We start from the raw sequence: 113,399 nt of genomic DNA, 5'->3' as shown, positions 1-113,399 counted from the left end.
GCCAACGGTGACGTCCCGTCGGTGACGCTGGCCACCGTCCTGCCGCTGGCCTGGCCGGCGCTGCGCCGCCAGGACGGCTCGATCCTGCTCGGCCTGCAGACCCAGTCCGCCTCCGGCGACCTGAGCCGCGACCTGGCGGACGCCCTGGAGCTGGCGCTGGCCACCGAGCCGGGCACCCCGGTGCCGGCCCGCCGCACCGTCCCGGGCGGCCGCCGCCTGCAGGACCTGCTGGACCTCGACGCCGCCTTCGCGCCCGCCGTGCACACCGGCTTCGAGTTCTGGCTGGAGGACGCCGAGACCGCCACCGGCGAGGTGGCCGCCTCGCTGGAGCGCGCCAACGCCTCGGCGATCCCCACCGAGAAGCTGGACAGCGTCGACTCGGCGTACTGGTGCGGCACCCCGGACAAGAACCACCTGCGCTGGGTGATGACCGTCCCGGAGGAGCAGCTGCTGGACGCGCTGGCCCGGCTGACCGCCGCCGACCGGTCCTCGATCGGCGAGGACACCCGCCTGGTCGGCTCGTTCCGCGCGCACGGCCTGACCGTCCCGGTCTGGGACCTGCCGCTCGCGATGACGGCGGCCGACTGCGAGAAGCCGGCCGCCGAGTTCGCCGAGCGGCTCGCCGCGACGCTGGTCGATGCCACGCCGCTGACCGCCGAGGAGCGGCGCGCCCGGGCAAACCTGGTGAACCGTCAGGTCACCCTGAACTAAAGGCACCCGGGATCCGGGTGATACGCGTCACATTGGCCGTCGGGACCGCAATTTCCGGGCTGTGAAGGCCTCTTGGAAATTGGCGTGGCCGCGGATCCTTGTTACTGTCTAAAGAGTCCGGTCGCTGGTGCATCCCCCGTCGCCAGCGGCCGGATCTTTGTTTTTCCGGATCATCCGGTTCGGCCGCGCCGAGGATCATCCGGTTCGAGCGTGCCCGATCAGTATGCCGAGCGCCCGCTGTCCAGCCGGACCGTCGCCTCGACCAACTCGCCCAGCAGCGGCCCGACCTGGGGCAGCCAGACCCCGCCGTCGACCGCCGGGCGGGGCGCCAGCACCCAGCGCACCCGGCCGCCCGCCCCGCCGCCGGGCGGCAGCGGCAGGAAGCCGCCCGTCCCGTGGTAGCGCAACGAGCCCGGCACCCAAGGGAGTTGGGCGAGCATCTCGCCGAGCGCCTCCAGTGAGTAGGGAGCGACCAGCAGCGCGTAGCGTCCGGGCAGCGCCAGCACCGGGCCGAGCGGCAGGCGCAGCGCGCCGAGGTAGGCGAGTGCCCGGGCGCCGGCCGCCTCAGGCAGGCTGACCGCCGAGACGGTCCCACCGGTCGCGGCCAGGACGGGCGCGTCCGGGCTCTGCCGCTCCCACCACCACCGCACCATCCGGGCGTCGGTGGTGGCCGCGAGCAGCGGGGGGTCGTGCGGGTGGGCGCCGGGGACGGGGCAGGCGGGGTCGCCGCAGGAGCAGGCGCCGCCCAGCACCAGCGTGCCGGGCACGACGGGCCAGCGGTGGTCGACGGCGGCCGCCAGGGCCTCGGCCAGCCGGGCGGCTCGGGCCTGCGAACGGCTGTTCCTCGGGTTCTCACGCATGGCGCTCGTTCCTTTCCGTGACCGCTCGGTTCGCTCCGGGCCCGCCGGCCCGCCTCGGGGTACGCCGCACCGGCCCGGAGAAAAGGGGGCGGGAGCGCACGACGAGCGGCGTGGCAGCGGTGGAGCACGGTGTGGAGCACGACCTGAAAGGACCGCGGATTAGAACAGCCCTTGGAACGAGAATCCCGTATGCGACCGGATGGACGCCGCCCGGGCGCGGTTGGTTCCACCGTACGAGTGAGTGACTTCCGGCCGACCCGGCTCACGGGCGGCGAAAGCATACGATCCGGACGGCCACCGGAGCCGTCCTCACGGTTCTGCCCGTTCTCGTCCGCTCCATGCCCTCGGCACCGACCGGCGCGCGCACAGACGGAACGCGCCCCCAGAGCGGACTCCGGGGGAGGTGGAACCGGCCGCCTGCGTCGTCACGGATCTGGACATGCCCCGAATGGCCTGTGTAGAAGTGGTGGCATTGCTGTCGATTCAATGACGAGTAGTAGCGAATCGAGGCGAAACGCGCCCTGTGGCCGTCCTCGCCCCACCCGGCCGTACCTGGGGGGTTCCGCATGACACGTACCACCGCGTCAGGAGTGGCGGCATGACCGAGTCCCACCCACCGTCGACGTCCTCCGAGCCGGGTGAGCCCTGCGGCGCCAGCGGGCTCTCGGTGCTCGACCATCCGGGCTTCCCCGGCCCCGCCGCCGGGGAGGCCGACGAGCACACCGGACCGACCGGGGAGCAGGACGGCCCCGTCGGCGATCAGGGCAGCGTCACCGAGGGCCGCACCGCGCCCCCGTCCGGCGTGCAGGACCGTTTGGCCGGACGACTGTCCGATTTCACCAGCCTGCACGAGCACACCGAGCTGCTCGCCCGCGCCCGCGGCCTGACCGCCACGCTGGACACCGTGCTGGCCTCCGGCACCGCGCTGCTCGGCGCCCGCCGCGCCCTGCTGGTCACCGCGCTGCCCGGCGGCGGCCCCAGCCAGCCCGTCGGCCACGGCCTGGACCGCGCCAGCCTCGGCTCGCTGGAGACGGTGCCGCCGGACCAGAGCCTGGTCGCCCGGCTGCTGCGCGAACACGACCGCCCGGCCGAGTTGTCCTCCCACGACCTCGCCGACGACCCCGCGGTCGGCGCCCGGCTGCGCGAGCTCGCCGCCCACCTCGGCCTCGGCGGCTGCTACGGCCTGCCGCTCGCCACCGAGGAGGAGGGCCCGCTGGCCGCCGCCCTCTGGTTCTACGACGAACCCGCCGGGCCCACCGAGCGCCAGCGCGAGCTGGCCCGCCGGTACTGCGAGGTCGCCGCTCCGCTGCTGGCCAAGCAACTGGACGCGGAGAAGGTCCGGCGCACCACCGAGGCGCTGCGCCGCGGGCTGCTGCCCGACCGCCTCCCGCAGCCCGCCGGGCTCAGGCTGGCCGCCCGGCTGGTCCCGGCCGGCCTGGACCACTCGGCCGGCAGCGACTGGTACGACGCCATCCCGCTGCCGGACGGCACCGTCGGCCTGACCGTGGGCAGCGTCTCCGGCGACGGCCCCGGCGCCGGACCGGGCTCCGCCCCCGGCGCGGCCGCCGCGATGGGCCGGATCCGGGCGGCGCTGCGGGCGTACGCGGTGCTGGAGGGCGAGGACCCGGTCTCCGTCCTCGGGGACCTCGAGCTGCTGCTCAAGACCACCGAACCGGCCCGCAGCGCCACCGCCGTCTACGCCTGGGTGGAGCCGGAGGACCGCCGGATCACCATGGCCGGCGCGGGGCACTGCCCGCCGGTGCTGGTCACCCGGTACGGCGCCGAGTTCGTGGAGACCTCGCTCTCCGCGCCGCTCGGCATGCTGTCCTGCTGGGAGGCGCCGGGCGTCGAGCTGACCGCCGAGCGCGGCGACACCCTGCTGCTCTACACCGAGGGCCTGGCCCGCCGCTGCGGCCCGACCCTCCACGCCGGGCAGGCCAACCTGCGCCGGGCCGCCGCCGACGCCCCGCGCGACGTGCGGATCGACCCGGACCGGCTCTGCGCCCACCTGCTGGCCGTCTGCCCCGGCCCGGGCGCCGGGCCCGCCACCGACGACCTGATGCTGCTGGCCGCCCGCTTCACGTAGGCACCGGCGCCCGCTGTCATGACCCCGGACAGGCGAGCGGCCGGGCGTCCGTACCATGGACGCACGGCCGCCCACGCGCGTCGCGATCCGACGCGGCCCGGGCGGCACCACGCGCAAGGAGGCGACGTACGTGACCGAGGACCGCACCCCGGCGGTGGCCGAGAACCCCGAGGCCGCCGGCGGCGACGAGACGCCGAAGTTCAAGGGTGGCCGCAAGAACGGCCTCTACTCGGAGGTCTCCGACGAGCTGGCCGCCTCGATGAAGTCCGGCTGGGCCGACACCGAGCTGCACGGCCTCACCCCGGTCGCCCAGGCCCCGTACGCCGCCGAGCGCCGTGCCCGGCTCTCCGCCGCCTACCCCGGCGAGCGCCTCGTCGTCCCGGCCGGCAACCTGCGGGTGCGCGCCAACGACACCGACTACGGCTTCCGCGCCGCCAGCGAGTACGTGCACCTCACCGGTGACCAGACCGAGGACGCGGTGCTGGTCGCCGAGCCCACCGGCGACGCCGGCCACGAGTTCGGGCTCTACCTGCTGCCCCGCTCGAACAGGGAGAACGGCGAGTTCTGGCTGGACGGGTACGGCGAGCTCTGGGTCGGCCGCCGGCACAGCCTCACCGAGCAGCAGCAGCTGCTCGGCCTGCCCGCCCGCGACGTCCGCAAGGCCGCCGACGAGCTGGCCGAGCGGGCCAAGGGCGGCTCCGTCCCGACCCGCATCGTGCGCGGCTACGACGCCGGGCTGGAGGCCGCGCTCGCCGACGTGCTGGACGCCGACAAGGACGCCGAGCTCAAGGAGTTCCTGAGCGGCCTGCGGCTGGTCAAGGACGAGTGGGAAGTCGGCGAGCTGCGCGCCGCCTGCACCGCCACCGTCAACGGCTTCACCGACGTGGTCCGCGAGCTGGGCCAGGCCGTCGCCACCTCGGAGCGCTGGATCGAGGGCACCTTCTGGCGCCGCGCCCGGGTCGAGGGCAACGACGTCGGCTACGGCTCCATCTGCGCCGCCGGCCCGCACGCCACCACCCTGCACTGGGTCCGCAACGACGGCGAGGTCCGCCCGGGCGAGCTGCTGCTGCTGGACGCCGGCGTGGAGACGCACACCCTCTACACCGCCGACGTCACCCGCACGCTGCCGATCGACGGCCGGTTCAACGAGCTCCAGCGCAAGATCTACGACGCGGTCTACGACGCGCAGGAGGCCGGCATCGCGGCCGTGAAGCCGGGCGCCCGGTTCCGCGACTTCCACGACGCCTCCCAGCGCGTGCTCGCCGAGCGCCTGCTCGCCTGGGGCCTGCTGGACGCCTCGGCGTACGACGTCGAGAAGGTCCTGGAGCTGGGCCTCCAGCGCCGCTGGACCCTGCACGGCACCGGCCACATGCTCGGCCTGGACGTCCACGACTGCGCGCACTCCCGCACCGAGGAGCACGTCGACGCGCTGCTGGTGCCCGGCATGGTGCTCACCGTCGAGCCCGGCCTGTACTTCCAGCAGGACGACCTGACGGTGCCCGAGGAGTACCGCGGCATCGGCGTCCGGATCGAGGACGACATCCTGGTCACCGCCGACGGCAACGAGAACCTCTCGGCCGGCCTCCCCCGGCGCGCCGAGGACGTCGAGACGTGGATGGCCTCGCTCGCCTGAGCCCGTGGCGACGGTGACGGCCCGGCTCCCCCGCGTCAGGGGAGCCGGGCCGTCGCCGTCGTGGTCAGGACTTCACGGCGGGGTGCAGGACGACCGGCTCGGCGTACAGAGGTCTCCCACGGCACGCGAAAGGCGCCGCGACCGGGGAGAACCCTGCTCGCGGCGCCTCACCGGGCCGAACAGGCGCGCTACTTGACGACCACCCGGACCGGGATGCTGCGGGTGCCGAGCGCGGTGAACGGGCCCTGATCCGGGATCATCAGCGCGTTCGCGGTCACCGGCATCACCCCGACGCCGTCCTCGCCGGTCAGCTTCATCCGGTATTTCACCGTCACGCTCTGCCCGGGAGCCAGTGCGAAGGCACCGGCCGTGGCCGGCTTGCCCGCCGCCGGCTGGGCGATGTCCAGGGGGGTCCAGGTGGCACCGTCCTGGCGCTCCATCGCCCCGTGCACGGCCGGCTGGCTGCCGGCGTAGGCCTCCGCGTACACCTGGGGAACGACGGAGCTGAAGTTGGTCTGGCCGGTGTTCTTGAAGGTGACCGAGAAGGCCACCGGGCTGCCGTCGTTCGGCACCAGCTGGCCCGTTCCGAGACCGTCGACGGTGACCGCGACGGCCTGGCCCGTTGCCGCCGGCGGGGCCTGGCGGCCGCTGAGGTCGATGGTGTCGAGGATCGACACCAGGGCCGACTGGTACTCCGGCTTGAGACCGTTCGCGGCGATGAAGACCTGATCCGTCTTCAGCCCCCACAGCTGTGCGGTGAACTCGTCCCCGGGCTTGCAGGTGACCTGCCACTGCGTCTTGTTGATCGGCCGCCCGGCCACGATGTCGCGACTGCGCACCGGCGTACCGATCTTCATGGGCCCGTCGGGGACGTACGGGCGGCCCCAGACCGGGCAGTAGGGCTGGTGGCTGAAGCCGTCCGGTGCGTCCAGGTCGGACGCCGTGGGCCAGGTCGCGTGTTCGACCTCGTCCGCGGTGAGGTAGGACGCGATCAGCACGCCGTAGGGCGCGCACGTCTGCTCGGCGCCCGCGGGCGCCCCCGGGCTCAGGACGCACACCGAGGTCTGCGACGGGCCGGGCGGCACCACCTTCCACCCCGCCGGCACCTTGAACTTGACGCCACGGAAGGTGTACGGGACGGAGGCCGACTGCGGCGGTGCGCTGCTGGTCGGGGCGGCGGGCGACGTGGCGGCGCCGGCCGGCGTCGCGGGCTCGTCCCCCTCCCCCGGATCGGCCGCCGGGGGAGAGGTGGAGGTCGGGGTCGCGGTCGGGCTCTGCGAGGGCGTCGACTCCGCCGTCGGGCTCGGGCTCGCCGTGACCGTTTCGGTGGCGGTGGCGCTGGCGGCCGGTCCCGGGTCCTGCTGCTCGGCGACGGAGTCGCCGCGGAATCCGAGCACGCCGAACGCCATCGCGGCGGCCAGGCCGAACAGCGGCACGGCGGCGATGTACGCCGGCCGCAGCCGGCGCACCCGGTTCTTCGGCGGGGCGGACGGGCGGAGGCTGTGCGCGGTGATCTGCGTCGCGCGGGCGTTCATCGCCTCGCGGAGCAGCCGTTCCATCGGGGTGTCGTCCGGCCCGCCACTGTCGCCGCCGGATAGGCGGGGAAGCTTGTCGGTCATCGAACCTTCTCCAGATGCTTTTCCAAGGCGTCCAATGCCCGGCTGGCGGTGGACTTCACGGCGCCCCGGGAGAGCCCCAGGGTCTCGGCTATCTGCGCCTCCGACAGGTCCGACCAGTAGCGCAGCACGAGGACCTCGCGCTGGCGTGGGGTCAGTTCCTGCAGGGCGACCAGAACCCGCCGGTGCTCGTCGTTGAGCACGGCGTGGTCCTCGGCCGACGGCGCATCGGCCTCGTGCGGAGGTACGTATTCGCGGGCCGTCTTCCGGCGCCGCAGCATCGACCGGGCACCGTTGACCACGGAGGTCCGCAGGTACCCGAGCGCGTTGTCCAAGTCCTCCAGCTGCTCCCCGTGGCGCTGGTAGAGCTGGGTGAAGGCCTCCTGGACCACGTCCTCGGCCAGGTCCTGATGGTCGACCAGGAGGACCGCCATCCGTACCAGGCCCAGCCGGTGCGCGTGGTAGAGGTCGGTCAGGGTCGGCCGCTCCTCCTCGGCCGCCTGCTTGCGCCCCCCGCGAAGCAGTCGGAAGCCCGAACGGCGCTGCGCCGCCTCCTGCTCCGGGCCCGCGCCGACCGTCGCGCCGGCGACCTCCTGAGCTCCGAAGAAGAGAACGGCCAGCCCGGCGAAGGAGAAGCCGCGGCCCCTCCCGGGTCCCACAATCGGCCCGATGGCCATGGACATGTACGTTCTGCTTTCCCCCAGGACGGCATCCGGCACCGGCCGGCCCGTCAGGACCTGTGATCAAGATCGTGATCTGCGGGAATCCTGCCAGTACCGCTCTTCCGGCTCCGGATGCCCCCCATATCGATGGACGCGCGGGGGCGCCCGGGGTTGCAGTCGTCCTCGGAGAAATTCCGCACTGGCCGGAACAGCTACACTCACCGCCATCCCGCCACCCGTCAGCAGGGGGTCCCCCATGGCCGAGCAGCAGCAGCCCGACCGGCAGACGACCGGGCCGATGGCCGTCGCGATCGGGCGGCGGCCGGAGCCGGTCCACGATGTCGCGGTGTACGCCTTCGACGGCATGACACCGTTCGAACTCGGCGTGGTGGTCGAGGTGTTCGGGCTGGCCAGGCCGGAGCTCAGCGGACTGCTGGCGGCCCCCTGGTACGGGCTGAAGGTCTGCGCCGACCGGCCGGGCACCGCCCTGCGGGCCGTCGGCGGCTTCTCGCTCACCGCCCATCACGGCCTCGACGACCTCGCCGCCGCCGACACCGTGGTGATCCCCGGGGTGCCGAACGCCTTCAGCGGCGTGGGGGCACCCCCCGGCCTGGTCGCCGCGCTGCGCACGGCGCACGAACGCGGCGCCCGGATCGTCTCGATCTGCTCGGGCGCCTTCGCGCTGGCCGCCGCCGGCCTGCTGGACGGCCACGAGGCCACCACGCACTGGCGGTACGCCGAACTGCTCCAGCAGCGCCACCCGTCGGTGCGCGTCAACCCGGACGTCCTCTACGTGGACGGCGGCTCCGTGCTGACGAGCGCCGGCAGCGCCGCCGGCATCGACCTCTGCCTCCACCTGGTCCGCCGCGACCACGGCGCCAAGGTGGCCAACAGCGTCGCCCGCCGCTTCGTGGTGCCGCCCCACCGGGACGGCGGCCAGGCCCAGTTCATCGAGGCCGCGGTCCGGCCGGTCGAGGGAGAGGACGACGGCATCGCCCGCTCCATGCAGTGGGCGATGGACCACCTCTCCTCCCCGCTGACCATCTCCCTGCTGGCCCGCGCCGCCCGGATGTCGGACCGCTCCTACCTGCGCCACTTCACCGCCCGCAACGGCACCAGCCCGATGCGCTGGGTCGTCACCCAGCGCATCGCGGCCAGCCTGCCGCTGCTCGAATCCCCGGACGGCTCGGTGGAGGAGATCGCCACCGCCGTCGGCTTCGAAAGCGCCGCGACCTTCCGCCACCACTTCGGCCGCGTGATGCGCACCTCCCCCACGGCCTACCGCCGCGGCTTCGGCCGTGGGGTGGCCTGAGCGCCGGGACGTTACGCCGACTCGCCGGTGCGGAAGGCCGCGTTGGCGAGCATGGCGTCGTGCAGCCACTGGGCGAGGCCCGGGGCGAGCTGCTCGTAGGTGGCGGTGAACCGCGGGTCGGCCACGTACATCCCGGCGATGCCGCGGTGGATCTCGAAGGTGCAGTCGTAGAAGTTGTCGCAGATGTGCTGCCGGTGGACCTCGGCGAGGTCCATGGCCGGGCCGCCGTCGGCGGGCTCGCCGGCGGTGAAGACCTCGACCAGGCGGGCGTTGAGCGCGTCCGTCTCGGCCTTGATCCGCTCCCAGTCGGCCTTGCTGTACCCACCGGTGCGCCGCTGGGACTGCTCCCAGGCCGCGGTGTCGCCCCAGCGCTGCTCGGCCTCGGTCTCCCACTCCTCCTTGTAGGACTCACCGAAGAGCTCGAACTTCTCCTCCGGGGTCAGCTGAATACCCATCTTCTCTGCCTCCATGGCGTGTTCGACGGCCGCGGCCAGTTCCTGGAGGTGGGCGATGCGGTCGGTCAGCAGCCGGTGCTGGCGCCGCAGGTGTTCGCTCGGGGTGACCGAGGGGTCGTCCAGGATGGCCGCGATCTCTTCCAGGGGGAACCCGAGTTCGCGGTAGAACAGGATCCGCTGCAGCCGGTCGAGGTCGGCGTCCTGGTACCGGCGGTAGCCGGCCGGGGTCCGGCCCCGGGGGGACAGCAGTCCGATCTCGTCGTAGTGGTGCAGGGCGCGGACGGTGACCCTGGCGATCTTCGCCACCTCACCGACCGAGTATCCGCCGCTCATGCGAGTTGCTCCCTTCTTGCTGACCACGACCCTCCCGCCTCCCGTTGCGTGAGGGTCAAGCCCAGTGTCACGGGCCCCGCGCGCACCGGGGGCCGTCAGCCCCGTGCGACTCTCCGAGCAGAGGGCCGCAACCCGGCCCCAGGTTGGACGAAGCCGCCTATTGCCGGGCCGGGGCGGCGGCCAGGACCATGGGCGCCATGACCACCACCCCTGCGCCCCTGGTACGACGCCTGGCCGCGGAGGCGGCCGGCACGACGGCGCTGGCCGCCGTGGTGGTCGGCTCGGGCATCCAGGCCGCCGCACTCAGCTCCGACGGCGCCGTACGCTTCCTCGCCAACGTCGGCGCCTCCGCGTTCGCCCTGGCGGTGCTGATCGAACTGCTCGGCCCGGTCTCCGGCGGGCACTTCAACCCGCTGGTGACGGCGGGTGCGTGGTGGGCCGGCCGGCGCGACGGCAGCGGGCCGGCGCCGACGATGCGCGAGCTGGGCGCGTACGCGGCGGCGCAGACGGCCGGCGCGGTGGCCGGGACGGGCCTGGCCAACGTGATGTTCGGGCGGCCGTTCGCCGAGCCGTCCGGGCACGGCCGGGACGGGACGGCCCTCTGGCTGGGCGAGGTGGTGGCCACCGGAACGCTGATGCTGGTGGTCGCCGGGCTGGCCGGCAGCGGGCGCAGGCGGCTGGTGCCGGCGGCGGTCGGCCTCTGGGTCGGGGCGGCCGGCTGGGCCACCTCCTCGGGCGGGTTCGCCAACCCGGCGGTCACCCTCGGGCGGACGCTGACCGACAGCTACACCGGGATAGCGTTCGGCTCCGTGCCGGGCTTCGTGCTGGCCCAACTGACCGGGGCCGCGGTCGGCGTGGCGCTGGCGGCGGTGCTGTTCGGCCGGTCCCGGGCGGCCCGGCCCACCGCGGTGCCGGACGACGCGCGCCGCCTCGTCGCGGGCTGAGGAGGGGCGCCGGACTCCGGCCTACGGAGCCGTCCCCACCAGCGTCCGTTCACGCCGCCGGGCCCCTCGGCCGCGGACCGCCTCGCCGTCACCGCGGTGCGGACGGCGGCCCCGCCGGGTGGGCCAGAGCAGCACGTACCCGGCCGAGACCACCACGAACGCGAGCCGGACGAGGCCGCGCGCCGCGTCCGACGGGATCAGCAGCGTGCCCCCGTACAGCGCGGCCAGGGCGATCCAGCTCCACCAGGGCACCAGCCGCTTCTGTCCGACCGCGTCCCAGAGCAGGGTGCCGAGCAGGATCGAGGCGGTGTAGTAGGTGTAGACGCTGGGGTCGAGCAGGATCCGGGCGTCCGCCCCCAGCAGCACCACGGCCGGCCAGCGGCCGCGCCAGACGGCGATGCTGCCCAGCCCCAGGCCCAGCGCGAACTGGGTCGGCCGGTCCCACCACGGGGTGGCCGGGTCGGTGACCCCGAACCAGCGCAGCGCCGAGGCCGGCTGGTTGGGGATGGTGAACTTGGCGGCGGCCACCGTGTCCAGATTGCCCAGGTAGAACGGCAGCCAGGCGACGGCCACGAGACCGGCGAACCAGAGCGCGGTCCGCAGCCAGGCCGGCCGCGGCAGGGCGAGGACCAGCGGGGCGAAGGCCAACGCCCACGGCTTGGAGTCCACCGCCAGCGCCAGGTAGACCGCCACCTGGACGGCCCTGCCGCGGCTCAGCGCGTGCGCGGCGAGCGTGGTGAAGAAGAGCGCCAGCACGTCGTCGAGGTGCGCGAAGCGGACCGAGACCTCCACCCACATCGGGATGAACGCCAGACCGGCTATCAGCAGCCGCTGCTGCAGCCGGCGGTGGTTGGTGCCGGTGCCGAGGTAGTACCAGGCGGCGGTGCGGCCCACCAGGACCAGCATCACCAGGCCCAGCCCGGACATCGCGGCCTCGGCCAGCACCTGGCCGGTGTGCGCGGCGAACGGGTCGAAGAGCCGGGCCACGGCCAGGCTGACCGGGCCGATCTGCAGCTCGGGGTGGTGGGCGTAGAGCGAGAGCCCGCCGTCGGCCTGACCGCTGAAGAGCAGTTCCTCGCCCTGGCGCAGGTAGTGCCAGGAGAAGCCGCCGCTGGGCTCGACCAGCAGGAACCAGAGCACCGTCCAGGCGACCAGCAGGACGTGGTGTCTGCGGAGCGGCAGGCCCGCGATCCGCCCGGTGGCGGCCTCGTAGTCGGTCCTGACCCGAGCCGAACGTGCTCCCCGCACCCCTGTACCTCTCCGTGCCGCTCCGCCCCCCTCCGGCCGGTCATCCTATGCGACCCACCGGAAGCGGAAACGCCCCTCGGGTGTCCGGCGGACGGACACCCGAGGAGCGCTTGAGCAGTTCGCCCGGGCCCTGCCTGGTCAGCCCTGCCCGGTCAGCCCTGCGAGGCGGACTTGCGGCGGCGCAGCACCACGAGGGTGCCGGCACCGGCCGCGAGGACGGCACCGCCGGCGATCGCGATCGCGGTGGTGTCGTCACCGCCACCGGTCTGGGCCAGCGCCTTGTCCGCGTTGTCGGCGGCGGCCTTGGCCTTGGTGACGGCCGCCGGGGTGAGCTTCGGCGCGGTCACGGCCGGAACCGCCACGGGGAAGTCGATCGGCTGCTGCACGTCGCTGCTGCTCACGGCCGGGGCCGGGGCGGAGCTGGTGGCGGCCTCGCTCGGCGTGGTGGTGGCCGACGGCGAGGCGGTCGCGGTCGACGTGGCCGTCGCGGTGGCCGTCGCCGACGGCGAGGCGGTGGCGGTGGTGGTCGCGGTCGCGGTCGCGGACGGCGAGGCGGTCGCGGTCGTCGTCGCGGACGGCGACGCGGTGGTGGTCGCGGTCGCGGTGGCCGTCGCGGAGGGCGAGGCGGTGGCGGTCGCGGACGGCGAGTGGGTGGCCGTCGGGCTCGGCTTGCCGGTGGTCGGCTTCGCCGTGGTGGGCTTGCCGGTCGGGCTCGGCTTGGTGCCGCCGGCCTTGATGGTGAAGCCGGCGCCGCGGATGCCGTCGCAGCTGAAGTGCCCCTCGCCGACCGGCTCGTGGGTCTTGTCGTCGAGCTGGGCGGAGAACACCACCGGGACCACGCCGGCCTTGCCGAGCGGGGCGTCCTTGGTGAAGGAGACCCGGACCTTGATGGTGAGGTTCTTGCCCTGGTTGACGACCTGGAGGGCGTCGTCGGCGACGTTCCCGTCCTGGCCCACGCCGCCGAGCAGGGTGAGCACCGCGTCGTCGTCGGAGTCCCCGCCGCCGGGCGCGACCGAGCCGGGCAGCCACTGGCCGCCGGGCAGCTGGTACTCGACCTTGAGGTCGCCCGCCTCCAGGCTGCCCTCGCGGTTCTTGAACTTGAGCAGCGGGATGAGGGCGAAGTCGTGCTTGGTCGAGTTGTCGATCTTGAACGTGAACTCGCGGGCGTCACCACCCGCGATGAAGGTGTCGGGCACGCCGTGCACGGACAGGTCGAGGCTCTGGTGCCCGGCCTTGTCGGCCTGCGGCACGGCCGCGGCGGACGGGGAGCCGGTGGTTCCGACGGCGGCGGCACCCTGGGCACCGGCCAGCACCATCGAGGACGCGAGCGCGGCGGCGCCGGCGAGGGCAAGACTGCGACGTATGGACATGGGCAAGGAAGACCTCACGAGAGTGTCCGGGCGCGGCCCGGGGGCGCGGCAGGGTGGGCTGTCCGAACAGCGGTCCCCCCGCGAAGCTGAAAGTCCGACGGAGACTACCGAAGGACCGACCCGCCCCGGAAGGCGGGTGCCACGCTTCGTACACGCCTCCGGCCGCGCCCTGTCCGATTGGCCCGACTCCAACACCTGGCACGGCTTTTGCACCGCCCTGCGGCATGACCCCAGCGTGACCGGTACACGTCCCGAACGGCCGTCGGGCCGGGCGCGCGGCTCAGCCGGCGAAGAACGACTCGGCGGCGACCAGCGCCTGCTCGTCCTTCAGCACGTCCCCCGGGCGGGTGCCGTTGCCGAGCAGCGCGCCGCCCCAGCGCATGCCCATGTAGTCCGCGCAGAGCCGGAGGGTGCCGATCAGCGGGTCGGCCTTGTCGGGCTCGGTCGCGAGGGCGGTGACGGACCAGACGGTGCCGCCGGCCATCCGGGCACGGAAGTCCGCGCCGGGCACCCGCAGCCAGGCCGACCAGTGGTCGAGGTAGAGCTTGGCGTTGGTCGGCAGCGAGTACCAGTACAGCGGCGCGACGAAGACGAGGTCGGTCGCGGCCAGCGTGGCGTCCAGCAGGGTGCGCTCGTGCCCCGCCGGCTCGCGCAAGCCGCCGCCGGTGTGCCGGCGGTCCTCGAACGGCGGCAGCGGGTGGTCGCTCAGCCGCAGCCAGCGCTGCTCCGCGCCGGCCGGCAGGCTCGCCTCGGCGGCGATCCGGGCGAGCTGCTCGGAGTTGCCGCCCGCCCGCGAGCCCGCGACCAGGAAGAGGAAGTTGCGCGGCACTTCGGCAGCGGCGTGCTGCTCGGACATCGGGACCCCCGTGGCTGTGTCGGCCGGCAAAGGGTTCGAGTCTACGACCGGGCCGGCGGCACCTGCCGGTCGGTGTACAGGTGCAGCAGCTCCCCGAGCGCCGGGTCCCGGCGCAGGCCCTGGTCGGTCAGGCCGAGCCGGGCGGCGACCCCGCGGGAACCGGCGTTGTGGGCGTGGATCCAGGCCGCCACCGGCACCTCCGGCGCGTGCCGGTGGGCGGCGTCGATCGCGGCCCGGGACAGCTCGGTGGCGTAGCCGCGGCCCCAGTGCGCCGGGTCCAGCCGGTAGTAGAGGTTCCAGAAACCGGAGTCGGGCTGGAAGGCGACGCCGCCGACGCCGACCACCGTGCCGTCGGCGGGCCGCCGGGCCGTCCAGTAGCCGAGTCCGCCCGACTCCCAGCGCCCGACGGCCCGTTCGATCCAGGCCCGGGTGGTCTCCTCGTCCCGGTGCCGCCCCGCGGGCACGTGGCTCCAGGTCCGAGGGTCGGTGTTGATCCGGAACAGCGCGGCGAGGTCGTCGGCGCAGACCGCGCGCAGCTCCAGCCGGCCGGTGCGGACCAGCCACGGCTCCTCGGAGCGGGGTTCGTGTGTGAGCGTCACGCCGCGATCGTAGGCAGCCGGTGCGGCGGCGGGCACCGGGATTTCGCACCGGGTCCTGGCACCGGGTCTTGGCACCGGCTTCGCACCGGGTCTTCGCCGTGTGGCCGATGTGGTCCGCTACTCCGGGAGCCCGGCCCGGCGGCGGGCGACGGCCGCGACGGCGGCCCAGTCCTTCTCGCCGTCCCCGTGCGCGAGCGCGTCGAGGAAGGCGTCCCGCAGGATGCTGCCGAAGGGCAGCGGTACGTGGGCGTCGGCACCCGCGGTGAGCGCGAGGTTGACGTCCTTGAGGCCGAGAGGCAGCCGGAAGCCGGCCGGTTCGTAGCGGCGCTCGGCGACCATCGCGCCGTAGCCGGAGTAGACCGGGCCGGGGAAGAGCGTGCCGCTGAGCATCTCGATCAGGTCGGCCGGCCGGACGCCGTTGGCCTCGGCCAGGCTGCACGCCTCGGCCATCGACTCGATCGCGCAGGCCAGCAGGAAGTTGGCGCTGATCTTGGCGGTGTTGGCCTGCGGCGGGCGCTCGCCGAAGTACCACGTCCGCCGGCCCATCGCGGCGAGCAGCGGCTCCGCGGCGGCGAGCGCCGCGGTGCTCCCGGCGGCCAGGATGTTGAGCTCGCCGGCCGCCGCCACCGGGGGCCGGCCGAGCACGGGTGCGGCGACGTAGCCGAGGCCGTGCTCGGCGTGCAGGGCCGCGGCGCGCTCGGCGAGCGCCACCGAGACCGTGGCCGTGTTGACGTGGACGGACGCCGCGGCGCCGGCCAGCAGGGCCGGGTCGAGCAGCAGCCGCTCGACCGCCTCGTCGTTGGCGAGCATGGAGACCACCACCTGGGCGGCGAAGGCGTCGGCCGGGCCGTCGGCGGCCTCCGCGCCCTGGGCCACCAGCGCGGCCACCGGCCCGGGCGAACGGTTCCAGACCCGGACCACGTGGCCGGCTCGCAGCAGGCTGGCGGCCATGCCCTGCCCCATCGCGCCGAGCCCCACGAACCCGACCGTCATCCCGGACATCGCACACTCCCGTCATCGCCACGGCGCCCTGCCGCCCGTCGCCCGTCGCCCGTCGCCCGTCGCCCGTCGCCCGTCGCCCGTCCACGATCCGACGCGCCCGACTGTACGTCAGGCCGGCCCGGCGCCGGGGTTCATGCGCGCCCGGGCGGGACGGACCGCCCGCTCAGGCGACCGCCCGCGCCGGCAGCGTGGAGACCGGGGACAGGCCCGCCTCCAGCTCGGCGATCACCCGGTGGCGCAGCAGCTCGTACTGGGCCTGGAGCCGGCCGGGGCGCTGCGGGCGGGCGACCGGCCGGCCTGGGCCGACCCGCTCGTCCGGGCCGAACTGCTCGCGGGTGAGGTCGATCTCGACGCCGGTGGCGAACCTGTTCCACCAGTGGAGGTCCGTCCGGACGCCGCCGACGTGCACCTCGCCCATCATCAGCTCGCCACCCAGCAGGTCGTGCAGCACCATCGCCGTCACCCCGCACTGGCCGCGGGCGGGATTGTCGGGACGCCAGTGGGCCAAGTCCTCGGGAGCACAGGTGTCGACACCCCAGGAGGAGCGGATCGCACGTTCGATGTCGTTGAGGGTCCACGCCGTCATGCCGGGAAGCCTGCCACGGGCCACTGACAGCGGCACCCGGCTTTTCAGTCGGCCACCCCCTGTTCTGCGCCGACTTTCTCGATCTTCACCCGTACGAGCAGTTCGCCCGGCACGCCGTTGCGGGCCCCGTACTGCTCGGCACGGTGCTCGCCCATGTACCGGGCGGCGATCCGGGTGGCCCAGCTGCGCACCTCGGCCAGGTCGTCGCTGAGCCGGGCGGTGCCCTGGACGAGGACGCGGGCGAACGGGGGCCGCTCGTCGTCCACGCAGATCATCACCCGGCCGTCGCGGGCCAGGGTCCGGCCCTTGACGGTGTCGGCACCGGTGTTGAAGAGGATCTCGTCGCCCTCCAGCAGGAACCAGACCGGCGCGACGTGCGGGCGGCCGTCGGCCCGGGTGGTGGCGATCTTGGCGGTTCGGGTGCCGGCGGAGAGGAAGGCGCGCCACTCGGCCTCGGTCATGTGTGCCATGCGGACATCCTGACCGCTCCGGTACGGCGCCGCACCGGTTTCCGGGCGGGGTCCCCCGTACTCGGGGTCCCACGTACGTTGGGTTCCCCCACTGGGGGTCCCCGCTACGGGGAGCTCCCGGTACCCGGGTGGCGGGCGAGGGGCGCGGGCGGGCGGCGACGCGATGACCGGTGTGCCGGGACGGTCGGGGGCCCGCCCCGGCGCACAGACCGGCTGCTCAGGCCTCGCGCCGGCCACCCGCGCCGCCCGCCGTCGCCGACCGTCGCCGGCCGCTACTTGGCGAGCTCGGCCACGCCCGCCTGGGCGAACTGCTCGTCGAGGTCGCCGCTGGGCGCGCCCGCGACACCGATCGCCGCGATCGGCGCGCCCTTGGCCTGGACGGGGGCGCCGCCGGCCAGGAACAGCGTGCCGGGGATGTCCTTGAGGTTCGGCGCCTGGGCGAGGCGCTTGGCCAGCTCGGAGGTCGGCGCGTTCCAGGAGACGGCCGTGAACGCCTTGCGCTCGGCGGACTCCGGCGACTGCGGGCCGGCCCCGTCGCCCTTGAGCAGCACCCGGGTGACGCCGTCGCGGTCCACCACGGCGACGGAGACGTGCTGGCCGGCCTTGGTGGCCGCGTTCAGGGTGGCCTCCGCGGCCTTGGTGGCGGCCTCGATGGTCAGACCGGTGGTCTGGGTGAGGTTCTTGTTCTGGGTGTCGGCCTTCACCGCGGTGGCGGCGGCCGGGGCCTCGGTGGTCTCGGCGCTGGCCGAGACGGCGCCGACGGTGGCGGCCGCCAGCGCGGCGGCGGCGACGGTACCGGTCAGCACGCGGGTGCGCACGGAGGTCTTCTTCATGGTCCAGCTCCTCGTCGGATCGGGTCGGGGGGCCACGGCCGGAACCGGGGGACCGGATCGGGCTCGGCGACTTCGGTACCGATCCTCCGGCCGCGGACCCCCTCCCCACATCGACGGTCCGGCCGCCGCCCGCGCGCATGATGGATGACGGACCCGTCAACCGATCGGCTGATGCGCGCCCCGGCCGGACGGGCCACCATCGAGGGATCGGCGCAGGTCAGCCAGGTCCGTACGCGGCCCTGGGGAGGTCCCCGCCGGCCCTGGGGAGGTCCCGGCCGGCCCGGGTGGCGCGGCAACCGCCGCGTTCGGAAGCGGAGTGAGGAGCGAGCACGTGGAGCAGCCCGAGCCCGCCGCCGCGCCCGGAGCCGCCGCCGGTGATCCGGACGCCGGCCGGCTGGCCGTCCTGCTCGACTCCGCCTTCCTGCTGCTCCTCGCCACCTCGCTCGGCCGCTACCTCGGCCACCACCCCGGCAGCCCGCGCATCCCCTGGGTGATCGGCCTCGGCCTCGCCCTGGCCGTCGCCCAGCCGGCCGGCTCCTGGCTGGCGCACCGCCACCCGCCCGCCCCGGGGCAGCGCCGCCGGCTCTGGCCGCTGGCGCTGGTGGTGGCGCTCTGGGCGGTGCTGGTGCTGCTGGCGCCGAGCTTCGCCTGGTGCGCCGTCCCGCTCGTCTACACGGCCCTGCGCACCCTGCCCGCCCGGGCGGCGATCCCGCTGGTCGCGGCGCTCACGCTGCTGGTGGTGGTCGGCGAGGTCCGGCTGGGCGGCGTGGACGCCAACCTGATCCTGCTGCCGCCCGCCGTGGCCGCGCTGGCCACCGGCGTCTTCCTCTTCATGGAGCGGCAGGCCGAGCGGCAGCGCGCGCTGATCCGCGACCTGCGGCGCACCCGGCGCGAACTCGCCGCCACCGAGCGGCGGGAGGGCACCCTGGCCGAGCGCGAGCGGCTGGCCATGGAGATCCACGACACCCTGGCACAGGGCCTCTCCAGCCAGCAGATGCTGCTCCAGGCCGCCGACCGCACCTGGGACGCCGACCCGGTGACGGCCCGCACCCACGTCCGGACCGCCGCCGAGGTGGCAGCCCGCAACCTCGCCGAGGCCCGCCGCTTCGTCCATGACCTCGCGCCCGCCGAACTCGCCGACGGCCGCACGCTGGACCAGGCGCTGCGCGCGCTCGCCGAGCGGGAGTCCGCCGAGAGCGGCCTGCCTGTCCGCTTCCACCTGGACGGCGCCGCGGTGCCGCTGCCGGCCGCCGCCCAGTCCGCGCTGCTGCGGATCGCCCAGGGCGCGCTGGCCAACGTCCGTGAGCACGCGGGCGCCTCGGCCGCCGCGCTGACCCTCTCCTTCCTCGGCGACCAGGCCGTCCTGGACATCGCCGACAACGGCCGGGGCTTCCGGGCCGACGGGCCGGCAGGCGGTGCCCGGCCCGTCGCCCGGCCCGACAGCGGGCGCGGCCACGGACTTCCCGCGATGCGGGCCCGGCTGCGCCAGCTCGGTGGCACCCTGACCGTCGAGAGCACACCCGGCGAGGGCACCGTCGTCTCGGCCGCCATCCCGCTGGAGCCCCGACGAGCCCCCCTGGAGCCACGATGAACGAGCGAGCGACCGGGAGGCGGCCATGAGTACCGCCCCCGCGACACCGCCGGTCCGCCTGCTGGTCTGCGACGACCACGCCGTGGTCCGGGCCGGCCTGCTGGCACTGCTGGCCAGCGCCGGGGACATCGAGGTGGTCGGCGAGGCGAGTGACGGGGAGGAGGCGGTCGCGCTGGCGGCCCGCCTCGCGCCGCAGGTCGTGCTGATGGACCTCCAGCTCGGCGAGGGCATTGACGGTGTGGAGGCCACCCGCCGGATCACCGCCGCGCCCGGCGCCCCGCACGTCCTCGTCCTCACCACGTACGACACCGACGCCGACATCACCCGGGCGATCGGCGCGGGCGCCACCGGCTACCTGCTGAAGGCGGAGCGGCCGGAGGAGCTGTTCGCCGCGGTGCACGCGGCGGCGCGCGGCCGTACCGTCCTCTCCCCGCCGGTCGCTTCCCGGGTGATGGCCCAGATGCGGGCCCCGGCGCCGCAGCTCACCGAGCGGGAGCAGGAGATCCTGGCCCAGCTGGCGCAGGGCCTGGGCAACCGGGAGATCGCCCGCGCGCTGTTCATCAGCGAGGCGACGGTGAAGACCCATCTGGGCCGGATCTACGACAAGTTGGGCGTGGACACCCGGGCCGGAGCGGTGGCCGTGGCCAAGGAGCGCCGGCTGCTGCGCTGAGCCCGCGCACTCTCCTGCGCGCCGGCCCGAACGAGCGAGCGGAATGTCGGATTCCGGCCACCCGAACGGGTGATGACGGATGCGCCGCGACACGCCCCCGGTGCACTGTCGAGGCCTCCCGACGGGCCGGTGACGGCCGGTCAGACGGCTGCGCCCCGACCCGGATCCCCGGCCCGCAGATGTGGATGTTTCGTGGATCCCGATATTGACAAACCAACCACTCGGTTTGTTAGCGTGGAGATCAACGACGCCTCCGCTGACAGGGGGCTCGCCGAGGCCTGTGCGGACGACCCTCGCCGGAGGGTGGAGCCAGGGGGGACGGCGAGAGGCCGGGGAGTCGGGGGGAGCGACGCGCGTCGAAGCCGTGCGACGAGGCGGCGCGGAGCGTGTCCGGGGGGACTCGCTCCGCGCCTCCCCTACTCCACCCCGCACCGTCGCCCCGCCTCACCCCATGGCACTCCAGAACGGGCAGCACACCTCCGGCAGCCGGGCCGAGTAGCCCGAGGATCCCGGCACTTCGACCCCGCCGTCCGACCACGGCTCCGAGCGGGCCACCCCCGGCGACAGCGCCGTCAGCCGGGCCTCGCCCAGTTCGCCGAACTCCAGCGCGAGCCGGTAGCCGTCCGGCGTGGTCGCGGCGAGGCCGGGCCACTCGCGCCCGGCGTTCACCGAGGTGACGGTCCATCCGCGCCGCCGCCACCGCATCTCGACCATGCCCGGCAGCGCCGGCCGGCGGGCCGCCGAGACGATGGTGACGATGTCCCGGCTACGGCCGACGTACCAGTGCACGGCCGCGTCGTCCGGGCCGGACCCGGGCACCGGAAGCCGCGCGCCCGCCCGGGCCGCCCCGTGCCGCCAGGTGAGCTGCGGCCGGACGGCGTCCAGCGAGTCCTGCAGCAGGAGTTCGCAGCGCACGGCGGCCGCCGCCTGGTCCACCGCCCCGGTGTGCGCGGACGGGGCGGACGACGGGGCGGCCGCCCCCGGCCGCGGCCCGGCGGGACTCTCGACGTTCACTTCGGTACCACCTGGCTGCACCGGGACCTCCGTCTTCTCCCGGGGTTCAACCCGGGACGGGATTTCGTTCCTCCGCACTCCCCTGGACGGCCGCCGCGCCGCGCCAGTTCCACGGCCGGCGCACCGGCCGCACAGGACGCCCCCAGGCGTAAACTGCACCGAGTAGTGCAATATTCAGCAGAGGAGAGACCGCCCGATGACCCCTGGGACCTCAGCGACCTCCGGAGCACCCGCGCCGGCCACGGGCTCGCGCCGGATGCCCGAGAAGCGGCAGGCCATCGCCCGCGCCGCGAGCACGGTGTTCGGCCGAGAGGGCTACACCCGGGCCAGCGTGGACGCGATCGCCGCCGAGGCCGGCGTGTCCAAGCGCACCATCTACAACCACTTCGGCGACAAGGAGAAGCTGTTCCTCTCCGTCGCCCTGGAGACCGCCGGCGAGCTGACCGAGATCATCGCCGGCCTGGCAGACCGGCACCTGCACAAGATCGTCGACCTGGAGGCCGACCTCAACGCCTTCGCCCTCGACCGCGCCCGCGCCGTCCTCGGAGCGGGCGACCACTACGCACTCGGCCGGACGATCCGCGCCGAGGCCGGCAACATCCCGACCGAGGTCCTGAACGCCTGGCTGGACGCCGGCCCGCTCGCCTCCCAGCGCGACCTCGCCGCACACTTCGGCCGCCTCGCCGACCAGGGGCTGCTGCACGTCGAGGACACCGAGCTGGCTGCCACCCAGTTCACCCTGCTGACGTTCAGCGGCGCCGCCGACGCCACCTTCTACGGCGCGATCCACCTCCCCGAGGCCGAGCTGACGGCCGGCGTCACCGCCGGCATCCGGGCGTTCCTGCGCCTCTACGGCTGACGCGGCGCCACCGTCGCGGCGAGGGCCGGCCCCACCCCGGGGCCGGCCCTCGCCGCACGGCCTTCGAGATCGCGCGGCCGGGGCGCCCCCACACATTGTACTGCACGGTGTAGTTGAATTCGTCGCCTACACCGTGTAGTTTACTTTTTGTCAGCGCAGCACCCCGCCCCATCGAAGGGACCACCCGCCATGCCCAGCGTCACCGTCGACACCGCCCGCATCCCCTACCGCATCGTGGGCGACGGCCCCGAGACCCTGATCCTCGTCCACGGCACCGGCCCCGGCTCCGCCATGTGGGACCAGTTGCTGGACGCCTTCACCGACCGCTACACCCTGCTCCTCCCCGACCTGTCCGGCAGCGAGGCCGCCGAGGACGACGGCGCCGAGCTGACCATCGACACCCTCGCCGCCCAGGTCAACGCCGTCATCGAGGACGCCGGCCGCGGGCCCGTCCACATGGTCGGCTTCTCGCTCGGCGCCGTCGTCGCCACCGCCGCCGCGGCCCGACGCCCCGAGCAGGTGCGCCGCCTGGTCGCCACTGCGGGCTGGATCAACACGGACGACGAGTACGTGCGCAACATGATGATCGTCTGGCTCGCCCTCGCCGGTGACGCCGCCGCCTTCGGCCGCTACGCCACCCTGACCGCCTTCAGCCGCGGCTTCCTCAACCGGATCGGCCGCGAGGGCGTCGAGGCCTGCGCCGGCTTCATGCAGCCGACCCCCGGCACGCTGCGGCACATCGCACTCGACCTCCAGCTCGACATCACCGCCCTGCTCCCCCTCGTCCAGGCCCCGACCCTGGTGATCGGCTGCGCCCAGGACGCCACCATTCCGGTGGAGAACGCACGCCGCCTGCACGCGGCCATCGCCGGCAGCGAGTACGCCGAGTTCGACACCGGCCACGTCGTGATCGCCGAGCAGCCGGAGGCCTTCACCAAGACCGTCCGCGACTTCCTCGCCGCCGCCTGACCCGCCGCGGACCGTTGCGCCGCAGGGGCCGGGGATCCGTACGGCTCGGGCGCCTGGCGCGGCACCCGGTCGGTGGCCGCCACGATGCGCGAGGTCGGCGTCCGGCGCCTGATCGTGGTCAGCGCGGCCCCGATCGGCGCCGTCCCCTCCCCCGCCCGCCCGCGACCGCCCCGGCACGACCCGGGCGACGGGTTCTTCATGCGCCACCTCGCCGCGCCGCTCACCCGGGCCGCGCTGCGCCGGCACTACGCCGACCCGGCCCATACGGACGGCGTACGGGCGCAACGTGCGCCGCGGCCTCTCGGCCGCCCGCGCCGGCGTCGCCCACTGCATGCTCGCCCTGCTGGAGCGGCCGGAGTCGGTCCACCGGACCGTCGGCGTCGCCACCTGACTCCCGCGCCGCCATGGCCGACCAATCGTCACATGTCAGACAGAGTCACGCCCGTCACGCCCGTCACGCCCGGACGGGCCCGACGGCCGATTGCGATGGCGCCCGATGAACGAAATCGACTCCCTGGCCAGGCAGTTCGAGCAGCAGCGCCCCCGGCTCCGGTCGGTGGCCTACCGGATTCCCGGCTTACTGAGCGAGGCCGAGGACGCCGTCCGGGAGGCCTGGTTCCGGCTCAGCCGCGCCGACGCCTCCCGGGTCGGCACCCTGCCCCGCCTCGTCCACGGCGCCTCGGCGTCGCCCAGCAGGCCCTGCTCTTCCGCGGCCCCGCCCCGCTCGCCCGCCCGGTCCTGATCAACGGCGCCCTCGGCCTGGCCACGCCCCCGACGGCCGGCCGTTCTCCGTCCTGTCGTTCACCGTCGTCAACGGCCCGATCACCGAGATCAACCTCCTCGCCGACCCCGACCGGCTCCGGACCCTCCCCCTCCCGCCGCTCTGAGCGGCCGCCCCGAACCGCCGCCCCGACCGCCGCTCCCTCCGGCCCCTCCCACCGCCGCCCGCCCCACCGCGGAGCACACCGCCTCCCGGCCGGCAAGGCCGGCGGCAGAACGTCCGATTATCGATCCCCCGGGGAACAGGGCTTGACCATTCGTCAGTTCCGACAGGGAGGAGGTGCGGGCGCATCCGAACGACCCGCACCCGTCCGGCGACCGGCCGACCGGCCGACGGACCGGTCCGTCGGCCGGCCCGACTGCCGAATGATCAGGAGACACCCGTGCGCATACTCTTCACCGGCCCGCCCGCGGCCGGCCACCTCTTCCCGATGATCCCGACCGCCCAGGCCCTGCGGGCCGCCGGGCACGAGGTCCTCTTCGCCGGATCGAGGCCCTTGGAACCGCTCCGGGCGGCGGGCTTCCCGATCATCGAGATCGGCGACGGCCGCAGCATCCGGGAGGCCATCGAGCAGTCCACCGGCGAGAAGATCCGCTACGTCGCACTGGACCTGACCCAGGATCAGATCCTCGACAGGGCGGCCAGGGGCTTCGCCCTCGCCTCCCGCTCCACCGTCGACGGCCTGCTGGCCGCGGCCGGCGACTGGGGCGCCGACCTGGTGGTCCACGACTCCTTCCAGGCCGCCGCCCCGCTGGTCGCCGCCAAGCTCAAGATCCCCTCGGTGATCCAGAACTTCGGCGTGGCCTCGGGCCTCGGCATGGCCGTGCGGATCGCCGCCAACTTCACCGAGGCCTACGAGACACACGGTGTGGCAGGCCCCGCCAAGGCCACCCCGCTGAACGTCGTCCCCGCCTCGCTCGGCGGCGACCCGGACGGCCTGCGGATGCGCTACCTCCCCTTCAACGGCGGCGGCGTGGTCCCCGGGGACCTGCTCCGCCGCGGCACCCGCCCGCGCGTCGCCGTCACCCTGGGCACCATCCTCACCGAAATGGACGGCGTCCGCGCGATCGTCCGCCTCATCGAGGCCGCCGCCTCGGCGGACGCCGAGTTCCTGCTGGCCGTCGGCGACGCCGACCTCGCCCCGCTCGGCACCCTGCCGGACAACGTCCGCCCGCTCCCCTGGGTCCCGCTCGCCGAACTGCTGACCACCTCCGACGCGCTGATCCACCACGGCGGCTCCGGCACCATGCTCACCGCCCTCCAGGCCGGCCTGCCCCAACTCGTGCTCCCCCAGGGCGCCGACCACTTCATCAACGCCGACGCCCTCACCGCCGCCGGCGCCGCCCTGCGCTCCGCCTCCCCCGATGTCGACACCCCGCTCCTCGACCGTCTCCTCACCGACCCGGGCCTCCGTGAGGGAGCCGCCCGACTCCGGGCCGAGAACGCGGCCCTGCCCTCCCCCGCCGCCCTCGTCCCCGCCCTCGAAGCCCTCGCCGCCGGCACCCACTGACCCCGGCACCCCCGAGCCGCCGGAGTCGCAGGTCAGCGGACCTGCGACTCCGGCCCGGTGAGGGCGAAGCCGAGATCGCGCCAGTACACGCTCTGGGAGAGCAGGAGCTGAGAGGAGGTGAGACGCAGCCAGGTCATGCTCGTCCCCTTCCGGTCGCGGCGAGGTCGAGGAAGACGTCCTCCAGGGATGCGGTGCGTACTTCGAGGCCGCGCAGGCGGACCGCGTTGTCGTCGGCCCAGTTCAGCACCAGCCGGAGAACGGGCTGCGGGTCGGCGGTGACGAGGGTGAGGCGCCCGTCGGCCTCGTGCACCTCGGCGTCGGGGAACGTCGGCAGGGTGCGGGCGTTGACGGCGGCATCGGCCGTCACCGAGATCCGGGTGCTCGCCTCCCGGGCGAGGACGTCGCCCACAGTGCCGTGCCGCACGATCCGGCCGCGGTCCATGATGGCGACCCGGTCGGCCAGGAACTCGGCCTCTTCCATGTAGTGCGTCGTCAGCAGCATGGTCATGCCGTCGTCGACCATCCTCTTGAGGAACCGCCAGGTCTCCCGGCGCGACTCGGGGTCGAGGCCGGTGGTGGGTTCGTCGAGGAACAGCAGCCGGGGCCTGCCGAGGACGGAAAGGGTGAGGTCGAGCCGGCGCCGCTCGCCGCCGGAGAGCCGGCCGACCTTCGTCCGGGTCCGGTCCTCCAGGTCGACCAGGCGCAGCGCGTCCTGGACGGAGGCGGCGGACGGGGTGGCCAGGCACGGACCGTTTCGGCGACGGTCAGTTCACCGAAGAAGCCCGCCTCCTGGAGCAGGATCTCGATCTGCGGGGCGATGCGGGCGCGCTCGGTGTACGGGTCGTGGCCGAGGACCGTGACGCTGCCCGAGGTGGGCCGCAGATAGCCCTCCAGCACGTCCATGGTGGTCGTCTTGCCCGCGCCGTTGGTGCCGAGCAGCGCGACCACCTCACCCGGACGCACGTCGGGACGGATGCCGGCCACGGCGGTCCTGGCTCCGTAGTCGACACGCAGGTCGGCGACCTGGATCACGGATTCGGTGTTCATGGTTCGACCCTAGGAATCCGGGGGCCGTGGCAGTAGAGCGGACTTCACGGGTTCCGGAGGCGTTCCGCACGACGGTGACCATGACTTTCGTCATGCCGTACGCGCAGGCCTCGGCGATGCGGTGCAGCCACAGCAGCCGGGCGGTCCCGAACGCCTCGCCTGGACGACACCGAGCCGGCGCCCGACCTGGCGCCATCCGGCGCGGCGGGCGCGGACCGGTCCTGAGACGTCAGCCCCACTGGCCCCCGAGTGCTCGCACCTCGTCGGCGTAGAGCTCGGTGGGGTCGAATCCCATGCCGGTGAAGTGTCCGGCGAGTTCGAGCGAGAGGACGCCGTGCAGGCGGGTCCAGAAGGCGAGGGCCCGGCCGAGCGCCGATGACGGGGCCGGGTGTTCTCCGGCCCAGGCGCGGTGCTCGGCGAGGTGGGTGTCGAGCGGGCGCGGCGTGGCGGGCGGTTGCACGGCGGCGCAGGCGTCGAGGAGGTGCGCCATGATCTCGGCGGCGATGCGCGTGGTGTCCTCGGGTGCTCGGTACCCGGGCACGGGGGTGCCGTAGACGAGGAAGTACCGCTGGGGGTCGTCCAGAGCCCACCGGCGCAGCGAGTCCGCCAGTCCGCCGAGGTCGGTGCCGGCCTCGGCGCGGGCGGCGAAGGTGTCGGCCAGGCTGCGGTAGGCGTCCCTGACGAGCTCGGTGATCAGCTCGTCGCGGTTGGCGAAGTACCGATAGAGGGCCGGCCCGCTCATACCCATCTGCTTGGCGATGGCGTTGAGGGACAACGCCGAGGCCCCGGCGGTGGCGATCTGCCCCCAAGCGTGCCGCTTGATCTCCTCCTGCACCTGCACCCGGTAGCGCTCCCTCGGTGTCCTCGTACCCGATTCGCCCATGACCCGCCTTCCTCTCTCCAGCCACTGCTAGTTAGAGGGTATCACCATCGCTCTTGACTCTCACGTTCAGATGGAGCTATAACTTCTAACGAACGCGAAAGCATCTACGAGAAGAGGCGATCATGGGCACCCAACGTCGTATCGAGGTCGTTCTGCCGGGCATCGTGGCGCCGGAGGGCCTGGAGATCCGCGAGAGCGCCGTTCCGGAGGGGGGCCGGGGGCAGATCGTGGTCGCCATGGAGGCGACCGGCGTCTCGTTCGCCGAGCAGCAGATGCGCCGCGGGCGGTACTACGACCAGCCGGCCTTCCCGTTCGTGCCCGGCTACGACCTGGTCGGCCGGGTGCTGGCAACCGGCGCGGGTGTCGACCCGGCCCTGGCCGGGCAGCGGGTGGCGGCACTGGTGAAGGTCGGCGGGTGGGCCAGCCACGTCGTCCTCGACGCCGACGACGCGGTCCGAGTCCCGGAGGGCCTCACAGCGGCGGAGGCCGAGACCGTCGTGGTCAACGGCATCACGGCCTGGCAGATGCTGCACCGCAAGGCCCGGGTGCGCACCGGACAGACCGTCCTGGTGCACGGCGCCGGCGGCGGCGTCGGCTCGGTCCTGGTCCAACTCGCCCGCGCGGCGGGCGTGAAGGTGATCGGCACGGCCTCCCCCCGGCACCACGACGCCCTGCGGGAACTGGGCGTCGTCCCGGTCGACTACCGCGCCGGCGACGTGCCCGCCCAGGTCCGCGAACTGGCACCCGGCGGGGTGAACGCCGTCTTCGACCACCTCGGCGGCCGGAGCGTCGTCGACTCCTGGCGCCTGCTCGCCCCCGGCGGCACCCTCATCTCCTACGGCAGCGCCTCCACCCGCGACGACACCGGCTCCAAGCAGTGGCCCGTCCTGAAGATCCTCGCCCGCACCTGGCTCTGGAACACCCTGCCCAACGGGCGCCGTGCCCACTTCTACAACATCTGGGCCGGTCGGCCGCTGAACAAGGACCGCTTCCGGGCCCGGCTGCGCGCCGACCTCACCGAGGTCTTCGCCGCCGTCCGCCGCGGCGAGGTCACCGCCCGCATCGCCGCCCAACTGCCGCTCGCCGAGGCCGCCGAAGCCCTGCGCCTGGCCGAGTCGGGCACGGTCTCCGGCAAGGTCGTTCTGACCCCCTGACCCCCGACGCGCACCCACCTCTCGACCCGCCCCCACCCGAAGGAGTCCCACCGTGAAGTCCACCCCGCGCCGCACCCTGACCGCACTGATCGGCGCCACGGCCGTCTGCGCCGTACTCGGCACCACCGCCGCGGCCGCGCAGCCCACCGGGCAGCACCTCCCCAAGGCCGTCGCCGCATGGGCCGCCGCATGGAACGGTGGCGACCCCCAGGCGCTCGGCGCCCTGTTCACCGCGGACAGCACCTACACCGACCAGGGCTTGGGCGTCACCTTCCACGGCCGCCAGGAGATCGCGGGGTGGAAGGCCCGCACCGACAGCCTCATCGACGACGTCCACGTCGCGGTGAAGGCCACCCACCAGGACGGCTCCCACATCACCGTCGAAGCCGTCTACTCCGGCCACCTCAAGGGCGCGCCCAAGCCGTTCGCCGTGCCGATGGCGACCCTCCTCGACCTCGGCGAGCACCACCGGATCGCTTCCGACCAGGACTACTACAGCCTCAACTCCGTCCTCGCCCAGTCCGGCCTGCCCGCCGACTGGACCCCGCCCACCCACTGAGCCGACGCTCCCGACCGCTCACCGGTTCGGCTCGACCCCGTCGAGGATCCGCGAAATCCCCGGCGGAGCAGCAGGATCAGCAGACGGACCCGCGGCTGCGACTCAGGCCGACCCCGCCGGACGAGGACGGTACCGGCCGGCACCCCGCGCGACGGCCGCCCGGGGCTTTCGCCCGCAGAAACGAAGGCTCCGACCGGGACGACGTCCGCATCGGCTTCGACCGCCGACAAGTCACCCGCCCCCGGGGGCAGGTGAGCCACGGCATGGATGCGGAACTCACCCGTAAGCCCGGAACAGGCACGCCCGACCACTGGGGCGCCCGCGGGGCACGGCGGCCAAAAGCAGCACGCCAACAGCAAAGGCCCAGATCGGGGATCATGTCCCTGACCTGGGCCTTGAGCGTTGGAGCGGGCGACGAGAATCGAACTCGCGCTATAAGCTTGGGAAGCTCATGTTCTACCATTAAACTACGCCCGCCTGATGAGCCGTCAGAGACCGCTCGATCCGCCATCACTGTACCCCATCCGTGACGCCGGTTGCACAGGTGGCAGGAGGTCGTGGCGGAGGCGGCCGGGGGCGGGGCGGAGGCGTACTCTGTGGGCCGCGTGAGAGTGCTCCGGCGGGGTGGGTTTCGGGGCGGCGAGCCGTGGTGTGGAATGTCCGGAACTTCCCCTAATGTGACGCTGTCCCGGGGGCCCCGGCCCGTCCGGGGCGCGATGAGTACGGGTGAGTACTGGGGTAAGGATGGGAAGGGGACCGATGGAGCAGCGCGCCGTCGTTCGTTGTGCCGAGGGGCACCTGTTCAGCACCACCACGTTCCCGATGCAGAACCTCGGGCCCGGCCGGCTGGGGCCCGGCCGGCTGATCCGTTGTCCGCGGTGCGGACGGCTGCGGAGTTCGGTGCTGGCCGACGTGCAGGAGCTGTCCGCTCCGCAACTGGCCCGGGCGATGCGGCTGGAGGCCGCGGAGTTCCTGGCCTGACCGAGGCGGAAGCGGCGCGGAAGCGCGGCGGGAGTGACGGGTGCGGCCCCGGGCGATTCGTCCGGGGCCGTGTCGTGCACGTAACCTCGAAGCGTGCTGCTCTCTGACAAGGACATCCGGACCGAAATCGACAAGGGCCGGGTCGTGATCGACCCGTTCGACCCTGCGATGATCCAGCCCTCCAGTATCGATGTGCGACTGGACCGCTTCTTCCGGGTCTTCGAGAACCACCGTTACCCGCACATCGACCCCTCCGAGGAGCAGCCGGACCTGACCCGGCTGGTCGAGCCGGAGGGCGACGACGCGTTCATCCTGCACCCGGGTGAGTTCGTGCTGGCGTCGACGTACGAGGTCATCACGCTGCCCGAGGACGTCGCCTCGCGACTGGAGGGCAAGTCCAGCCTGGGCCGGCTCGGCCTGCTGACGCACTCCACGGCCGGCTTCATCGACCCCGGCTTCAGCGGGCACGTCACGCTGGAGCTGTCGAATGTCGCGACGCTGCCGATCAAGCTCTTCCCGGGGATGAAGATCGGGCAGCTCTGCCTGTTCCGGCTCTCCTCGCCGTCCGAGCACCCGTACGGCTCCGCGCGCTACGGCTCTCGTTACCAGGGCCAGCGCGGCCCGACGCCGTCCCGCTCGTTCCTGAACTTCCACCGTACGAAGATCTGATCCGAGGGTCCGAGAAGGATCCCGGGAGGATCCGGGACGAGGACCACGGAGAGCGCACGCACAGCGGGCGGCCACCCCGGACGACGGGGGTGGCCGCCCGCGGCGTTACGGGCCCGGGCTCAGAAGGGCTGCTCAGGGCTGCTCAGAGCCCGCCCAGGGGCCGCTCAGAGCCCGCTCAGCCGCGCTTGGGGCGGGTGACGGCGACCAGCTCGCTGCCGTCCTCGGAGAGGCGCAGCTCGGTGCGGAGCTCGGCCAGCTCGCCGAGGTGGTGCAGGTGGGTGCCGCCGCAGAAGATCTGAGCGGGGCCCTCGGGCAGCTCGCAGTGCCACTGGCGGCGGGCGGTCAGCTCGGGACCGGGGACGTCGATGCGGACGGCGGCGTCGGCGGCGACCCAGGCGGCCAGCTGCCGGTTGACGGCCTCGGTGAGGGCGGGCAGGGCCTCGGCGAGGGCCGGGAAGTCCTCGGTCGCCTCGGTGGTGAAGCCCTTCTTGCGCAGCGACTTGCCGAGCCGGTAGGTGTCGGTGCTCGCCTCGGTGTCCATCACGGAGGTGGCCATCGCCAGGCTGTCGAAGTCCGGGTGGCCGAAGGCGTCGGCGCGGCCCGGGTCCTTGCGCCAGCGCGGGGCCAGGGCGGCGTTCAGGGCGAGGGCGAGCAGGTGGCAGCCGCTGTGCGAGGCGCAGAGGGCGGCGCGGCGCTCGGCGTCGACGGCGAGCACCGCGACCTTGCCGGCCAGGTCGCCCGGGTCTCCGTCGACCACGTGCAGGACCAGCCAGGACCAGTCCTCGTCGCCGCGGCGGACCGGGATGTCGGCGCCGACCAGCGGCGCGCCGCCGTCCGGGCCGACCGCTCCGGTCAGGCAGTCGACGACGGCGAGCTCGGTGCCGTCGACGGTGAGGGTGCCGAGGTCGGCGGGCTGGTCGGGCCAGGTGTGGTCGAGCGGGTGGAACGGGGTCGCCTCGGTGACGACCGCGTACCGTCCGCCGTCCAGCGGGTGCACCGCGAGCACCGGGGACTCGCCGGTCACCGCCCCGGCCGGGAAGCTGACGTGGGTGGTGGGGAGGGTCATTCCTGGCTCCGTGCGCGTGAGGGTGGTGGAAGCGGAACGGGCCCCGCAGGCGGGGCCCGTCGTCCATTCTCTCCCGGCACGGCGCCGCACGGGCAGCGCCCGGCCCCCGGGCCGACGGGCTCAGCCCAGGGTCGGCAGCTTGATCAGTACCAGCAGCGCCAGGAGCTGCAGCGCGGCCGCGCCGGCCGCCTTTCCCCAGGGCAGGTCGTGCAGCCGGCGAACCATGGTGGTCAGCAGCACGGCGCAGAGCACCCAGGTCGCCCAGCCGACGACCTGGACCACCATGTTGTCGGAGGGCAGCACCAGGGCCAGCAGCAGCCTGGGCGCGTCCGTCGTCCAGCCGATCAGCACGGCCAGGCCGACCGTCGACTTCCACGGGCCGTCCCCGCCGAACTGGCGGGCCAGTGCGTACGTCACCGCGCCGAGCGTGGCGCCGGCCAGGGTGAAGCCGATCGCGGCCACGAGCATGGCGGTGAGTGCGACGGTGAAGGTCGAGTTGACCACGTCGTCGTGGGTCAGGCCGATGCCGAGCACGGCCAGCGCGCCGTACAGCAGCGAGACGGTGAGCGCGGGGAGCCAGACCTGGTGGTCGCGGGTGCGGTCGAAGGTCGCGGCCGGGTTGCGGAGGAGGCCGACCAGCAGCTCGCGCCAGGTCGGGCGCGGGCCGGAGACGTGCGGGGCGGACTGGCCGCCGGCCCGGTAGACGCCCACGTTGTCCTGGGCGTAGCCCTGCTCGTGGCCGTAGCCCTGGTCCTGCCCGTACGCCTGGTCCTGGCCGTAGCCGTGGGGCCCGCCCTGGTCGTAGGCGCCGTCCGGATAGGGCTGCCCGTACTCCTGCGGGTACCCCTGCCCCTGGTACGGGTACGGCTCGCCCGCGTACGGGTCGCCGCCGGTCGGGAACGCCCGGGTGTGGCCGGGCTGGTCGGCGGCGTACGGGTCGTACCCGCCCTGGCCGCCGTGGGCCTGACCGCCCCCGTGCCCCTGGCCGCCTTGGGCCTGGGCGCCGTGTCCCTGGCCGCCCCCCGGCGCCCCCCGGTGCGGGGCGGTGAAGTACTCCGGCCCGTCCACCTGCCCGTACCCCCCGGGCGCCCCCGCCGAGGGCGGAGGAGCCGACCACCCGCCGTGGGGGTCGGCGCCCTGACCGCTGTCGTATCGATTACCAGCCACGTTCCGAAGGTACCCGTCCGGCTGACCCCGCGTCGGCCGTGCACCCCGGCCGGAGCACGTTTGCAGCGAGCCTGTGACGGCCGGGCGGCCCGCTCGCGCTCAGCGCTGCGCGGACACCTTGGGCGCATGCACCGCCGCGGCGGCCGTGGTCCCCGCCGGGCAGCCGCCCGGGCCGGCCGAGGTGCGGACGGCGCCGACCGGCAGCAGCGTGCCGCAGGCGATCCGGACGCCGCTCGGCAGCTCGTTGTCGGCCTCGACGATCGCGCCGTCGCCGATCACCGCGCCGTCCAGCGCCGTCCGGTCGCCGATGGAGGCGTACGCGCCCACGATCGAGTCCTTGACCAGGCTGTCCGGGCCGATCACCGCGCCGGGCAGGATGACGCTGCCCTCGACGATCGCGCCGGCGTCGACCACCGCGCCCTCGGCGACGACGCTGCCGCCGCTCAGCACCGCGCTCGGGTGGACGGTCGCGCCGGGCAGCAGCAGGGCGTCGCCTGTCGGGCCGGGGACGGCCGGGGAGTCGACCTTGCCGAGCACCAGGTCGGCCGAGCCGCGGACGAAGGCGGCCGGGGTGCCGAGGTCCAGCCAGTACGAGGTGTCCACGACGCCGCGCAGCAGGGCACCGGTGGCCAGCAGCTCGGGGAAGGTCTCGCGCTCGACCGAGACCTCCCGGCCGGCCGGGATGCGGTCGATCACGGACCGGGTGAAGACGTAGCAGCCGGCGTTGATCTGGTCGGTGACGATCTGCTCCGGCGTCTCCGGCTTCTCCAGGAACTCCAGCACCCGGCCGTTCTCGTCGGTCGGGACCAGCCCGAACGCGCGCGGGTCCTCGACCCGGGTGAGGTGCAGGGTGACGTCGGCCCCGGCGGCCACGTGGCCGTCGCGCAGGGCGGCGATGTCGACGCCGGACAGGATGTCGCCGTTGAAGACCAGGACCGGCTCGTCGGGGCCGCAGGTGAGCCCCGAGGCGGCGTTGCGGATGGCGCCGCCGGTGCCGAGCGGCTCGCGCTCGGTCAGGTAGACGAGCTCGATGCCGTACGGGGTGCCGTCCTGGAAGTGGTCCTCGAAGACCTCGGCCAGGTAGGAGGTGGCCAGCACCACGCGGGTCACTCCGGCGGCGGCCGCGCGGGCCAGCTGGTGCGCGATGAACGGGACGCCTGCCACGGGCAGCATGGGCTTCGGGGTGTGGGTGGTCAGCGGACGCAGTCGCGTGCCCTTACCACCGACCAGCATGATCGCCTCGGTCATGGTCTGCGCTGTTCCCCTTGTGGTCTCTGCGGCCCGGCCCGGCGGGCCGATACCTCCGTCGGTGGTCTGGACACCCGTCCGGTGGGCCGGCACGGGTCGACCGGCACAGGGCCGGTCAGGCGCCTACTGTATTTCCTTCCAACCGGGATGCCTCCCGGCGGTCCGGCGGTTGGCGCCCCGGCCGGACCGGTCCGGCCTGCGACGCAGGGCGGAAAGCCGGGTGAGGGCCCGGTGAAACCCCGCCGAATGCCCGCCGCCGGGCCCGGCGAAAAGCCCGGCCCGGCGGGCGCTCGTGGCACCCACCGGGCCGGGCAGTTGTAACAGAACTGTCGAACACCGGGACGGTCGCCGGCCCTGTGCGGGCGTCGGCCGTCCCCGTCCGTCGGGCCTCAGGCCGCCGACCTCGGTCGGCGGCACCTCGGACCCGAAACCTCGGGCCTCGGGCCTCGGACCTCAGGCGTCGACCGTCTCCGCCTCCGCCGCGGCCGGCGGGGCCGCCTTGACGGAGTCGAGCAGCAGCTGGGCGACGTCGACCACCTTCAGGTGCTCCTTGGCCGCGCCCTCGTTCTTCTTCCCGTTGACCGAGTCGGAGAGCATCACCAGGCAGAACGGACAGGCGGTGGAGACGATGTCCGGGTTGAGGGACAGCGCCTCGTCCACGCGCTCGGTGTTGATCCGCTTGCCGATCCGCTCCTCCATCCACATCCGCGCGCCGCCGGCGCCGCAGCAGAAGCCGCGCTCCTTGTGGCGGTGCATCTCCTGCTGGCGCAGGCCGGGGACCTTGTCCATGATCTCGCGCGGCGGGCTGTAGACCTTGTTGTGGCGGCCCAGGTAGCAGGGGTCGTGGTAGGTGATGAGGCCCTCGACCGGGTTGACCGGGACGAGCTTGCCCTCGTCGATCAGGTGCTGCAGCAGCTGGGTGTGGTGGATGACCTCGAAGTGGCCGCCCAGCTGCGGGTACTCGTTGGCGATGGTGTTGAAGCAGTGCGGGCAGGTGGCGACGATCCGCTTCTTCGGAGCGTCCTCCAGCGCCGCGTTCAGGGTCTCGACGTTCTGCGCGCCGAGCATCTGGAAGAGGAACTCGTTGCCCAGGCGGCGGGCGGAGTCACCGGTGCAGGACTCCTCCTTGCCGAGGATCGCGAACTTCACGCCGGCGGTGTGCAGCAGCTCCGCGAAGGCCTTGGTGGTCTTCTTGGCGCGGTCCTCCAGGGCCCCGGCGCAGCCGACCCAGTAGAGGTACTCGACCTCGGCGGGGTCGATGTCCTCACCGATCACCGGCACCTCGATGCCGGTCTCCTTCTTCAGCTCCTTGACCCAGTCGAGGCGGGCCTTGGTGGCCATGCCCCACGGGTTGCCCTTGTTCTCCAGGTTCTTGAGCATCGTCCCGGCCTCGGTCGGGAACGAGGACTCGATCATCACCTGGTAGCGGCGCATGTCGACGATGTGGTCGATGTGCTCGATGTCCACCGGGCACTGCTCGACGCAGGCGCCGCAGGTGGTGCAGGACCACAGGACGTCCGGGTCGATGACGCCGTTCTCCTCGGCGGTGCCGATCAGCGGGCGCTCGGCCTCGGCGAGGGCGGCGGCCGGGACGCCGGCGAGCTGCTCGGCGGTGGCCTTCTCCTCGCCCTCCGTGTCCTTGCCGCCGCCGGCCAGCAGGTACGGCGCCTTGCCGAAGGCGTGCTCGCGCAGGCTCATGATCAGCAGCTTGGGCGAGAGCGGCTTGCCGGTGTTCCAGGCGGGGCACTGCGACTGGCAGCGGCCGCACTCGGTGCAGGTGGAGAAGTCGAGGATGCCCTTCCAGGAGAAGTGCTCGACCTGGGAGACGCCGAAGACGGCGTCGTCGGCCGGGTCCTCGAAGTCGATCGGGGCGCCGCCGCTGGTCATCGGGCGCAGGGCGCCGAGCGCGGTGCCGCCGTCCTCCTCGCGCTTGAAGTAGATGTTGAAGAAGCCGAGGAAGCGGTGCCAGGCCACACCCATCGAGGGGTTGATGCCGATGGTGGTCGCCCACGCGAACGAGATGCAGATCTTCAGCATCGCGAAGAAGTAGATCAGGTTCTCCAGCGTGCCGTGCTGCAGCCCGCTGAACGCGGAGACCAGCGGGTACGAGACCAGGTGCTCGGGCCCGTACGAGTCGACGCCGTTGAGGGCGCCCTCCAGGGCGCGCAGCATCAGGATGCAGAGGCCGATGCCGAGGATCGTGTACTCGACGTAGAAGGCCTGCCAGGCGATCGAGCCGGCGAACCGGGACTTGCGGCCGGACCGGGACGGCAGGCTGAGCAGCCGGATCACCATCAGGGTCACGATGCCCGCCGTGGTGAGGGTGCCGAGCAGTTCGACGAAAAGCTGCCAGAGCATCCAGTGGCCGATGATCGGCAGCGCGAACTCGGCGTCGAAGAGCTGGCCGAAGGCGTTGACGATGGTCAGCACCAGGCTGAAGAAGCCGACCGCGACGAACCAGTGCGCGATGCCGACGACGCCCCAGCGGTTCATCCGGGTGTGGCCGACGAACTCGACCGCCACGGTCTTCACCCGCTGTACGGGCTCTCCGAACCTGGTGGGGTCGGACTGGCCGGTCCGCACCACCTTGAAGATGTACAGCGCCCCACGTGCGGCGAGCGCGGTGCCGATCACAAACGTGACCAGCGAGATGACGATCGCTGCTAGTTGCATCGGCTCTCCGTCTCCTGCGGCTTTGCTGGGTTGGCGGTTTCTCCGGGATCGATTGTACTCGTCGGTAACTTCCTGGGCCGACGGCCCGGACATTACCGTTTGTCAACTCTTCTCCAGAAGGTGTTCAACGTATGGCGGCAGTCACGTGAGTCCACACTCACCACGCCAGCCCGGCGGGTCCACCCGGCCCCATCCCCGCGCGACACCCGGAAGTCTCCGCGCAACCGCTCAGCAAAGTTGAGCGCCACCGACTCATGGCTGTTGACGCCCCCCGCCGAGTCGTGCATCCTTGAGCCCGTAAAGCTCAACTCTTCCGTGGAGGTACCAACGATGGCACGCGCGGTCGGCATCGACCTCGGTACGACGAACTCGGTCGTCAGCGTCCTTGAGGGTGGCGAGCCCACCGTCATCACGAACGCCGAGGGTGCGCGGACCACGCCGTCCGTCGTCGCCTTCGCGAAGAACGGCGAGGTGCTGGTCGGCGAGGTGGCCAAGCGCCAGGCGGTCACCAACGTCGACCGGACCATCCGCTCGGTCAAGCGCCACATGGGCACCGGGTGGAAGATCAACCTGGACGGCAAGGACTTCAACCCCCAGCAGATCAGCGCCTTCGTGCTGCAGAAGCTGAAGCGCGACGCCGAGGCGTACCTGGGCGAGACGGTCACCGACGCCGTCATCACCGTCCCGGCGTACTTCTCCGACTCCGAGCGCCAGGCCACCAAGGAGGCCGGTGAGATCGCGGGCCTCAACGTCCTGCGCATCGTCAACGAGCCCACCGCGGCCGCCCTGGCCTACGGCCTGGACAAGGACGACCAGACCATCCTGGTCTTCGACCTCGGCGGCGGCACCTTCGACGTCTCGCTGCTGGAGATCGGCGACGGGGTCGTCGAGGTGAAGGCCACCAACGGTGACAACCACCTCGGTGGTGACGACTGGGACCAGAAGGTCGTCGACCACCTGGTGAAGGTCTTCCAGGCCGGCCACGGTGTCGACCTGTCGAAGGACAAGATGGCCCTCCAGCGTCTGCGCGAGGCTGCCGAGAAGGCCAAGATCGAGCTGTCCTCGTCCTCCGAGACCTCGATCAACCTGCCCTACATCACGGCGTCCGCCGAGGGCCCGCTGCACCTGGACGAGAAGCTCACCCGGGCCCAGTTCCAGCAGCTGACCGCCGACCTCCTGGAGCGCTGCAAGGTCCCGTTCCACAACGTCATCAAGGACGCGGGCATCGCCCTCTCCGAGATCGACCACGTCGTCCTGGTCGGCGGCTCGACCCGCATGCCCGCCGTCGCCGAGCTCGTCCGCGAGCTGACCGGCGGCAAGGACGCCAACAAGGGCGTCAACCCGGACGAGGTCGTCGCCATCGGCGCCGCGCTCCAGGCCGGTGTCCTCAAGGGCGAGGTCAAGGACGTCCTGCTGCTCGACGTCACCCCGCTGTCCCTCGGCATCGAGACCAAGGGCGGCATCATGACCAAGCTGATCGAGCGCAACACCACGATCCCGACCAAGCGCTCCGAGATCTTCACCACGGCCGAGGACAACCAGCCGTCCGTGCAGATCCAGGTCTACCAGGGCGAGCGCGAGATCGCCGCGTACAACAAGAAGCTCGGCATGTTCGAGCTGACCGGTCTCCCGCCGGCCCCCCGCGGCCTGCCCCAGATCGAGGTCACCTTCGACATCGACGCCAACGGCATCATGCACGTCGGCGCGAAGGACCTCGGCACCGGCAAGGAGCAGAAGATGACCGTCACCGGCGGCTCCGCGCTGCCGAAGGACGACATCGAGCGCATGATGCGCGAGGCCGAGCAGTACGCGGAGGAGGACCACAAGCGCCGCGAGTCGGTCGAGACCCGCAACCAGGCCGAGCAGCTCGTCTACTCGACCGAGAAGTTCATCGCCGACAACGCCGACAAGCTCCCGGCCGACGTCAAGACCGAGGTCGAGGCCGCCATCGGCGAGCTCAAGCAGGCCCTGAAGGGCGAGGACATCGCGGCCATCCGCGACGCCTCCGAGAAGGTCTCCACCACCGCCCAGAAGCTCGGCCAGGCCCTGTACGCCAACGCCGACGCCGCCGGTGCCGCCCCGGCCGGTGACGCCGCCGGTGCCAAGGACGACGACGTCGTCGACGCCGAGATCGTGGACGACGAGAAGCCCAAGGGCGGTGCGGCATGACGGAGAAGCCGCAGGGTGCTGAGCCCGGCGACGACTCCGCCGCCGAGGAGGCCGTGATCAAGGCGGCCGAGGAGGCTGCCGCGGCCGGTGACAGCACCGACGGCCCGGGGGACGCGGCCGCGGCCAAGCGCGAGCTGGCCGAGCGGACGGCGGACCTCCAGCGCCTTCAGGCCGAGTACCAGAACTACCGCAAGCGGGTCGAGCGTGACCGTCTGACGGTCCGTGAGATCGCCGTCTCCAACATCCTGGAGTCGCTGATCCCGGTCCTGGACGACATCGGCCGGGCCCGCGAGCACGGCGAGGTGACGGGCGGCTTCAAGTCCGTCGCCGAGTCCCTGGAGACGGTCGTGGCCAAGCTGGGCCTCCAGCAGTTCGGCAAGGAGGGCGAGCCCTTCGACCCGACCATGCACGAGGCGCTGATGCACAGCTACTCCTCGGACGTCACCGAGGACACCTGTGTCCAGATCCTCCAGCCCGGCTACCGGATCGGCGAGCGGATCATCCGCCCGGCGATGGTGGCGGTCGCGGAGCCCCAGCCGGGCACCCAGACCACCGCCGCGCCCGACGCCGACAAGGCCGAGGACGCCGACAAGGCAGACGGTGGCTCGGAGAGCTGACAACCCGTGCGCTGCGGAGTCGTACGTCGTCCAGTACGACGGCCGGCTCCGCAGCGCCGTCTCCGTTGACAGCACCCTGTCCCTGTCTCTTGACAGCACATTGACTATGGATCGTGGGAGGTGGCGGCAGCCATGAGCCAGCGCAGCGAGCGAATCGACCGGGGGCGCGCGTTCCGCGAAGCGGCTGCCGAGCGAAGCGAGGTGGGCGCATGAGCGAGCGCAGCGAGCGAATCGACCGGGGGCGCGCGTTCCGCGAAGCGGCTGCCGAGCGAAGCGAGGTGGGCGCATGAGCGGCAAGGACTACGTGGAGAAGGACTACTACAAGGTCCTCGGCGTGCCCAAGGACGCCTCCGCCACCGAGATCAAGAAGACGTACCGCAAGCTGGCGCGCGAGTTCCACCCCGATGCGAACAAGGGCGACAGCAAGGCCGAAGAGCGCTTCAAGGACATCTCCGAGGCCTATGACGTCCTGTCGGACGAGAAGCGCCGCAAGGAGTACGACGAGGCGCGCACCCTCTTCGCCAACGGCGGCTTCCGCTCCGGCGGCCCCGGTGGCGGCAACTACAGCTTCGACTTCGGCGACCTCTTCAGCGGTAGCCAGGGCGGCGGCGGCGCCGGCGGTGGCGGCGGGATCGGCGACGTCTTCGGCGGCCTCTTCAACCGCGGCGGCCGCCAGCCCCAGCCCCGGCGCGGAGCCGACGTCGAGACCGAGGTGACGCTCTCCTTCGAGGAGGCCGTCGACGGCGCGACCGTCCCACTCCGGATGACCAGCCAGGCCCCCTGCCGCACCTGCAGCGGCACCGGCGCCAAGGCCGGCACCACCCCCCGGGTCTGTCCCACCTGCGTCGGCGCCGGCACCGTCAGCCGCGGCCAGGGCGCCTTCGCCCTCTCCGAGCCCTGCCGGGACTGCCGTGGCCGGGGCATGATCGTCGACGACCCGTGCCCCGACTGCCACGGCAGCGGCCGGGCCAGCTCCGCCCGCACCATGCAGGTCCGGATCCCGGCCGGCGTCCAGGACGCCCAGCGCATCCGCCTCAAGGGCAAGGGCGCCCAGGGCGAGCGCGGCGGCCAGGCCGGCGACCTCTACGTCACCGTGCACGTCGACACGCACCCCGTCTTCGGGCGCAAGGCCGACAACCTCACCGTGACGGTGCCCGTCACCTTCCCCGAAGCCGCTCTCGGCGGCACCATCGAGGTGCCGACGCTCAACGGCCCCTCGGTGAAGCTCAAGCTGCCCCCCGGCAGTGCCAACGGCCTCACCCTGCGGGCCCGCGGCAAGGGCGCCACCCGCAAGGACGGCACCCGCGGCGACCTCCTGGTCACCGTGGAGGTCGTGGTGCCCCAGCACGTCACCGGCGACGCGCTGACGGCCCTGGAGCAGTACCGCGAGGCCACCGCCTCCGACGACCCACGAGCCGCCCTGTTCCAGGCGGCGAAGGGAGCGTGACGACCAGATGACCCCCGACAGCAGCCCGCTCGGCCCCCTGGGCCCCGGCGGCCCGATCGGCCCCGGCGTGGGCGAAGGCCTCCCCGGCAGCGCCCCGCGCGCCCGCCGGGCCGCCCCGCCCCCGCAGTACGTCCTCACCGAGGACACCCCGGTCTACGTGATCTCGGTCGCCGCCGAGCTCTCCGGCCTGCACCCGCAGACGCTGCGCCAGTACGACCGTCTCGGCCTGGTCTGCCCCGACCGCACCGCCGGCCGCGGCCGCCGCTACTCCGCCCGCGACATCCAGCAGCTGCGCGAGGTCCAGCGCCTCTCCCAGGACGAGGGCATCAACCTGGCCGGCATCAAGCGGATCATCGAGCTGGAGAACCAGGTCACCGCCCTCCAGTCCCGCATCGCCGAGCTCGCCGACTCCCTCGAAGGTGCCGCCACCACCCTCCAGCAGCGCGAGGCCACCATCCACGCCTCCTACCGCCGCGACCTGGTGCCCTACCAGCCGCCCACCCAGTCCAGCGCCCTGGTGGTGTGGCGGCCCAAGCGCTGACTTGCCGAGCCTGGACACGGCCGCCGGTTCCCTCTGGTCGGGGGGGTGCCGGCGGCTGTCCGTTGGTGAGAGGGTGCCAGTCAACAGGTTCGCCACGCAGCAGTGGAAGAATGCCCGATCCTGCATCCGCCTCACGATCTAGGATCGCGGTGAGGTGCCAGTACCACCATGGGGCCAGTTCGGTCATCGAGAAGGAGCCGTGAATGAGCGGGAGGAACGACTCCGGTCCGGATGTTGTCAGCGCGGGCACGCTGTCCGCCGCCGCCCACGATCTCTACCTCTTGATTATCCGCACCCGTGGCCGCATCAACCGCAAAGAAATCCACGACAGCAGCTACGGCCATCTCGGCGAACTGCTCGATATCGGCCTGCTCATTCCCGACACCGATGACCCCCAGGTCCTGGTGGCGGTCGACCCTCAGCAATTGGCCACCAGACTGAGCACCACGTGGCAGCGGCAGGCGCTTGACCTCCTGGCGCGCGCCATAGCCGTCCCGAGCGACCTACAGGGCCTTGCCGAGGCATTCCACCGGCCGGAGTCGACCGGCGGGATCATTGAATACGTGCACGGAAAAGCACTGATCGCCCAACGGATAAACCACGCCGTGACCTCGGCAAAGGAGGAGATACTCGCCGCCCAGCCCGGCGGACCTCGGCCTCCGGAGGTCCTCTCGCGAGCCATCTCCGACGACCTGGGTGATTTGAAGCGCGGCATATCCACGCGGACCATCTACCACCCGAGCACCCGGTACCACGCGCCGACCCGGGACTACGTCGCAAAAATCACCGAGGCGGGAGGCAAGTTCCGCACGCTCGACGAGCCCTACACGCGGCTGATCATCGTCGACCGGCTCCTCGCCGTGATTCCGGTCGCGGAAGACCTCAACGTCGCTGCCTTCATCTACGATCCGGCAGTCATCCACTTCCTCTTCCACGAGGTGTTCGAGCGCAACTGGAACCGCGGCCTCGATTTCACCGGCGGCCGGACCGTTCCGCAGCAGGTGGTCTCCCGATTGCGGCAGACCATTATCGATCTGCTCCTCGAAGGCACCAACCACCGGGTGATAGCCCGACGTCTCGGCATCAGCGAACGGACACTGGCCCGCCATCTCGCCGAGATGCGTGAGGACTACAACGTCGAATCGCTGTTCCAGCTGGGCTACGCACTCGCGCGCCTGCAGCACGAGTCCCACGACGGCTAGCCCCCGCCGCGCCGCATCCGGCGACAGCACGAGCCCCCGCCGGCTGCCGGCCGCGGGTACTCCTCACCCGTGCCGCATCGCCCGGCCCACAGTCACCACATCACAGGATTCGCCACAAGCCGGGCGAAACTGTCATGTCCACTGGTGGTCATTCTCCAAAAAGCTGAGCGACGCCTGGGCCGACTGGTCATTGGAATCGACTCCGGTGACCGATCGATTGACATGGACAGAACTATCGGCATCATGTCCACTGACGCCAATGCCGAGCACGGCAACGAAGCCAACGGATATCGCCACCATGGCCGCACTGGCGACCTGACGCAGACGAGACATGCACACCCCAATCTCTCGTGGCATGTCCGATCGAAAGCGCATACGACATGCCATCAAACGCTCAGATGGTGCCACATAGAGCTTGCGACTGTCACGGACGAACTCATGCAGAGGGTGGCATCTCTGTGCCATGCAGACGGATGACACTGTGCGTCAGTGGACTGCCGGCTCTGCTCGGTGGACGATCAACTCACGCCCTCCTCACCTCAACGCCGGATCCTCCCGTTCGGCGCCGGTATCACTGGGCGGCGAAACAACGATAAATCCGCCCAAATTCTCTAAGCAGCAACCTCCACGCCACGCGTCGGCAGTGATGCAGCCACCACCGACGCCCTCCCCCGGAGTCGACAATGACCGAGCCCTACCTGCGTCACCACGACAGCCAGGCCCCCGAGGGCCGGCGTGCACGAGTCTTCCTGGCCGCGCCGTTGATGCGACTGACCGGGCCGGCCGACAGCGTGGTGACCCTGGCCAGCCGGACGCGACTGACGACGCTTCGCACCACGCTCCTGCGCAGCGGTGCCGCCGTGTACAGCGCGCACCACAGCGACGCCTGGACCGTCGCCGGCCGGGCCCCCGAGCCGCGGGTGCCGTCGGACTTCCGGGCCCTGCAGTCCGCCGACCTGGTCTTCGCGTACGTCGGCGCGCCGCTGTCCGCCGGGGTGAGCCTCGAGCTGGGGTGGGCGTCGGCGCTGCGCAAGCCGATCGTCCTGCTGGTGGACGAGGCGATCACGCACAACCCGCTGATCGCCACCATCGAGCAGGTCGCCCCCGTGCTGCCGCTCGTCTTCGACGACACCTGGTCGCAGGAGGCCCTCCACCACACCGTGGAGACGGCCCTCGACTGGGCCGGCATGGCGCTCTCCCTGCGCGAGGGCTTCTGGACCGCCCCCGGCGAGCAGTTCACCGTCCCCCGCCAGCAGCCCCCGGCCGTCGGCCCGACCGGCTACTGGCCGAGCAACGCCGCCACCGGCTGACCTCGCCCGGCCGCTCACGCATCGGACTCCCGCGTCCGCGCTCCCCGGATCTGCCACCCCAGCTGGAACAGGGTCTCCGCGTCGTACAGCTCCCGCAGCCGCGCGATGTGGCCGGCCACCGTACGCTCGCTGAGGCCCAGGCGGCCGGCGATCACCCGCTGGGTCAGCCCCTGGGAGAGCAGGCGGCCGACCTGATCGTGGACGGCGGGCTCGGCCGGCCCGGCGACCAGGCCGGCCCAGTTCACCCCGTCCGCCTGCTGCCAGTGCTGCTCGAAGACGTCGACCAGGAAGGCCACCGTCGCCGGGTCCTCCACGAAGGCGGCACTGCTGTTGTCCGGCGCGGCCGGGATGACGGCGACGGTGCGGTCGAAGATCAGCATCCGCTTGAACGGCACGGCCAGCACCCGGATCGCGCACCCGAGCCTGGTGGCCTCGACCGCGTACTCCACGGTCGGGCCGTCCAACCGGGCAGCCGGTTCGTAGATCGTCCGCATGGTCCCACCGCGTTCGAGGTAGCGGCGGGACCGGTCGAGCGAGTCGGGCAGCAGCCCGGCCGGCCGGGCCCCGCCGGGCTGTGCGGTCAGCCCCTCCGCCCGGTACGCCTGGGCCAGTTGCTCGATCTCGTGGCGGATCTGTGCCATGTCCGCGAGGTACCTGACGCCTGCCGGGCCGTCATGGCGACGCGGCGCGGCGTCGTAGGCCCGGGTGAGGTCGTCCATCAGATCGGGCAGCTGCTCCGCCTCCCGCAGGAGCCGCGCGCTCATCAGCCGGATGTCCACCCCGATCCGGTCGGTGACCGAGCGCGGGTCCACGGCGCTGTACGAGGCGTCCATCAGCAGCGGGACCAGCAGGCCGACTTCGACCAACCGGTCCAGCGCCGCGGCGTCCGCCGGGCCGACCTCGGCGGCCCGGATGCGCCCGCCCTCGCGGAGGATGGCGCGGTACAGCTCCCGGGCAGCGGCGTCCGGCAGGGCCGCGGTCAGCAGGTCGGACGCGGTGCGGGGCTCAGTCATCGCCGCCGCCCCTCATCTGCCAGCCCAGCTGGAACAGCGTCCGGGCGTCGTGGCGGCGGCGCAGGCGCGCGATGTGGGCGGCGATGCTGCGTTCGCTGAGGTGGAGCCGGGTGGCGATGGTGCGCTGGGTGAGGCCTTGGCGGAGCAGGTGGCCGACCCGGGTGGTGGTGGGGTGGGGCGCGGTGGTGGTGGTGGGGTGGCCGGCGGGGGTGGCCCGGGACCAGTCGCGTTCGAAGACGGCGACCAGGAAGGCGACCACCGCGGAGTTGTGGACGAAGGCCGCTCGGCTTTCGTCGTCGGCGGCGGGGATGACGGCCACCGAGCGGTCGAAGACGAGCATCCGCCGGTAGGGCTCCTTCAGCACCCGGACCCGGGCGCCGTGTCCGACCATCGACCGCACGTGCTCCGCCACCGCGCGGTCGGCGAAGGCCAGCGGCTGGTAGAGGGTCCGCATGGCGCCGCCGCGCCTGAGCAGTGCGAGGTCCTGGGGCATCGCCATCCGCAGGCCGACGACCGGGCGGGGGCCGGGTTGGGCGGCGAGCAGCTCCTCCGTGCAGTCGGAGAGGAGTTCGGCGACGCGCTGCCGGATCTCCGCGGTGCCCTCGACATGGACGGCTTCTGGGGGGACCACCGGGCGGGGCACGGCGTCGTACGCGCGGGTCAGGTCGTCGAGGGCGGCCGGGAGCCGTTCGGCGTGGACGAGCAAGCGGGTGGCCTCGGAGCGGAGTCCGGCGCCGACGCGGTCGCTGACGCAGCGCGGGTCGACGGCCGTGTAGCCGGCGGTGGCGGGGACGAGCAGGCCGTGGCCCAGCAGGCCGGTGAGGGCGGGGGCGTCGGCCGGGGTGAGGGCGGCCGCGCGCAGGTGCCCGCCGGCCGCGAGGGCGGCCAGGTAGAGGGCGTGTTCGGCGGTGGTGGGCTCATCGGTCATCCGGGCCGCCTCGCATCAGCCAGCCGAGCTGGAACAGCGTCTGCGCACCGTACCGTTCGCGGAGGCGGGAGATGTGGGCGGCGACGGTGCGTTCGCTGAGCCCGAGCCGGGTGGCGACGGCGCGCTGGGTGAGGCCGCGGGCGAGCAGGCGGCCGACCCGCTCGGCGGCGTCGCGGGTGGGGCCGTGGGCGCGGGCGGCGGCCCAGTCGGTGGTGTCGGCGCGGGCCCAGTCGCGTTCGAAGGCGTTGACCAGGAAGGCGATCGCGGCCGGGTCGGAGATGAAGGCGGCGGTGCTGTTGTCCTCGTTGGCGGAGAGCACGGCGACGGAGCGGTCGAAGACGAACAGCCGATGGAACGGCTCGTCCAGGATCCGGATCAGCGAGCCGTGCCGGGTGACTTTGTCGGCGTAGGCGCGGGCGGCGGGCTCGGAGACGGCCACCGGCTGGTAGATGGTCCGCAGCGAGCAGCCGCGTTGCAGGAGTTGGACGTCCTGAAGGAGGGCGATCTGCAGGGCGTCGGCCGGGCGGTGGCCGGGCTGGGCGGTGAGGACCTCGCTGCGGCAGTCGGAGACCAGCTGCGAGATGCGGTGGCGGATGTGGACGTGGCCCTCGATGTAGACGGCGCCGCCGGAGCGCTCGGGCGGCCGGGGCATGGCGTCGTAGGCGCGGGTGAGGGAGTCGAGGGCGCCGGGGAGGTTCTCGGCGCGGACCAGCAGCCGGGTGGCCTCGCTGCGCAGTTCGGCGCCCAGCCGGTCGCTGACCGAGCGCGGGCTGACGGCGGTGTAGCAGGCGTCCATGGGGTTGGGCATCAGCAGGCCGGTGTCGACGAGCCGGCGCAGCGCGGCCCGGTCGGCCTCGGGGACGTCGGCGACGGGGATGCGGCCGCCGCCGACGAGGATGGCCAGGTAGAGCCGGCGGGCCTCCTCGTCGGGTTCGCCGGACGGCCCGGTGTTGCCCGGAGCGGCCGTCGGGTCCGCCGTCACCTCGAACACTCCCTGCCGGATGGATCTCGGATACGCCTGTGCTTCGGGTACGCAGGTGCCGCGGCTGCCATGTTCCCGCACGGTTGCGGGCATGATCCCGGCACCGCGCGCCGCACGCGATCACGGTACTGCGAGCCGGCGGACCCCGAGGTCCCGGGTGCCGTCGCACGCCGGGAGGCCCGGGGGCCGCCGGTGTCACGCCAGGGTCTGGACGATTCCGGCGAGGCGGAGCAGCAACGCCTCGCCGGCTCCGGTCCCGGGGGCCATCACCACACATGGCGTCCCGGCCGGCGCTCTTCCCCCCGATATGCAGGCACGGACGTACCGTTCGCATCCAGTTTTGAAGAGCAAATCGCCACCATCGGGCTGCGGTTGCCCGGACGACCTGGCGTGACTCCACCCTCACAGCGTGACGGCCGGTGAACAAGTGCCGCCCGAGTGCATGTTCTCGCAATTGCAGGAACCTGCAGCAGGCGGTCGGCGCGGGCTCCCGCGCGATGCTCCGGCGGTGTGTAAAACCGCTGGTCACGCCGGTCGGCCCGTGGAGTCCGACCGTCCGGTCATTCGGTGGCCGGGTGTCTTCCGGGCAGGCGGACGGACAGCCGGCCCACCGGCGAGCGGGCAGGCGGACAGCCGGCCCATGAGCGAGCAGCCAGGCGCACGGCGCTCAGCGCGCCGGCAGCCGCCCGGCGGCCAGGCCGGCCACGGTGCCGGCGGCGGCGACGGCCCAGGCGGCGACCAGCAGGACGAAGAGCCCGGCGGCCAGCCCGGTGAAGCCCGCGAAGCCGGTGTGCCGGGCGAGGGCGGCAGCGCCGGTGACGCAGGTGCCGATCGGGAAGGTGTACGCCCACCAGGTCATCGCGAAGGTCATTCCCGCCCGGCGGGCGCGCAGGTTGGCGGCGGTGGCGACGGCGAGCCAGAGCATCGCGACGCCGAGCACCGCGACGCCGTACAGCTCGGCGAAGGCGAGGACGGCGGGGGCGAGCCGGGGGGTGACCGGGCGGGCGGCGTCGGCGAGCTGGTGGACGGCGGTGGTGGACTGGCCGAGCGGGCCGAGCACCAGGAAGAGCGCCGGGGTGAGCGCCGGCGCCGGGATCTTGCTGTGCAGCAGGCCGGTGAGCACCACCGGCAGCAGGGCGAGGGTGGCCAGCAGGCCGACCCCGAGCAGCGCCCAGCAGCCGTACAGCATGGCCTGCTGCGGGGTGCCGGCCGGCAGGTGCGGGACCAGCGCGGGGCCGGTGGAGGCGGCGACCAGCGGGGCGACCACCGGAAGCAGCCAGGTCGGGTTGGCCTCCAGCGGGGAGACGGCGTGCCGGGTGATCATCAGGTACGGGATGCCGGCGGCGACCGTCAGCGCGTACAGGGTGCCGGCGCCCCAGAGCACCGCGTCCAGGGCGACGGCGGGGCCGGTGCCGATCACCCGCGAGCCGACCACCAGGGTGCCGAACCCGACCGAGAGCAGGGCCATCGGCGGACAGCCGTAGAAGACGGCGGTGGCCGGGGTGTCCAGCAGGTGGGTGCGGGCGGCGGCCCGGTGCCGGGTGAGGTGGACGACGCGGGCGGCCCCGAGCACCACCAGGGCGGCCAGCCCGAGGCCCCACATCACCTCGCCGAACCCGGTCAGCCCGGGCAGCGCGACCGGGAGGGCGGCGGCGCCGTTGCCGACGATCGCGGTGCCCATGACCGCCGCGTACCAGTTCGGGCCCAGCTGGGCGAGATCGGGGCGGGCGGGGCGGGTACGGAGGAGGGGTCGCGGGGCAGGGGTGTCGATCAGGGTGGCCATGGGATCCACCGTGCCGTCGGCGGGCGGGTACCGGTAGCGCCGGACGCTCTATGAGGACATAGCCTGAACCTATGGCCCTCTCTCCGCGCGTCCCCGAACTCGGTGCGCTGGAGCTGCTGCTCGCAGTGGCCCGGCTGGGCAGTGTCGGCCGGGCGGCGGCCGAGCTGGGGGTGAGCCAGCCGACCGCCAGCGCCCGGATCAAGGGCATGGAGCAGCAGATCGGCGTCCCGCTGCTGGACCGCTCGCCCCGGGGCAGCCGGCCGACCGAGGCGGGCCGGCTGGTGGTCGAGTGGGCCCGCCAGGTGGTGGAGGCGGCGCAGGCGCTGGACGCCGGCATCGACGCGCTGCGCGAGCGGCGGGACGCCCGGCTGGTCGTGGTGGCCAGCCTGACCGTCGCCGAGTACCTGATGCCGGGCTGGCTGCTGGCGCTGCACGAGACCAGCCCGGGGACGGCGGTGACGCTGCGGACGGCCAACTCGGCGGACGTCGCCGGGCACGTGCTGGCCGGGGAGGCGGACCTCGGCTTCGTCGAGGGCCCGTCCACCCCGCCGGGGCTGGCCGGCGCGGTGGTGGCCGCCGACCGGCTGGTGGTCGTGGTCGCTCCCGGCCATGCCTGGGCGCGCCGCCGGACCCCGCTGACCGGCACCGAGCTGGCCACGACCCCGCTGGTGCTGCGCGAGCCGGGTTCCGGCACCCGGGAGGTCCTGGAGATGGCGCTGGCGCCGTACGGGGGTGCGGCGCGGCCGCGCATGGAGCTGGCCTCGTCGACGGCGCTGAAGGCGGCGGCGATGACCGGCGCCGGTCCGGTCTGCCTGAGCGAGCTGGCGGTGGTGGAGGAGCTGGCGACCCGGCGGCTGGTGGAGGTGCCGCTGGCGGAGGGGCTGGACCTGCGGCGCCCGCTGCGCGCGGTCTGGCCGGCCGGGCGGCGGCCGAGCGGGCCGGCCCGGGAGCTGCTGACGCTCACCCGGCGCGCCCCGGAGCGAAAGCCGGGGCCCCACCATCGTTCATCCAGACGTTGAGTCCGGATAAGTTGAGCGGAATAGACTCAACTTAGTGCATGCTGTACTAGGCAGGATTCGGCACCAGCATGCGGGATCCGCTCATCAGCTCGCACGATCCGCCCCCCAGCAAGGAGGACACGCCAGCAGTGGACGCCAGCAAGTTCACCACCAAGACGCAGGACGCCCTGTCCGCCGCGATCCGGCAGGCCGGCTCCGCGGGCAACCCGGACGTCAAGCCGGTGCACATCCTGACCGCCCTGCTGGAGCAGCCCGAGGGCATCGCCAGGCCGCTGCTGGAGGCAGTCGGCGCGGACGTCAGCCGGATCGACACCGAGGCCCGCCGGCAGCTGGCCGCGCTGCCCAGCGCGATGGGCTCCACCGTCGCCGCCCCGCAGCTGGCCCGCGACACCCTGGCCGTGCTCACCGAGGCCGGCAAGCGCGCCGACGACCTCGACGACCAGTACGTCTCCACCGAGCACCTGATGGTCGGCCTGGCTGCCGAGGGCGGGGCCGTCGCCGAGCTGCTGGTGCAGCAGGGCGCCACCCCGAAGGCCCTGCTCGCCGCGTTCAAGGACGTGCGCGGCAGCGGCAGGGTCACCTCGCCCGACCCGGAGGGCACCTACAAGGCGCTGGAGAAGTACGGCACCGACCTCACCCAGGCCGCCCGGGAGGGCAAGCTCGACCCGGTGATCGGACGGGACCAGGAGATCCGCCGGGTCGTCCAGGTGCTCTCCCGGCGCACCAAGAACAACCCCGTGCTGATCGGCGAGCCCGGCGTCGGCAAGACGGCCGTGGTCGAGGGCCTGGCCCAGCGGATCGTCGCCGGCGACGTGCCGGAGTCGCTGCGCGGCAAGCGCCTCGTCGCGCTGGACCTCGGCGCGATGGTCGCCGGCGCGAAGTACCGGGGCGAGTTCGAGGAGCGGCTGAAGGCCGTCCTGAACGACATCAAGCAGAGCGACGGCCAGGTCGTCACCTTCATCGACGAGCTGCACACCATGGTCGGCGCGGGCGCCGGCGGGGACTCCGCGATGGACGCCGGCAACATGCTCAAGCCGATGCTGGCCCGTGGCGAGCTGCGGATGGTCGGCGCCACCACGCTGGACGAGTACCGCGAGCGGATCGAGAAGGACCCGGCCCTGGAGCGCCGCTTCCAGCAGGTGCTGGTCGGCGAGCCCAGCGTGGAGGACTCGATCGCGATCCTGCGCGGCCTCAAGGGCCGCTACGAGGCGCACCACAAGGTGCAGATCTCGGACGCCGCCCTGGTCGCCGCCGCGACGCTCTCGAACCGGTACATCACCTCCCGCTTCCTGCCCGACAAGGCGATCGACCTCGTCGACGAGGCGGCCTCCCGGCTCCGGATGGAGATCGACTCCTCCCCGGTCGAGATCGACGAACTCCAGCGCTCCGTCGACCGGTTGCGGATGGAGGAGCTGGCCCTGGAGAAGGAGTCGGACCCTGCCTCGGTCGACCGGCTCGCCCGGCTGCGGCGCGATCTCGCCGACAAGAACGAGCAGTTGAGCGTGCTCACCGCCCGGTGGGAGCAGGAGAAGAAGAGCCTCAACCGGGTGGGCGAGCTGAAGGAGCGCCTGGACGACCTGCACGGCGCCCTCGAACGCGCCCAGCGGGACGGCGACTTCGAGCGCGCCTCCAAGCTGATGTACGCCGAGATCCCGGCCGCCGAGACCGAGCTGACCGAGGCGCAGGAGCGCGCCGCCGGGGAGGACACCAGCGACTCCATGGTCAAGGAGGAGGTCGGTCCGGACGACGTCGCCGACGTGGTCGCGTCCTGGACGGGCATCCCGGCCGGCCGGCTGCTGGAGGGCGAGAGCGCCAAACTCCTGCGCATGGAGGACGAGTTGGGTCGCCGCCTGATCGGCCAGCGCGAGGCCGTCCAGGCCGTCTCGGACGCGGTGCGCCGCACCCGCTCCGGCATCGCCGACCCGGACCGCCCGACCGGTTCCTTCCTCTTCCTCGGTCCCACCGGCGTCGGCAAGACCGAACTCGCCAAGGCCCTGGCCGACTTCCTCTTTGACGACGAGCGGGCGATGGTCCGCATCGACATGAGCGAGTACGGCGAGAAGCACTCCGTCTCCCGCCTGGTCGGCGCCCCGCCCGGGTACGTCGGCTACGAGGAGGGCGGCCAGCTCACCGAGGCGGTCCGCCGCCGCCCGTACAGCGTGGTGCTGCTGGACGAGGTCGAGAAGGCCCACCCCGAGGTGTTCGACGTGCTGCTCCAGGTGCTGGACGACGGCCGGCTCACCGACGGCCAGGGCCGCACGGTGGACTTCCGCAACGCGATCCTGATCCTCACCTCCAACCTGGGCAGCTACGCGTTCAACGAACCGGGCCCGGTGGACCAGGCCTCCTCGGAGGACCGGAAGAAGGCCCTGGTGCTGGAGGCCGTCCGGGCCGCGTTCAAGCCGGAGTTCCTCAACCGGCTGGACGACATCGTGGTCTTCGACCCGCTGGGCACCGCCGAGCTCAGCCGGATCGTCGACCTCCAGGTGGCCCGGCTGGGCGAGCGGCTGCGCGAGCGCCGGCTCACCCTCCAGGTCAGCGAGGCGGCCCGGGACTGGCTGGCGCTCACCGGCTACGACCCGGCGTACGGCGCCCGCCCGCTGCGCCGCCTGGTGCAGTCGGCGATCGGCGACCAGCTGGCCCGGGCGATCCTCTCCGGCCAGGTGCACGACGGCGACACCGTCGTGGTCGAGCGGGACGAAGAGACCGACCGCCTCACCGTCCGTGGCCGCGGGCCGCTGGAGAAGTAGCGCACCGGGGCTCTCGCCGGAGCCCCGCCCACGGTGGGCCGCCCCTTCCACGGGAGCGGCCCACCGCCCTGTTCACCCTCGGTGTCCGCCACCCCCGGCAGACGCTCCTGCAAGATCCTTCCCGGGCCGCCGCCCCTGTGAGGCAGGGCCCGAATGAGGCAGGATGGGAGGTGGAAAGGGCGGCCTCTCATTGCCGGCCACCACGTGCACTGAGGAAGAGGACCCCCATGAGCATCGACCCGTCGTCCATCCCGTCGTTCGGCGTCCCGCAGGGCGGCCAGCCCGGCGGTGGCCAGGGCGGCCGGCCGGCCGGCCCGCCGCCGATCATCGTTCCGGACCAGGCCCTGGTGACCCAGCTGCTGGACCAGATGCAGCTCAAGCACGTGGTGGACGAGGAGGGCGACCTCACCGCCCCCTGGGAGGGCTTCCGCGTCTACTACATGTTCCGCGGCGAGCAGAAGGAGCTCTTCGCGGTCCGCGCGTTCTACGACCGCGCGTACCCGCTGGAGGACAAGGGCGAGATCCTCGACCTGATCGACGAGTGGAACCGCGAGACCCTCTGGCCCAAGGTCTACACCCACACCCACGAGGACGGCGTGGTCCGCCTGATCGGCGAGGCCCAGATGATCGTCGGCACCGGCGTCAACCTGGACTACTTCGTCACCACCACCGCCAACTGGACCCAGGCCGCCGTCGGCTTCGAGCAGTGGATCGTCGAGCGCCTCGGTCTCCAGAAGGAGATCGAGGGCGAGGAGGGCGACGGCGAGGCCCCCGAGGGCACCGACGAGGCCTGACCCCACCGGCTTCCCACGGCACGGCCCGCCACCGGCAGACCCCGGTGGTGGGCCGTCCTTGTCTCCGGCCGCCGCCGGGCCGAGGATGGGGCCGACGACGAGGCGTGAGGAGCCGCAATGGGTACGAGGCCGCTGCTGAACCGCAGGCTGCACGGGATGGGCACGACGATCTTCGCCGAGATGTCGGCCCTCGCCACCGCCACCGGTTCGATCAACCTCGGCCAGGGCTTCCCCGACACCGACGGGCCCGAGGAGATCCGCGAGGCCGCCGTCCGGGCGCTGCGCGACGGCCGCGGCAACCAGTACCCGCCCGGTCCCGGTATCCCCGAACTCCGGCAGGCCGTCGCCGAGCACCAGCAGCGCTTCCACGGCCTCACGTACGACCCGGACACCGAGGTACTCGTCACCGCCGGCGCCACCGAGGCCATCGCCGCCGCCCTGCTCGCCCTGCTGGAGCCCGGCGACGAGGTCATCGCCTTCGAGCCGTTCTACGACTCGTACGCCGCCTGCATCGCCATGGCCGGCGCCACCCGCGTCCCGCTCACCCTCCGGGCGCCCTCGTTCCGCCCCGACCTCGACCGGCTCCGGTCGCTGATCACCCCGCGCACCCGGCTGCTCCTGCTCAACTCCCCGCACAACCCCACCGGCCTCGTCCTGACCCCGGAGGAGCTGGCCGCGATCGCCGCCCTCGCCGTCGAGCACGACCTGCTGGTCGTCACCGACGAGGTCTACGAGCACCTCGTCTTCACCGGCGCCCACCACCCCATCGCCGCCCTCCCCGGCATGCGCGAGCGCACCGTCTCCATCTCCTCGGCCGGCAAGACCTTCTCCTTCACCGGCTGGAAGGTCGGCTGGGTCACCGCCGCCGCCCCGCTGGTCGCCGCTGTCCGCACCGCCAAGCAGTACCTGACGTACGTCAGCGCCGGGCCCTTCCAGTACGCCGTCGCCGAGGCCCTGCGGCTGCCCGACGACTACTTCGACACCCTCCGCGCCGACCTGCTCCGCAAGCGCGATCTGCTGGCCGAGGGGCTCTCGGCGGCGGGCCTGCGGGTCTTCACTCCCGCGGGCACGTACTTCATCACCACCGACATCACCCCGCTCGGCGAGAAGGACGGCATCGAGTTCTGCCGCACTCTCCCCGAGCGCTGCGGTGTGGTCGCCATCCCCAACGCCGTCTTCTACGACGACCCGGAGGCCGGCCGCCCCCTCGTCCGGTTCACGTTCTGCAAGCGGGTCGACGTCCTCCAGGAGGCGGTGGCCAGGCTCAGCCGGATCTGACGGATCGGCGGAATGGCCCGGACGTCCTGACGATTCGTCAACTTGCCCGACAGACATGGGCGTTTACTGCCTGTCGGGCATTCGCCATGCCTGCCCGGCAGGTCCGGGCGCTTCGCGTGCCACCGCGCGCCGGGCACATGGGAGGGCAGGGGCGTACAGGGCCTGCGGGCGGCGTGCGCACGGAGTGCACGGCGCGTGGACCGGTGCGAAGGGCGCGTGCTGTGCAGAGTCGCACACCGGGTCGATCAGAGCCGGGAAGCAGGTGAGCTCGAAACGGTGAATGCTTGACAAAGTTGGGTAAATCACCGACGGACCCGGCGTATTCATGCTTCTCTGCTGCTGAATCTCCAGCCGGAATCCTTCCTTCCACGGTCGGCCGCGCCCTGGACCGCACAGCCACGAACAGCCTCGCCTCTGCCTGGCCTTACTCGCTGCTGCTCGGCGGGCGCGCACGGAGCTGAAACGCGGAGCCGAGCATGCTCACCACACTGCAGACCTCCTACACGGACACCCGCGCGGGTGACCTGGCCTGGTGCCTGGGCGGCGAACCGCTGCCCGCTCTCGCGGTCCGCGACCTGAGACTTGACGGGGCCGGACGTCCCGGTCCGCCCGGCACCCTGCAGCTGCGGCTGCTCGGCGCCTCCCACCAGGTGGTGATCGCCGCCGGGCCGGGCAAGTGCCTGGAGACCGTCGCCTGCCTGCCCGGCCGCCGGACCCCGCTGCCGGCCCGGGTGGCCAAGCAGGTGGACGGCTGGGAGTACGAGTTCGCGGCCCGGATCGAGGCGCTGCCGCCGCACGACTTCGCCGCCCGCGCCCAGGAGTTGCTGGCCCTGGTCGAGGGGCACCCGCGCGGCCTGGCCGGCGTCTTCCCGGGGGATCCGAGCGCTTTCACCGCGCTGGTCGCCCAGGGCAGCGCGGACCGGCTGCTCTGGCGCACCTGGCACGCCTATCCGCAGGAGGGACAGCTGGTCTGTACCCGCTCCTCGCTGGTGCTGTCCCGGTGAGCACGACAGCCGCGGCCGAGGCGTGCATACGCCCGCAGACCGCCCTCCATTCGCACGCAGGAACGATCCGTCAACCCGACGTATCGCACTGTCCGTCGAATGGACGCAGCCGTCCGCACCGAACGTCGCCTAGCGTTTGTTCGTGATCAATCATCCGGCCGGTCCCCCCGCTCAGTCGGGACTCGCCCTCGACGACGGCAGCCCACCCCGGCTCGGGCGGAGCCTGACCCCCCTGCCCGCCCGCCGTCGGTGCCGGCTGCGTGCCCGCCCCCGGCTCGCCCGGCTCACCGTCCTGCTGGCCGCGTTCGTCTGTGCGGCCTGCGGACTCGTCTACGAGCTCGAACTCGTGGCGCTCGGCAGCTACCTCCTCGGGGACTCCGTCACCCAGACGTCGGTGGTGCTCTCCGTCATGGTCTTCGCGATGGGCCTGGGCTCACTGCTCGCCAAGCGCTTCACCCGCCGCCCCGCCACCGCCTTCGCCCTGGTCGAGTGCGCGCTCGCACTCGCCGGCGGGCTCTCCGTCCTCGCGCTGTACTCCTGCTGGGCCTGGATCGGCCGGTACCAGACCGCGATGGTCGGCCTGACCTGCCTGATCGGCGTCCTCATCGGCGCCGAGATCCCGCTGCTGATGACGCTCATCCAACGGATCCGCCGCGAGGACGCCGGCCGGGCCGCGGCCGACCTCTTCGCCGCCGACTACGTGGGCGCGCTGATCGGCGGGCTGGCCTTCCCGTTCCTGATCCTGCCCACGTTCGGGCCCGGCACCGGCGCCCTGGTCACCGGCGCGGTCAACGCCGTCGCCGGGGCCGCCGTGGTGCTCTGGCTGTTCCGCGAGGAGCCGTTGCCGAGGGTCCGGCTGCTGCTCTGGGGGTGCTGCGGGCTCGTCCTGGCCGCCCTCACCGCGGCCGCCGCCTGGTCCGGCGCGATCGAACGGGTCGCCCGCAGCGCCCTGTACGGCGCGCAGGTCCGCCTGGCCACCCACGGCCGGTACCAGGAGATCGTGCTCACCGGCCCGGCCGAGGGCCCGCTGCGGCTCTACCTGGACGGGCGGCTCGCGGTCTGCGGCCCCGACGAGTACCGGGGCAGCGAGGCGCTGGTCCACCCGGCGATGGCGGCCGGGCCGGACGCCCGGGTGCTGCTGCTCGGCGGCGGCGACGGGCTGGCCCTGCGCGAGGTGCTGCGGCACAGCGGGGTCCGCTCGGTGCTGGTCGTCGACGCCGACCCGGCGCTCACCCGGCTGGCCCGGACCGACCCCGGCCTGGCCGCGCTCTCCGGTCGCTCGATGGACGACCCCCGGGTCCGCACCGCCGACGCGGACCCGCTGGAGTGGCTGCGCAGCGTCCGCCCGAGCGGCCGCACCTTCGACGTCGTCCTCGCCGACCTGCCCGCACCGGCCGACGGAGGCACGGTGAAGTTCCACTCGCAGGAGTTCTACGGCCTCGCCACCCGGCTGCTCTCCCCCGGCGGGCGGCTCGCCGTCCGGGCCGGCGACGAGCGGAACAGCCTCTGGCAGGTCGAGTCCGGCCTGCGGGCGGCCGGCCTGCGGACCGTCCCGTACGCCGTCCAGGGCGGCGCCGCCGCGAGCTGCCGGCCCGGGCCGGACGACAGCGGCGACAGCAGCAGCGGCAGCCAGGCCTTCCTGCTCGCGGCCGCCACCCAGCCCCCGCTGGGCCTCGCCCCGGACGCCCCGCCGCCCCGCGCGCTCACCCCGGACACCCTCCGCGCCGCCGCCGCCCGCCTCACCGCCCTCCGCCCGGCACGACCCCCGGCGGCGCTCAGCCTCCTGGGTCCGCGGTGAGACCCGGGGGATGTGGCCGTGCCGCCGCGTCGGCACGGCCGGCCCGGTCCGGCGGGCCGTGGGGGCCTGGCCGGGGCGGGCCGGAGAAGTCGGCGCGACAGGTAGGGGCCGCAGCAGGGACCACCGGGGGTTCGGTCGGTAGGCTCCGTCACATGGAGCATGAGGTTGTCGTCCCGTTGCCGGCCGAGCAGGTCCGGCAGGCCCTGCAGGATCCGGCTCTGCTGGCCCGTTGCGTGCCGGGTCTCAGCACCGAGCCCGCCGCCGTCGGTAGCGGCCCCGCCGAGGAGATCGGCGGGCGGCTGAAGCTGCGGATCGGCTCCTCCACCATCACCTACCGCGGCGTGCTGTCGCTGATCGAGGGCCGTGAGGGCGTGCTCACCGTGTTCGCCGAGGGCCAGGAGGCCCGCGGCAGCGGCGAGGCGACCGCCACCGTCCGGGTCAGCGCCGCCGACGGCGCCGAGGACGGCACCGCGCTGGTCCGCTTCACCGGCGACCTGTCCGCCACCGGTCGGCTGACCGAGTTCGACGAGGAGACCCTCGCCGCGACCGGCCGCCGTCTGCTGGACCGCTTCGCCGCCGCCCTCGCCTCCCCGGACGCCGCCGACACGGACGCGGACACGGACGCCGAGGAGACCGAGGAGACCGAGGAGGCCGCGACGGACACCACCGCACCGGCCGAGGCCGAGGAGACCGCGAACACTGTGGACGAGGAGCCTGCGGAGACCGCGGAGACCGAGGGGACCGAGGACGAGGACGCCGAGGAGCCCACCGCCACCGTGCTCTTCCTGGAGGACCACCAGAGCGAGCCCGGTGAGGACCTCGACGACGACCTCTCCGACCTGATCGCCTTCTCCGACGCCGACGCCGAGCGCTTCGGCCTCCCCACCGGCGACCCCGGCGGCCACGACGACGACGACGAGGAGCCCGCCGGCACCGACGTCCCCGCCGCCTCGGCCGAGGAGGAGCTGCCCACCGACCTCCCCACCGAGCTCCCCTTCGAGTACGAGCAGGAGCCGGTGCTCAGCGGCCCGGTCCGCCGCAGCATCGTCGGCCGCTCCGCCGAGGAGGTGGACCACGCCCCGCCGCGCGGCCGCTACGCCCCGGCCCTCCCGGCCCGCAGCGCCCGGGCTCGGGCGGCGTCCCGCTGGGGCGGCGAGGCCGGCGGCATCGTGGTGCCGGGCCCGGGTGGCCGCAGCGCCGTGCCGTGGATGATCGGCGGCGGTGTGGCGCTGGTCGGCGGCGCCGTGGTGCTGGTCAGGGCCCTGCGGCGACGCTAGCCGGGCCCTCACCCCCTGAGGGCGTGTCTGACAGAGACGCCCTAGACTGAACGCTCATGAGCAACGACCGCGACGCCCTGCTGGCACAGATCAAGGACAAGGCCGTCGTGCACGGCAAGGTCACCCTTTCCTCCGGCAAGGAGGCCGACTACTACGTCGACCTCCGCCGGATCACGCTGGACGGCCAGGCCGCCCCGCTGGTCGGCCGGGTGATGCTGGACGCGACCGCCCACCTGGAGTACGACGCCGTCGGCGGTCTGACCCTCGGTGCCGACCCGGTGGCGGCCGCGATGCTGCACGCCGCAGCCGCGCGCGGCCAGGAGCTGGACGCCTTCGTGGTCCGCAAGGCGGGCAAGGCGCACGGCCTGCAGCGCCGGATCGAGGGCCCGGAGGTCAAGGGCCGCCGGGTGCTGGCCGTCGAGGACACCTCCACCACCGGTGGCTCGGTGCTGACCGCCGTCGAGGCCCTGCGCGAGGCGGGCGCCGAGGTGGTCGGTGTCGCGGTGATCGTGGAGCGCGGCGGCGCCGCCGCGGTCGAGGCGACGGGCCTTCCGTACGTGACCGCCTACAACCTGGACGACCTGGGCCTCTGACGGCCCCGGGCACCGGGCTCCGGACAGACGGCAGGGGCCGGGTTCCGTTCCACGTGGAACGGAACCCGGCCCCTGCCGTCTCGTCGTGCCGTGGCTCAGCCGCGGCGGTGGCGCCCGCCGGCCTGGACGGTCTCGACGTCCTCGGCGAGGGCCCCGACGCCACCGGCCTTCTTCTTCCGGCGCTCGCGCAGCACCTCGATCAGGATCGGCGAGACCGAGAGCAGCACGATCAGCAGCACCGCCGGGATCAGGTACTTGTCGATCACCGGGGCGAGGGCGTCACCGAAGAAGTAGCCGGTGAGCAGCATCGACTCGGTCCAGAGCACGCCGCCGATCACGTTCCACAGGAAGAACGTCCGGGCGGGCATCTCCAGGGTGCCCGCGACCGGGTTCAGGAAGGTGCGGACGATCGGCATGAATCGGGCCAGCACCACGGCCTTGCCGGGCCCGAACTTGTTGAAGTACTCCTCGGCCTTCACCACGTACTCGCGGCGGAAGATCTTCGACTCGGGCTTGTCGAACATCTTCGGCCCGACCTTCACCCCGATCAGGTGCCCGAGCTGGGCGCCGGCGATCGCCGCGACCGGGGCCCCGATGAGCAGGGCCGCGATCGGCAGCTTCGTCCCTTCGCCGAGCACCGACGAGGCGGCGTTCGAGGCGGCGACGCCCGCGATGATGAGCAGGGAGTCCCCCGGGAAGAAGAACCCGACCAGAAGGCCGGTCTCCGCGAAGATGATCGCGATCAGCCCGATGGCACCGAGGGACGAGATCAGTGATTTGGCGTCGAGCAGGTTGACGGCCAGCTGGTTGTAGTCCACGGCCGCAGGATAGCGGGCCCGTCTTTACCAGAGCTTCGCCCCGGTGGCCGAGAGGACCCTCATCCTTTCGTAGCACCCCCGCGGCGCGTCTCGTAGCCTGGCGCCCGGCAGGCAGGGCCCCGTCCGACTGGCGGGCTGCATGCTGACCCCGGAGCGCAAGTCTGGGAAGATGGCACGGGCGTCCGGACCGCGGTCGCAAACCACCCTCATTGTCGTACCGCGGCGGCCGCCTCGAACCCAGGTACCGGAGAGCCGCACCGCAATGCCGCGCTCGGCTGCCGGCGCCCCGGAGTCGTAACGAAGGCGTACACAGCGTCGGACAGCACCGTCCGTACGCCGCAACCCGACAGGAGCGGATCGCATGCCCATCGCAACTCCCGAGGTCTACAACGAGATGCTGGACCGGGCCAAGGCGGGCAAGTTCGCCTACCCGGCCATCAACGTCACCTCCTCGCAGACCCTGCACGCCGCCCTGCGCGGCTTCGCCGAGGCCGAGAGCGACGGCATCATCCAGATCTCGACCGGTGGTGCGGAGTTCCTGGGCGGCCAGCACAACAAGGACATGGTGACCGGCGCCGTCGCGCTCGCCGAGTTCGCGCACATCGTCGCCGCCAAGTACGACATCACCGTCGCGCTGCACACCGACCACTGCCCGAAGGACAAGCTGGACGGCTACGTCCGCCCGCTGCTGGCGATCTCCGCCGAGCGCGTGGCCAAGGGCCTGAACCCGCTGTTCCAGTCGCACATGTGGGACGGCTCGGCCGAGACCCTGAACGACAACCTGGCCATCGCCGAGGAGCTGCTGGCCCAGGCCGTCGCCGCCAAGATCATCCTTGAGGTCGAGATCACCCCGACCGGCGGCGAGGAGGACGGCGTCACGCACGAGATCAACGACGAGCTGTACACCACCGTCAACGACGCCGTCCGCACCGCCGAGGCCCTGGGCCTGGGCGAGAAGGGCCGCTACCTGCTGGCCGCCTCCTTCGGCAACGTGCACGGCGTCTACAAGCCGGGCAACGTCGTCCTGAAGCCGGAGCTGCTGCGCGAGCTGCAGGACGCGATCGGCAAGCAGTACGGCAAGACCGACCCGTTCGACTTCGTCTTCCACGGCGGCTCGGGCTCCACCGCGGAGGAGATCGCCACCGCGCTGGAGAACGGCGTCGTGAAGATGAACCTGGACACCGACACCCAGTACGCCTTCACCCGCCCGGTCGCGGGGCACATGTTCGCGAACTACGACGGCGTGCTGAAGGTCGACGGCGAGGTCGGCAAGAAGAACACCTACGACCCGCGCACCTGGGGCAAGCTGGCCGAGGCCGGCATGGCCGCCCGCGTGCTGGAGGCCGCCCAGCAGCTCCGCTCGGCCGGCAACCGCCTGAAGTAGCGCACGGCCTGAAGCAGGGCGCGGCCTGAAGCAAGGCGGCCAGAAGTCGGGCCACCGCCGCAGGCAGGGTCTGCACTCGTGCCCCCCAGTGGTTCACTGGGGGGCATGAGTGCACACGAGAACTCCTTCGCGGGCCAGAACCTCCTCGGGGGTCCGCCCCCGACGCACCTGCCCGCCGAGCCCGCTCCGCTGGAGCTGCTGGCCGGCGGCGCCTCCCCGGCCGAGGTCGCGGCGAAGTACCCGACCTCCTCGCTGGCCTGGGCCCAGCTCGCCGACGACGCCTTCGCCGCCGGCCGCACCGTCGAGTCCTACGCGTACGCCCGTACCGGGTACCACCGCGGGCTGGACTCGCTGCGCCGCGCGGGCTGGAAGGGCCACGGCCCGGTGCCGTGGGAGCACGAGCCGAACCGCGGCTTCCTGCGGGCGCTGCACGCGCTCGGCCGGGCCGCCGCCGCGATCGAGGAGAAGGAGGAGGCGGAGCGCTGCGCGCAGTTCCTCCGGGACAGCTCGCCGACCGCCGCCGCCACCCTGGGCTGACCCCCTCGACTCGCCCGGCCAGCGCGTCCGGACCCGCCGCCCCCGCCGCCCGTCGAGGCGACGGGGGCGGTCCTGGATCGGCCGTATACCCGGTATGTGGACATTCACCGGGCCTCCATGCCAGGGTTACCGGGCGAGGGGGACGCACACAAGTTCGAAGGCTCTGCGGCCCCACGGTCCGACAGGAAAGCCCCACTGTGCCCGCAGCCCGACCCGACCAGCGCGGCTCCCGCGCGCGCAGCTCCCGCGGTGCGGCGGCCCGGACCGGAGCCTCCCCCGCCGCCGCCCCCCGGGCCCGCGGCGGCCGTGGCCAGGCCGGCGGCGGGCGCAGACGGCGCCGTCGGCGCCGCGGGCCCGGGCCCGGGATGATCACCGCGCTGGTGGCGGCCGTGGCGATACTCGGCGGCACGCTCTACGTCCTGAACCGCCCCGCCACCCCGCCCGGCGGCGGCCAGACCGCCCAGGGCCGGGTCGCCCCGTCCGACGGCGGCACCCGGGCCGCACCCGCCCCGGCCGCCGCGCCGACGCCGGCGCCGACCCCCTCGCAGCAGCCCACCCCGCCACCCGCCCCGGAGCCGGCCGCTCCCGAGCCGAGCGCCCCGGACCCGGGCCCCAGCAAGGGCGCGGGCACCTTCACCGTCGCCCCCGGCGCGGCCGCGGCGGTGGGCAAGGGCCCCGTCCGCCGCTACCGGGTGGAGGTCGAGGACGGCATCGGGATCGACCCGGCGGCCGCCGCCGCACAGGTCCAGGGCATCCTGGCCGACAAGCGGGGCTGGACCAACGACCGCAAGAACGGCTTCCAGATGGTGGCGAGCGGCGCGTACGACTTCACCGTGAAGATCGCCTCGCCGGCCACCGTGGACAGGATCTGCGGCGCGGCCGGGCTGGACACCCACGGCGAGGTGAACTGCAACGTCGGCAACCAGGTGCTGGTCAACGTCAAGCGCTGGAACACCGGTTCCCCGCAGTTCAGCGGCCCGATCGACGAGTACCGGGCGCTGATCGTCAACCACGAGGTGGGGCACCGGATCGGCCACGGCCACGAGACCTGCCCGGCCAAGGGCAAGCCGGCGCCCGCGATGATGCAGCAGATCTACGGCCTCAAGGGCTGCGAGCCGAACGCCTGGCCGTACTCGGCGGACGGCAGCTACCTCGGCGGTCCCTCCGTCCCGTAGCAACGGGCGCCGTAGGCTGACCGGATGACAACTGACCGTAAGACAGCACTCGCCCTGCTGGCCTCGACCGGGCTGCTGCTCAGCACGGCCGCCTGCTCGTCCAGCGGGTCCGACGCCCCGGCCGACGGCGCGAAGCTCTCCTACGCCAAGCTGAAGTCGACGGCGCAGGGCCTCGGTTCCTCCCCGTTCTGCCCGTTCGGTCTCGACCTGGCCGCGGCACTGAAGGCCAGTGGGATCGAACGCACCGTCACCCCGGCCGGCGGGGACAAGCCTGTCCGGGTCGATGTCGTGCCCGCCGAGGCCGCCCAGCCGCTCCCGCCTGGGGTGACCCCGACCCCGTCGGTCGCCTCGATCCCGGCGCGGCCCGAAAGCGTCCAGGTCTGGTGCTCCTACACCGCCGGAACGACCCCGGTGGAGATCGCCGTCGTCGCCGCGCCGGGGGATAAGGTCGCCGTCAACCTGGCCCTGCCCTACATCCAGGCCGCCGGCCAACTCACCAGCGGCCAGCTGGTCAAGGTGTCCACCGAGCAACCCGCCCCCGGTGGGAGCGGGACCACCCCCGGCGAGGCCTTGGTCGGCATCGCCCGGCTCCCGGTCACGAACCACGGCGACCTCGCCCTGATGGTCAGCCAGGGGACCTCGGCGCCCGCCGTCGACAAGGCGCTCACCGGGGAGGCCCTGCAGCGGCTGACCGAGAAGCTCGCCGCCCAGCTGCACGCCTGACCGTCAGCCCAGCAGCGGCAGGTGTCCGCGCAGGTCGCTCCGCTCGCCGCTGGCCGAGACGGCCGCGTCGTCCACCGCCGTCGCCCAGTCGGCCCGGCCGGTGGCGAGCCGGATCCAGGTCAGCGGGTCGGTCTCGACCACGTTCGGCGGGGTGCCCCGGGTGTGCCGGGGGCCCTCGACGGCCTGCACCACGGCGTACGGCGGCACCCGCAGCTCGACCGCGCCGCCGGGTGCCTGGTCGGCCAGGGCGTCGGCGAGCAGCCGGGTGACGGCGGCCAGCGCCTGCCGGTCGTGTGGGAAGGCGGCCAGGCCGAGCGCGTCGGCCAGGTCGTCGGCGTGCACGACCGCCTCGACCAGCCGGGTCACCAGCAGGTCGGCGAGCAGCATCGAGCCGAGCCGGATCTCGAACCGCCGCTGCGGGTCGGCGGCTTCGGGGCGGTCGAGGACGGCCAGCAGGGCGTCGGCGGCCCGGTCGAAGGCGGCCGCCACCGCGGCTGGGCCCCCGGCGAACTCCGCCCCGGCGTGCTCCCGCGCCCCGGCGTCCAGCAGCGGCGCGACCTCGGCCACCCGGGCCACCCAGCGCAGCAGGTCCAGCGGCGGGCGCCCCTCCAGCGGGTCGTCCAGGTGGGCCGGCACCCAGTCGAGCTGGACCGCCAGGTGCGCCAGCAGCTCGCGTACCCGCCACTGCCCCAACCTGGTCGGCCGGGCCAGCAGCCGCTCGGCGTCCGGGGCGGCACAGAGCTCACGGACGGCGGCGCGCAGCGCCTCGGTCTGCCCCGCGAGCGCGGCGCGGACCTTCGCGGGCTGGTACGTACGGGACTTGGCAGGCATGGGCCCCAACATACGCCGAGGGGCGGACGGTTCAGCCGAACCGTCCGCCCCCGAGCACTCGCCGTTCGCCGGGCGATCAGGCGATCAGAGCCTCGATGACGCCGGTGTGGGCGTCCTTCAGCTCGGCCAGCGACACGGTGAACTGCCCCTGGACGTCCAGCACATCGCCGTCGACCACGCCGATCCGGGTGGCCGGCAGGCCGCGCGCGGTGCACATGTCGTTGAACCGGAGCTCCTCGCTGCGCGGAACCGCGACAACCGCGCGGCCGGCCGACTCGGAGAACAGGAACACGAACGGGTCCTGGCCCTCGGGCACGATGATCCGTGCGCCGTGACCGCCCTTGAGGCAGCTCTCCACCAGGGCCTGGCCCAGGCCGCCGTCGGAGAGGTCGTGCGCGGCGTCGATCATGCCGTCGCGCGAGGCGGCGATCAGGATCTCGCCGAGCAGCTTCTCGCGGCCCAGGTCGACCTTGGGCGGCAGACCGCCGAGGTGGTCGTGGACCACCTGCGACCAGGCCGAGCCGCCCAGCTCGTCCTCGGTCTCACCGAGCAGGTAGAGCAGCTGGCCCTCCTCGGCGAAGCCGATCGGGGTGCGCCGGGTGACGTCGTCGATGACGCCGAGCACCGCGACCACGGGGGTCGGGTGGATGGCGACCTCGCCGGTCTGGTTGTAGAGCGAGACGTTGCCGCCGGTGACCGGGGTGCCGAGCTCCAGGCAGGCGTCGGCCAGGCCGCGGGTCGCCTCGGCGAACTGCCACATGACGTCCGGGTCCTCGGGGGAGCCGAAGTTGAGGCAGTCGGAGATGGCGAGCGGCTTGGCACCGCCGGCCGCGACGTTGCGGTACGCCTCGGCGAGGGCCAGCTGGGCACCGGTGTACGGGTCCAGCTTGGTGTAGCGGCCGTTGCCGTCGGTGGCGACCGAGACGCCGAGGTTGGTCTCGTCGTCGATCCGGATCATGCCGGAGTCCTCGGGCACCGAGAGCACGGTGTTGCCGAGCACGTAGCGGTCGTACTGGTCGGTGATCCAGGACTTGGAGGCCTGGTTGGGGCTGCCGGCGACCTTGAGCAGGTCGGCCTTCAGGCCCTCACCGGTGGTCGGCCGGGCGAGGCGCTCGGCGCTCGGGGCGTCGGCCTGCAGCGCGTCCTGCCAGCTCGGGCGGGCGTACGGGCGCTGGTAGGTCGGGCCCTCGTGGGCGACGGTGCGCGGCGGCACGTCCACGACCAGCTCGCCGTGCCAGAAGATCTCCAGCCGCTCGCCGTCGGTCACCTCACCGATGACGGTGGCGATGACGTCCCACTTCTCGCAGATCTCCAGGAAGCGGTCGACCTTGCCGGGCTCGACGATGGCGCACATGCGCTCCTGCGACTCGCTCATGAGGATTTCCTCGGGCGAGAGCGTGTTGTCGCGCAGCGGGACGGTGTCCAGCTCGATCCGCATACCGCCGGAGCCGGCCGAGGCCAGCTCGGAGGTGGCGCAGGAGAGGCCGGCGCCGCCGAGGTCCTGGATGCCCTTGACGAGCTTCTCGGAGAAGATCTCCAGGGTGCACTCGATGAGGAGCTTCTCCTGGAACGGGTCGCCGACCTGGACGGCCGGGCGCTTGGCCGGGCCGGTGGCGTCGAAGGTCTCGGAGGCGAGCACCGAGACACCGCCGATGCCGTCGCCGCCGGTGCGGGCCCCGTACAGGATGACCTTGTTGCCGGCGCCGGAGGCCTGCGCGAGGTGGATGTCCTCGTGCTTCATCACGCCCACGCAGAGCGCGTTGACCAGCGGGTTGCCCTGGTAGCAGGAGTCGAAGACGACCTCGCCGCCGATGTTCGGCAGGCCCAGGCAGTTGCCGTAGCCGCCGATGCCCGCGACGATCCCCGGCAGCACGCGCCGGGTGTCCGGGTGGTCGGCCGCACCGAAGCGCAGCGGGTCCATCACGGCGACCGGGCGGGCGCCCATCGCCAGGATGTCGCGCACGATGCCGCCGATGCCGGTGGCCGCGCCCTGGTAGGGCTCGATGTACGACGGGTGGTTGTGCGACTCGACCTTGAAGGTGACCGCGTAGCCCTGGCCGACGTCGACCACACCGGCGTTCTCGCCGATGCCGACGAGCATCGCGTCGCTCTGCGGCTTCTTCTCGCTGAACTGCTTCAGGTGGACCTTGGAGCTCTTGTACGAGCAGTGCTCCGACCACATGACGGAGTACATCGCGAGCTCGGCGCCGGTCGGGCGACGGTCGAGGATCTCGCGGATGCGCGCGTACTCGTCCTGCTTGAGGCCGAGCTCGGCCCAGGGCTGGGCGGCGTCCGGGGTCTGCTCGGCGTTCTTGACGGTGTCGAGGCTCATCAGGCGTTCACCAGCTGCTTCAGTACGGAAGTGAAGAAGCCCAGGCCCTCGACGGTCGGACCGGTGAGCGGCTCCACGGCGTGCTCCGGGTGCGGCATCAGGCCGACGACATTGCCGGCGGCGTTGGTGATGCCGGCGATGTCGCGGTACGAACCGTTCGGGTTGACGTCCAGGTAACGGGCGACCACCCGGCCCTCCGCCTCCAGTTCGTCCAGGACGTGCGCGTCCGCGACGAAGCGGCCCTCGCCGTTCTTCAGCGGGACGACGATTTCCTGTCCGACCGAGTAATCCCGGGTCCAGGCGGTGCCGTTGTTCTCGATGCGCAGCTTCTGGTCGCGGCAGATGAAGTGCAGCGAGTCGTTGCGGGTGAGCGCGCCGGGCAGCAGGTGCGATTCGCAGAGCACCTGGAAGCCGTTGCAGATACCGAGAACCGGCATTCCCAGCTTCGCCTGCTCGATGATGGTGGCCATCACCGGGGAGAAGCGGGAGATCGCGCCGCAGCGCAGATAGTCGCCGTAACTGAATCCGCCCGGCAGGACGACGGCGTCGACCTGGTGGAGATCCTTGTCACGGTGCCAGAGGGCGACCGGCTCGGCGCCGGCCAGGCGGACCGCGCGCTGGGCGTCGCGGTCGTCGAGGGAACCGGGGAAAGTGACGACGCCGACGCGGGTGGTCACTTCGCCTCCTCCTCGATGCGGACGGTGAAGTCCTCGATCACGGTGTTGGCGAGAAAGGTCTCGGCGGCTTCGCGGATACGGGCGAGCGCGGCGTCGTCGACCGGGCCCTCCAGCTCCAGCTCGAAGCGCTTGCCCTGGCGGACGTCGGCGATCCCGGTGAATCCGAGACGGGGCAGTGCGCGTTGCACCGCCTGTCCCTGGGGGTCGAGGATCTCCGGCTTGAGCATGACGTCGACTACGACGCGTGCCACTGGCACTCCCGGTGGTGTCTTCGTGAGGCGGGGGAACTCCAGACTACCGGGGGTTTCGGGCGCGATTGCTGACCGGGGCGGGCGACGCGCGTAGACCCGAGACCCTTACGCCGCAAGGGTTCCGGGCCCGCGCCCCGCCCCGGCCGGCACCCCATTTCTGCGGATTCGGCTCCCCGAACGAGAACCGCCGAAGAGCACCCGAATACCGGCACTCCGGGACAGATCGGCCAGCCGAGTGCGCCGGTATCCGGTACTCCGGCGAAGACACGTGAATATCCGGAAAAGAAAGCCGGACTCTTCGATTTCGACCCGCTTCGGGTGCAGAATAGGGCCACCTGCCGCGGCAAGTGCTGCGTATCCGGCACGCCATCAGGCCTGCCCGTATGCGCTTGCGCGTGTGGTGCACATCAGGCCACGGGAGCGCACCCCGCGCCCTTCGGCCGAATTGCCCGAGAGGATTGACACCCATGGCTCAGCGTGTAGTCGTCACGCTCTCCGACGACCTGGACGGCGGTGCCGCCGCGGAAACCGTCCACTTCGGCGTCGACGGGAAGTCCTACGAGATCGACCTGTCCCTGGACAACGCGGAAAAGCTGCGGGAGGCCCTCGCTCCGTTCGTCGCGGCCGGCCGCCGCCAGAGCCGCACCGGAAAGTCCTTCCGCCGTACCGCACTCACCCCGGACCCGGCCGCCGTACGCGCCTGGGCCCAGTCGCGCGGCATGGAGCTGCCCGCCCGGGGCCGCATCCCCAAGCACGTGTACGAGGCGTTCGCCGAGGCGAACTGACCCCGCCGGGGCCCGGTCGTCCCACCTGCCCGAAAGGGTGGGGCGACCACCCCGAACGATGCTGTAGAGTATTCCTCGTCGCCGCAACGGAGAGATCCCGAGAGGCGGCGGGTGCCCCACCAGGCACCATGCGGACGTGGCTCAGTTGGTAGAGCATCACCTTGCCAAGGTGAGGGTCGCGAGTTCGAATCTCGTCGTCCGCTCGCAGTGCGCGAGCACAGCACAACTCAATAGTCAGACCTGCGGACGTGGCTCAGTTGGTAGAGCATCACCTTGCCAAGGTGAGGGTCGCGAGTTCGAATCTCGTCGTCCGCTCCAGTACGAAGGGCCCCCTCGATCGAGGGGGCCCTTCGGCGTTCCTTGCCGGTATTCCCCGGCCCGCCCCCGGGCCCGGGCCGATGACATTTGTCATCGCCGACCCGGGTAACCGCACCGCGTTCTCATGACGGCGCGCACTGCCCGCGGCGCCCGGGCGGCGGAAGGCTTGAGGCATGGAAACGAGCCAGCCCCCCGCCCCGAGCGAGCCCGTGATCGAGGTCACCGGCCTCCACCGCCACTACGGCTCCGGCACCGACGGCTACCACGCGGTGCGCGGCGTCGACCTCACCGTCGGCAAGGGCGAACTGTTCGCACTGCTCGGCACCAACGGGGCCGGCAAGACCTCCACCATGGAGCTGATCGAGGGCCTCGCCGCCCCGACCGGCGGTGAGGTCCGGGTGCTCGGCCACGACCCGCACCGCGAGCGGGCCGCCGTCCGCCCCCGGATCGGCATCATGCTCCAGGAGGGCGGGTTCCCCGGCGACCTCACCGTCGCCGAGACCGGCCGCAGCTGGGCCGGAATGACCAGCCGCACCCGCCCGGTGGACGAGGCGCTGGAGCTCGTCGGCCTGACCGCCCGCCGCAACGTCCGGGTCAAGCAGCTCTCCGGCGGCGAGCGGCGCCGGCTCGACCTGGCGATGGCCCTGCTCGGCCGCCCCGAGGTGCTCTTCCTGGACGAGCCCAGCACCGGCCTCGACCCGGAGGCCCGCGCAGCCGTCTGGCGCCTGGTCCGCGAGCTGCGCGCCCAGGGCACCACGGTGCTGCTCACCACGCACTACCTGGAGGAGGCCGAGGCGCTGGCCGACCGGCTGGCCATCATGCACGGCGGCCGGGTCGTCACCACCGGCACCGTGGCCGAGGTGATCGCGGGCCGCCCGTCCCGGATCACCTTCGAACTCCCCGAGTTCTCCGGCGCCTCGCTCCCCCCGCTGCCCGGGGCCGAGGTCCTCGCCGTCGGCCGCCGGATCACCGTGCACACCCCCCGGCTCCAGGCCACCCTCACCGAGCTGCTCGGCTGGGCCGACCACCACGGCATCGCGCTCGGCGACCTCGACGCCCGCAGCGCCTCGCTGGAGGAGGCCTTCCTCGCCATCGCCTCCGAGGCCGCCCACCGGCCCCCGGCCGACGCACCGGCCGCCCCCACCGCCCGCCGCCGCCTGATCGGACTCGCCCGATGACCACCGCCGCCCCCGCCGCCGCCCTGTCCGCCGCCGGCCCGCAGAGCACCGCCGGCCGCCGCCTGCTCGCCCTCGGCCGGGCCGAGGCCACCCTGCTGGTGCGCAACCGCACCGCGCTGTTCACCGCCCTGCTGCTGCCGCTGCTGCTGATCGGCGGGCTGAAGAGCGTGCTCGACCAGCAGGCCAAGGACAACCCCGGTCTCGACGTCGACTCGCTGCTGGTCAACGGCGCGGTCGGGATGGTGCTGGTCTTCGTCGTCTACTACAACCTGACCGCCGCGTACGTGGCCCGCCGCGGCGAGCTGGTGCTCAAGCGGCTGCGCACCGGCGAGGCCCGGGACGCCGAGATCCTGGCCGGCACCGCGGTGCCCTCGGTCGGCCTCGCCCTGCTGATGTGCGCCGTCATCGGGGTGGTCGGCGCCAGCGCCCTGCACCTCACCGTGCCGGTCAACCCCCTGCTGCTGGCCGTCGGGCTGGTGCTGGTCGTCGGCACCCTGATGGCGCTGGCCGCGATCTCCAGCGCCTTCACCCGGACCGTCGAGAGCGCGGGCATCACCACCATGCCGGTCCTGCTGCTCACCCAGTTCGGCTCCGGCCTGTTCTTCCCGCTGGAGGTCATGCCGGACGGCGTCGCCGACTTCTGCCGGCTGCTGCCCACCACGCCGGCCTTCCAGCTGATCCGCGTCGGCTGGTTCGGCACCGACGGCTCCGAGGCCGCGACCGGCTTCGCCGGCACCTGGGCCACCGCCGCCCCGCACCTGGTCACCGGCGCCGTCTGGCTGGGCCTCGCGGTCTGGGGTGCCGTCCGTTACTTCCGCTGGGAGCCGCGCCGCTGAGCCTTCTCTGATAGGAAGAGCGAAGCAATGATCATGATCGAACGGGGGGCGGGCAGATGGGCGTACCGAGGCTGGTGCGTACCTGGAAGGCCTACGGCAAGCCGCAGCGTTCCGAGCTCTACCTGCGCTGGTCGCTCTACCTGATGCCGCTGATCCTGATGATGGTGATCCTGCTGGCCGTCGGATCCGCCGCCCAGCAGGAACAGCCCCGCGACGCCGTCCGGGTCAGCATGGTCGTCGGCCTGGCCACCACGCTGCTGGCCTTCCGGGCGTTCCGCACCTCGCTCGACCACTACCTGAAACGGCCGTCCGACCACCTGCGCTGGCTCCTGCTGACCGGCGGGGTGGCGATCGCCGGCTCCTGGGCCGTCCTGCTGCTGGGCCCCACCGGCGGACCGGAGGACACCGGTCCGCCGTTCACCGCGGTGGTCGTCTCCGCGCTGGCGGCATCGGCCTTCGGCCCGGCGAGCGTGGGCCTGTCCATGCGGCAGGCGTGCCTCACCGGGATCGGCGCCCGGCTGCTGGTCGTCCCGGCCACACTGCTGGCCGGGCTCGGCGCCCCGGCGGCCGCCGGCATGCTGGTCGGCGACCTCGTCGCGATGGCCTTCATCGGCCTCAGCTGCCGCGGGTGCGCCTGGCTCCAGGGCGTCGTCTGGGAGCTGGACGCCGCCCGCGAGGCACAGTCCCGGCTGGCCGTCGCCGAGGAGCGGCTGCGGTTCTCCCGGGACCTGCACGACGTGATGGGCCGCAACCTCACCACGATCGCGCTGAAGAGCGAGCTCGCCGTCCAGCTGGCCCGGCGCGGCCGCCCGGAGGCCGCCGACCAGATGACCGAGGTGCAGCGGATCGCCCAGGAGTCGCAGCGGGAGGTCCGGGACGTGATCCGCGGCTACCGCACGGCGGACCTGCACGCCGAGGCGATCGGCGCCCGCGCGGTGCTCCGCGCCGCCGACGTGCGCTGCGAGATCGACCTCGGCGAGGACGCCGACCAGCTGCCGCAGCCGGTGCAGTCGGTGTTCGGCTGGGTGATCCGCGAGGCGACCACCAACGTGCTGCGGCACAGCGAGGCGGGCCACTGCGCGATCAGGCTGCGCCGGGAGGACGGCCGGGCGGTGCTGGAGCTGGAGAATGACGGGGTGCCGGCGGTGCCGATCCCCTCCCAGGGCAGCGGTACCGGGCTGCGCGGGCTGCGGGAACGGCTGGCCGCGCACGACGGCGAGCTGACCGTCCCGGAGGCCGGACCGGGCCGGTTCCGGATGCTCGCCACCGTCCCGCTCTGAGCCGCCGTCCCGCTCCGGTCCACCCGGCCGCTCCGATCCACCGCACGCCCGCCACCGCAGGAAGGCCCGCCCGATGACCGACACCGCCCCCGTGCGCGTCCTGCTCGCTGACGACGAGCATCTGATCCGCGGGGCGCTGGCCGCGCTGCTCTCCCTGGAGGAGGACATCACCGTGGTCGCCCAGGCCGCCTCCGGCCCGGAGGCGCTGACGATGGCGAAGGCGCACCGCCCCGATGTCGCGGTGCTCGACCTCCAGATGCCCGGCCTGGACGGCATCGAGGTGGCCACCGAGCTGCGGCGGGTGCTTCCGGACTGCCGCACGATGATCGTCACCGGCCACGGCCGCCCGGGCTATCTGAAGCGGGCGCTGGAGGTCGGGGTGCGCGGCTTCCTGCCGAAGACGGTCTCGGCGGCGGATCTGGCCGGGATCATCCGCACGGTGCTGGCGGGCGCCCGGTACGTCGACCCGGAGCTCGCGGCGGACGCGATCAGCGCGGGCGAGACGCCGCTGACCCCGCGCGAGACGGACGTGCTGGAGCTGGCCGCCGACGGCACCTCGATCGCCGAGATCGCCGAGCGCGCGGCACTCTCCCAGGGGACGGTCCGCAACTACCTCTCCTCGGCGGCCGGCAAGCTGGGCGCCGAGAACCGCCATGCGGCGGTGCGGATCGCCCGCGAGCACGGCTGGATCTGAGACCCGGCCGCGCCCGCGGGCGAGGTGGGGCGCGTCCGGCGCTTCCCGCGTGGCAGGGGGCGCCGGACGCGCCCGAGGGGCTCACGCCCAGGAGGTGCCGGTCAGCAGCTCGTAGACCTCGGCGTACTTGGCGCGGGTTTGCTCGACGATCTCGGCGGGCAGCTCCGGCGGCGGCAGCTCACTGTGGCGGTCCCAGCCGGAGGCCGGGGAGACCAGCCAGTCGCGGATGAGCTGCTTGTCGAAGGACGGCTGCGAGCGGCCGGGCTGCCACTGGTCGGCGGGCCAGAAGCGGGAGGAGTCCGGGGTGAGCACCTCGTCACCGATCACCAGCTCGCCGTCGAGCAGGCCGAACTCGAACTTGGTGTCGGCCAGGATGATGCCGCGGTCGCGGGCGATGTCCCGGGCCCGGGCGTAGACGTCCAGGGTGGTGCGGCGCAGCTGGTTGGCGAGCTCGGCGCCGATCCGGCGGGCGGTCTCCTCGTAGGAGACGTTCTCGTCGTGCTCGCCGACCTCGGCCTTGAGCGCCGGGGTGTAGATCGGGGCGGGCAGCTCGGAGCTGTTCTCCAGGCCCTCGGGCAGGGCGATGCCGCAGACCGTCCGGTCGGCGTTGTACTCGGCCAGGCCGGAGCCGGCCAGGTAGCCGCGGGCCACGCACTCGACCGGGATCATCTCCAGGCTGCGGCAGACCAGCGTGCGGCCCTTCCAGTCGGCGGGGGCGCCGGCCGGGACCTCGGTGGAGATCACGTGGTTGGGCACGATGTCGGCGATCCGCTCGAACCACCACAGCGAGAGCTGGGTGAGGATGCGGCCCTTGTCGGGGATCTCGTTCGGCAGGACCCAGTCGTGGGCCGACATGCGGTCGCTGGCGACCATCACGAGGTCACCCGACTCGGCGCGGTAGAGGTCGCGCACCTTGCCGGTGTGCAGGTGGACCAGGCCGGGCACCTGGACCGGCTCGGGCTTGGTGACAAATCCGCTCAAGGTCGTCTCAGTCCTCAGGGGTCGTTCGCGGGCGTGGGGCGCGAAAGGGGAGGTCACTGCCCCTGAGTCTGTCATGACGCCCGCACCGGCCCCGACGGCCCGGGCCCGTGGGGTGGCCCGGCCCGGCGCCGCCCGGCCGAGCCACCGGGGCAGGCCTGCGGCTCAGCCGTTCTTGCAGAGGCGGTCCAGCAGGTTGGCGGTGGCCCGCTGGATCCGCTCGTCGGTGAGGCCGGGCCGGTCCAGCGCGGGCGACCAGGCGAAGGTGCCGGCGGCGAAGACGTACGCGCCGCTGGGCGCCCGGTAGAGCGACGTCTCCTGGTACCGGGTGCGCCCGGCGAGGTCCCGGTACGGGGAGTGCGCGAGCAGCACCCGCTCGGTGTGCTCGGGCAGGGCCACCTTGGGGTAGTAGCGGTCGGCCTCGCCGGCCACCAGCCCGGGCAGTTCGTCGCCCTCATGGACGCCGGTACCGTCCCAGAGCCAGTGCGCGGTGTGCCGGGCCACCAACGGGACGGGGGCGGCGACCCGGCCCGAGTACTGGAGGCCGAGCAGGTGCTGCTCGGGCTCGCCGGCGTCCCGCCAGAGCGCGCTGGCGGAGCCGGAGACCCCGGCGGCCTGGCTCCCCGGCCCGACCTTCTGCCGTTTGCGGCAGTTGAGGAGCCGGTTGGGCTCGCCCGAGGGCGCGGGGCTCAGCTCGACCCGCCAGTACATGGTGTTGGCCGAGAGGAAGACCAGCGAGGTGCCGCCGTCGCGGGCCCGCTCGGCGGCCCGGCGCATCGGCTCGGACCAGTACTCGTCGTGGCCGGGGAAGACCAGCGCCTTGTGCCGGGACGGGTCCACCAGGCCTGCGTGCAGGTCGGTGGCGGTGGCGTAGGAGAGGTCGTAGCCGTACCGCTCGGCCCAGCGGATGAAGTCGTAGGCGTGGCCGACGTGCAGCGGCAGGCCGGCGGTGGCGTGCGGACGGTCGAAGGAGACGGTGACGGCCGCCTCCGGCTCGCCGACCAGCCGGCCCTGGTCGTCCCAGGCGTGGTAGAGGCTGGCGCCGCTGCGGCCGTCCTCGGGGAAGAGGTTGTACGCCTGCCAGGTCACGTCGGGGAGCACCAGCAGCAGCTCGGCGGCGTACGCCTGGTCCTCGAAGTCCCGGACGGTGAACGGGATGTGGCTGCGGTGCAGCATGTCACCGGTGGTCAGCACGGCGACGTAGGCGCCGGGCGGCCAGTGGGCGGGGATCTGCAGCCGCCAGGAGTGCCACCAGTGGTGGCAGGAGACGGTCCGGGCGACGACCAGCGGGGCGGGCTGGGCCAGCCCGGCGATCAGCGGACTGGACGTCATGTGGTGGGCGCCGTCGCCGCCGTAGTGGCCGATCCGGTAGACGTCGACGGTGAACTCGCGGGGCGGGTTGACGGTGACCCGGAAGTCCACCGAGCCACCGGGGCGGACGATGCCGGCCGAGGCGAAGCCCTTGATCTGCTGCACCACGTCGTTGGCGCCCTGCGGGGTGCCGACCGGTGGCTTGGGTCTGGTGCATCCGGCCAGGGGCTGCTGGCCCGGCGCGTCCACCGAGACGTACCAGGGGACGGCGCCCTCGGCGCCCGCCAGGTACTGGTCCGGGCTGCGCAGCCAGGGCAGCGGGCCCTGGCCGAAGGGGTCGGAGACGCTGTACGCGTGCGTTCCGGACTCCCAGCGGCGGTTGAGTTCCGTCCCCACGCGCCCCTCCCACAGGTGCACCCTCGCCGGTTGGCATGTGCCTCCCGGGTGTGCGTGCGATCCAATACACCACAGAGTGCTGGCGCTGTGTCACCCAACGGTAGCAACTAGTGGTGGCGATTCTTCCGACCCGCCCTCGGAGGGCCTCCGGCCTGCGAAGACCCGCCGTACCCGGCCGCCCCGGGGGCGCGAGCGCGGACACCGAGCGCCCCGCCGCCCCTGCGGCCGGGCGGGGCCTACAGCCGGACCGGCTTCTCCAACCGGACGTCGGCGGCGTCCAGCCAGATACGCAGCGGGCCGTCCTGGCCCTGTTCCACGGCCTGGGCGACCGGGCCGGCCAGGTCGGTCCGGCGGACCCCGCCGATCAGCAGCACCGGGCCGTCCAGCCAGTCCAGGCCGGGGGTGGCGCCGGCGGTGTCGGCCGCGGCGCAGCAGACCATCGCGGTGACGTGGTCGACCAGGAGGTCCCGCCCGGTGCGGACGGGCTCCAGCAGCGGTGCGGGGGCCGTGGTGCGGGCCAGCTGGGCGGCGAGCGAGGCGGCCAGCTGCTCGCCGTCGCCCTCGGCCAGCCGGACCAGCAGCCGGGTGAGGGTCGGGGAGCCGGGGCGGGCCTGCGGGGCCAGGCGGTCCAGGGCGGACTGCAGCGCTGCGGCCCGGGCCCGCCAGCCGGCGTCCACCACTTCGGCCGGGTAGTCGGCCCAGTCCAGCTCGCGCCAGCTGCCGGAGGCGGGCCGGCCGAAGAACAGCTCGGCGGCGAGCAGGGAGACGGCCTCGTCCACCGCGCCGGGCTCCTCCAGCAGGTCGCAGGCGGGGCGGTCGCCGAGCCGGCTGCCGTAGCCGTCGGCCAGCCGGTCGCGGCGGGACAGCTCGGTGAGCGCGGCGACCACGCCGGCGTTGAGGTGCGCGGGGTGCCGGCCGAGCCGCCAGGCGGGCAGCGCGACCCGGGTGAGCAGCCGGTCCCAGCCGGCGTAGGCCAGGCCGACCTGCTCCTGGGCGGCGATCCGCAGGCCGTAGTCGACCGACCTGGCCTGCTCGGAGGCCCAGCCGGCGACGGCCCGCTCCAGCTCGGCGGAGTGCCCGCGACAGGCGCCGAGCAGCCGGCGGGTGATCCGGTCGGTCAGTGCGGCGGAGCCCCGGCGGCCGGTGCGCGGGGCGGCGGGCGCGGCGGCTCCGGCCGGCCCGGGGGCAGCCGCGTCCAGGCTGGCGTCCAGGCCGCGCAGGAAGCGGCGGGCGGAGGCGATGTCCGGGTCGGCGGAGGCCGCGGTGCCGGCCACCACCGGGGCGAGCAGCGCGCGCAGCTCGCCGGCCCGCATCCACCAGAGGAACGGCGAGCCGATCACCAGCACCGGCGCGGGCGGCTCGTGCGCGCCGCCCGGTGCCCGGCGGGCCGGCGGGACGTCCTCCAGCCAGCTGTCGCAGTCCGGGGTGAGCGCGATCGCGGAGGGCGCGGGGACCTCCAGCCGGTCGGCCAGCTCGCCGATCAGCCGGTACAGCTCGGGGGCCTGTGCCCGCTCCAGCGGGATGGCCGGGGTCTGCGGCGGCACGGCCCGGCGGTAGGCCCGGGCGGCCAGGCCGGCCACCAGCAGGGTGCCGGCGGCCACGGCGCAGACCACCCAGCGGACGGCGTCCCAGGCGGCGGCGTCGGAGGCGCCGGGCGCCCCGAGCCGGCCGGTGAACCGGCCCGCGAGCAGCACCACCGCGACGGCGGCGGGCAGTGCGGCGGCGGCCAGGGCGAGACCACGGACCCGCAGGACCGCGTGGGCATGAGCGCGCGCGGTGTCGAAAGCGGTCATACGGTGCGGCACCCCCTTCGGAGCCCTCGGGCGCCCGGTGACGGGCCCTGAGCCGACTCGAAACGATCAGTTCCGACTGGGAAACGGCGGCGTCCGATCCCCGGTAATACATGCTGCGTGGCGCTTGTGACATTTTTGACGCCCGTACCCGGGTGGGTGTTCCGGATCTCGCCGGTTTCCACTCGTCCCGGTGACGGTGCCCGAATTCCGGACGACCGCGCCAGGGCTTCGTGCGAAGCGGTCCGGGCGTGCTCGCCCGGCCGGACGCCGTCCAGCATCCCCCCGCGCGACCACGGCTACCCGGCGGCGGCCGCGAGCGGCACGGCCCGGGGTGCTGCGGACCAGCGCACCATAAGGCCGGGCGCCCGGTTACGTCAGCTGGATGCGGCTGCTGTCACTCGATGGGCTGGATTCCGGCCGCCGAACGGTGTGGCGGCCGCCGGAACCACTCCGGCTCCCCCTGACCCGTAAACGCCGCAGGGCGCTGCGTCCATGGGGGTTGTTTCCCCGCGAACACAGCGCCCTGCGGCGCACTGAAACCGCTTGCTACTGCGCGGCCTTGAGCGCGATGTCGGTGCGGTGCCGGCCGCCCTTGAGGCTGATCCGGTCCACCGCGTCGTACGCGCGGCCGCGCGCCTCGGCGAGGTCGGTACCGGTGGCGGTGACCGAGAGGACGCGGCCGCCGGCGCTGAGCACCCGGCCGTCCTCGTCCGCCCGGGTGCCCGCGTGCAGCACGTACGCGGTGCCGTCGGCGGCCTCGGCCCCGGCCAGGCCCTCGATCGGGTCGCCGGTGCGCGGCGCGGCCGGGTAGCCCTCGGAGGCGATCACCACGGTGACGGCGGCCCCGTCGTCCCAGCGCAGCGGCTCCAGCTGGTCCAGCGTGCCGGTGGCGGAGGCGTACAGGACGCCGGCCAGCGGGGTGCGCAGCCGGGCCAGCACGACCTGGGTCTCCGGGTCGCCGAAGCGGGCGTTGAACTCGATCACCCGGGTGCCGCGCGAGGTGAGCGCCAGGCCCGCGTAGAGCAGGCCGGAGAAGTCGGTGCCACGGCGGCGCAGCTCGTCCACGGTCGGCTGCAGGACGGTCTCCAGGACCTCCTCGACCAGGCCCTCGGGCGCCCAGGGCAGCGGCGAGTAGGCACCCATGCCGCCGGTGTTCGGGCCCTCGTCCCCGTCCAGCGCACGCTTGAAGTCCTGCGCGGGCTGGAGCGGGAGGACGGTGGTGCCGTCGGTGATGGCGAAGAGGGAGACCTCGGGGCCGTCGAGGTACTCCTCGATGACCACCCTCCCCCGGCCCTGGCGGCCGGGAGCTGTCCCCATGCAGGAGGCGGCGTGGGCCAGCGCGGCCTCGCGGTCGGAGGTGACCACGACGCCCTTGCCGGCGGCCAGGCCGTCGTCCTTGACCACGTAGGGAGCGCCGAAGGCGTCGAGCGCCTCGGCGGCCTCGGCCGGGGTGGTGCAGAGGTAGGAGCGGGCGGTGGGCACGCCGGCGGCGGCCATCACGTCCTTGGCGAAGGCCTTCGAGCCCTCCAGCTGGGCGGCCGAGCCGGACGGGCCGAAGACCGGGATGCCGGCCGCGCGCACGGCGTCGGAGACGCCCGCGACCAGCGGGGCCTCCGGGCCGACCACGACCAGGTCGGCGTCGAGCTGCCGGGCGAGCGCCGCGACCTGCGCGCCGTCCAGCTGGTCGACGGGGTGGACCGTCGCCACCTGCGCGATCCCGGCGTTGCCCGGGGCGCAGTGCAGCTCGGTGACGGCGGGATCTTGGGACAGAGAGCGGCACAGGGCGTGTTCGCGGGCGCCGCCGCCGATGACGAGGACCTTCACGGTTGGCAAGGGTAGTCGGTGGCCGGTTCCGCCTTCCCCCCGGTCCCGTCGGAACCTACAGCGGAAGCCGTCCGTACGCTTCCGGCCTCGGAGGAACCTCCAACAGCCGGCACCGGTCGTGCGCCCGGGGTGTCCGGGTCAGGACAGCGGGTCACCGGAGCCTCGCTCGGACGGGTGAAATCTCGCCGGCCGCCGCAACCCGCTCACCTCGGCTTCCGGTGGTTGGATCCGGTAACGATCATTGGAGAAGCGCCCCCACGATCAGCCATTTGGCGGTAAGAAGTGCTGTTGGACCAGCACCGGCCGCCGGCCGGTGCGCCGTCCCCGGGCGAGCACACGCGCCCCGGGGCGTCGCGCGTCCGATGCGTCACCCGGGGTTCCACGGCCAGCCAGGCCGATGACACGTCAGGGCGATGCGCCGTCAGACCCAGCAGTCCGCCCGCCACAGGGAGCCCCACAGGTGAGCCAGCCGGAAATGCAGCCCGAGGAGAGTGCCTGGGGCAAGGAGATCGGCGAGGAGGACCAGCCGGCCGCCACAGTCGCGCGCCCGGCGTCCACCCGCCACCGGACCGATCTGAGCACCCGCCAGTTCCCGCTGGGAGACTGGGGCGAGCCCGCCGAGCGGCTGGAGGAGCTCTACCGCTGGTCCGAGGAGCGGGCCGTGGAGGCGGTCGACTGGTACCGCCGGGACCGGATCTGGAAGCGCCGCTGGGCCCGACTGCTGCGGTTCGGCTCGGCCGGTTTCGCGGTCGGGGGGGTCACGGCCCCGCTGGTGGACCTCACCGGAACCGTCGCGAACGCCACCAGCTGGGGCTACGTCGGCCTGGCGCTCTCCGCCGCCTGCTACGGCGCGGACCGGGTGTTCGGCCTGACCTCCGGCTGGATGCGGGACGTCTCCACCGCGCAGGCGCTGCAGCGCCGGCTGGAGGCCTTCCAGTTCGACTGGGCGTCGGAGTGCGTGCGCGAGGTGCTCGGCCCCACCGAGGGCACCGCCGGTGAGGCTGCCGAGCGCTGCCTCGGGGTGCTGCGGCGGTTCTGCGAGGACGTCTCGGACATGGTCCGCACCGAGACCTCGGAGTGGATGCTGGAGTTCCGCGCGGGCATGACCCAGCTGCCCACGCAGGCCGCCGGCAGCTGGGGCGGCCGCAGCGAGACGGGCGGGAGCGCCCAGGTGCGGATCCTGCCGTCGCCGGGCACCCGGCCCACCATGCCGCGCCAGCGGCCCCCGGAGGGCCCGCTGCGCTAGGTCCCGTCCGGCCGGGTAGGAGATCCGGCCCGGGGAGGGATCCGGCCCGGGCTCAGGCGAAGACGATCATCGAGCCCTGGGTGAGGCTCCGGGTGGCCGCCGCGTACAGGCCCGCCCAGGCGTGCCGCTCCCGGGCGAAGGGGTGCAGGTCGTCCAGCGGCGGGCCGAACGGCTGCTCCAGGCCGGTGGGGCCGAGCGGCCGGGTCGGGTGCGGCGGGTTGGCCGGGTCGATGCCCAGTGCCGGTGCGACGGCCTGCAGTTCGCGCAGCAGCCCGTGACTGGAGCCCAGCGGACCGCCCGCGACGAGCAGCGCGTCGTCCACCAGCGGCACCGCGAACTCGATCGGCACGTACGCCCCGGCGTGGTCGAAGTGCCAGACCAGGTGCGACTGTTCCGCGCTGCTCTCGAACATCTCCAGCAGCTGCTCGTAGTCGCCGCCGAGCGCGTCCACCGGCGTGATGTCCAGGCCGGTAAGCCCCAGCAGGTAGGCGCGGCGCAGGAAGTGCAGCGAGTCGTAGTCGAAGGCGGCTATCGGCTCGACCGCCCCGCTGAGCCCGGGCACGAACTGGTAGACCGGCACCTCGGGCAGCCCGTGCGAGGTCAACACGGCGTTGTAGAGCGCGAGATCGTCCCGGAAGGGGTTGTCGGGGCTGTGGCTCAGCACGTCCACGAGCGGGACGAGCCAGAGGTCGCAGGCCATGGGCCGGCTCTTCCTCTCCGGGCGGCGGGTGCCGTTCGCGGGGCGAACGACGGGCGGACGGGTCGGCACCCGGACCGTCGGTGCAGGGACCGCCCGGGACGACGACCGCCCACCCTACCGGCCCGGCGCGCGGTGCGGGTCGGGGCGCCCCTCGGGCAGTTGGCCGGACGGCGGGTCGGCAGGCCGGCGGCCGAACCGTCGGTACGGCACCGTGCGCGGCTGCGGTACCAGGCCCAGGCCCAGCCCCAGCTCACGGCCGAGCTCCCGGCCCAGCTCGCGCTCACGGCCCCGGGCACGGCCGGTCTCCGCCGCGCCGGTCTGGGGGGACTGCGCCGCCTGGACGGCCTCCCCGCGTGCCGCCCCCGTCGACGTCCCGGGCGCTGTCCCGGATGCCGCCCCGGGCGCCGCCGGAGCGGTGCCCGCGTCCGGTACCGGCGCAGGCCCGGCGTCCGCCGCGGGGCCCGCGTCCGCCGGCAGGCCGAGCGTGGCCGTCAGCAGCGGCAGGACGCCGGCCGACTCCACCGGCTGCCCGGCCAGATCGGCCAGCAGCCGCACGGTGAACAGGTTGTACTCGCAGACGATCCGGTGCGCGCCCGCCCGGTCCCCCGCCTCGACCGCGTCGACCAGCTCGGAGTGACGGTCCCAGCAGACGCCCTCCAGTGTCGGCATCGTCCGCAGGTACGGCGCGGCGAACATCCAGGACTGCACCCGCAGCCAGTCCAGGTAGTCGCCGATCCTGCGGTTGCCGAGCAGCCCGGCCGCCTCCTGCCAGAACCGGCGGTCGCAGCCCACCATCACGTCCAGGTTCCCGGCCCGGGCGGCCCGTACCGCCGCGTCCGCCCGCCGCCGCAGCGAGGGCAGCCGGCCGCCGGTGTCCGGCAGGGTGGGCATGGCGGCGAGCCGGCGGAAGTAGCTGTCGGTGAGCAGCACCCGGGACTCGAAGATCTCCAGGAAGTCGTCCCAGCCGAACTCGGGCACCGTGAAGCCCCGATGGTGTTCGGCCCGGAGCAGCCCCTGCGCGCCGAGGTCGACCAGCGCCTCCCGGGCCGGGGTCGCCGAGACCCCGTACAGCTCGGCGATCTCCTTGACCGTGAAGTTGCGCCCGGCCGCGAGCCGGCCCGCCATCATCTCCTCGCGCAGCGCGCCGGCGATCTGCTCGCGCAGGCTGTTGCGCTGGATCACGGGGCGGGTGTCGCCCGAGCCGGTGCCGAACATGCGCGCGACCTCCTCGGGCGGGCTGGGCGGCCTGCCTCGGGACAGGCCGGTGGGACAGCGGCTGGAACACGACGAAGGCTCATCTTCTCAAAGATGTCCGTGCCGTGCGGCCGGGGCGTGCCGGGCGGCGCCACCGGCCCCGGCGGAAGCCGCCGCCCCGCCCGCACCCGGCGCCGGGCGGGACCCGTCCGCCGGGTGCCCGAGAGGTCCCCCACCGAACGGGCCCCGTGTGCCCGGGCGGGCCTCAGCGCTGGACGGGAGCCGGAATGCCCAGCAGCCGGTCCCGGTGAACCGGGAAGTCGGCACGGGCCTTGCCCACCTCGGCCGGGTCGAACTCCACCGTCAGCACCTCCTCGCCCAGGCCCGCCTCGGCCAGCACCCGGCCCCACGGGTCCACCACGATGCTGTGCCCGGCCTGCTCGACCCCACCGTGCGTCCCGGCCGTGTTGCAGGCCAGGACGAAGGCCTGCTCCTCGACCGCGCGGGCCCGGCTGAGCAGCGTCCAGTGCTCGCGCCGCCGCTCCGGCCAGGCCGCCGGGATCACCAGCAGCTGCGCGCCCGCGTCCAGCAGGGCCCGGAACAGCTCCGGGAACCGCAGGTCGTAGCAGGTGGCCAGGCCCAGGGTGCCGAAGTCTGTGGCGGCGGTGACGATCTCCTGCCCTGCGCCCATCACCACGGCCTCGCCGCTGTCGAAGCCGAAGCGGTGCACCTTGCGGTAGGTGTGCACCAGCTCGCCGTCGGGGGCGAAGAGCAGCGAGGTGTTGTAGATCGGCCCGTCCGGATCGCGTTCGACGATCGACCCGGCGTGCAGCCAGACGCCGGCGGCCTTGGCGGCGGCCGCCATCGCGTCGGAGGTCGGCCCGTCCAGCGCCTCGGCGCCGTCCGACCAGAGGTCGTACGCGAAACCGCCCAGCGGCCACAGCTCCGGCAGGACGACCAGGTCGGCGCCCTGCTGGGCCCGGACCAGGGCGGCCGCCCGGGCCCGCCGCTCGGCCGGCGGCTCGGCGTCGGAGACCGCGAGTTGGATCAATGAAGCGCGCACAGTACCACCGTCCACGGCAAGAGTCCTACGATCGTCACCCGAAAGCACTGCCCTGCTCTCACCCGGCAGCGTAACGTGCGGTTAGCGTGTGCGCCCGGAAGCCGGAGGAACCCGGCGGACCACGGAGCCAGGGCGCGCATGGCAAGGCAGCTGACGGAGGGCCGGAGATTCCCGTGACGGACAACCAGACCGTGCAGGCTTACACCGAGGCGTGGACGCAGTCCATCGAATCGATATCGGAACTGGTGACCCCTCTTCCGGAGGACTCCTGGAACCGGGCCACCGAGTGCCCCGGCTGGTCGGTACGGGACGTCGTCTCGCACGTCATCGCCATCGAGTCCGAGCTGCTCGGCGACCCGCGCCCGATCCACTCGCTCCCCCGCGACCTGCGGCACGTCACCAGCGAGTTCGCCCGCTACATCGAGCTGCCGGTCGACAAGCGCCGCTGCCACACCTCCGTCGAGCTGACCGGCGAGCTGGAGTACACGATCATCCGCCGCTCGCGCGCGCTGCGGAACGCCAAGCAGACCCCGACCGAGCCGGTCCGCTGGCCGGCCGGGCCGCACAGCCGCGAGCTGCCGTACCACGAGTTGCTGCGCCGCCGGGCGTTCGACGTCTGGGTGCACGAGCAGGACCTCCGGCGGGCCCTCGGCGAGCCCGGCAACCTCGACGCCCCGGGCGCCCTGGTCTCCCGGGACGTCCTGCTGGAGCTGCTGCCCAAGGCCGTCGCCCACCAGGCCGGCGCCCCGGCCGGGACGGCACTGGTGGTCGACGTCACCGGCCCGGTGGAGTTCCTGCGCACCGTCCGGGTCGACGCCGGCGGCCTCGGCACGCTCGACGAGTCGATCAGCCTGGCCCCCGACGTCCAGCTCACCATGGACTGGGAGACCTACCTCCGGCTCGCCTGCGGCCGCGGCCGCCCCGGCCCGGTCACCGTCGAGGGCGACCAGGAGCTGGCCTCCCGCGTCCTGGCCAACTTCTCCGTCACGCTGTAGCGGCTGCGGTCACCCACCCGGCGTACCCGCACCGCCGCACGCCGGGTGGTTCCCCTCGCGCCTCCGTACGTCAACTTGGTACCAGCACCCCGGTAGTTCGGCCTCGTTGTTCCGGGCAGTCGTCACCCGGAAGAAGGAGGGGCGTCCAGATGGACGACGAACAGACGCAGATGGTCCTGGTGCGGTCGAGCTTCCGGTCACGGGGCAGCCGATCAGGGTCGTGATGATCGACGGCGAGCCGTGGTTCGTCACGGCCGACGTATGCCGCGTCCTGGGCCGGGGAAATCCGACCGATGCAGTGAAGGTCCTGGAGGCACACCACCACCGGACGGTGGACCTGAGGGCCGTAACCCTTGTTCGGAACAAGGGTTACGACGCTCATGAGGTCGGACAAGGCTGCCGCACGCCCCTTCCAGGAGTGGGTCACCATCGACCTCCTCCCCTCCGTCCGCCGCGGGGACACCGACGTCCCCACCCAGCAGCGGCGGATGGCGGAGACCCTGGCGGAGGCGATCGGCCAGCAGGTGCAGATCATCGCCGGGCTCGACCACGACGGCGGGCCTGGCGTGCGCGTGCACTCCGACGGGACGGTGCACTGCCGGCACGGGGAGATGGTCTTCACCGTGCCGAGCCGGGAGGAGGACGGTGGTCCGCCCTTCGGCGGCTACTTCTCCTGCCCGATCGTCGAGCGGGTCGGCATCCGGGGCGGCAAGGCGATCCCGGGCTGCCCAAAGCTCAAGCTCGTCGACCTGGTCCGCCTGATGGCCGCGGCACCGGCACCGTCCCGGCTCGGTGACGGGCAGCTGCTCGTGGAACTGCACGGCGCCCGGATCCACGGGACGGCGCGGCAGATCTCCGACCTGATGCGCGAGTACGGGCGCTGATCGAAAGGTGCCGGCCCTCAGGATCTCTGAGGGTCAGCACCTTTCCGCAGGTCGGAAACCCTACGCAGCCGCCACGACCTTGCGGCGGAGCCGGAAGATCATCACCGTCCCCAGCACCATCGGGACGTACAGCCAGCAGAACGCCCACCGGTACGCCTCCGCCGAGTACCCGCTGCCGTTGCCGGGGGTCAGGGCGTCGAGCAGGACGCCGATGCCGAAGAGGGTGATCATCGTGCCGATGAAGCCGCCCATGTTGGCGATGCCGGAGGCGGTACCCAGGCGTTCGACGGGGTTGTGGGAGCGGGCGTAGTCGAGGCCCACCAGCGAGGCCGGGCCGTTGCTGCCCATCACCAGGATGATCCCGACCAGCAGCCAGAGCGGCGGGTGGCCGCCGGGCCAGGCGAGGGTGAGGGCCCAGCCGGCGGACGTGGCGGCGATGACGGTGAGCACGATCGGCATCCGCGCCCGGGCGGTGCGGCTGAGCAGCCGGCCGAAGAGCAGGCCGAAGGCCATGTTGCTGAAGACCAGCAGGGTGAGCAGCCCGCCGGCCTCGGCCCGGGACATGCCCTGCGCCTCGACCAGATAGGGCAGGCCCCAGAGCAGGCCGAAGGCGTTGCCGGGGAACTGGGTGGTGAAGTGCACCCAGAGCCCGAGCCGGGTGCCGGGTTCACGCCAGGAGTGGCGGATCTGCTGCCCGACGGCCGGCCGGGGCGCCCGCGCTGCGGTGGCGGACGCCGGCGGACCGGCCGGGGCCTCCTGGAGGAACAGCGCAACCAGGGCGAAGACGGCGACGCCGAGCACGGCGATGGCGGCGAAGGTGGCCGTCCAGCCCTCGCGGTGCAGGGCCTGGGCGAGAACGACCGTGGTGACCAGGTTGCCGCCCATGCCGGCGAGCCCGGTCAGCTGGGCGACCAGCGGGTTCTTCGCGGCCGGGAACCAGCGGGCGGCGATCCGCAGCACGCTGATGAAGGTCATCGCGTCGCCGCAGCCCAGCACTGCCCGGGAGGCGAGCGCGGGGGCGAAGGACGCGGAGAAGGCGAAGGCCAGTTGCCCCAGGCTGAGCAGCAGGACACCGAGGAGCAGCACCCTGCGCGGGCCGAACCGGTCGACCAGCAGGCCGACGGGTATCTGCATGGCCGCGTAGACCAGCACCTGGAGGATGGAGAAGGTGGAGAGCGCGGAGGCCCCGATGGTGAAGCGCTCGGCTGCGTCCAGCCCGGCCACGCCGAGGCTGGTGCGGTGGATGACGGCGAGGACGTAGACGCTGACGCCGATGGACCAGGCCAGCCACGCGGCACGGCCGCCCGGCGGGGCGTGCGGGGTCGCGGCCGGGGACGGACCGGCGTCGACTCGGGGACCAGGGACTGTGATCGGACGGGCGGCGGAGGCAGGGTCCACGGGCATAGTGCACCCAGATTAGTCATCCCATCATTGGACGCCCAGGCCGGGGGTCACAGGAGGTCGGGCACGAACCACCTCAGCCGGTCACCGTCCAGGAGACCGACCTGGTCATGTACCGGTCGCGGAAGGCCTCGTCCCGGACCCAGTCGGTGGTGTCCCGCACGGTGGCCGTGACGGTGGCGCTCCGCCCGGGGGCGAGGTCCAGCTTGGCGGTGTCGAGCCAGCTGCGGCCCGCCACCTGCGGCTCCACCGGGACGCCGTCCACCTTCCACTCGACCTGGAGCTGCCGGGCACCGGCCAGCGGCAGCGGGCGGACCTCCAGCCGGGGTCGGCCGGCGACCTCGCCGGGAGCGGGCTCCGGCGCGTCCGTCGGCCGGATCCGGCGGTAGATCTCCTCGACGATCGCCTCCCGCGAGGGCAGGTTGTAGGCGCCGCCGAGGGTGCGCATCACCGAGTCCGGGGTGGGCCGGTAGATCCCGTTGGCGCTCCGGTACGCCCCGACCGTCCCGGCGCCGTCCGGGGACTCCGCACCCAGCCAGCGCCACCACTTGGTCTGCTTGCGGCGCATCTCGTCGGCGTTGTCGGTGGAGAGGTTGGGGTAGTCGGCGTCGTCCGGCGCGCTGTCGTACTCGTCGCCGAGGTCACCCACGGTGTGCCCTATCTCGTGCTGGATGATCCGCCCGGCGTCCGCGCTGCCGCCGGCCAGGGTGGTCACCCCGGTACCGCCGGCGCCGCCGTACTCGCTGGAGTTGGCCAGCGCGATCAGGTACTGCGGGCCGTCGCCGTCCCCGGCGTAGCGGGCGGTGGCGCTCTCGTCGGCGCAGAGCAGCCGGGCGGTGCCCTCGCACCAGAAGTGCATGCCGAGCGGGGTGGCGGGGTTGCGGCCGTGACTCTCGGTCTCGGCGATGCCGGAGACCGGGGAGACCACCTCGACCCGCCTTATGTTGAAGAAGCCCTGGTAGCTGCGGAACGGCTCGATCTCCATCAGCGCCCGCCAGGCCCGGTCGGCCTGCTGCCGGAACGCGTCCTGCTCGTCGGCGGTGTAACCGTCGCCGAGCAGGACGAGGGTGATCCGGTTGGCCGGGTCCCCGGTCCGCCTTATGTCGACGGTGGGGGCGGCGGCGGCCGCACGCAGGTCGGCCCGCTGCACGGCGTGCGGCGGTACCGCCCGGTCGGCGGGGGCACCGGGCCCGATCACGCCGAACGGCGAGGGGCCGGCCAGCTCCAGGGCGGCGGGCAGTACGGCGGTGGACACCAGCACGAGCGCGGCCAGACTCCGGACGAGACGGCCAGGGTTGCCAGGCGGCATACGGGTGCGTCCTCGGGGATCCGGTCACCCGGCGTCGCCCGGGTGGTGGACGCGAAGACGTACCCGGCCCGGCGTGTCTCCCCTCCCGTCCGGCGAAAAAGTCACCGACCTGGCCGAACGACCCGGATCACCCCGGTCATACCCATGAGTCCGACCAGGTGGATGATTCTCACCGACCGTGACCTCGGCGGCCTCAGCCGTCCGCGCTCCGCCGCACGTCCAGCAGCAGGTGGGTGGCCAGGCCGAACAGCAGACCCCAGAACGCCGAGCCGATGCCGAACAGGCTCGTCCCGGAGGCGGTGGCCAGGAAGGTCACCACCGCCGCGTCCCGGCCGCGCTCCTCGGCGACCGCCGCGGCCAGGCTGCCCTGCAACGAGGCCAGCAGCGCGACCCCGGCGATCACCGCGATCAGCTCCTTCGGCAGCCCGGTGAACAGGCTCACCAGGACCCCGCCGAAGCTGCCCACCAGCAGGTAGAGCACGCCCGCGGACATCCCGGCGACATAACGACGGCGCGGGTCGGGGTGGCTCTCCGGACCGGCGCAGATGGCGGCGGTGATCGCCGCCAGGTTGACGCCCGGCGAACCGAACGGCGCCAGCAGGACGGAGAGCCCGCCGGTGGCCCCGATCAGCAGCCGGTCGTCCGGCCGGTAGCCGAAGGCCCGCATCACCCCGAGGCCGGGGGCGTTCTGCGAGGCCAGCGCAACGATGGTGAGCGGCAGCGCCAGGCCCACCATCGCCGGCCCGGAGAAGGCCGGCACGGTCAGCACCGGCCGGGTCGGCCCGCCCTCGCCGAAGTGCAGCGGCAGACCGACGGTGACCGCCGCCAGCACCCCGCCGGCCAGCAGCGCGGCCGGGACGGCGTACCGCGGAGCCAGCCGCTTGGCCAGCAGGAACGCCGCGAAGCTGCCCAGCACCAGAGCGGGCGCACCCTTCACCGCGCCGAAGATCCCGGCGCCGAAGGAGAACAGGATGCCCGCCAGCATCGCGTTGACGATCCCGGCCGGGATCGCCGCGATCAGGCGGCCGAACAGCCCGGTCACCCCGAACAGCGCCACCACCACCCCGCTCACCAGGAAGGCGCCGACCGCCTCCCGGTAGGGGTACGCGCCGAGGCTGGTCACCAGCAGCGCGGCGCCCGGGGTGGACCAGGCCGTGATCACCGGCGTCCTGGTCCACCAGCTGAGCAGCAGGCAGGTCAGCCCGCTGCCGACGGCCACCGCCCAGATCCAGGACGCGGTCTGCGCCTGGTCCAGCCGCCCGGCGGCCGCCGCCGCGAGCACCACCACCAGCGGCCCGGAGAACGACACGACGATGCACACCAGCCCGGCCAGCAGCGCCGGGAGGGAGGCGTCACGCCGCAGCGAACGGCGCTCCTCCGGGTCGGTACGACGGTCTGCCGAACGGGTTGTCAGCTCCTCTGCCATCCCGGAAGTATCGCGGAGAGACCCCCACGACGGGCCGCTCGAAGATTCCGAAAAAACTTCTGGCCTCACCTGCAACCCCCAGTGGGGATGCACGTCTATACGGATGAAGGGCACGGAGAGCGAGACCGGCGGAGCCGGGGGGCGCTACCGCTCGACAGACGCGGGCAGCCGGTCACCTTCAACACACCATCAGCACCATGACCCTGGGGAGACACGTCATGCGCAAGTCCGTTATCACCGCATCTGCGAAGAACGTCCGCTCGTTCTCCGGCCGCCGCCGCCTCGCCACCATCGCCGCCACCGCCGTCCTCACGGGCGGCGTCCAGCTGCTCGCCACCGACACCGCCTGGGCCTGCGGGGACGGTCCGCAGGCGAAGGCCACCGCCGAGGCCAAGCCGGTCACCCCGGCCACCGCGCACAAGGGCGACCTCGCGGCCGGGTTCCACATGACCCCGGACGGGCAGAGCATCACCGCAGGGGGCCCGAAGCTCGAAGTCGGCGTCGGGGTCACCAACTTCACCGGCGCGCCGTACGAGAACGTCGCGCCCGTCCTCGGCCTGTACAACCCGAAGGGCGCCACGCGGATCGAGGACTTCACGGTCGAGGCGGCCACCCCCAGCGGCTGGAAGAAGCTGTCGCTCCGTCACGGCTGCGACCCGACGGTCTTCGCGGACACCAGCAGCCTGAAGGCCAAGCGCCTCGACGACGGCCGGGCCGCCAACTTCGGGTTCCGCATCTCCGTCGCGGCGAACGCCACCGCCGACCTGAACGAGCTCGAGGTCTACGTCGGCGGGAAGGCCGACGGCTTCCCCTCGGCGTCCGGTGGCTCCCACACCTTCAAGGTGGTGCGTTCCACCACCCCGGCCAAGCCCACCGCCAAGCCCACCGCCAAGCCGACGCCCTCCGCGACCGCCAAGCCGACCGCGAAGCCCGTCCCGCCCAAGCCCGCCGCCGACGCCACCACGGCGCCGGCCGCACCGGCCGCACCCGCCACCAAGGCCCCGGCCGCCACCCCCTCGGCCCCCGCCACCACCGCCCCCGCCGGCACCCCCGAGCTCGCCCAGACCGGCTCCAGCTCCACCAACGGCTTCCTCGCCGCCTCCGCCGCCGCCTTCGTCGCCCTCGGCGCCGGCGTCCTGATCGCCGTGCGCCGCCTGCGTCCCCAGCGCTGACGGCACGCACGGAAACCCGAAGGGGCCCTCCTCCGCACGGCGGTGCGGAGAAGGGCCCCTTTCATCGCTTCCGGGGTCGTCAGCCCCAGGTGATCAGACGCTTGGGCCGCTCCAGCAGCGCGGCCACGTCGGCCAGCACCTTGGAGCCCAGCTCCCCGTCCACCAGCCGGTGGTCGAAGGAGAGCGCCAGCGTGGTCACCTGACGCGGGACCACCTTGCCCTTGTGCACCCACGGCAGCTCCCGGACCGCGCCGAAGGCGAGGATCGCGGCCTCGCCCGGGTTGAGGATCGGGGTGCCGGTGTCGACGCCGAAGACGCCGACGTTGGTGATGGTGACGGTGCCGCCCTGCATGTCGCCCGGCGAGGTCTTGCCCTGGCGGGCGGTGTCGATCAGCTCGCCGAGCGAGGACGCCAGGCCCGAAAGGGTCTTGCCGCCCGCGTCCTTGATGTTGGGGACGATCAGGCCGCGCGGGGTGGCCGCGGCGATGCCGAGGTTCACCTGGCCCCGGATGACGATCTCCTGGGCCGCCTCGTCCCACTGGGCGTTGATCTCGGGGTGCCGCTTGATGGCGGTGAGCAGCGCCTTGGCGACCAGCAGCAGCGGGCTGACCCGGACGTCCCGGCCCAGCTCGCCGCTCTCCTTGAGCCGGCGGACGAACTTCATCGTGCGGGTGACGTCGACCTGGACGAACTCGGTGACGTGCGGGGCGGTGAAGGCCGACGCCACCATCGCCTGAGCGGTCGCCTTGCGGACGCCCTTGATCGGCACCCTGACGTCGCCCGCGGCCTCGGCCGGCACGGCCACCGGCACGGCCACCGGCGCGGCGGCGGGCGCCTCCACCGGCTCCGCCACCACGGGGGCCGCTGCGGCGGCGGCCGCCGCAGCGGCGTGCGCGTGCACGTCCTCGCGGGTGACCACCCCGTCCGGGCCGGTCGGGGTGACGGCGCGCAGGTCGACGCCGAGGTCCTTGGCCAGCTTGCGCACCGGCGGCTTCGCCAACGGCCGCTCCCCGTTCTGCTGCTCCGGCACCACCGGCGACGGAACCACCGGCGCGGGCGCCGGCGCGACGGGCGCGACAGGCACGACCGGGGCCGGGGCGGAGACCACGGTGGTCGTGGTCGTCCGGCGGGCGCGGCGCTGGGAGCCGCCGGTCCGCGGCCCGTAGCCGACCAGCACCTCGCGCCGCTCCGGCTCGGCCGGTTCGGCCTTCGCGGGAGCGGGAGCGGAGGCCGGCGCCGCGGCCGCCGGAGCAGCGGCAGGAGCCTCCCCCGCCACGGCGACCGAGATGATCACGGTGCCGACGTCGACCGTCGCGCCCTCCGGGAAGAACAGCTGCTCGACGACCCCGTTGAAGGGGATCGGCAGCTCCACGGCGGCCTTGGCGGTCTCCACCTCACAGACGACCTGGCCGTCCGTCACGGTGTCGCCGGGCTTGACGTACCAGCTGAGGATCTCGGCCTCGGTGAGGCCCTCGCCCACGTCGGGCATCTTGAACTCGCGGAGCGAGCGAACTTCGGTGGTCATCTTCGCTCCCCGGTTCAGTACGCGAGCGCGCGGTCGACGGCGTCGAGCACGCGGTCCAGGTCCGGCAGGAAGGCTTCCTCGACCCGGGACGGCGGGTACGGCGCGTGGTAGCCGCCGACCCGCAGGATCGGTGCCTCCAGGTGGTAGAAGCACCGCTCGGTGAGCCGGGCGGCCAGCTCGGCGCCCATGCCCAGGAAGACCGGCGCCTCGTGCACCACGATGCCGCGGCCGGTCCGCTTGACCGACTCCTCCAGGGTGGAGAAGTCCACCGGGGAGAGCGAGCGCAGGTCGACGACCTCCAGCCGGCGGCCGTCCTCCTCGGCGGCCGCGGCGGCCTCCAGGCAGACCTTGACCATCGGCCCGTACGCGATCAGCGTGGCGTCCGCGCCGGGGCGGACGATCCGGGCGTCGTACAGGCCCAGGTCGGCGGCGTCGCCGACCTCGCCCTTGTCCCAGTAGCGGCGCTTCGGCTCGAGGAAGATCACCGGGTCGTCGGACTCGATCGCCTGGCGCAGCATCCAGTGCGCGTCGTGCGCGTTGGACGGGGAGACCACCCGCAGGCCGGCGGTGTGCGCGAAGTACGCCTCGTGCGACTCGCTGTGGTGCTCGACCGCGCCGATGCCGCCCGCGTACGGGATGCGGATGGTGACCGGCATCTTGACGTGCCCGAGCGCGCGGGCGTGCATCTTGGCCAGCTGGGAGACGATCTGGTCGAAGGCCGGGTAGACGAAGCCGTCGAACTGGATCTCCACCACCGGGCGGTAGCCGCGCAGTGCCAGGCCGATCGCGGTGCCGACGATGCCGGACTCGGCGAGCGGGGAGTCGATCACCCGGCTCTCCCCGAAGTCCTTCTGCAGGCCGTCGGTGATCCGGAAGACGCCACCGAGCTTGCCGATGTCCTCGCCCATCAGGACGGTCTTCGGGTCGTTCTCCAGCGACTTGCGCAGCGCGTCGTTGAGCGCCTTGGCGATGCTGAGCTGACCGGCCATCAGAGGTTCTCCCCCGCCTCGAAGGAGGCCGCGTACTCGACGTACTCGGCCCGTTCCTCATCGACCAGCGTGTGCGGCTCGGCGTAGACGTGGTCGAAGATCAGGGTCGGGTCCGGGTCCGGCATGCTGCGCACACCCTCGCGCACCCGCAGCCCCAGCTGCTCGCTCTCGGCGTCGATCGAGGCGAAGAACTCCTCGTCGGCCAGGCCCTCCTTCTCCAGGAGCGCCTTGAGCCGGGTGATCGGGTCCTTGGCCTTCCAGGCCTCGGTCTCCTCGGAGGGCCGGTAGCGGGACGGGTCGTCGGAGGTGGTGTGCGCGCCCATCCGGTAGGTGAACGCCTCGATCAGCACCGGGCCGTTGCCGCTGCGGGCGTGGTCGAGCGCCCAGCGGGTGACGGCCAGGCAGGCCAGCACGTCGTTGCCGTCGACCCGGACGCCGGGGAAGCCGAAGCCGGAGGCGCGGCGGTACAGCGGGATCTTGGTCTGGGTGGTGGTGGGCTCGGAGATCGCCCACTGGTTGTTCTGGCAGAAGAAGACCACCGGGGCGTTGTAGACCGAGGCGAAGGTGAAGGCCTCGTTGACGTCGCCCTGGCTGGAGGCCCCGTCGCCGAAGTACGCGATCACCGCGTCGTCGGAGCCGTCCTTGGTGATGCCCATCGCGTAGCCGGTGGCGTGCAGGGTCTGCGCGCCGATCACGATGGTGTAGAGGTGGAAGTTCTTCTCGTTCGGGTCCCAGCCGCCGTGGTTCACGCCGCGGAACATGCCGAGCAGGTTCAGCGGGTCGACGTCGCGGCACCAGGCCACGCCGTGCTCGCGGTAGGTGGGGAACGCGTAGTCGCCCGTGCGCATGGCCCGCCCGGAGCCGACCTGGGCGGCCTCCTGGCCGAGCAGCGAGGCCCACAGGCCCAGCTCGCCCTGGCGCTGCAGCGAGGTCGCCTCGGCGTCGAACCGGCGCACCAGCACCAGGTCGCGGTAGAGGGCGCGCAGCTCGTCCGGGGTGACGGTGAGCGGGTAGTCCGGGTGCTCGACCCGCTCGCCTTCCGGGGTGAGCAGCTGTACGAGCTCCGGCTGGGCGTCCGTACCCGTGGCGCGGAGGGTGTCAGGGACGCCGGGGGCCGCCTTCTTGCGAGCCCTCGCCGTGCTTTTGACGGTCACGTTCACTCCTCGGTCTGTCCGGCCGCCCGGGGTCGCCGGTGACCGGTCCGGTCACCGCCTCGCGGGGCGCGCGTGGGTGTGCGCACCGACTGCGAGGCAGGTGGTGATCCTTTTCCGACGGCGTCCCTCACGAGAACGTTACCCAGCGGCAGCCCTTGGCGCGCTTGCGCTAGGACGTCCTACTTGTTCAGGGTCCACAACTGCGGGTGTGGCGCAGCTCTCAATTCGGTCGCCTTCAGGACACCTGCGCACGTTATCCGGGCGAAGGCCCGTACGTAAGGGGGTTACCGGCATCGGTTTCCGCCGGTCTGGCCGGATCACGATCCCGTGGCGCTGCGGGCGATAGGTCTTTCGTACGGTGATATGGGAGGCTTTGTGGGTGACTGATAACGGACAAATCAGGGTATTCCTGCTCGACGATCACGAGGTGGTCCGGCGGGGCGTCCACGATCTCCTCTCGGTCGAGGACGACATCGACGTGGTCGGGGAGGCCGGCACCGCCGCCGAGGCGATCACCCGGATCCCCGCCGTCCACCCCGACGTCGCGGTACTGGACGTCCGGCTGCCGGACGGCAACGGCGTCGAGGTCTGCCGGGAGATCCGCTCCCGGCTGCCGGAGATCAAGTGCCTGATGCTGACCTCGTTCTCGGACGACGAGGCGCTGTTCGACTCGATCATGGCGGGAGCCTCCGGCTACGTCCTGAAGGCGATCCGCGGCACCGACCTGATCACCGCCGTCCGGGACGTCGCGGCCGGCAAGTCACTGCTCGACCCGGTCGCCACCAGCCGGGTGCTGGCGCGGCTGCGCAACGGCGGCGAGAAGGAGGACGAGCGGCTGGCCCAGCTCACCAAGCAGGAGCGGCGCATCCTCGACCTGATCGGCGAGGGGATGACCAACCGCCAGATCGGCAACGAACTGCACCTCGCCGAGAAGACGGTGAAGAACTACGTCTCCAGCCTGCTCGCCAAGATGGGCATGGAGCGGCGCACCCAGGCCGCGGCCTACGTGGCCCGGCGCCAGGCGGACCAGCACCAGGCCGACCAGCACCACTGACTTGGCATCACCCTCCCGCCGGCCGCGCTATCGCGACGCATGCAGAGAACTGACGTTTTGTCAAGGACCCCCGCCAGGGGGCCCTAACCTCAGGCTGTGACTTTCAGCCAGACCCTTGCCTGCGCCCCGGCCCGCCCCGACCTCTCTGCTCCCCCGATAGGGACCCTCAGCCCGCCCGTCCCGCACGCCGCCCTGGCGGAAGTCCTGCGCCGCTACCGGGTCGGGCAGCTGCTGACCGCCGAGCCGGTCGCCGAGGGCCTGCTGAACCGGGGCTACCGCGTGACCACCGAGGCCGGGACGTACTTCCTGAAGTGCTACGTCGACGCCGCCACCGCCAACCGCCGGTCGATCGCCGGCCACCACCGCGCGATGGCCGCGCTGCACGCCCTCGGACTGCCCGTCGCGCCCCCGCTGGGCTGTGCCGAACGGGCCGACACGGTGGCCGCGTTCGGCGGCCGGCTGTTCGCGCTCTTCCCCTGGGTGGATGGCCGACACCGGCACGGTACCGACCTCTCCCTCCCGCAGTGCGCCGCACTCGGCGCGCTGCTCGGCCGCCTGCACGGCGCACTCGACGACGTCTGCGCCCCGGTCGCACAGCCGGCCGGCTACCGTAGCGCCGACCCGCTGGACAGCGCCGCACTCGCCCGCGACCTACGGCGCCGCGCCCACGAGCACCGCCCGCACGACGAACTGGACGCACTGGTCGAACGACGCCTCACCGAACGGCTGGAGCTGCTCGCCGAGTACGCCCACCGGCGGCCGGCCCCGCAGGCCGCCCCGCCCACCGGCTGGACGCACGGCGACTTCCACGGCCTCAACCTGCTGCACCGGGACGGCCGGATCTCCGCCGTCCTGGACTGGGACAAGCTGGGGGTGCAGCCGCGCGCCGAGGAGGCCGTCCGCGCCGCCACCCTGGTCTTCCACGACCGGACGACGGGGGTGCTCGACCTGGTCCGGGTCCGGCACTACTCGCAGGCCTACCGGGCCACCGGGGCCGCCGGAGCGGAGCACCTGGCGGCCGCCGTGCACCGGGTCTGGTGGGAGCGGCTCAACGACTTCTGGATGCTCCAGTGGCGCTACCAGCGGGCCGACCACCGGGCCGACCCGCTCTACCCCGCCTCGGCGGGCCAGTTGGCGTGGTGGTGCCAGGAGTACGAGCAGGTCCTGGACGCCTTCGCCAACTGACCCGGGAGGTCAGTTCCCGCCGCCGACCGGCGGGGTCACCGGCGGGGTCACGGGCTTCGTGGGCGGCGGCGCCTGGGTGCCCGTCGCCCCGCCACCGGTGCCGGTCGTCGGCGTGCCGGTCGCCCCGCCGCCCGTCGGGGTGCTGCTCGCCCCGCCCGTGGGCGTGCCGGTCGACGTCGGGGTCGGCGTCGGCGTCTTGGTCGCGCTGCCCGTCGGGGTCGGGGTCGGCGTGTGCTTGGGGGACTGGCCGGCCGGCGGGCTCTGGTTGCTGTTGTTGTTGTCGGTCGGCTGTTGCGGCCGCCGGCTGGTGGTCGGCAAGGTCGGCGCCGTGGTCGGGGTCGGGCCCGTGGAGGGCGCGGTCGTCTCCGGCGTGACGACCACCGAAGCCGGCGTGCTGGGCTTCGGGTTCTGGTCGGGGTTGCCGTCGCTGCCGCTGAGCGCGAGTGCGATCCCGACGCCCGCCGCGACCAGCACCGCCGCGGCGCCGGCCACCCAGCCCCAGGGCCCGCGCCGCCGGCCGTCGTCGTGCCCGTCGCCGTCGTCGCCGCCGCCCGGGCCGCTGCCGCCCCCGTACGGTCCGCCGACGCCCTGGTAGGGCGCGGACGGCGTGTGCGGGCCGCCGGGCACCTGGTACGGCAGCATCGCGGTCGGGTCGCCCGGCACACCGGAGCCGGCCCCGAGCACGGCCGTCTCGTCGGTGCCGATCATCGGGGTGGCGCCGCTGTGGCCCTGGCCCGCGGCCGCCAGCCCGGCCGCCGCGGCGCCGGCCGCCCAGGCCCCGCCGGCGCCGTGCATCTCGCGCAGCGCGTGCTGGAGGTGGGCGCGGAACTCGTCGGCGTCCTGGAACCGGTCGTCCGGGTTCTTGGCCAGCGAGCGCAGCACCAGCGGGTCGAGCCCGGCCGGCACCCGATGGTTGGCCTGCGACGGCGGCACCGGCATGTCCTGCACGTGCTGGTAGACCACCGAGAGCGGGGTGTCGCCGGTGAACGGCGGGCGCAGCGTCAGCAGCTCGAAGAGCATGCAGCCGGCCGCGTACAGGTCGGAGCGGTGGTCGACCGGCTTGCCGAGCGCCTGCTCGGGCGAGAGGTACTGCGGGGTGCCCATGACCATGCCGGTCTGGGTCATGGTGCTGGCGGTGCCGGTCAGCGCGCGGGCGATGCCGAAGTCCATCACCTTGACCGCGCCGGTGGTGGTGATGATGACGTTGGCCGGCTTGATGTCGCGGTGGACGATGCCGTGCCGGTGGCTGTAGGCCAGCGCCTCCAGCACCCCGGCGATGATGATCAGCGCCTGGTCGACCGGCGGCGCCTCCTCGTCCACCAGCAGCTCGCGGACGGTCCGGCCCTCGACCAGCTCCATCACGATGTACGGCGTCGACTCGTCGCCGACGTACTCCTCGCCGGTGTCGTAGACCGCGACGATCGAGTGGTGGTTGAGCGCCGCGACGGCGTGCGCCTCGCGGGTGAAGCGCAGCCGGGCGATGTCGTCCTGGGCGAGCTCGCCACGGAGCAGCTTGACGGCGACGGTCCGGCCGAGCCGGATGTCCTGCGCGGCGAACACCTCGGCCATACCGCCACGGCCGAGCCGGTGGGTCAGCCGGTAACGTCCGTCACCGACCGTGCCGAGCGGGGCCGCGGTGCCGCGGCCGGGCGTCTGCGGGCCGCCGCCGAACGGAGGGAGCGCAGTGGTGGCGGCGTTGTCGCCACCGGCGCCGGGCGCCTGCGGGGCACCACCGGCCGCCCGGGCACCCTCGTCGTCGTCCGGATGCTGCGTCTGTGCCATCGCTCCTCGCCCCGGGCCTTCGCTCGGATCGCGGTGCCCTGTCGCTTCGTGTCCCCGAACGCTACCGCCTCGGGCCTTCCCCCGTAGCACGCCCGATTCGGGCGGGCTGCATCAGAGCAGGCCATTCCGGTCGGCCGGGGTGTCCAGGTGGAGAACCGTGGCGGTCCGCTCGGCGCCGCGCGGGCTCGTGGCGCTGCTGCTGCTCTTCTCGGCCCTGGTCACCACGATGGCGATGATGATGATCGCGAGCACGATCACGCCGATGATGATGCCGACGATCACCAGCGCCGTGGAGCAGCCGCCGCTGTTCGACGCGGGGGCGGGCTGGAACGGCGGCATCGGCTGCGGCGGCGGGGTGTGCGCCTGCTGCGGGAAGGGCTGCGGGGTCTGGAAGGCCGGCGGCGGGGTCTGGAACGCGGGCGGCGGCGTCTGGAACGCCGGCGGCGGGGTCTGGAACTGCTGCGGGAATGGCTGCGGCGACGGAGTCTGGAAGGCCGGCGGCGGCGTCTGGAACTGCTGCTGGAAGGGCTGCGGGGTCTGCGGCGCCTGCGGGGCGGCGTGCGCCGAGCGCGGGCCGTCGGTGATCAGCAGCGGGGTGCTGGCCGCCAGCGCGTTGCCGTTGCCGCCCTTCTCCACCGCGATCAGCCGCTCGGCCTCGTCACGCATCGCCGCCGCGCTCGGGAACCGGTGCGCCGGGTCCTTGCGCAGCGCCTGCGCGACGTACGCGTCCACCGCCGGGCTGACCGCCCGGTTGATGCTGGACGGCGCCGACGGCTCCTCCTGCACGTGCTTGTAGGCGATCGAGAACGCCGAGTCGCCGTCGAAGACCAGCCGGCCGGTGAGCATCTCGAAGAGCATCACCCCGACCGAGTAGAGGTCGGAGCGGGCGTCCACCGGCTTGCCGAGCGCCTGCTCGGGCGAGAGGTACTGCGGGGTGCCGACGACCATGCCGGTCTGGGTCATCGACGTGACGCCGCTGTCCAGCGCGCGCGCGATGCCGAAGTCCATGACCTTGACGGTGCCCTTGCGGTCGAACATGACGTTGCCGGGCTTGATGTCGCGGTGCACCAGACCCTGGTCGTGCGAGGCCTCCAGCGCGTTCAGCACGCCGACGGTGATCCGCAGCGCCTCCTCGACCGGCATCGCGCCGTACTGCGCGACCGCGTCGTTGATCGCGTCCCGCAGGCCCTTGCCGTCGACCAGCTGCATCACGATGTACGGGGTGCTGGAGCCGTCCGGGGCGATGTCCTCGCCGCTGTCGTAGACGGTGACGATGTTGGTGTGCTCCAGCCGGGCCACCGACTGCGCCTCGCGGCGGAACCGCTCCTTGAAGGTGTCGTCGCGGCCCAGCTCTGCGTGCATGCTCTTCAGCGCGACCTGGCGGTCCAGCACGTTGTCGTAGGCGAGGTGCACCGAGGCCATGCCGCCCTCGCCGAGCACCCGCTGCAGCACGTACCTGCCGTTGCCCAGGGAGTGGCCCTCGACCGCCGCGTTGCCGTGCTCGCTCATGGTCCTCTGCTCCCCCTCGGCGCGGCCCTGCCGCCGCAACCGTGACGTTCGGTCTCGTCCGTGCGTGCTGCGGGCCCGGCCCGTCGGCCTGCCCGCCCCTGTCGCGGCGGCTCGCCCGGCGACGACAGGGGCTCAGGGTATCGGCTCACGGCGACAGTGATCGGCGCAGGGCCGACACTGTGTCCGAGCTGCGATCCACTGCCCGGTGGTACGGCGTGCGGTCGTCCGTCCGGCCCGGGTCGTGGCGGTACGTCCGACCTGCCGCCCCCGACCGGGCCCGGCGCCGTCCCGGGTACGGGCCGCGGGTGACGGCCTACAGGTACGGGCCGGAGCGGATGCCGCGGCCCTCGCCGGGGTCCTCGCCCTCCACCTCGCCGCCGTGCAGACCGGGCGGCAGCGCCCGGCGCATCTGCTCCAGCTGCGCCCGCGCCGCCATCTGCTGGGCGAACAGCGCGGTCTGGATGCCGTGGAACAGCCCCTCCAGCCAGCCCACCAGCTGGGCCTGCGCGATCCGCAGCTCGGCCTCGGTGGGGATGGAGTCCTCGGTGAACGGCAGCGACAACCGCTCCAGTTCGGCGACCAGTTCGGGGGCCAGGCCGAGCTCCAGCTCCTTGATGGAGCTGGCGTGGATGTCCTTCAGCCGGGCGCGGCTGGCCTCGTCGAGGGGAGCCGCCCGGACCTCCTCCAGCAGCTGCTTGATCATGCTGCCGATCCGCATGACCTTGGCCGGCTGCTCCACCATCTCCGTCACCGGGAGCTCACGCGGCCCGTCACCGTCGTCGTCCCCCGTCGGGCCGGCGAAACCCTGGCCCACCGGCAGCCCGTCCGGTCCGACGATCAGCACCTTCTGGCCGTCCTGCGACTGCCCGCCCATGGCCTGGTACAGCTCCTGCGGCGAGCGCTCGTTCATCGGATTCGTCATGAACAACATTCTCCCTCACTGGGGTTGGTCGGACGGAAGCCCCGGTCGCGCCGTCACCGGCCGTTCCGCCCGCCCGGGCACGACGGTACGCCCCCGCGCGGTGTCCCGGTATCCGTACGGATACTCAGTTCGCGCGCGGGAGCGGAGCGGACCCGCCCGGGCTCAGCCCTTGCGCAGGCGCAGGCCGATCAGCCCCAGGCCGCAGCCGATCAGGCCGAGGCCCGCGCCCAGCGGCAGCTGGAGCGTCGAGGCGTCGCCCCAGCGGGCGGGCACGACGGCCGGGCCGGTGGCGGCGGCCTGCTGGGCGGCCTGGCCGGCCGCCAGCGTCGCGCTGTCGGCGGCGGCGTCATCGGCCGGGGCGTCGGCGTCGGGCACGGCCGCGGCCGCGGCCTGGGACTGATCGGCCTCGGCCTGCCGGCCCGGCGCCCGGTCCGGCAGCCGGTCGGGGGCCTGCGCGGGCGCCCGGTCCGGCGTCCGGTCCGGAGCGGCGTCGGCGCGCTCGGGCACCGACGCCGGCCGGTGCCGGTGCCCGGCCACGTCCGCCCAAGGACCGCCGGCGGCCGGCCAGGGGCGGACCCCCTGGTGCTGCGGCGGCGCGGCGGCCGGGCCGGAGACCTCCGGCGAGGGCTGCGCGACCCGGCCCGGGGCGGCACTCGCCGAGGGCGCGGGCTCGGGTGCGGACGTGCCGGTCGGCGACGGCGCCGCGCCCGCCGTGCCCGTCGGTGTACCTGCCGGCACCGGCGAGGCCTCGGGAGACAGCGAGACGGTCGTGGCCCCCGCGGACGGCGAGCCGGAGCGGCCGGGCCCGGTGGCCGGTTCGCTGCCGGGCCCGGACGACCCGGCCGGCGCCGGCGGTTCGGACGGCTCGGCCTGCCCGGACGGCCCGGACGGCCCGGACGGCACAGACGGTTCGGAGGGTTCGGAGGGTTCGGACGGCACCCCGGGCACCAAGGAGGTCCCCGCCCCGGCCAGCGGGTCCGAGGGAACCCCCGAAGCCGCCACCGCGACCGGCGCGACGCCCAGCGGCACGGCGAGCCCGAGCGCCGCCAGCGTCAGCAGCAGCCGCAGGCGGCGGCCGCCCCGGCGATGGCCGGCGTCCCGGCGGAGGGGCCGGCCCAGGGCCCGGATACAGCGGCAGGACGGCGCGGCGGGCAGCGGCCCGAGGAACGTCTTCGAAGGTGCGGCCACGGTCGAGGTCCTTCCGACGGCCGACCGCGCACAGGCGGGGTCGGCGGCGGGACAGCTCCCGACCAGATTCACACAATCCGGCATTCCGGGCATTTCGAACGACTGTGCACCAACCGTCCCGCCACCCCCGCACCCCGGGCGGCCCCCGTCAGGCCCGCAGCACCACCTTGCCGACCTGCTCGCCGTCGGCCAGCACCCGGTGCCCGGCGGCGGCCTCGGTCAGCGGCAGCACCCGGTCGATCACCGGCTTGACCACCCCGGACTCGACCAGCGGCCAGACGTGCTCACGCACCGCCGCCACGATCGCGGCCTTCTCGGCCAGCGGCCGTCCGCGCAGGTTGGTCGCGATCACCGCGCCGCGCTTGCGCAGCAGGGTGTTGAGGTTGAGCTCGCCCTGCACCCCGCCCTGCAGCCCGATGATCACCAGCCGCCCGTTGACCGCCAGCGCGTCCACGTTCCGCTGCAGGTACTTGGCACCCATGATGTCCAGGATCACGTCCGCCCCGGCGCCGTCGGTGGCCTCCCGGAGCACCTCGACGAAGTCCTGCTCGCGGTAGTTGATCAAGATGTCCGCGCCCAGCTCGGCGCACCGGGCGAGCTTCTCCGCGCTGCCCGCCGTCACCGCCACCCGGGCGCCGACCGCCTTGGCCAACTGGATCGCCATCGTCCCGATGCCGCTGGCGCCGCCGTGCAGCAGTACCGTCTCGCCCGGCCGCAGATGGGCGGTGAGGAAGACGTTGGACCAGACCGTCGAGACCACCTCGGGCAGTGCGGCGGCCTCCTCCGGGGTGAGGCCCTTCGGCACCGGCAGCAGCTGCCCGGACGGCACCGCGACCAGCTGCGCGTACCCGCCGCCGGCCAGCAGCGCGCAGACCTCGTCGCCGACCGCCCAGCCGGCCACCCCGGGCCCGAGGGCGACGATCCTGCCCGCGCACTCCAGCCCGGGGTACGGCGAGCTGCCGGGCGGCGGGTTGTAGAAGCCCTGCCGCTGGAGCAGGTCGGCGCGGTTGACCGCGGTGGCCACCACCTCGACCAGGACCTCGCCCTCGCCGGGCACCGGGTCCGCCACCTCGGCCCAGACCAGTGCCTCGGGCCCGCCGGGTTCAGGAATCGTCATCGCATGCATGCCCCCGAAGCTACTGCGTGGCGCCCGCCGCGCGGGAGCGCCCCGCGCGGCCGGGAGTCTCAACCCGCCGCCCCCGCCGCCCAGTCGGCCACCGGGGCGCACGGAACGGACGCCACCGGGCCGAAGGCTCAGCCGGCCAGCTCCGCCAGCACCTCGGCGCCCGGGAGGCCGGCCAGCACCCGCCCCGGCACGATCAGCTTGCCCCGGCGGCGCCCGCTGCCCACCAGCACGTACGGCGCGGCGGCCACCGCCGCGTCGACCAGCAGCGGCCAGCCGGCCGGCAGTCCGACCGGGGTGATCCCGCCGTACTCCATGCCGCTCTGCGCCACCGCCGTGTCCACCGGCGCGAACGAGGCCTTGCGCGCCTCCAGGTGCCTGCGGACGGCCTTGTTGACGTCCACCCGGGTGTGCGCGAGCGCCAGGCAGGCGGCGAGGGTGGTCTCCCCGCCGCGCTTGGCGGCGACCACCACACAGTTCGCCGAGACCTCCGGCGGCACGTCGTAGGTCTCGCAGAACACCGCGGTGTCGGCCTTCTCCGGATCGGTGTCCACGTACAGCACGGACCGGGCGGCCTCCCGGTCGTCCCAGTTCTCCAGGGCGTCGGCCACCGGCGCGGCCAGCAGGTCGCGGACGTCCAGCGCCGGGGCGACCGACTCGAACCTGCCGAACGGGGGCTGCGGTTGCTCAGTCATGCCCCGGACTCTAACCACCGGCGACAACCGGGCACCGACACGCCCAGGCACCCACCTCGGGCTCACGCCGCGCGGCATCCACGCCATCCTGAGTGGGTGACGAACGGTGAGCAGCCCTCCGGGCCACACACCAGCTCCAGCTCGGCGGGCCGGCTGCTCGGCATGTCGATGCTCAGCCCGACCACCGGCGCGGTGATGGAGGACCTCCTCACCTACGGCACCGGCCTCGACATGCACGAGCGGCCGGTCACCCGGGCCGAGGCCGGGCACAGCCCGCGCGAGTGCACGGACCTCGTCGTCGCGGTGGTGCGCGGCCGGCGGGTGCTCAACTACACCGATCCGGAGGCCGCCACCCTCCAGCTCACCGACCGGGTCATCACCATCAGGCCGGCCGTCACGCCCGCCGGCTGAGACCGGGAGCCGGGCGCACGGCGGTCAGGGGGTGTCCAGCAGCTCCAGTGCTCCACCGGCCGCCACCCCGCCGGGCGGCACCACGGCGAGCGCCTCGGCACGGGCCAGTCCGCGCAGCATCGCCGGGCCGTCGAAGGCCAACGGGACGACGCCCCTCAGCGTCCGGCGGACCGGCAGCAGCCGGGTGTCCGCCGGGTGGCCGGGCAGGTCGACGGCGGCGGGCGCGAGCACCGGCTCGCCCGTCGACCGGCCGCCGCGGGCGTGCAGCAGCGGCAGGGCCAGCGTGACGGTTCCGGCCACCGCGGCGAGCGGGTTGCCGGGCAGGCCCACCAGGTGGCGGCCGCCCGGGAGCTCGGCGAGCAGCATCGGATGGCCGGGGCGGACGGCGACCCCGTCCACCAGCAGCCGGGCGCCGGCCTCGGCGAGGGCCCGGTGCAGGAAGTCGACCGGCCCGGCGGCCGTCCCCCCGGTGGTGACCACCACGTCGGCGGTGGAGTGCCGGACGGCGTCCCGGAGCAGCCCGAAGTCGTCCCGGACGGCGCGCACCGCGCCCACCTCGGCGCCGGCCGCACGCAGCCACGGCGGCAGCAGCGGGCCGAGCGCATCCCGGACCAGGCCGGGCCGCGGGAGCCCGGAGCCGAGCAGTTCGTCGCCCAGGACGAGGAGTTCGACCACCGGGCGGCGCCGGACGGCGAGGCGGTCGTGGCCGCAGGCCGCGGCCAGGCCCAGGACGGACGGGCCGACCGGCGTTCCGGCGGCGAGCAGCGCCTCTCCCCGGCGGCACTCCTGGCCGCGCGGGCGGACGTCCTGACCGGTGGTCAGCGAGCCCGGGGTCCGGTCGTGCAGCAGCGCCCCGTCCCGCTCGCCGTGCTCGCGCCGGAGCACGGCGGTGGCGCCGGGGGGCAGTTGGGCACCGGTGGCGATCTCGACGGCGGCGCCGTCGGCCAGCGGCTCCCCGGCCGGCTCCCCGGCCAGCAGCCGGCCGGCGACCCGCCAGGGGCCCGGCCCGGAGACGGCCCAGCCGTCCATCGCCGAGGTGTCGAAGGCGGGCAGGTCGGTGAGCGCGGCGAGCGGCTCGGCGAGGGTGCGGCCGAGCGCGTCGGCCAGGTCCAGCCGCTCGGGCGGCAGCGGGTGCAGCCCGGCCCGGCGGGCGGTCTCCCGGGCCTGCGCCCAGGTGAGCGTCGGCGGACCGGCGGGGCTGCGGCCGAGCACGAGTGCCTCCTCGATGGTGCTCACGGCTGCTCCGGTCCCGCGGCCGCCACCCAGCGCTCGGCCAGCGCGGCCGTCCGCCGGGACGCCTCGGCTACCGCCTCCGGGCCGCCGCCCTGCTGCGCGGCGGCGTAGCCGACCAGGAAGGCGGTCAGCGGCGCGGCGGGCCGGGCCACCCCGTGCGCGACCACCCGGGCGAGGTCGAGAAGCCCGTGGACGTCGACGTCCAGGTCGATCCCCAGCTCGGTCCCGACCTCGGCGATCCAGTCATCCAGCGTGCGCTCCATGGGCCCCATGCTGCCTGATCACCGGTTTCGCCGAGGTGTTTGCCCGGTGAGCGCCGCGCGTCGATTCCCTCACGCGGGGGCCCGGGGGCCCGTGAGGCAGCGGGTGAGCGCTCACTCACGGGCCCCCGGACCCCTCACGCTCGCGGGCACGCTCCAGGTCCTCCCAGGTGTCGCAGTCGTACGTGACGTCGTCGGTGTCGGCCAGCCGCAGGGTGTGCAGACCGCCGGTCAGACGGCGCAGCGGGAGGCCGGCCGGGTCGCCGAGGGCGGCCAGCGCGGTGCGCAGGGCCGCGGTGCGGTAGGCGGCGGCGAGCGGCTGGTCGCGGCCGGCGGCGTCGACCAGGACGGCGGCCTCGATGCCCTGGTCCGCCTCGGCGAGGGCGGTGACGAGCCGGTGGACGGTCCGCTCGTCGAGGAACGGCAGGTCGGCCGCGAGCAGCAGCACCGTCCCGGCCGTGACCTCGGCGAGGCCGGCCGCGACGGCCGCCACCGGCCCGCCGCCGGGCGGCTGCTCGCGGGTCCGGCGGACGCCGGTGCGGGTGGTGGGCCGGGCCGGGCCGACCACCACGGTGGTCCGGGCGCCGGCGCAGGCGGTGAGCACGCGGTCGAGCAGGGTCGTCTCGCCGACGGTGAGGCCGGGCTTGTCCACTCCGCCGAGCCGGCGGGCGGCGCCCCCGGCCGGCACGATCACGTCGTACGGCGTCATGCCGCCAGTATCCGCCGCGGGTGCCGCGGGTCGGCCTGTCCGGTTCAGTCCTCGGGCTCGTCCTCGACGATCTCGGCGTCGACGATCCCGTCGTCCTCCTCCACGTGCCGGTGGCGAGCGGTGTTGGCGGCGGCGCTCAGCTCCAGAATGGCCGGCAGGGTCAGCTCCCCGTACCGCTCGTTCATCGCGGTGGCCAGCGCCTCCGGGTCGGCCGGGTGCTCGGCCAGCAGCCGGTCGAAGTCCTGGAGGTACTCGCCGGTGAAGGCGAGCACCCGGGCCGCCTCGTCGCCCTGGTCGGGTGCCCGGTGGCCGGCGATCACCCGCTCGGCGCCGAGTTCGGCGATCCGGCCGAGGTTGCGGCCCCAGGCGGTGCGCTCTACCGGGGTGGTGTCGGCGGTCCAGACGTGGGTGCCGTTGTAGACGAAGTCCCCGGCGATCACGGTGCTGACGCTGGGCACGTGCACCACGGTGGAGTCCCCGCAGTCCCCCTGGCCGAACAGCAGCACCGGGATCACCTGGCGGTCGACCATCAGCGGCTGGGGCAGCAGCGGGGCGGGCACCAGCGGGCGGTCGGGGATGTCGTCCCCGTACACGGGCTTCCACTGGGCGACCTTCGCGGCGGCGGTCCGCAGGATGCCGTCCACCACCGGCGGGGCGGCGAGCAGCTGCGCGTCCGGGAAGAGCCTGAGCACTTCCTCGGCGCCGAAGTAGTGGTCGGGGTGCTGGTGGGTGATGACGATGGCCAGCAGCCGGCGGCCCTTGCCCGCCACCCATTCGGCCAGCTCACGGCCGGCGCTGCGGGTGAGCTGGGCGTCGACCAGGATCGCGGTTCGCTCGCCGAGGATCAGGGTGGAGGTGGCGAAGAAGGCCGATTCCGGGCCGGTGAAGACGGCGATCTCCAGCGGACGGGCCGCCGGCGCCTCCCCGGCCGCGTTCGTCCGGGCGTCGGCGCCGGTGCCGTCCACGGCGTCCGCGCGCTCCGCGCCGGCGCTGTCCTCGGGCGGGGACGACGTCACTGGCTGCTCCCTCTGGTTCGGCGGTCGGACTTCCTGCGCCCTACAGCATGGGAGTACGACCCGCCGAATGCCGGGAAGGCGCGCCCGGCGGGGCGCGCCTTCCCGGTCGTGTCCGCCACCGCAGGGCGGGCTCGCGTCCCCGCGGTCGGGCGGCGAGCTCCTCGGCCCTCGCGGCCGCGTCAGCCCTTGCGGCCGGTCAGCTTGGCGATCCGGTCGGAGACTCCCCAGGCGGTGACCCGCCAGAGCGCCTCGATCACGATGTGGCGGCTCATCTTGGAGGCGCCCAGCTCGCGCTCGACGAAGGTGATCGGCACCTCGGCCACCTTGAAGCCGGCCTTCACCGTCCGCCACGCCAGGTCGACCTGGAAGCAGTACCCGGCCGAGGCCACCTCGTCCATGCCCAGGCCGAGCAGCGTCTCCTTGCGGAACGCCCGGTAACCGCCGGTGACGTCCCGGATCGGCACGTTCAGCATCAGTCGCGAGTACGTCGACCCGCCGCGCGAGAGCAGCAGCCGCGACTTCGGCCAGTTCACCACCCGGCCGCCCGGCACCCAGCGTGAGCCGAGCACCAGGTCGGCGCCGCGCAGCGCACCCAGCAGCCGGTCCAGCTCCTCGGGCTGGTGCGAGCCGTCGGCGTCCATCTCGACCAGGACGTCGTAGCCGTGCTCGATGCCCCAGGCGAACCCGGCCAGGTAGGCGGCGCCCAGGCCTTCCTTGCCCAGACGGTGCATGACGTGCACGTTCCGGTCCTCGGCGGCCAGCTTGTCGGCCAGCTCACCGGTGCCGTCGGGGCTGTTGTCGTCGGCGACCAGGACGTGTGCCTCGGGCACCGCAGCGCGGACCCGGCCGACGATCCGCTCGACGTTCTCCGCCTCGTTGAACGTCGGAATGATCACCAGCACCCTGCCGAGATCAGCAAAACTCTGCTGGTTCACGGTCACGTACAAACCTCTCGGCCGGTGGCGGGAAGTGCCAGTCACCGTTGCCCGCACTCTGGAACGCAGCCCCCGTCGGCGCCCCGCCGACCGGTCCCCACTGTGGGAACCACTGCGTCCTGGCATCCTACTACCGCGCCCTCGGACCGCCGGTACGGCTACGGCACTCCCCGCCCGCCCCGGCCGTTTCCCCGGTGGCGGCACCGGTCGGCTAGGGTCGATGCCCAGCCTTTGCCCGGACCGCCCGCACGCCGGGCCCGCCTCCGGCGAACCGGCGATCCGGCACACCAGCCACTGCAGCAGAGGAGCAGGACCGCGCGCATGGACAGGCTCGTCAACACTGTCCGCCCGTACGCCTGGGGGTCGGTCACCGCACTCCCCGAGCTGCTCGGGCAGGAACCCACCGGCGAACCGCAGGCCGAGCTCTGGATGGGCGCCCACCCCGGCGCACCCTCCCGTGCCGACCGCGGTGACGGACCGCGCCCGCTGGACGAGCTGATCGCCGCCGACCCCGAGGGGGAGCTAGGCGCCGCCGCCGTGGCCCGGTTCGGCCCCGCTCTGCCGTTCCTGCTCAAGGTCCTGGCCGCCGGCATTCCGCTCTCGATCCAGGCCCACCCGACCCTCGGCCAGGCCCGGGCCGGGTACGCCGCGGAGAACGCCCTCGGCATCCCGCTGGACGCCCCGCACCGCAGCTACCGCGACGCCAACCACAAGCCCGAACTCATCTGCGCGCTCGGCGAGTTCGACGGCCTCTGCGGCTTCCGCCCGCCCGCCGAGGCGGCCGCCCTGATGGCCGGGCTCCAGGTGCCGGCCCTCTCCCCGCTGATCGCCCTGCTGGCCGGCGAGGACGAGTCCGAGGCCCTGCGCACCACCCTGGCCGCCGTCCTCACCATGGACGAGGCCACGGCCGCCGCCGCCGTCCGGGACACCGCCGAGGCGATCGACAAGGCCGCCGCCGGCGACCCCGACGGCCCGTACGCGCTGTACACCCGGATCACCCACGGCTTCCCCGGCGACCGCGGCCTGATCGCCGGGCTGCTGCTCAACGCCATCCGTCTCCGGGCCGGCCAGGCCCTCTACCTCGGCGCCGGCGTCCCGCACGCCTACGTGCACGGCGTCTGCGTCGAGCTGCAGGCCAACTCCGACAACGTGCTGCGGGCCGGGCTCACCCCCAAGCACATCGACGTGCCCGAGCTGCTCAAGGTGGTCGAATTCACCCCCGGCGCCCCGGACCTGCTCGTCCCGACCGCGGTCGACGGCACCCCCGGCGAGGAGCTCTACCCCGTCCCGATCGACGAGTTCCGGCTCTCCCGCTTCACCCTGGACGGCCGGGAGCGCGAGATCGACGGCCACGCCCCGCAGATCCTGCTCTGCACCGCCGGCACCGCCCGGCTCACCGCCGCCGACGGCACCACACTGGACCTCGCCCGCGGCGAGTCGGTCTTCCTCCCCGCGACCGGGACCGGCACCCGGCTGGACGGCGTGGACGCCACCGTCTTCCGCGCCACCGTCGCGCTCTGACGGCCGCTCCCCCAGCACTCCCCCGGGCACTCCCCCGGGCACTCCCCCGGATGTTCCACGGCTGCTCGGGCTGCTCCACGGGCTGCTCCACGGAACGGAAAGCGGGCGGCCGACAGCGTTGTCACGCTGTCGGCCGCCCGCTTTCGTTCACGCGCCGGGAGTCAGCTCGCGCCGGGCCCGCCCGCTCCGGCACCGGCCTCGGCCGGCACCCGGACTGGCTCGGCGGCCGCCGGTACCGCCGCCGGGCGGGCGGCGCCCTCCGGTGCGGCCGCAGGCCCGCCGGGGAACCGCCGCTCGACCGCCTTCAGCACCTTGCGCCCCAGCTTCTGGAACGGCAGCTCCACCAGCCGGTACATCAGGTAGGCGGCGGCCAGCGCGATGGCCAGGTACTCCACCACCCACAGGGTCTTCGCACCCGTCGTGGTCGGAGCCGGGTGCGCCAGCAGCGGGGCGATGGTGTGCAGCAGCGGCACGTGCATCAGGTACAGCGAGAAGCTGACCGCGCCCAGCCAGGTCAGCACCTTCGGGAACCGCCGCTTGCGCAGCGCCATCGCACCGAGGAAGGTGGCCCAGGCCCCGGTGTACGACGTCGACCAGGCGATCCAGCCCGAGTTCCAGGTGTTCTGCTCCACGCCGTTGCGGTTGTACATCCAGCCGATCGCCACCCCCGCGACCACCACGAACCCGCAGCAGAGCCACGCCTGCATGCGGTCGATCTGGCCGTGCTCGGCCCGGTAGAGCACCGTGCCGGCGAACATCGTGGCGAAGATCAGCAGAGTCTCGAAGACCGGCGCCCGGCTGTTGTTGAGCAGCAGCACCACCCCGAGCCCGGCCACCAGCACCGCGCCGGTGCGGGTCAGCACCGGGTTGCCGCTGAGCATGCAGGCGAAGCCCATCAGCACGATCAGGGCCGCCGCGAGGACCAGGTTGCGGGTCGAACCCAGGTCGTGGGCGATCGTGCCGGTGGCGAGCGAACCGCCGAACACCAGCGCCACGGCGGCGAAGCCGACGGCGAAGCTGCTGCTGCGCCGGTGCCAGCCGAGGGTGAACAGCCCGGTGACGAGGAAGTAGAAGATCATCTCGTAGGTGAGAGTCCAGGTCACGCCCATGCCGTTGACCACGTTCAGCATGTCCTGGAGCATCGTCGCGTTGGCGACCAACGAGATGAGGTTGTGGCCGGTGCGGAACAGCGCCACCGATCCGTCACCCTTGGGCAGCATCATGATCGACACCGTGAAGGTGGCGATCAGCGCCGGGTAGATGCGGAACAGTCGCCCCACCCAGAACGCCCGGACGTCACCCCGGCGTTCCAGTGAGGCCGGGATGATGTAACCGCTGACCAGGAAGAACAGCATCACGCCGTACAGTCCCAGGTCGAAGTGCCACCAGATCGCGCCGCCGAACGGCAGCATCTCGAGGATGCCGAAGTGGTGCAACGCGACCACCAGGGCGGCCAGTCCGCGCAGCGCGTCCAGCCACCCCAGCCGGGCCCCGGCTCCTACGGCCGCCGCCCCTCGCGTAGTTCCCCCGGCTCTACCGGGAAGCCGCAGTCGTATTTGTGTCACGGCGAGGACAGTAGCTCATCCACCGGAACCCATCGTTCCCGGAGCACCGGCCCCGCCGCCCGGCCCGCGCACGGCGAAGCCCCCCGGAGCGACCGTCGGACGGCCGCCCCGGGGGGCTTCGCGGGTCCCGCGTCGCGATCAGTTGTTCTGGTAGACCCCGAACATGTCCACGACCAGGTCGATGTCACCGCCGCTGGCGTTCCAGAAGTCGACGATGCCGTTGGCACCGGGGTTCGCCTGGACCAGGTTGGGCACGGTGTCCCCGGCCTTCCAGTTCAGCGTGGAGGTGTTCGGCTTGACGGGCAGGATCGCCGTGCCGTTGTCGTACTGGGCCACGGTGTTCGGGTCCGGGAAGACCGTCAGGTGGCCCGCGTCCTTGGTGTTGGTCACCGTGCTGTTGAGCACGAAGCCGGTGAACTGCGGGAGCCCGTCCGACAGCGGCATGTAGATGTAGTTCTGCCCGGGCAGCGGGCCAGCGCCCCAGGAGTCCTCGCGGGTGTCCAGCAGACGGGTCGGGAGGACCGGCAGGTAGGCGCTCCTGCTGTCGTCGCCGTAGTAGCCGACCACGTCCACGATCACGTCGGACGAGCCCGGCGCGGCGTTGAGCACCTGGATCCGGCCGTCCGCGCCGATCGGCACGATCACCGAGTTGGCGATGGTCTGGCCGGCGCGGAAGTTCAGGTTGGAGGCGGTCGGTGCCGACTGGGCGCCCGGGTAGACGGTCAGGTGACCGTCGCTCTGCGGGTCGGTCACGGTGACGTTGAGCGCCACGGCCTTGGCCCCGGCCGGGACCCCGGCGGCGCCCCGGACCTGCACCGGGAACGACGTCCAGCCGGCGACCTGGCCGCGGGCGGTGCCGAGGCCCTCCCGGGTGTCGACGAGGCGGGTGGGGGAGACCCCGGTGTAGCCCGCGGCCGCCGTGTGGCTGAAGTAGCCCGCGACGTCGGCGATCAGGTGCACCGGGGCCGCACCGCGGTTGTACAGGTCGACGTAGCCGTCGGCACCGACCGGGACGATGACCAGATTGGGGACGGTCTGGCCCTCGGTGTAGTTGACGTTCGAGGTGGTCGGCCGGGTGGCGCCGTCCGGGTAGGCGATGATGTGGCCGGCGCCGCCCGGCTCGGTGACCGTGACGTTGAGCGCCACCGCGGTGACCCCGGCCGGGATCCCGCCGTTGCCGGCGATCTTCACCCGGACCAGCTGGTCGTTCCCCACCTTGGCGGCGGGCGCGCCGGTACCGTCACGGGTGTCCAGCAGACGGGTCGGGCCGTACGGGGTGTAGGCCGAGCCGGGGGTCGCGATGGTGACGCCGTTGGACGCGGTGGCGTCGACGGTGGACAGGTTCACCTTCACGTCGTACACACCGAGCTTGGCGTAGGTGTGCGTGCGCTCGACCTTGCTGGTGCCGGTGGTGTGGACCTCGTCCGTGGTGCCGTCGCCCCAGGAGATCATGACGGTGACCGCAACGGGGTCGCTGACCACGTCGGCCGTCAGGCTGACGCCGTAGGCGCTGGTGCCCGTCACGGTCACGCCGGTCCCCAGGTTCGGGTTGGCGGCCGGGGCGGCCGTGCCCTCCTGCGCACCGGGCGCGTTCTGGGCGTTCGGCGCGGCCTTGCGCAGCTGCTTGACCGTGGACCCGACCGGGCTGCTGGCGGTGGTGAACGCCGGGCTGGAGACCTTGTTCACCGGCGTGGTGCTCGCGCCGTGGGTACCGGTGGCGGGAGCGGGCGAGTCGGCCGCCTGGGCCAGGCCCGGAACGACGGCGACGCCGGCCGCCACGGCGGCCGCGATGACGATATGACGGTGACGAGGCACCGTACCCCCCAAGGATTATTGAATGATCATCAAATAAGGCTCGCACAGAGTACAGAGGGCCCGGGTACGGAAGAAAGCCGATTTCCCTGCCGCGTGAAGGACCTCGGAGGGGTGCGGGCTCCCCCGCGCCGCCCCCGGGAGGTGCGGCTCAGCGGCACAGGGCGGTCTCCACCACCTTGTCGACACGCGCCCGCGCCTCGTCGGTCAGCTGGGTGGTCACCGCGATGTTGGCGGCGCGGCCGTCGTCGGTGGCGCCACCCCGGGTCTCGTACCCCGGGAAGCTGCCGCCGTGGCCCCAGTAGACGCCGTCGTCGCACGGCAGCGGTTTGCTCACCAGCCCCAGTCCGTAGCGGGCGCCGGGGCCGAAGGTGCTCT

98 protein-coding genes, 3 tRNA genes and 4 pseudogenes (2 of these 105 cut by a window edge) are annotated in these 113,399 nt (G+C 73.4%); 48 read left to right on the top strand and 57 right to left on the bottom strand.

What is annotated here, in order from left to right:
* Positions 1-711 carry the 3' portion of a DUF5926 family protein gene (locus OG286_RS20935; RefSeq protein ID WP_405365664.1) on the top strand. Its footprint begins 276 nt before the window's first position, so only the last 711 of its 987 coding nucleotides appear in the window; its start codon lies off the left edge, out of view; it ends in the stop codon at positions 709-711.
* Between the two features lie 218 nt (positions 712-929).
* On the opposite strand, the gene OG286_RS20930 is transcribed toward OG286_RS20935, so the two are convergent.
* Positions 930-1,571, bottom strand: coding sequence for a bifunctional DNA primase/polymerase (locus OG286_RS20930; RefSeq protein WP_396324106.1), 642 nt, complete (start codon positions 1,569-1,571; stop codon positions 930-932).
* Positions 1,572-2,169: 598 nt separating this feature from the next.
* Here OG286_RS20930 and OG286_RS20925 point away from each other — a divergent pair.
* Positions 2,170-3,657 carry a PP2C family protein-serine/threonine phosphatase gene (locus OG286_RS20925; RefSeq protein WP_396324107.1) on the top strand — a complete coding sequence of 496 codons (1,488 nt, stop codon included), beginning with the start codon at positions 2,170-2,172 and terminating at the stop codon, positions 3,655-3,657.
* Between the two features lie 130 nt (positions 3,658-3,787).
* Positions 3,788-5,290, top strand: coding sequence for an aminopeptidase P family protein (locus tag OG286_RS20920; RefSeq protein WP_396324108.1), 1,503 nt, complete (start codon positions 3,788-3,790; stop codon positions 5,288-5,290).
* Positions 5,291-5,478: 188 nt separating this feature from the next.
* Here OG286_RS20920 and OG286_RS20915 read toward each other — a convergent pair whose 3' ends face one another.
* Positions 5,479-6,909, bottom strand: a complete 1,431-nt coding sequence (locus OG286_RS20915) for a hypothetical protein (RefSeq protein WP_396324109.1) — start codon at positions 6,907-6,909, stop codon at positions 5,479-5,481.
* Positions 6,906-7,589, bottom strand: a complete 684-nt coding sequence (locus OG286_RS20910) for an RNA polymerase sigma factor (protein ID WP_396324110.1) — start codon at positions 7,587-7,589, stop codon at positions 6,906-6,908. The genes OG286_RS20915 and OG286_RS20910 overlap by 4 nt, the downstream gene beginning before the upstream one ends.
* 277 nt (positions 7,590-7,866) lie before the next feature.
* Here OG286_RS20910 and OG286_RS20905 point away from each other — a divergent pair, with 277 nt between their 5' ends.
* The gene (locus tag OG286_RS20905) at positions 7,867-8,880 is read left to right on the top strand and encodes a helix-turn-helix domain-containing protein (RefSeq protein WP_405366071.1); all 1,014 of its coding nucleotides are present in this window, start codon (positions 7,867-7,869) and stop codon (positions 8,878-8,880) included.
* Positions 8,881-8,891: 11 nt separating this feature from the next.
* Here OG286_RS20905 and OG286_RS20900 read toward each other — a convergent pair whose 3' ends face one another.
* Positions 8,892-9,668, bottom strand: coding sequence for a MerR family transcriptional regulator (locus OG286_RS20900; RefSeq protein ID WP_396324112.1), 777 nt, complete (start codon positions 9,666-9,668; stop codon positions 8,892-8,894).
* Between the two features lie 197 nt (positions 9,669-9,865).
* Between OG286_RS20900 and OG286_RS20895 the strand changes: the two genes are divergently transcribed.
* Positions 9,866-10,612: an aquaporin gene (locus OG286_RS20895; RefSeq protein ID WP_396324113.1), complete on the top strand. Its 747-nt coding sequence runs from the start codon at positions 9,866-9,868 to the stop codon at positions 10,610-10,612.
* 21 nt (positions 10,613-10,633) lie between these two features.
* Here the strand turns inward: OG286_RS20895 and OG286_RS20890 are convergent, their stop codons facing one another.
* The 8 genes from OG286_RS20890 to OG286_RS20855 form a co-directional block, all read right to left on the bottom strand.
* Positions 10,634-11,860, bottom strand: a complete 1,227-nt coding sequence (locus OG286_RS20890; protein WP_396324114.1) for a hypothetical protein — start codon at positions 11,858-11,860, stop codon at positions 10,634-10,636.
* Positions 11,861-12,012: 152 nt separating this feature from the next.
* On the bottom strand, positions 12,013-13,230 hold the full coding sequence (locus tag OG286_RS20885; RefSeq protein WP_405365663.1) for an LPXTG cell wall anchor domain-containing protein: 1,218 nt from the start codon (positions 13,228-13,230) through the stop codon (positions 12,013-12,015).
* A gap of 280 nt (positions 13,231-13,510) precedes the next feature.
* Positions 13,511-14,059 carry a flavodoxin family protein gene (locus OG286_RS20880; RefSeq protein WP_396324129.1) on the bottom strand — a complete coding sequence of 183 codons (549 nt, stop codon included), beginning with the start codon at positions 14,057-14,059 and terminating at the stop codon, positions 13,511-13,513.
* Positions 14,060-14,127: 68 nt separating this feature from the next.
* Positions 14,128-14,685, bottom strand: coding sequence for a GNAT family N-acetyltransferase (locus OG286_RS20875; RefSeq protein WP_396324116.1), 558 nt, complete (start codon positions 14,683-14,685; stop codon positions 14,128-14,130).
* A 117-nt stretch (positions 14,686-14,802) separates the two neighbouring features.
* The gene (locus OG286_RS20870) at positions 14,803-15,687 is read right to left on the bottom strand and encodes an NAD(P)-dependent oxidoreductase (RefSeq protein ID WP_405365662.1); all 885 of its coding nucleotides are present in this window, start codon (positions 15,685-15,687) and stop codon (positions 14,803-14,805) included.
* 163 nt (positions 15,688-15,850) lie between these two features.
* Positions 15,851-16,273: a hypothetical protein gene (locus OG286_RS20865; RefSeq protein ID WP_396324118.1), complete on the bottom strand. Its 423-nt coding sequence runs from the start codon at positions 16,271-16,273 to the stop codon at positions 15,851-15,853.
* A 44-nt stretch (positions 16,274-16,317) separates the two neighbouring features.
* Positions 16,318-16,734 (bottom strand): PPOX class F420-dependent oxidoreductase, encoded by a 417-nt coding sequence (locus OG286_RS20860; protein WP_396324130.1) that lies wholly within the window; start codon positions 16,732-16,734, stop codon positions 16,318-16,320.
* A 281-nt stretch (positions 16,735-17,015) separates the two neighbouring features.
* Complete coding sequence (locus OG286_RS20855; RefSeq protein WP_396324119.1) at positions 17,016-17,576, bottom strand: heme-binding protein; 561 nt, start codon at positions 17,574-17,576, stop codon at positions 17,016-17,018.
* 331 nt (positions 17,577-17,907) lie between these two features.
* On the opposite strand from OG286_RS20855, the gene OG286_RS20850 reads away from it, so the two are divergent.
* Both OG286_RS20850 and OG286_RS20845 read left to right on the top strand, forming a co-directional pair.
* Positions 17,908-19,167: a sensor histidine kinase gene (locus tag OG286_RS20850; protein ID WP_396324120.1), complete on the top strand. Its 1,260-nt coding sequence runs from the start codon at positions 17,908-17,910 to the stop codon at positions 19,165-19,167.
* 25 nt (positions 19,168-19,192) lie between these two features.
* Positions 19,193-19,837, top strand: a complete 645-nt coding sequence (locus OG286_RS20845; RefSeq protein WP_396324121.1) for a response regulator — start codon at positions 19,193-19,195, stop codon at positions 19,835-19,837.
* A 444-nt stretch (positions 19,838-20,281) separates the two neighbouring features.
* On the opposite strand, the gene OG286_RS20840 is transcribed toward OG286_RS20845, so the two are convergent.
* Positions 20,282-20,851: a hypothetical protein gene (locus OG286_RS20840; protein WP_396324122.1), complete on the bottom strand. Its 570-nt coding sequence runs from the start codon at positions 20,849-20,851 to the stop codon at positions 20,282-20,284.
* Between the two features lie 196 nt (positions 20,852-21,047).
* Here OG286_RS20840 and OG286_RS20835 point away from each other — a divergent pair, with 196 nt between their 5' ends.
* From OG286_RS20835 to OG286_RS20820, 4 genes are all read left to right on the top strand, one after another.
* Positions 21,048-21,710: a TetR/AcrR family transcriptional regulator gene (locus OG286_RS20835; RefSeq protein ID WP_396324123.1), complete on the top strand. Its 663-nt coding sequence runs from the start codon at positions 21,048-21,050 to the stop codon at positions 21,708-21,710.
* Between the two features lie 189 nt (positions 21,711-21,899).
* Positions 21,900-22,679 (top strand): alpha/beta fold hydrolase, encoded by a 780-nt coding sequence (locus tag OG286_RS20830; protein WP_396324254.1) that lies wholly within the window; start codon positions 21,900-21,902, stop codon positions 22,677-22,679.
* A gap of 496 nt (positions 22,680-23,175) precedes the next feature.
* Positions 23,176-23,421: a hypothetical protein gene (locus OG286_RS20825; RefSeq protein ID WP_396324255.1), complete on the top strand. Its 246-nt coding sequence runs from the start codon at positions 23,176-23,178 to the stop codon at positions 23,419-23,421.
* 421 nt (positions 23,422-23,842) lie between these two features.
* The gene (locus tag OG286_RS20820) at positions 23,843-24,970 is read left to right on the top strand and encodes a glycosyltransferase (protein ID WP_396324256.1); all 1,128 of its coding nucleotides are present in this window, start codon (positions 23,843-23,845) and stop codon (positions 24,968-24,970) included.
* 133 nt (positions 24,971-25,103) lie between these two features.
* On the opposite strand, the gene OG286_RS20815 is transcribed toward OG286_RS20820, so the two are convergent.
* From OG286_RS20815 to OG286_RS20805, 3 genes and pseudogenes are all read right to left on the bottom strand, one after another.
* The gene (locus OG286_RS20815) at positions 25,104-25,478 is read right to left on the bottom strand and encodes a hypothetical protein (RefSeq protein ID WP_396324357.1); all 375 of its coding nucleotides are present in this window, start codon (positions 25,476-25,478) and stop codon (positions 25,104-25,106) included.
* A 123-nt stretch (positions 25,479-25,601) separates the two neighbouring features.
* Positions 25,602-26,017, bottom strand: a pseudogene (locus OG286_RS20810) (ATP-binding cassette domain-containing protein); the annotation flags it as partial.
* A gap of 229 nt (positions 26,018-26,246) precedes the next feature.
* Entirely contained in the window at positions 26,247-26,900 is a 654-nt protein-coding gene (locus OG286_RS20805; protein WP_396324257.1) for a TetR/AcrR family transcriptional regulator, read from the bottom strand.
* 122 nt (positions 26,901-27,022) lie between these two features.
* Between OG286_RS20805 and OG286_RS20800 the strand changes: the two genes are divergently transcribed.
* Both OG286_RS20800 and OG286_RS20795 read left to right on the top strand, forming a co-directional pair.
* A complete protein-coding gene (locus OG286_RS20800; RefSeq protein WP_396324258.1) occupies positions 27,023-28,054 on the top strand; it encodes a medium chain dehydrogenase/reductase family protein in 1,032 nt (343 codons plus the stop codon).
* Between the two features lie 52 nt (positions 28,055-28,106).
* On the top strand, positions 28,107-28,613 hold the full coding sequence (locus OG286_RS20795) for a nuclear transport factor 2 family protein (protein ID WP_396324259.1): 507 nt from the start codon (positions 28,107-28,109) through the stop codon (positions 28,611-28,613).
* A 403-nt stretch (positions 28,614-29,016) separates the two neighbouring features.
* On the opposite strand, the gene OG286_RS20790 is transcribed toward OG286_RS20795, so the two are convergent.
* Positions 29,017-29,090: transfer RNA gene (locus OG286_RS20790), tRNA-Gly, on the bottom strand.
* Positions 29,091-29,357: 267 nt separating this feature from the next.
* Here OG286_RS20790 and OG286_RS20785 point away from each other — a divergent pair.
* Together OG286_RS20785 and dcd are read left to right on the top strand one after the other, a co-directional pair.
* Entirely contained in the window at positions 29,358-29,594 is a 237-nt protein-coding gene (locus OG286_RS20785; protein WP_396324260.1) for a hypothetical protein, read from the top strand.
* A 93-nt stretch (positions 29,595-29,687) separates the two neighbouring features.
* Positions 29,688-30,263: a dCTP deaminase gene (gene dcd, locus OG286_RS20780; RefSeq protein ID WP_396324261.1), complete on the top strand. Its 576-nt coding sequence runs from the start codon at positions 29,688-29,690 to the stop codon at positions 30,261-30,263.
* Positions 30,264-30,438: 175 nt separating this feature from the next.
* Here dcd and OG286_RS20775 read toward each other — a convergent pair whose 3' ends face one another.
* The 4 genes and pseudogenes from OG286_RS20775 to OG286_RS20760 form a co-directional block, all read right to left on the bottom strand.
* On the bottom strand, positions 30,439-31,329 hold the full coding sequence (locus OG286_RS20775; protein WP_396324262.1) for a metal-dependent hydrolase: 891 nt from the start codon (positions 31,327-31,329) through the stop codon (positions 30,439-30,441).
* 120 nt (positions 31,330-31,449) lie between these two features.
* Positions 31,450-32,496 carry a Yip1 family protein gene (locus OG286_RS20770; protein WP_396324263.1) on the bottom strand — a complete coding sequence of 349 codons (1,047 nt, stop codon included), beginning with the start codon at positions 32,494-32,496 and terminating at the stop codon, positions 31,450-31,452.
* A 174-nt stretch (positions 32,497-32,670) separates the two neighbouring features.
* Positions 32,671-33,744 (bottom strand): annotated as a pseudogene (locus OG286_RS20765) (sugar phosphate nucleotidyltransferase); the annotation flags it as partial.
* A 453-nt stretch (positions 33,745-34,197) separates the two neighbouring features.
* Positions 34,198-36,417 carry a (Fe-S)-binding protein gene (locus OG286_RS20760; protein WP_396324264.1) on the bottom strand — a complete coding sequence of 740 codons (2,220 nt, stop codon included), beginning with the start codon at positions 36,415-36,417 and terminating at the stop codon, positions 34,198-34,200.
* 330 nt (positions 36,418-36,747) lie between these two features.
* Between OG286_RS20760 and dnaK the strand changes: the two genes are divergently transcribed.
* The 5 genes from dnaK to OG286_RS20735 all read left to right on the top strand — a co-directional run bounded on the left by dnaK (position 36,748) and on the right by OG286_RS20735 (position 42,393).
* The gene (dnaK, locus tag OG286_RS20755; protein WP_405365661.1) at positions 36,748-38,586 is read left to right on the top strand and encodes a molecular chaperone DnaK; all 1,839 of its coding nucleotides are present in this window, start codon (positions 36,748-36,750) and stop codon (positions 38,584-38,586) included.
* On the top strand, positions 38,583-39,203 hold the full coding sequence (gene grpE, locus OG286_RS20750) for a nucleotide exchange factor GrpE (protein ID WP_396324266.1): 621 nt from the start codon (positions 38,583-38,585) through the stop codon (positions 39,201-39,203). Before dnaK ends, grpE begins: the two co-directional genes overlap by 4 nt.
* Before the next feature lie 286 nt (positions 39,204-39,489).
* Positions 39,490-40,650, top strand: coding sequence for a molecular chaperone DnaJ (gene dnaJ, locus OG286_RS20745; RefSeq protein ID WP_396324267.1), 1,161 nt, complete (start codon positions 39,490-39,492; stop codon positions 40,648-40,650).
* A 7-nt stretch (positions 40,651-40,657) separates the two neighbouring features.
* On the top strand, positions 40,658-41,191 hold the full coding sequence (locus OG286_RS20740) for a heat shock protein transcriptional repressor HspR (protein ID WP_396324268.1): 534 nt from the start codon (positions 40,658-40,660) through the stop codon (positions 41,189-41,191).
* Positions 41,192-41,394: 203 nt separating this feature from the next.
* A complete protein-coding gene (locus OG286_RS20735) occupies positions 41,395-42,393 on the top strand; it encodes a helix-turn-helix domain-containing protein (RefSeq protein ID WP_396324269.1) in 999 nt (332 codons plus the stop codon).
* Positions 42,394-42,525: 132 nt separating this feature from the next.
* Here the strand turns inward: OG286_RS20735 and OG286_RS20730 are convergent, their stop codons facing one another.
* Entirely contained in the window at positions 42,526-42,726 is a 201-nt protein-coding gene (locus OG286_RS20730; protein ID WP_396324270.1) for a hypothetical protein, read from the bottom strand.
* Between the two features lie 350 nt (positions 42,727-43,076).
* Here OG286_RS20730 and OG286_RS20725 point away from each other — a divergent pair, with 350 nt between their 5' ends.
* On the top strand, positions 43,077-43,703 hold the full coding sequence (locus OG286_RS20725) for a hypothetical protein (protein WP_396324271.1): 627 nt from the start codon (positions 43,077-43,079) through the stop codon (positions 43,701-43,703).
* A 14-nt stretch (positions 43,704-43,717) separates the two neighbouring features.
* On the opposite strand, the gene OG286_RS20720 is transcribed toward OG286_RS20725, so the two are convergent.
* From OG286_RS20720 to OG286_RS20705, 4 genes are all read right to left on the bottom strand, one after another.
* On the bottom strand, positions 43,718-44,716 hold the full coding sequence (locus tag OG286_RS20720) for a LuxR family transcriptional regulator (RefSeq protein WP_405360530.1): 999 nt from the start codon (positions 44,714-44,716) through the stop codon (positions 43,718-43,720).
* The gene (locus OG286_RS20715) at positions 44,709-45,644 is read right to left on the bottom strand and encodes a LuxR family transcriptional regulator (protein WP_405360532.1); all 936 of its coding nucleotides are present in this window, start codon (positions 45,642-45,644) and stop codon (positions 44,709-44,711) included. The genes OG286_RS20720 and OG286_RS20715 overlap by 8 nt, the downstream gene beginning before the upstream one ends.
* Positions 45,634-46,626, bottom strand: coding sequence for a LuxR C-terminal-related transcriptional regulator (locus OG286_RS20710; protein WP_396324274.1), 993 nt, complete (start codon positions 46,624-46,626; stop codon positions 45,634-45,636). The genes OG286_RS20715 and OG286_RS20710 overlap by 11 nt, the downstream gene beginning before the upstream one ends.
* Positions 46,627-47,293: 667 nt before the next feature.
* Positions 47,294-48,409: a TDT family transporter gene (locus OG286_RS20705; RefSeq protein WP_396324275.1), complete on the bottom strand. Its 1,116-nt coding sequence runs from the start codon at positions 48,407-48,409 to the stop codon at positions 47,294-47,296.
* Positions 48,410-48,480: 71 nt separating this feature from the next.
* Here OG286_RS20705 and OG286_RS20700 point away from each other — a divergent pair, with 71 nt between their 5' ends.
* From OG286_RS20700 to pyrE, 8 genes are all read left to right on the top strand, one after another.
* Positions 48,481-49,428 carry a LysR family transcriptional regulator gene (locus OG286_RS20700; RefSeq protein WP_396324276.1) on the top strand — a complete coding sequence of 316 codons (948 nt, stop codon included), beginning with the start codon at positions 48,481-48,483 and terminating at the stop codon, positions 49,426-49,428.
* Between the two features lie 128 nt (positions 49,429-49,556).
* Positions 49,557-52,178 carry an ATP-dependent chaperone ClpB gene (gene clpB, locus OG286_RS20695; RefSeq protein ID WP_396324351.1) on the top strand — a complete coding sequence of 874 codons (2,622 nt, stop codon included), beginning with the start codon at positions 49,557-49,559 and terminating at the stop codon, positions 52,176-52,178.
* Positions 52,179-52,405: 227 nt separating this feature from the next.
* Entirely contained in the window at positions 52,406-52,972 is a 567-nt protein-coding gene (locus tag OG286_RS20690) for a YbjN domain-containing protein (RefSeq protein WP_396324277.1), read from the top strand.
* A gap of 117 nt (positions 52,973-53,089) precedes the next feature.
* Positions 53,090-54,250 carry a pyridoxal phosphate-dependent aminotransferase gene (locus tag OG286_RS20685; protein WP_396324278.1) on the top strand — a complete coding sequence of 387 codons (1,161 nt, stop codon included), beginning with the start codon at positions 53,090-53,092 and terminating at the stop codon, positions 54,248-54,250.
* Between the two features lie 476 nt (positions 54,251-54,726).
* Entirely contained in the window at positions 54,727-55,254 is a 528-nt protein-coding gene (locus OG286_RS20680; protein WP_396324279.1) for a DUF2617 family protein, read from the top strand.
* Positions 55,255-55,396: 142 nt separating this feature from the next.
* Entirely contained in the window at positions 55,397-57,052 is a 1,656-nt protein-coding gene (locus tag OG286_RS20675) for a polyamine aminopropyltransferase (protein WP_396324280.1), read from the top strand.
* A gap of 152 nt (positions 57,053-57,204) precedes the next feature.
* Positions 57,205-58,329, top strand: coding sequence for an SRPBCC family protein (locus OG286_RS20670; RefSeq protein ID WP_405365660.1), 1,125 nt, complete (start codon positions 57,205-57,207; stop codon positions 58,327-58,329).
* A gap of 56 nt (positions 58,330-58,385) precedes the next feature.
* Positions 58,386-58,922, top strand: a complete 537-nt coding sequence (pyrE, locus tag OG286_RS20665; protein ID WP_396324282.1) for an orotate phosphoribosyltransferase — start codon at positions 58,386-58,388, stop codon at positions 58,920-58,922.
* Positions 58,923-59,017: 95 nt separating this feature from the next.
* On the opposite strand, the gene OG286_RS20660 is transcribed toward pyrE, so the two are convergent.
* On the bottom strand, positions 59,018-59,740 hold the full coding sequence (locus tag OG286_RS20660; RefSeq protein WP_396324283.1) for a DedA family protein: 723 nt from the start codon (positions 59,738-59,740) through the stop codon (positions 59,018-59,020).
* Between the two features lie 361 nt (positions 59,741-60,101).
* Here OG286_RS20660 and fbaA point away from each other — a divergent pair, with 361 nt between their 5' ends.
* From fbaA to OG286_RS20640, 4 genes are all read left to right on the top strand, one after another.
* Positions 60,102-61,124 carry a class II fructose-bisphosphate aldolase gene (gene fbaA / locus OG286_RS20655; RefSeq protein ID WP_396324284.1) on the top strand — a complete coding sequence of 341 codons (1,023 nt, stop codon included), beginning with the start codon at positions 60,102-60,104 and terminating at the stop codon, positions 61,122-61,124.
* Positions 61,125-61,229: 105 nt separating this feature from the next.
* Entirely contained in the window at positions 61,230-61,661 is a 432-nt protein-coding gene (locus OG286_RS20650; RefSeq protein WP_396324285.1) for a DUF3151 domain-containing protein, read from the top strand.
* Between the two features lie 197 nt (positions 61,662-61,858).
* A complete protein-coding gene (locus OG286_RS20645; protein WP_396324286.1) occupies positions 61,859-62,836 on the top strand; it encodes a DUF3152 domain-containing protein in 978 nt (325 codons plus the stop codon).
* A gap of 24 nt (positions 62,837-62,860) precedes the next feature.
* On the top strand, positions 62,861-63,559 hold the full coding sequence (locus tag OG286_RS20640; RefSeq protein ID WP_405365659.1) for a hypothetical protein: 699 nt from the start codon (positions 62,861-62,863) through the stop codon (positions 63,557-63,559).
* A gap of 3 nt (positions 63,560-63,562) precedes the next feature.
* Here OG286_RS20640 and OG286_RS20635 read toward each other — a convergent pair whose 3' ends face one another.
* From OG286_RS20635 to purS, 4 genes are all read right to left on the bottom strand, one after another.
* Positions 63,563-64,390 carry a sterol carrier family protein gene (locus OG286_RS20635; protein WP_405365658.1) on the bottom strand — a complete coding sequence of 276 codons (828 nt, stop codon included), beginning with the start codon at positions 64,388-64,390 and terminating at the stop codon, positions 63,563-63,565.
* 76 nt (positions 64,391-64,466) lie between these two features.
* Positions 64,467-66,722: a phosphoribosylformylglycinamidine synthase subunit PurL gene (gene purL / locus OG286_RS20630; protein ID WP_396324289.1), complete on the bottom strand. Its 2,256-nt coding sequence runs from the start codon at positions 66,720-66,722 to the stop codon at positions 64,467-64,469.
* Complete coding sequence (gene purQ, locus OG286_RS20625; RefSeq protein WP_396324290.1) at positions 66,722-67,399, bottom strand: phosphoribosylformylglycinamidine synthase subunit PurQ; 678 nt, start codon at positions 67,397-67,399, stop codon at positions 66,722-66,724. Before purQ ends, purL begins: the two co-directional genes overlap by 1 nt.
* On the bottom strand, positions 67,396-67,650 hold the full coding sequence (purS, locus tag OG286_RS20620) for a phosphoribosylformylglycinamidine synthase subunit PurS (protein ID WP_396324291.1): 255 nt from the start codon (positions 67,648-67,650) through the stop codon (positions 67,396-67,398). Before purS ends, purQ begins: the two co-directional genes overlap by 4 nt.
* Before the next feature lie 467 nt (positions 67,651-68,117).
* Between purS and OG286_RS20615 the strand changes: the two genes are divergently transcribed.
* From OG286_RS20615 to OG286_RS20585, 7 genes are all read left to right on the top strand, one after another.
* Positions 68,118-68,435: an Lsr2 family protein gene (locus OG286_RS20615; RefSeq protein WP_238860361.1), complete on the top strand. Its 318-nt coding sequence runs from the start codon at positions 68,118-68,120 to the stop codon at positions 68,433-68,435.
* Positions 68,436-68,565: 130 nt separating this feature from the next.
* Positions 68,566-68,638: transfer RNA gene (locus tag OG286_RS20610), tRNA-Gly, on the top strand.
* A 39-nt stretch (positions 68,639-68,677) separates the two neighbouring features.
* Positions 68,678-68,753, top strand: a tRNA-Gly gene (locus tag OG286_RS20605).
* Between the two features lie 173 nt (positions 68,754-68,926).
* A complete protein-coding gene (locus OG286_RS20600; protein ID WP_405365657.1) occupies positions 68,927-69,931 on the top strand; it encodes an ABC transporter ATP-binding protein in 1,005 nt (334 codons plus the stop codon).
* Complete coding sequence (locus OG286_RS20595) at positions 69,928-70,767, top strand: ABC transporter permease (RefSeq protein ID WP_405365656.1); 840 nt, start codon at positions 69,928-69,930, stop codon at positions 70,765-70,767. The genes OG286_RS20600 and OG286_RS20595 overlap by 4 nt, the downstream gene beginning before the upstream one ends.
* 56 nt (positions 70,768-70,823) lie before the next feature.
* Positions 70,824-72,047, top strand: a complete 1,224-nt coding sequence (locus tag OG286_RS20590; protein WP_405365655.1) for a sensor histidine kinase — start codon at positions 70,824-70,826, stop codon at positions 72,045-72,047.
* A 73-nt stretch (positions 72,048-72,120) separates the two neighbouring features.
* The gene (locus OG286_RS20585) at positions 72,121-72,741 is read left to right on the top strand and encodes a response regulator (RefSeq protein ID WP_405365654.1); all 621 of its coding nucleotides are present in this window, start codon (positions 72,121-72,123) and stop codon (positions 72,739-72,741) included.
* An 81-nt stretch (positions 72,742-72,822) separates the two neighbouring features.
* Here the strand turns inward: OG286_RS20585 and OG286_RS20580 are convergent, their stop codons facing one another.
* The 4 genes from OG286_RS20580 to purD form a co-directional block, all read right to left on the bottom strand.
* Positions 72,823-73,722 carry a phosphoribosylaminoimidazolesuccinocarboxamide synthase gene (locus OG286_RS20580; protein ID WP_396324296.1) on the bottom strand — a complete coding sequence of 300 codons (900 nt, stop codon included), beginning with the start codon at positions 73,720-73,722 and terminating at the stop codon, positions 72,823-72,825.
* A 162-nt stretch (positions 73,723-73,884) separates the two neighbouring features.
* The gene (locus OG286_RS20575) at positions 73,885-75,426 is read right to left on the bottom strand and encodes a N,N-dimethylformamidase beta subunit family domain-containing protein (RefSeq protein WP_405360548.1); all 1,542 of its coding nucleotides are present in this window, start codon (positions 75,424-75,426) and stop codon (positions 73,885-73,887) included.
* A 236-nt stretch (positions 75,427-75,662) separates the two neighbouring features.
* Complete coding sequence (locus OG286_RS20570; protein ID WP_405360550.1) at positions 75,663-77,219, bottom strand: hypothetical protein; 1,557 nt, start codon at positions 77,217-77,219, stop codon at positions 75,663-75,665.
* A gap of 546 nt (positions 77,220-77,765) precedes the next feature.
* Positions 77,766-79,043 (bottom strand): phosphoribosylamine--glycine ligase, encoded by a 1,278-nt coding sequence (gene purD, locus OG286_RS20565; RefSeq protein WP_396324299.1) that lies wholly within the window; start codon positions 79,041-79,043, stop codon positions 77,766-77,768.
* A 460-nt stretch (positions 79,044-79,503) separates the two neighbouring features.
* Here purD and OG286_RS20560 point away from each other — a divergent pair, with 460 nt between their 5' ends.
* Positions 79,504-80,289: an SLATT domain-containing protein gene (locus OG286_RS20560; protein WP_405360554.1), complete on the top strand. Its 786-nt coding sequence runs from the start codon at positions 79,504-79,506 to the stop codon at positions 80,287-80,289.
* Positions 80,290-80,341: 52 nt separating this feature from the next.
* Here OG286_RS20560 and OG286_RS20555 read toward each other — a convergent pair whose 3' ends face one another.
* The 3 genes from OG286_RS20555 to OG286_RS20545 all read right to left on the bottom strand — a co-directional run bounded on the left by OG286_RS20555 (position 80,342) and on the right by OG286_RS20545 (position 83,246).
* Positions 80,342-80,989 carry a hypothetical protein gene (locus OG286_RS20555; protein ID WP_396324301.1) on the bottom strand — a complete coding sequence of 216 codons (648 nt, stop codon included), beginning with the start codon at positions 80,987-80,989 and terminating at the stop codon, positions 80,342-80,344.
* Between the two features lie 114 nt (positions 80,990-81,103).
* The gene (locus tag OG286_RS20550) at positions 81,104-82,204 is read right to left on the bottom strand and encodes a GntR family transcriptional regulator (protein ID WP_396324302.1); all 1,101 of its coding nucleotides are present in this window, start codon (positions 82,202-82,204) and stop codon (positions 81,104-81,106) included.
* A 244-nt stretch (positions 82,205-82,448) separates the two neighbouring features.
* Positions 82,449-83,246: a carbon-nitrogen family hydrolase gene (locus OG286_RS20545; protein WP_396324303.1), complete on the bottom strand. Its 798-nt coding sequence runs from the start codon at positions 83,244-83,246 to the stop codon at positions 82,449-82,451.
* 173 nt (positions 83,247-83,419) lie between these two features.
* Here OG286_RS20545 and OG286_RS20540 point away from each other — a divergent pair, with 173 nt between their 5' ends.
* Together OG286_RS20540 and OG286_RS20535 are read left to right on the top strand one after the other, a co-directional pair.
* Positions 83,420-84,241 carry a maleylpyruvate isomerase family mycothiol-dependent enzyme gene (locus tag OG286_RS20540; RefSeq protein WP_396324304.1) on the top strand — a complete coding sequence of 274 codons (822 nt, stop codon included), beginning with the start codon at positions 83,420-83,422 and terminating at the stop codon, positions 84,239-84,241.
* Between the two features lie 380 nt (positions 84,242-84,621).
* Positions 84,622-85,125 carry a hypothetical protein gene (locus tag OG286_RS20535; protein WP_396324305.1) on the top strand — a complete coding sequence of 168 codons (504 nt, stop codon included), beginning with the start codon at positions 84,622-84,624 and terminating at the stop codon, positions 85,123-85,125.
* 60 nt (positions 85,126-85,185) lie between these two features.
* On the opposite strand, the gene OG286_RS20530 is transcribed toward OG286_RS20535, so the two are convergent.
* The 3 genes from OG286_RS20530 to OG286_RS20520 all read right to left on the bottom strand — a co-directional run bounded on the left by OG286_RS20530 (position 85,186) and on the right by OG286_RS20520 (position 89,261).
* Positions 85,186-86,529, bottom strand: a complete 1,344-nt coding sequence (locus OG286_RS20530) for a nitrate/nitrite transporter (protein ID WP_396324306.1) — start codon at positions 86,527-86,529, stop codon at positions 85,186-85,188.
* Between the two features lie 73 nt (positions 86,530-86,602).
* On the bottom strand, positions 86,603-87,835 hold the full coding sequence (locus OG286_RS20525) for a M64 family metallopeptidase (RefSeq protein ID WP_396324307.1): 1,233 nt from the start codon (positions 87,833-87,835) through the stop codon (positions 86,603-86,605).
* Between the two features lie 193 nt (positions 87,836-88,028).
* Complete coding sequence (locus OG286_RS20520) at positions 88,029-89,261, bottom strand: benzoate/H(+) symporter BenE family transporter (protein ID WP_396324308.1); 1,233 nt, start codon at positions 89,259-89,261, stop codon at positions 88,029-88,031.
* Between the two features lie 218 nt (positions 89,262-89,479).
* Here OG286_RS20520 and OG286_RS20515 point away from each other — a divergent pair, with 218 nt between their 5' ends.
* The gene (locus tag OG286_RS20515; RefSeq protein WP_405365653.1) at positions 89,480-90,433 is read left to right on the top strand and encodes an LPXTG cell wall anchor domain-containing protein; all 954 of its coding nucleotides are present in this window, start codon (positions 89,480-89,482) and stop codon (positions 90,431-90,433) included.
* A 79-nt stretch (positions 90,434-90,512) separates the two neighbouring features.
* On the opposite strand, the gene OG286_RS20510 is transcribed toward OG286_RS20515, so the two are convergent.
* The 3 genes from OG286_RS20510 to pdhA are packed head-to-tail and all read right to left on the bottom strand — an operon-like array spanning position 90,513 to position 94,101.
* A complete protein-coding gene (locus tag OG286_RS20510) occupies positions 90,513-91,958 on the bottom strand; it encodes a dihydrolipoamide acetyltransferase family protein (RefSeq protein ID WP_396324310.1) in 1,446 nt (481 codons plus the stop codon).
* A gap of 14 nt (positions 91,959-91,972) precedes the next feature.
* Complete coding sequence (locus tag OG286_RS20505) at positions 91,973-92,947, bottom strand: alpha-ketoacid dehydrogenase subunit beta (RefSeq protein WP_396324311.1); 975 nt, start codon at positions 92,945-92,947, stop codon at positions 91,973-91,975.
* Positions 92,947-94,101, bottom strand: a complete 1,155-nt coding sequence (gene pdhA, locus OG286_RS20500; protein ID WP_396324312.1) for a pyruvate dehydrogenase (acetyl-transferring) E1 component subunit alpha — start codon at positions 94,099-94,101, stop codon at positions 92,947-92,949. The genes OG286_RS20505 and pdhA overlap by 1 nt, the downstream gene beginning before the upstream one ends.
* A 379-nt stretch (positions 94,102-94,480) precedes the next feature.
* Here pdhA and OG286_RS20495 point away from each other — a divergent pair, with 379 nt between their 5' ends.
* Both OG286_RS20495 and OG286_RS20490 read left to right on the top strand, forming a co-directional pair.
* Positions 94,481-95,155: a response regulator gene (locus tag OG286_RS20495; protein ID WP_405365652.1), complete on the top strand. Its 675-nt coding sequence runs from the start codon at positions 94,481-94,483 to the stop codon at positions 95,153-95,155.
* Positions 95,156-95,251: 96 nt separating this feature from the next.
* Positions 95,252-96,340, top strand: a complete 1,089-nt coding sequence (locus OG286_RS20490) for a phosphotransferase (protein ID WP_405365651.1) — start codon at positions 95,252-95,254, stop codon at positions 96,338-96,340.
* A 9-nt stretch (positions 96,341-96,349) separates the two neighbouring features.
* Here OG286_RS20490 and OG286_RS20485 read toward each other — a convergent pair whose 3' ends face one another.
* The 6 genes from OG286_RS20485 to OG286_RS20460 form a co-directional block, all read right to left on the bottom strand.
* Positions 96,350-98,122: a protein kinase domain-containing protein gene (locus OG286_RS20485; protein ID WP_396324315.1), complete on the bottom strand. Its 1,773-nt coding sequence runs from the start codon at positions 98,120-98,122 to the stop codon at positions 96,350-96,352.
* 111 nt (positions 98,123-98,233) lie between these two features.
* Positions 98,234-99,631 carry a protein kinase domain-containing protein gene (locus tag OG286_RS20480; RefSeq protein WP_396324316.1) on the bottom strand — a complete coding sequence of 466 codons (1,398 nt, stop codon included), beginning with the start codon at positions 99,629-99,631 and terminating at the stop codon, positions 98,234-98,236.
* 313 nt (positions 99,632-99,944) lie between these two features.
* The gene (locus OG286_RS20475; RefSeq protein ID WP_396324317.1) at positions 99,945-100,553 is read right to left on the bottom strand and encodes a bacterial proteasome activator family protein; all 609 of its coding nucleotides are present in this window, start codon (positions 100,551-100,553) and stop codon (positions 99,945-99,947) included.
* 162 nt (positions 100,554-100,715) lie between these two features.
* Positions 100,716-101,741 (bottom strand): hypothetical protein, encoded by a 1,026-nt coding sequence (locus OG286_RS20470; protein WP_405365650.1) that lies wholly within the window; start codon positions 101,739-101,741, stop codon positions 100,716-100,718.
* Between the two features lie 148 nt (positions 101,742-101,889).
* Positions 101,890-102,867, bottom strand: a complete 978-nt coding sequence (locus OG286_RS20465; RefSeq protein ID WP_405365649.1) for an NAD(P)H-quinone oxidoreductase — start codon at positions 102,865-102,867, stop codon at positions 101,890-101,892.
* A 128-nt stretch (positions 102,868-102,995) separates the two neighbouring features.
* Complete coding sequence (locus OG286_RS20460) at positions 102,996-103,559, bottom strand: YbaK/EbsC family protein (RefSeq protein ID WP_396324320.1); 564 nt, start codon at positions 103,557-103,559, stop codon at positions 102,996-102,998.
* A gap of 129 nt (positions 103,560-103,688) precedes the next feature.
* Here OG286_RS20460 and OG286_RS20455 point away from each other — a divergent pair.
* A pseudogene (locus OG286_RS20455) lies at positions 103,689-103,970 on the top strand (Ion channel protein); the annotation flags it as partial.
* Positions 103,971-103,994: 24 nt separating this feature from the next.
* Here the strand turns inward: OG286_RS20455 and OG286_RS20450 are convergent.
* The 4 genes and pseudogenes from OG286_RS20450 to OG286_RS20435 form a co-directional block, all read right to left on the bottom strand.
* Complete coding sequence (locus OG286_RS20450; protein WP_396324352.1) at positions 103,995-105,197, bottom strand: molybdopterin molybdotransferase MoeA; 1,203 nt, start codon at positions 105,195-105,197, stop codon at positions 103,995-103,997.
* A 5-nt stretch (positions 105,198-105,202) separates the two neighbouring features.
* A pseudogene (locus tag OG286_RS20445) lies at positions 105,203-106,172 on the bottom strand (NTP transferase domain-containing protein).
* 44 nt (positions 106,173-106,216) lie between these two features.
* A complete protein-coding gene (locus OG286_RS20440; RefSeq protein ID WP_405360567.1) occupies positions 106,217-107,188 on the bottom strand; it encodes an MBL fold metallo-hydrolase in 972 nt (323 codons plus the stop codon).
* A 179-nt stretch (positions 107,189-107,367) separates the two neighbouring features.
* Positions 107,368-108,129 (bottom strand): polyprenol monophosphomannose synthase, encoded by a 762-nt coding sequence (locus tag OG286_RS20435; RefSeq protein WP_396324322.1) that lies wholly within the window; start codon positions 108,127-108,129, stop codon positions 107,368-107,370.
* Between the two features lie 315 nt (positions 108,130-108,444).
* Between OG286_RS20435 and manA the strand changes: the two genes are divergently transcribed.
* Positions 108,445-109,644, top strand: a complete 1,200-nt coding sequence (gene manA / locus OG286_RS20430; RefSeq protein ID WP_405365648.1) for a mannose-6-phosphate isomerase, class I — start codon at positions 108,445-108,447, stop codon at positions 109,642-109,644.
* A 161-nt stretch (positions 109,645-109,805) separates the two neighbouring features.
* Here manA and OG286_RS20425 read toward each other — a convergent pair whose 3' ends face one another.
* The 3 genes from OG286_RS20425 to OG286_RS20415 form a co-directional block, all read right to left on the bottom strand.
* Complete coding sequence (locus OG286_RS20425) at positions 109,806-111,209, bottom strand: acyltransferase family protein (protein WP_396324324.1); 1,404 nt, start codon at positions 111,207-111,209, stop codon at positions 109,806-109,808.
* A 138-nt stretch (positions 111,210-111,347) separates the two neighbouring features.
* Positions 111,348-113,024, bottom strand: a complete 1,677-nt coding sequence (locus OG286_RS20420) for a hypothetical protein (RefSeq protein WP_396324325.1) — start codon at positions 113,022-113,024, stop codon at positions 111,348-111,350.
* Between the two features lie 148 nt (positions 113,025-113,172).
* Positions 113,173-113,399: the 3' end of a serine hydrolase domain-containing protein gene (locus tag OG286_RS20415; protein WP_405360570.1), read on the bottom strand. The gene runs 943 nt beyond the window's last position; only the last 227 of its 1,170 coding nucleotides appear in the window; its start codon lies off the right edge, out of view; it ends in the stop codon at positions 113,173-113,175.

Origin of the sequence: Kitasatospora sp. NBC_00039 (genome assembly GCF_045160625.1) — a bacterium.
In the GTDB taxonomy this organism is placed as follows: Bacteria; Actinomycetota; Actinomycetes; order Streptomycetales; family Streptomycetaceae; genus Kitasatospora.
Note: the sequence above shows the minus strand (reverse complement) of the source record. Positions and strands in the feature narration are given on the sequence as shown.

What these genes read in the sequence shown, in the direction of transcription:
- OG286_RS20930 (WP_396324106.1), bottom strand. Translation starts at nt 1,571, where the DNA reads ATGCGTGAGAACCCGAGGAACAGCCGTTCGCAGGCCCGAGCCGCCCGG.
- OG286_RS20925 (WP_396324107.1), top strand. Translation starts at nt 2,170, where the DNA reads ATGACCGAGTCCCACCCACCGTCGACGTCCTCCGAGCCGGGTGAGCCC.
- OG286_RS20915 (WP_396324109.1), bottom strand. Translation starts at nt 6,909, where the DNA reads ATGACCGACAAGCTTCCCCGCCTATCCGGCGGCGACAGTGGCGGGCCG.
- OG286_RS20910 (WP_396324110.1), bottom strand. Translation starts at nt 7,589, where the DNA reads ATGTCCATGGCCATCGGGCCGATTGTGGGACCCGGGAGGGGCCGCGGC.
- OG286_RS20905 (WP_405366071.1), top strand. Translation starts at nt 7,867, where the DNA reads ATGGCCGTCGCGATCGGGCGGCGGCCGGAGCCGGTCCACGATGTCGCG.
- OG286_RS20900 (WP_396324112.1), bottom strand. Translation starts at nt 9,668, where the DNA reads ATGAGCGGCGGATACTCGGTCGGTGAGGTGGCGAAGATCGCCAGGGTC.
- OG286_RS20895 (WP_396324113.1), top strand. Translation starts at nt 9,866, where the DNA reads ATGACCACCACCCCTGCGCCCCTGGTACGACGCCTGGCCGCGGAGGCG.
- OG286_RS20885 (WP_405365663.1), bottom strand. Translation starts at nt 13,230, where the DNA reads ATGTCCATACGTCGCAGTCTTGCCCTCGCCGGCGCCGCCGCGCTCGCG.
- OG286_RS20870 (WP_405365662.1), bottom strand. Translation starts at nt 15,687, where the DNA reads ATGTCCGGGATGACGGTCGGGTTCGTGGGGCTCGGCGCGATGGGGCAG.
- OG286_RS20865 (WP_396324118.1), bottom strand. Translation starts at nt 16,273, where the DNA reads ATGACGGCGTGGACCCTCAACGACATCGAACGTGCGATCCGCTCCTCC.
- OG286_RS20860 (WP_396324130.1), bottom strand. Translation starts at nt 16,734, where the DNA reads ATGACCGAGGCCGAGTGGCGCGCCTTCCTCTCCGCCGGCACCCGAACC.
- OG286_RS20855 (WP_396324119.1), bottom strand. Translation starts at nt 17,576, where the DNA reads ATGAAGAAGACCTCCGTGCGCACCCGCGTGCTGACCGGTACCGTCGCC.
- OG286_RS20845 (WP_396324121.1), top strand. Translation starts at nt 19,193, where the DNA reads ATGAGTACCGCCCCCGCGACACCGCCGGTCCGCCTGCTGGTCTGCGAC.
- OG286_RS20835 (WP_396324123.1), top strand. Translation starts at nt 21,048, where the DNA reads ATGACCCCTGGGACCTCAGCGACCTCCGGAGCACCCGCGCCGGCCACG.
- OG286_RS20830 (WP_396324254.1), top strand. Translation starts at nt 21,900, where the DNA reads ATGCCCAGCGTCACCGTCGACACCGCCCGCATCCCCTACCGCATCGTG.
- OG286_RS20825 (WP_396324255.1), top strand. Translation starts at nt 23,176, where the DNA reads ATGAACGAAATCGACTCCCTGGCCAGGCAGTTCGAGCAGCAGCGCCCC.
- OG286_RS20815 (WP_396324357.1), bottom strand. Translation starts at nt 25,478, where the DNA reads ATGACCATGCTGCTGACGACGCACTACATGGAAGAGGCCGAGTTCCTG.
- OG286_RS20805 (WP_396324257.1), bottom strand. Translation starts at nt 26,900, where the DNA reads ATGGGCGAATCGGGTACGAGGACACCGAGGGAGCGCTACCGGGTGCAG.
- OG286_RS20800 (WP_396324258.1), top strand. Translation starts at nt 27,023, where the DNA reads ATGGGCACCCAACGTCGTATCGAGGTCGTTCTGCCGGGCATCGTGGCG.
- OG286_RS20785 (WP_396324260.1), top strand. Translation starts at nt 29,358, where the DNA reads ATGGGAAGGGGACCGATGGAGCAGCGCGCCGTCGTTCGTTGTGCCGAG.
- OG286_RS20775 (WP_396324262.1), bottom strand. Translation starts at nt 31,329, where the DNA reads ATGACCCTCCCCACCACCCACGTCAGCTTCCCGGCCGGGGCGGTGACC.
- OG286_RS20760 (WP_396324264.1), bottom strand. Translation starts at nt 36,417, where the DNA reads ATGCAACTAGCAGCGATCGTCATCTCGCTGGTCACGTTTGTGATCGGC.
- dnaK (WP_405365661.1), top strand. Translation starts at nt 36,748, where the DNA reads ATGGCACGCGCGGTCGGCATCGACCTCGGTACGACGAACTCGGTCGTC.
- grpE (WP_396324266.1), top strand. Translation starts at nt 38,583, where the DNA reads ATGACGGAGAAGCCGCAGGGTGCTGAGCCCGGCGACGACTCCGCCGCC.
- dnaJ (WP_396324267.1), top strand. Translation starts at nt 39,490, where the DNA reads ATGAGCGGCAAGGACTACGTGGAGAAGGACTACTACAAGGTCCTCGGC.
- OG286_RS20740 (WP_396324268.1), top strand. Translation starts at nt 40,658, where the DNA reads ATGACCCCCGACAGCAGCCCGCTCGGCCCCCTGGGCCCCGGCGGCCCG.
- OG286_RS20735 (WP_396324269.1), top strand. Translation starts at nt 41,395, where the DNA reads ATGAGCGGGAGGAACGACTCCGGTCCGGATGTTGTCAGCGCGGGCACG.
- OG286_RS20730 (WP_396324270.1), bottom strand. Translation starts at nt 42,726, where the DNA reads ATGTCTCGTCTGCGTCAGGTCGCCAGTGCGGCCATGGTGGCGATATCC.
- OG286_RS20725 (WP_396324271.1), top strand. Translation starts at nt 43,077, where the DNA reads ATGACCGAGCCCTACCTGCGTCACCACGACAGCCAGGCCCCCGAGGGC.
- OG286_RS20720 (WP_405360530.1), bottom strand. Translation starts at nt 44,716, where the DNA reads ATGACTGAGCCCCGCACCGCGTCCGACCTGCTGACCGCGGCCCTGCCG.
- OG286_RS20715 (WP_405360532.1), bottom strand. Translation starts at nt 45,644, where the DNA reads ATGACCGATGAGCCCACCACCGCCGAACACGCCCTCTACCTGGCCGCC.
- OG286_RS20705 (WP_396324275.1), bottom strand. Translation starts at nt 48,409, where the DNA reads ATGGCCACCCTGATCGACACCCCTGCCCCGCGACCCCTCCTCCGTACC.
- OG286_RS20700 (WP_396324276.1), top strand. Translation starts at nt 48,481, where the DNA reads ATGGCCCTCTCTCCGCGCGTCCCCGAACTCGGTGCGCTGGAGCTGCTG.
- OG286_RS20690 (WP_396324277.1), top strand. Translation starts at nt 52,406, where the DNA reads ATGAGCATCGACCCGTCGTCCATCCCGTCGTTCGGCGTCCCGCAGGGC.
- OG286_RS20685 (WP_396324278.1), top strand. Translation starts at nt 53,090, where the DNA reads ATGGGTACGAGGCCGCTGCTGAACCGCAGGCTGCACGGGATGGGCACG.
- OG286_RS20680 (WP_396324279.1), top strand. Translation starts at nt 54,727, where the DNA reads ATGCTCACCACACTGCAGACCTCCTACACGGACACCCGCGCGGGTGAC.
- OG286_RS20670 (WP_405365660.1), top strand. Translation starts at nt 57,205, where the DNA reads ATGGAGCATGAGGTTGTCGTCCCGTTGCCGGCCGAGCAGGTCCGGCAG.
- pyrE (WP_396324282.1), top strand. Translation starts at nt 58,386, where the DNA reads ATGAGCAACGACCGCGACGCCCTGCTGGCACAGATCAAGGACAAGGCC.
- fbaA (WP_396324284.1), top strand. Translation starts at nt 60,102, where the DNA reads ATGCCCATCGCAACTCCCGAGGTCTACAACGAGATGCTGGACCGGGCC.
- OG286_RS20650 (WP_396324285.1), top strand. Translation starts at nt 61,230, where the DNA reads ATGAGTGCACACGAGAACTCCTTCGCGGGCCAGAACCTCCTCGGGGGT.
- OG286_RS20640 (WP_405365659.1), top strand. Translation starts at nt 62,861, where the DNA reads ATGACAACTGACCGTAAGACAGCACTCGCCCTGCTGGCCTCGACCGGG.
- OG286_RS20635 (WP_405365658.1), bottom strand. Translation starts at nt 64,390, where the DNA reads ATGCCTGCCAAGTCCCGTACGTACCAGCCCGCGAAGGTCCGCGCCGCG.
- purL (WP_396324289.1), bottom strand. Translation starts at nt 66,722, where the DNA reads ATGAGCCTCGACACCGTCAAGAACGCCGAGCAGACCCCGGACGCCGCC.
- OG286_RS20615 (WP_238860361.1), top strand. Translation starts at nt 68,118, where the DNA reads ATGGCTCAGCGTGTAGTCGTCACGCTCTCCGACGACCTGGACGGCGGT.
- OG286_RS20600 (WP_405365657.1), top strand. Translation starts at nt 68,927, where the DNA reads ATGGAAACGAGCCAGCCCCCCGCCCCGAGCGAGCCCGTGATCGAGGTC.
- OG286_RS20595 (WP_405365656.1), top strand. Translation starts at nt 69,928, where the DNA reads ATGACCACCGCCGCCCCCGCCGCCGCCCTGTCCGCCGCCGGCCCGCAG.
- OG286_RS20590 (WP_405365655.1), top strand. Translation starts at nt 70,824, where the DNA reads ATGGGCGTACCGAGGCTGGTGCGTACCTGGAAGGCCTACGGCAAGCCG.
- OG286_RS20585 (WP_405365654.1), top strand. Translation starts at nt 72,121, where the DNA reads ATGACCGACACCGCCCCCGTGCGCGTCCTGCTCGCTGACGACGAGCAT.
- OG286_RS20570 (WP_405360550.1), bottom strand. Translation starts at nt 77,219, where the DNA reads ATGACCGCTTTCGACACCGCGCGCGCTCATGCCCACGCGGTCCTGCGG.
- OG286_RS20555 (WP_396324301.1), bottom strand. Translation starts at nt 80,989, where the DNA reads ATGGCCTGCGACCTCTGGCTCGTCCCGCTCGTGGACGTGCTGAGCCAC.
- OG286_RS20550 (WP_396324302.1), bottom strand. Translation starts at nt 82,204, where the DNA reads ATGTTCGGCACCGGCTCGGGCGACACCCGCCCCGTGATCCAGCGCAAC.
- OG286_RS20535 (WP_396324305.1), top strand. Translation starts at nt 84,622, where the DNA reads ATGAGGTCGGACAAGGCTGCCGCACGCCCCTTCCAGGAGTGGGTCACC.
- OG286_RS20530 (WP_396324306.1), bottom strand. Translation starts at nt 86,529, where the DNA reads ATGCCCGTGGACCCTGCCTCCGCCGCCCGTCCGATCACAGTCCCTGGT.
- OG286_RS20525 (WP_396324307.1), bottom strand. Translation starts at nt 87,835, where the DNA reads ATGCCGCCTGGCAACCCTGGCCGTCTCGTCCGGAGTCTGGCCGCGCTC.
- OG286_RS20520 (WP_396324308.1), bottom strand. Translation starts at nt 89,261, where the DNA reads ATGGCAGAGGAGCTGACAACCCGTTCGGCAGACCGTCGTACCGACCCG.
- OG286_RS20515 (WP_405365653.1), top strand. Translation starts at nt 89,480, where the DNA reads ATGCGCAAGTCCGTTATCACCGCATCTGCGAAGAACGTCCGCTCGTTC.
- OG286_RS20510 (WP_396324310.1), bottom strand. Translation starts at nt 91,958, where the DNA reads ATGACCACCGAAGTTCGCTCGCTCCGCGAGTTCAAGATGCCCGACGTG.
- OG286_RS20505 (WP_396324311.1), bottom strand. Translation starts at nt 92,947, where the DNA reads ATGGCCGGTCAGCTCAGCATCGCCAAGGCGCTCAACGACGCGCTGCGC.
- OG286_RS20485 (WP_396324315.1), bottom strand. Translation starts at nt 98,122, where the DNA reads ATGGCACAGACGCAGCATCCGGACGACGACGAGGGTGCCCGGGCGGCC.
- OG286_RS20480 (WP_396324316.1), bottom strand. Translation starts at nt 99,631, where the DNA reads ATGAGCGAGCACGGCAACGCGGCGGTCGAGGGCCACTCCCTGGGCAAC.
- OG286_RS20475 (WP_396324317.1), bottom strand. Translation starts at nt 100,553, where the DNA reads ATGACGAATCCGATGAACGAGCGCTCGCCGCAGGAGCTGTACCAGGCC.
- OG286_RS20465 (WP_405365649.1), bottom strand. Translation starts at nt 102,867, where the DNA reads ATGCATGCGATGACGATTCCTGAACCCGGCGGGCCCGAGGCACTGGTC.
- OG286_RS20460 (WP_396324320.1), bottom strand. Translation starts at nt 103,559, where the DNA reads ATGACTGAGCAACCGCAGCCCCCGTTCGGCAGGTTCGAGTCGGTCGCC.
- manA (WP_405365648.1), top strand. Translation starts at nt 108,445, where the DNA reads ATGGACAGGCTCGTCAACACTGTCCGCCCGTACGCCTGGGGGTCGGTC.